A 112213-nucleotide genomic window follows, 5' to 3' on the forward strand; every position below is an offset into this window, starting at 1 on the left:
CTTATCATCAGGTGGTAAGTTCAGCACCCGAACACGCCGGTGTAGCTCAGTCGGTAGAGCAGCGCACTCGTAACGCGAAGGTCGCAGGTTCGATTCCTGTCTCCGGCACCATCTCCTGTAGCGGCCATGCCCGCTAGTCCAACACTGTCTGCATGCACCTCCTCTTGCACCTCCTGTAGGAGCGTGCGAAGCCCGCGAATAGCCATCCAAAGAATCCTGCTCGCAGGCTGGCTTCAGCTCACCAACGCCAGGGCCGTAGCAGCCGGGCTTGCCCGCGTCAGGCACAGCTGCTAAAGCCGCTGAAACGCATAAGCCTGCGTCTGATAAGGAAACGCTACCACTTCCCGCCCGCGCAGCGCGGGGTGGTCGCTGATCAGCTCCCGCAGACGCTCGGCCACGATGCACTTCTCGTCCGTGGGCAGGGCGGCGATAAAGCTGACTGAAAGGAACCGATCCACGATCACTGCTTGCGGGCTGCCCACATGGCTGTACGCGAAACAGCTCAGTTCAGGCTCGCTGAACAGCCCGTTATCGAAGGGCTGTTGCCATTGGCCGGTATGGAGGCGCGGCGCATCGCCTTCGTAGGGGGTGATGATCTGGGTGATTTCAGCCACCCATTCCACGGCTTCGTCCCGTACGTTCCATACTAGCCCGAGCCGGCCCTGCGGCTTGAGCACGCGGTGAATCTCCCGCAGGGCGGCATCGTTGGCGAACCAGTGGAAGGCCTGCCCGCACACCAAGGCGTCGGCGGCACTGCTATCAAAAGGGATAGCCTCGGCCTTGCCTTCGAGCACTCGAATGCCCGGCAGCTGTTTGGCGAATTCCGCGCGCATCGCTGCTACTGGCTCAACGGCGGTGACCTGCGCGGCGGGGTCGATCAGCCGGGTAAGCTTTCCCGTGCCGGCGCCGAGGTCAATGACCGTGGAGGCGCGCCCTATGTCGAGCACGGTGGCCAACCAGGCTTTCAAGGCTTCTGGATAATCCGGGCGGCCGGTGGTGTAGGTAGCGGCTTCGATGGAGAAGCCCAATTCAGCGGCTTGGTGCATGGTGGCGTGCTCTCGCAGAGGTGTCAGCGCGGCAGCGCCCGCACCTACAATGGAAACTCGGCAAAGGGAATGATCCGCTTGGGCGGAGTAGCGGCGTTCAGCGCCCTACGCCAGTAGCTCACGTCGCGCCATTGGCCAAGCTTGAAGCCCACTTCTGGTGAAGTGCCGACAAGGATAAAACCCATCGCCTGATGCAGCCCGAGGCTGCCTGGGTTGGGCAGGGCGATGGTGGCGTAGGCGGCATGAAAGCCTTGGGCTTCCAGGATGTGCAACAGCTCGGTGTACAACTGCCGGCCTATGCCGCTGCGCTGCGCGCTGGGGGCGATATACAGGCTGACGTCCACCGACCAGCGATAAGCCGCCCGCGGCCGGTGCGGGCCGGCGAAGGCAAAGCCCTGCACATGGCTGTCGCGCTCGGCGACGAGGTAGGGGTACATCGCCAGGGTGTTGTTTATCCGCTGTGCCATTTCTCCCACGGTAGGCGGTACCTCTTCGAAGGATGTGGCCGTGTGCTCGACCATCGGGGCGTAAATCCCCTGGATGGCCTGGGCATCTGCCTCCGCGGCAACGCGGATATCGCCGCTGCTCATCCACACGCTCCTGAACTGTGCCCTAGCCTAGGCATTACACGCGAAACCGCTGGATCGACGCCTGCATCGCGGCCGCCGCGGCATTGAGCTGCTGCGCGGTAGCCTGAAGCAAGTGCATCGAAGCACTGTAGCTGCGCGAGCGCTCGGCGATCGCCTGTACCCGTTGCGCCATTTCATCGCTGGCGGTGGTTTGTTCGCCAATGGTGTTGGAGATGTCCTCCACGCGCTCGGCGGCGTCACGCGCGCCATCGCGGATTTCATTGATCGATACACCCGCTTGCTGCGCCAGCGCCACGCCTTCATCCACCCGGGTGACGCATGCCTGCATGTTGCTGGCTGCATCGCGCGCGCTGCCCCGCAGGCGTTCGATCATCGCCGTGATCTCTTGGGTGGACTTGGACGTGCGCGCCGCCAGCCCACGGACCTCATCGGCGACCACCGCGAATCCGCGGCCCGCTTCCCCGGCGCGTGCGGCCTCGATGGCCGCATTGAGCGCCAGCAGGTTGGTTTGTTCGGCAATGCTTTTGATCACCTGGATGATCGAATGGATTTCGTCGGACGAAGCGTCCAACGACACGATGCTGCTGGACGACTGGCTGACCACCTGGGCGATCCGCGTCATGCTCTCGACCACCCCCAGAATCACCTGGCCACCACTGCTGGCTAAGCCTTCGGACTGCGCCGAGAGGTTACGGGCAGTGCTGGCGTGGTCCGACACCTGAGTGATATTGGCCATCATCTGTTCCATGCTGGCCGCCACGTTGGTGGCGTTGTCAGCCTGCTCTTCGGCGCTGGACACTACCTGCTCGGCGGTTTGCCCCAATTGCAACGAAGCCGTATGCAGGGCTTCGCTTTCATGGCGCACGGTGCTGATCATTTCGCGCAGGCTGCCTTGCATCTCGGTGATCGCACGCAACAGGTCGCCCATTTCGTCCTGGGTCGGTTTCACCGTGGGATCGCGGCTCAAGTCGCCGGCGGCAATTGCCCGGGCCGAACCGATGATCCCCTCCAGCGGGCGTAGCACGCCGCTCAGCACCTGGCGGCAGAGGAAGCCCAGCGCCAGCAGAATGATCCCCAGGCACAGCGCCAGCCAGAGAGCCGCCGAGGCCAGCGTGGCGTCCTGGCGATCGCGGCTGGTGCTGGCATTGGCTTCGATCATGTCGCTGAGTTTCTCGTTATGCGCTTCCATCGCCTCGAACGCTTCATTGAACGCTGGGCGCAAAGCCTTGGCGCGTTCCGGCGTGGCGGTGGCGTCGATCAGCGCGGAGGCACTCTGGATGTATTTCTCAGCCTGCGCTGGCAGTTCTTGCAGGGCACTGGATAAGGCCGGTGGCAGAGGTGCCTGGGTATTGGCCTTGATGGAGTCGCGCATGCTTTGCGCATGCTCGGTAAAGCCTTGGCGAACCGCTGCCGCGCCCTGGGCGTCGCCGGCAGGGTTGAGGAGGGCGGCCAGCACGTCGCCGCGGATTGCGTCGTGCATCATGTCCGCCTGCAAATGCTGGCGGATGGCCAAGAGGCTGGTTTCGTTCTCGCTCAGCGCGCCGAGGATCTGGCGATAACAGATGGTTCCGATGATCGACAGCAACACCACCGACAGCAGGCTGATCAATCCTGAAGCGATGATTTTGGTACGGATCTTCACGCGTGTTTGCCCCCAGGAGGTACTGCCTGGGAGCAAGTCTAGCCGCCGCGTTGAAGGCCGCCACCACGTTGTGCGCGAAGGTTAGCCGCCGAGGCGGGCGGTCAGCGCGTTCATCTGCCCAGACAAGTCGTGCAAGCGGCCGCTAGCCTCTTGCGTACCTTGCACGCTTTGCTGGTTAGCCGTCGCGATAGTGGTGATTTCCGTCAGGTTGCGAGAGATATCCTCTGCCACGGCAGTCTGTTCTTCGGCAGCGGTAGCGATCTGCTGGTTCATCCCGCGGATGGCTTCGATGGCGCCGGTGATACGCTGCAGCATGGCCCCGGTGTTGTTGATCTGCTCCACGCTTTGCTGGCTGCGGTGCTTGCCGTTTTCGATGGCGCGCGCGGCGTCGTTGGTGCCCAGCTGTACCGCATCGATGATCTGGTTGATCTCGCTGATCGACGACGAGGTTCGTTGTGCCAGGCTGCGCACTTCATCGGCCACCACCGCAAATCCACGCCCTGCCTCGCCGGCCCGGGCCGCTTCGATGGCGGCGTTGAGCGCCAGCAGGTTGGTCTGTTCGGCGATGCCGCGAATCACTTCAAGCACCTTGCCTACCTGGCCGCTGTCACTTTCGAGCTTACGGATTACCGTCGCGGTGGTTTCGATCTCGGTGCGCATATGGTTGATCGCCTCGATGGTGGCCTGCATCACCTGGTCGCCCTGGTGGGCAGAGCGGTCGGCTTCCTCGGCGGCGCGGGCGGCGTCCTGGGCGTGGCGGGCAACCTCTTGGGCGGTGGCGGACATCTCATGCATGGCCGTGGCGACTTGATCCGTACGGCTGAATTGTTCTTCGGTGCCCCTGGCCATCTGCCGGGCGATCTGATGCAACGCCGAGCTGGCGCCATCGAGTTCGGTGGCATTGCGCTTGAGGCGGGTAAAGGTTTCGTCGAGGAAGTCGCGCAGCGTGTTGGCGGCGGTGGCCAGTTGCCCGAGCTCGTCATTACGATCGTTGTGCACGCGGTCCTTGAACTTGCCCTGGCTGAGGTCGGCTACGTAGGCGATCAAGCGGGTCACTGGCTCGACCAGGCGGCGGCTCACCAGCCACAGGCTCAGCACAGCCACGATAATCGCCGAACCCACCATCACGAGCAGCCCGATATACATGGTGCGGTCGGCGTTCCCGCTGATGGCGGCAGCTTGTGCCCGGGCGTCGCCACTGATGTCTTGAGCGAGCTGGCTGAGCTGGTCCGTAGTGGCGCGGTCGATACCCTGCACGGCATGGTCGCCAGCGACGGGATCGCCGCCCGCGGCAACGAAGGCATCACGGCCGCGCGTATAAGACGCCAGCAACCCTTGGTGAACGTCGCGCACTTGCGCCGCCCGCTGTTTGAAATCCGCGCTCAGGGTCGGCTCGTCGGAAAGGTCAGCCAACAGATTTTGCACAGCCCGATGGCGCTCCTCGAACTGGCCCCAGTATTTGTCGCGGTCAGCTGGCTGTTTGCCGCGCAGCAGTACGTTTTTCCACTCCTGCACCTGGATCTTGAATTGAACGTTGGTTTCCTCCACCAACTGCGAGGCGTGCACAGGGCCGTCCACCAAGGCGCGGTAGTCACGGACGCTTTCGGAGAGGAAGCGGAAACAGCCCAGCGCAATCAGCAAGATCGCCAACAAGCTGCCGCCGATCAACAGCAACATTTGGGCCTTCAAGGAGGTCTTCACAGACATGATGTTTTCTCGAGCACAGGGTAAGAGGGCTTTCGCGGCATCGGACATTCCCTGTCCTCGCTTATGCATCGGCCAGCAGGCCAGTCGCTTTAAAGGGGTTAAGCACCTTTCATCCGACCGTGCTCAGAAAAACGACCCGCGGCCGAAACGTTAATGCACGTGCCGCGTAATAGGCGTGGCAGCCAAGGCTCGCCAAGATGATGCCTAACTGACACTATTGCCCCATCGTATCTGGAGGTGCCTATGCCCAGGCCAACATTTGATCAGCCCTTTGTGCCGGTGGGGTGCGCGCAATGCCGTGCATTAGAGAAGCTCGACTTCGAGTTCACCATGGCGTTTCAGCCGATCATCGACGTGCCACGGGGCAAACCCTTCGCCTATGAGGCCCTGGTGCGAGGCTTGAACGGAGAAGGGGCCGGGCAGGTCCTGGCGAAGGTAAACGAGAGCAACCTCTATCGCTTCGATCAGGCTTGCCGGGTAAAGGCCATCGAGTTGGCCGCCGGCCTGGGCCTGGCGCGGTTGCCCGACTGCAAGCTGAGTATCAATTTCTTCCCCAACGCCGTTTATCGGCCGGAAACCTGCATTCGCGCGACCGTGGAGGCCTCTCGTCAGTTCGACTTCCCGCTGGACCGATTGATGTTCGAAGTGATGGAAGGTGAGCGCGTAGAAGAGCCCGAGCACCTCAAAGGGATTTTCGCCGAGTACGAACGCCACGGCTTTACCACGGCCATCGACGACTTCGGCTCTGGTTATTCGGGGCTGAACCTACTGGCAACCTTCCAGCCGCATGTGATCAAGCTGGACATGGTGCTCACTCGTAATATCGACGCCGACCCGGTGCGCGAGGCGATCGTGTCCGGAATCATCCACGCGGCAAGCCGGCTGGGTATTCGAATCATCGCGGAAGGGGTAGAAACCGAGGCCGAGCGCGATGCCTTGCTTGGGCTGGGGATCGAGTTGATGCAGGGGTATCTGTTTGCCCGCCCGGAGATCGGCCGCTTGGCGCTAGCCGACCTGTGACTCAAGCGCCGCACGGAAAATGCTGCGCTAGGCCATGCTTGGGTAAAAAAACAGGCTCGCAATGCGCACCTGCAACCAGCAATCCAGAGTGCGAGCCCCGCCCGTTTCCTCGCCTGTTTCGCCTTGCGTTCGCTCGCCGGGTTTTCGTACAGCGCCTAAGAATCAGAAGTTCGCCGGCGTGTTCGCGCTGATGATTTCCGCCTCGTCCTGGCCGATGTTCTTGAAGCTGTGCGGCAGGGTGGTGGAAAAGTAATAGCCATCGCCGGGCTGCAGGATGCTGACTTCGCCGTTGATGGTCAGCTCGATGGTGCCCCGCGTAACCAGCCCGCATTCTTCCCCTTCAGGGTGCACGATAGGTTCGCCGCTGTCCGCGCCAGGCGCATACAGTTCGCGAAGCATGCGCATTTCCCGATTCTTGACCGTGGCGCCCACCAGCAGCAGGCGCACACCATGGCGGCCGAGGTCTGGCTGGGTGGCGGCGCGGAAGATGTGCGGGTTTTCGACCGGCGCTTCGTCGGGGGTGAAGAAATCCGCCAAGGACATGGGAATGCCTTCGAGCAGTTTTTTCAGTGAACTGACCGAAGGGCTGACGCGGTTCTGCTCGATCAACGAAATCGTGGCGTTGGTTACGCCACTGCGCCTGGCCAACTCTCGTTGGGAGAGTTGGTGGCGTTCACGCACCATTTTCAGTCGTGGCCCGATGTCCATAGCACCCTTATCGATGGGAAAGAAAACGCGGCCGGGGCCGCTTACAGGCTCAGGCGCATCGACAGGTCGACCGCCTTCACATCCTTGGTGAGGGTACCGATGGAGATGTAGTCCACACCGGTTTCGGCAACCTCGCGCAACGTGCTGTCATTGATGCCGCCGCTGGCTTCGAGCCGCGCACGGCCTGCGGTAAGGCGTACAGCCTCGCGCATGTCGGCCAGGCTCAGCTCGTCGAGCATGATGATGTCCGCGCCGCCGTCGAGCGCCTGGTTGAGTTCATCGAGGTTCTCGACCTCGACTTCCACCGGCTTGCCAGGGGCGATACCGTGCGCTGCTTTGATGGCAGCGCCGATCCCGCCACAGGCGGCGATATGGTTTTCCTTGATCAGGAACGCATCGTACAGGCCGATCCGGTGGTTGTCGCAGCCGCCACAGGTGATGGCATATTTTTGTGCAAGGCGCAGCCCTGGTAGGGTTTTGCGGGTGTCCAGCAGGCGCACCGCGGTATGCCCTACCTGATCGGCATAATGCCGAGCGCGGGTGGCCACGCCCGACAGCAGCTGAAGGAAATTCAACGCCGAGCGCTCGCCCGTCAGCAGCGAACGCGCTGGGCCCTCCAGCGAAAACAATACCTGGCCAGGCGCCGCACGGTCGCCGTCCACAACCTGCCAATGCACCGCTACCCGCGGGTCGAGCTGGCGGAACACTCCATCGACCCAAGCACTTCCGGCGATCACGCAGGCATCGCGGGTGATTACACTGGCCCGCGCCAGCCGTTCGGCGGGGATCAGCTGGGCCGTGATATCGCCAGCGCCCACGTCTTCGAGCAATGCGCGGCGCACGTTGGCGTCGATTTCGGCGGCCAGTTCAGCGATCCGTACGTTGGGCATGGAGTACTCCGGGGGCAAATTCGGGGGCGATTATAGGGCAGTGCCCCGCTGCTGCGTACCCCGCACGACGTAGGTCCGGCAATTTGGGTTTTTTATCGCCAAGGTGGGAGCTTTTCGTATTCGGCGCGGTCTATGCGTCATTGAGCGATTGCAAAAACGGTACGGCCAAGGCATTCGAGATGTGGTTCACAACCTCGAACGCCCAGGAATTGACGTCACAAGTTTGGCGAATCATGCTCTTAACTTCCAAACCGGCGCATGTTTGTGTTTTACAAGCCCAACCTTCAACACCAGGAGCCAGTCATGGCCACAGATGGCAAAGTGGTACCGCTCAAGGTACCTAACGACGAGGCAGCTTCGGCTCCCTTGGCCCGTTTGCCCGTGGTGCTTTTGCAGGTGCGTGATAAAGCCGCGCAGCAATTGAAGGAAGGGTTGCAAGCCCTCTTCGACAACGCCGATGACACCCTGTTCGAAATGGCTGACAAGGCCTTGAACAACGTTGACCAGAATACTTTTTTCGAAGCCATGCGCGACCTGCGGCTCAAGCGCAAGAATATCGAGCGCGGTTTCCTGGAAAAATTCTACGAATCCTTCGTGCGCATTGGCCAATACGAGGTAGGCGATATCCCCTCGGCGGCGATGACCTACGACAAGCTGGCGCTGGTGCCTAACGACGAGCTAGAGCGCACGGTGGCGCTGGATGCGATGGTCGGCAAGGTCCTGGCCCGCGATGGCCTGGCGCTCACCCAGTTGACCACCCGCTTGAACACCCTGGTGCCGCGCAAGCTCACCGATGACAGCAACCCCCTTGGCCCAGCCATGCTCTGCGAGTACTTCCTCCAGGCCGGGCGCAGCCTGGGCGTGGAGATCAAGGTCAAGTTGATCATCCTCAAGCTGTTCGACAAATATGTGCTCAGCGACACCGACCACCTGTATTCGGACGCCAACCATCTGCTCATCGCCACGGGCATTCTCCCGGAGCTAAAGGCAGCGCCTAGCCGGCGCGCGGAAGACCGCTCTGCCAGCGCCCGCAAGCGCAGCGCCGAAGCGCCCGTTGAGAGCCCCGCGCTGCGCCAGCCGGCCCCGCTGGACGAGAGTGTGCGTGAGGTGTTCTCCGCGTTGCAGGAACTGCTGCACGCCGTACGTGGCAGCGTGGCCCCCAAGCTCGACAGCCATGCCGATGCACAACCGATTTCCACCAATGACTTGCTGCGCCTGCTTTCCCATTTGCAGCAGTACGTTCCGGCCAATGCAACCAGCCACGAGGACTATGACCTGCGTTACCAGCTCGAGCAGCTGTTGACCCGGGTGAGCGTGAAGAGTGGCAAGTTCCGCGTGGTGGGGGGCGTGGACGAGGACGTGATCAACCTGGTGGCGATGCTCTTCGAGTTTATCCTCGATGATCGCAACCTGCCGGATTCGCTCAAGGCACTGATCGGCCGCCTGCAGATCCCCATGCTCAAGGTTGCCGTGCTGGATAAGAGCTTCTTCAGCCGCGGGGCACATCCGGCCCGACGCCTGCTGAATGAGATCGCCACCGCCGCCATGGGCTGGAGCAGCCGGGACGAATCCCAGCGCGATGCCTTGCACGCACGGATCGAGCAGATCGTGCAGCGCCTGCTCAATGACTTCGTCGATGACCCTTCGCTATTCTCGGAGTTGCTGGTGGACTTCCTGGCCTTTACCGGTGAAGAGCGCCGCCGTAGCGAGCTGCTGGAACAGCGCACCCGTGACGCCGAGGAAGGCCGGGCGCGCGCCGAGATGGCGCGCATGCAGGTTCAGTCCGAGCTTAACCGTCGGCTGGTCGGCAAAACCCTTCCGCACGTGGTGGTCCGCCTGCTGGAAGAAGCGTGGAGCAAGTTCTTGCTTCTGACCTGGCTCAAGCATGGCGGGCACTCCGAGGAGTGGAAAGCAGGGTTGGCCACCATGGATCAACTGATCTGGAGCGTGGCGCCCCATGACGACCCGCATAGCCGGCTCCGCCTGCTGGAACTGGTGCCTGGCTTGCTCAAGTCGTTGCGCGAAGGTTTGACCAGTTCGGCGTTTGATCCTTTCGCTACCAGCCAGTTCTTCAGCCAGCTGGAGAGCCTGCACGTCCAGGCCTTCCAGCGCGAAACCCTCGGCGCCAGCCTGCCAGACCCCGCCAACGACCCATCCATGGTGCAGGTGGTAGACGAAATCGTTTTGGAGGGCAGCGAGCCTGCGGCTCCAACCGAAGCGAACGCTCGGTTGCCCGAGGATGATCCCGCCCTGCGTCAGGTCGACGGCCTGCGCCCGGGTGTATGGGTCGAGCTGCAAGAGGATGAAGAAACCCGTTTGCGCTGCAAGCTTACGGCGATCATCGAAAGCACTGGCAAGTATGTTTTCGTCAATCGCACCGGTATGAAAGTGCTTGAGCGGTCGCGCATGGGCCTGGCTCAGGAATTCCAGCGCGGCAGCATTCGCGTGCTGGATGACAACCTGCTGTTCGACCGCGCCCTTGACGCCGTCGTCGGAAAACTGCGCAAGCTCAACACGTGACGCGCCGCGCTGCCGCGGCGCTGCGCATGGCGGCGGAACAGGGCATACTGCGCCCTGATTCAACGCTTGGAAGGAACCGTTATGTGCCTCGATGAGGTCCGTCTGGATCCCGTCACCGGATGGTGCGAGGGTGTACGCCATTGCCCGTCCCCCAACTTCAATTCGCGCCCTGGCGGCGAAGTCTCGCTTCTGGTCATCCACAACATCAGCCTGCCGCCGGGTGAGTTCGGAACCGGGAAGGTGGTGGAGTTCTTCCAGAACCGCCTGAACCCTGCCGAGCACCCCTATTTCGAAAGCATCGCTGAGCTGACCGTATCGGCGCATTTTCTGATCGAGCGCGAGGGCGGCATCGTCCAGTTCGTTTCCTGCCGCGATCGAGCCTGGCATGCGGGGGTTTCCACGTTCGATGGCCGCCAGGGCTGCAATGATTTTTCCCTGGGCATAGAACTAGAAGGTACCGATGAACTGCCCTACACCGACGCGCAGTACCGCAGCCTCAGCCACTTGAGCGAGCAGATCCGCCAGGTGTATCCCGCCATCGTTCCTGCGCGCATCCAGGGGCACTGCCATGTGGCTCCCGAACGCAAGACCGACCCTGGCCCGGCATTCGATTGGGGCCGTTATTTTTCCAGCCTGGCACCCGCTGGGCCTGCTCGGCCCGCCGGGGCCAACGGGGAGGAAACCGCGTGAGTTTTCTGGTGCTGTTGATCGTGGTCTGGGTCGAGAAGTTTTCCGCGTTAAGGTTGCGGATTCAGCAGGATGGCTGGTTTATCCGGGAACTGCGGGCGCGTGAAGCGCACCTCGGCAGCAGCGGCCGGGCCTGGCTGTTGCTCGGTGTGCTGGTAGGGCTGCCCGTGGCCCTGGTGGCGGTGCTGCTGTGGGCGCTGGCGGGTATCGCCTACGGTTGGCTGGCGCTGCCGGTGCATTTGCTGGTGTTGATCTATAGCCTGGGGCGCGGCGAACCCAAGGCGGCCACAGGCCCCTTGCGGGATGCCTGGCGCCGGGGCGATGCCCAGGCGGCCTTGCACGTGGCCGAGCGTGACCTCGGTGTAAGTGCCGAAACCCCCACCGGGCTGGCCGAGCAGGCCCAGGCGTGGCTGCTGTGGCAGGCGTTCCAGAGCTTTTTCGCCGTGGTGTTCTGGTACAGCCTGCTCGGCCCCGCCTTGGCGCTGGCCTATCGGCTGCTGGCGTTGATCGCCGAGCACAGCGAAAACCCTGCCTTGCGCGAGCGCGCAGGGCTCTTGAGCCACACCCTCGACTGGCTGCCCGCGCGGGTGCTGGGGGCAAGCTTTGCCCTCGTGGGCAACTTCGTGGCGGTCTGCCGCTGGACCCTCCACGAATTGCTGGACTGGCAAGGCAGCGCCGCGCGCTTCGTCGCTCACACCGGGCGCCTGGCGGCGGACCTGGTGGGCCCTGGCGAACCGGCCGAGCCGGTAGCCGGCCTCGATGCGCTCTGGGCCCTGCTGCAACGCGCAGCGGTGCTCTGGTATGCCTTGTTCGCGTTGTGGACGCTGCTGTATCGAGGGTGAGGTGGTCGATTGAGCGCCGGAGTTACAAAGCCGCCGGCCTCTTACAGTGTCACGCTGGATCGCTGTAGGGGTAGGCGAGGCCTGCAATCCGTATCACGGAGCTATTTACATAGATCCCGGATACCGGCCTCGCGGGCTTTGTGAGTTCGTTTCTGCAGTGTTCACGCCCAACCAAACACTTCATACGCATTGCGCGTGCTGGCGTCGGCCAGCGTTTGCGGGCTGACGGCCAGAAGCTCGGCCAGCGCCTGGCAGATAGCCGGCAGATGTGCGGGGCTGTTACGCATGCCCGGGTACATGCTCGGGGCCATGTCCGGGGCGTCGGTTTCCAACACGATGCTCTCCAGCGGCAGCCGCGGCACCACGCTCCGCAGGCGCAGGGCCTGGGGCCAGGTGGGGGCCCCGCCCAGGCCCAGCTTGAAGCCGAGCTTGAGGTATTCCCGGGCCTCCTCCCAGCTGCCGGCGAAGGCGTGGATCACGCCTCGCTTGGGCAACGTGTAGCGCTTGAGGGTGGCGATCACCGCGGCATGGCAGTGGCGCACATGCAGCAGCACCGGCAGCTGGAAGTCCACCGCCAGCCGCAACTGGGCTTCGAACAGCCATTGCTGGCGCTCGCGGTCCAGGTGCTTGAGGTAGTAATCCAGGCCGAACTCGCCCAACGCACAGAGCCGCGGGTCGCCAGCCAGCCGTTCTAGCCATTGGCGCAGCTCGTCCAGATGCGCCGGAGTGTGCTCTTCAAGAAATACCGGATGCAGGCCCAGCGCCGCATACAGGCGGTCATCTTCCTGGGCCAGCCCCCACACCCGCTCCCAATTGGCCCGGTGCACGCCAAGCAAGACCACCCGCCGCACCCCGGCCGCTTGGGCTGCGTCCAGCAGAGCACCACGGTCGGCGTCGAAGTCAGGGAAGTCCAGGTGTGTGTGGGTATCGACCAGGTTCACGCCTAGCCCTCTTCGATCCGCTGCTTGAAGGTGCGAGCGATGGCCTGCACCCCGGGGCGATACTGTTTTTCCTCGAGAGCGGTCAATGCCACCTCCAATGCCCGGGTGGCGATCAACTCGTGCTGTTGAGCCATGGCGTTGATCGGCAGCGGCAGGAAGTCCAACAGTTGAGTGTCGCCAAAGGTGCCCAGGCGTAGCGCGCGATCGGTCACGGCTCGCCCTTGCAGCACATCGAACACGCCTTGCAGCAGCACGTAGGAGGTTGTCACCAAAGCATCTGGCAGGCCGCCCAATTCGGTGACCAGCTCTTGCATCAGGCGCGCGCCGGTTTCGCGGCTAAAGGCGTCGCCTTCGCGCACCAATATCGTTCCAGAAAACCCCGCCAGGGCATCGGCGAAGCCGCCGGCGCGTTCCTCGCTGATGCTCAGCTCTGGCCGAGCGCCGATCAGCGCGATATGCCGGGGTGCTGGGTTGAGCAGGCTGGCGGTGAGCAGGCGAGAGGCTTCGCGGTCGTCGCTGATCACCGAGCAGAATTGGTTCGGGTCCATCTGCCGGTCGATGGCGATGACCGGGGTGCCCCGGCTTTGTATTTCCCGGTAGCAGCCATCATTGGTGGGCAGGCAACTGGCCACGAACAGGGCATCGCAACGGCGCGCGCGGAACAGCTTCTGCAGCTGACGCTCGCTGTCTGGATCGTCATCGGAGCTGGCGATCAGCAACTGGTAACCGCGTGCGCGGGCCTGCTGCTCGAGGATCTTGGCAATGCGCGCGTAGCTGGGGTTTTCCAGGTCCGGCAGGATGAAGCCAAGGGTGCGCGTACGCTGGCTGCGCAGCCCCGCCGCTTGCGGGTTGGGCGTGAAGCCGTGCTCGTCGACCACCGCGCGAACCCGCGCCACCGTCGTTTGGCTGATGCGTTGCTGCGCGGCCTTGCCGTTGATCACGTAGCTTGCGGTGGTCACCGAGACCCCGGCCAGCCGAGCAATATCGCTGAGTTTCAAGCAATGGTTCCTTGTTTGGCGACCCCGGGCTCCGTTAGGCCCGCGGGCAAAGCAAAGCGGCATTGTCACTGATCTTGCGTCGCGGCGGCAGGGCCAGTGTGCACGCGACTGGCCGGACGCCAGGCTTCCCACTCACCAGGGAATTCGAGTAACGTTCGCTGCTTGCTAGATTAAACGTTTCAGCGTGCTATTTTGTGCGACAAAACTCGGCTTAAACAGTCAGATGTTTGCCGCTGTATTGCAGCCCACTGCCAAGGCTCGTGGCGCAGCGCTGATGCGGCTGTTCCTGCCTTGTAATGAGGATAGCCGCGGCCCGCTGAAACACTCACAACAATACCTGAGCGCCCGTCCAGCGGCGTGATAAGGAGTCAGGCATGCTCGAGCTCACCGCAGAGCAGATTTCCATGGGCCAGGCCGCTGCCGACAAGCCCGCCGCGTTGTGCTTGCTTGCCGAGCAACTGGTGGCCGACGGGTTGGTCGCGCAAGGTTATCTGCAGGGCCTGGAGGATCGCGAAACCCAGGGCTCTACTTACCTTGGCCAAGGTATCGCCATTCCCCATGGCACTCCGGCAACCCGTGATCAGGTGTTTACCACCGGCGTGCGCCTGCTGCAGTTCCCCGAGGGGGTGGACTGGGGCGACGGCCAGCGGGTGTACCTGGCCATTGGTATCGCGGCGAAAACCGACGAGCACCTGCGCCTATTGCAACTGCTGACGCGAGCGCTGGGCGAGACCGACCTCGGAGAAGCACTGCGCCGGGCGAGCACGCCCGAGGCGTTGCTCAAGCTGTTGCAAGGCGCGCCCCAGGCCTTGGCGCTGGATGCCCAAATGGTCGGCCTGGGCCTGCCCGTGGAGGACTTCGAAGAGCTGGTATGGCGGGGGGCGCGCTTGTTGCGCCAGGCCGAGTGCGTGGGCAGCGGCTTCGCCGGCGTGTTGCAGCAAATGGCGCCGTTGCCTCTAGGGGAAGGGCTGTGGTGGCTGCACAGTGAGCAAGGCGTCAACCGGCCAGGCCTGGCGTTCGTGACCCCCGAGCGGCCGGTGCAGCAAGCCGGGCAGGCGGTCAATGGATTGTTCTGCCTGGCGAGCCTGGGCGAGGCCCATGAAGCCCTGCTCGAACGCCTGTGCGCTTTACTGATCGCCGGGCGCGGCGAAGAGCTTTTCCATGCAGCGAACAGCCGGGCCGTGCTTGAGGTGCTAGGGGGCGATATCCCGCCAGACTGGCCTAGTGCGCAAGTGACCCTCGCCAACGCCCACGGCCTGCATGCGCGCCCGGCCAAAGAGCTGGCGCAGCTGGCAAAGGGTTTCGAGGGCGAGATCCAGATCCGCCTGTTGGGCAGCGGCGAGGCGCCGGTGTCGGTGAAAAGCCTCAGCCGCTTGCTCAGCCTCGGTGCCCGTCGGGGCCAGGTGCTGGAGCTGGCCGCCGAACCAAGCATCGCCGCCGATGCCTTGCCGGCGTTGGTGGCAGCCATCGAGCAGGGCCTTGGCGAGGATGTACAGCCGCTGCCGCTGGCCACCCCGGCACAATTGATAGCAAGCCCTGGCGCATCGGCCGAGCTGCCGGCGCCCGCCGCGGGCACCGTGCTACAGGCGGTGCCCGCAGCTCCGGGCATCGCCATCGGCCCGGCCTACGTGGAAGGCCCTGGGCAGTTCAGTTACCCCGCGACGGGCCAGGCACCGGCGCTCGAGCGCCAGCGTCTAGACGGTGCCATCGATGAAGTGCGGCGAGACCTTCAAAGCTTGGTGGAGCGCGGTAGCGCGCAGGCCATTCGCGATATTTTCGTCACCCACCTGGAAATGCTCGACGACCCTGCCCTGATCGAGGAGGTCGGCCAGCGCCTGCGCCAGGGCGCGAGCGCTGCCGCGGCCTGGGTGGCGGTGATCGAAGCGGCGGCGCAGCGCCAGGAAGGCCTGCGTGACGCTTTGCTCGCCGAGCGCGCGGCGGACCTGCGTGACATTGGCCGCCGGGTGTTGGCGCAGCTTTGTGGCGTGGAACTCAGCCGCGCCCCGAGCGAGCCTTACGTATTGGTCATGGACGAAGTGGGCCCCTCCGACGTTGCCCGGCTGGACCCAGCCCAGGTAGCTGGCATTCTCACCGCGCGCGGCGGCGCCACTGCCCATAGCGCCATCGTCGCCAGGGCATTGGGCATTCCCGCGGTGGTCGGGGCGGGCGAGGCGGTGCTGCGCATTGCAGCCGGTACGCCTTTGCTGCTCGACGGCCAGCGTGGCCTGGCCACGATTGCGCCCGAACACACCGTGCTAGAGCGCGCCCGCGTGGAGCGGGACCAGCGGGCGACCCGGCTGGCCGCTGCGGCCGAGCGGCGCCATGAGCCGGCAATGACCGGTGACGGCCACAGGGTCGAGGTTTTCGCCAATGTGGGCGAGGCCGTGGCGGTTGAGGGCGCGGTAGAGCAGGGCGCCGAAGGCATCGGCCTGCTGCGCACCGAGCTGATATTCATGGCTCACCCGCAAGCGCCGGACGAAGCCACCCAGCGCGCCGAGTACCAGCGTGTGCTGGAGGCATTGGGCGGTCGCCCATTGGTGGTGCGCACCCTCGATGTAGGCGGCGACAAACCTTTGCCGTACTGGCCGATACCGGCCGAGGCAAACCCTTTCCTCGGCGTGCGCGGCATTCGCCTGACCCTGCAGCGCCCCGACGTCATGGAAACCCAGTTGCGCGCGCTGTTACAGGCAGGGCGCGGCCGGCCCCTGCGGATCATGTTCCCCATGGTGGCCACGGTTGAGGAGTGGCGCCAGGGGCGAGACATGCTCGAGCAATTGCGGCGCGAACACCCGGTGGAAGACTTGCAGGTCGGCATCATGATCGAAGTGCCTTCCGCCGCGCTGCTAGCGCCGGTGCTGGCGGCCGAGGTGGACTTCTTTAGCGTTGGCACCAATGACTTGACCCAGTACACCCTGGCCATCGACCGAGGCCATCCCACGCTGTCGGCTCAGGCCGATGGGCTGCACCCAGCAGTGTTGCAGCTGATCGATATCACCGTTCGCGCCGCCCATGCCCACGGCAAGTGGGTGGGCGTGTGCGGCGAGTTGGCCGCCGACCCGCTGGCGGTGCCGGTGCTGGTAGGGCTAGGGGTGGATGAATTGAGCGTGTCGGCGCGCAGTATCGCTGAAGTGAAGGCCGTGGTGCGCGGCTTGACCCTGGCTACATCTCAGGGCTTGGCGCGTCGGGCATTGGCCGCGGCGAGCGCCGGTGAAGTGCGCGCGTTGATGGAGAAAGCATGATGGCAAGGATTCTTACAATCACCCTGAACCCGGCGCTGGACCTGACCATTGAGCTGCCGACCCTGCGCCTGGGCGAAGTCAACCGGGGCGAAGCCTTGCACGTTCACGCTGCCGGCAAGGGCCTGAATGTCGCCCAGGTACTGGCTGATCTAGGTCATCAGCTAACGGTGGCGGGCTTTCTGGGCAGCGATAACAGCGAACGCTTCGAGGCGCTGTTCCGCCAGCGCGGTTTCATCGATGCGTTCATCCGTGTGCCGGGGGAAACCCGCCGCAACCTCAAGCTCGCCGAGCACGATGGGCGGGTCACCGATGTCAACGGCGCCGGCCTACAGGTGCCTGCTCACGCCCAGGCGGCATTGTTGCAGCGCCTGGCCGAGATTGCCCCAGGCCATGACCTGGCGATCGTCGCCGGCAGTTTGCCCCAAGGCGTAAGCCCGCAGTGGCTGCAACAGTTGCTCGAAGCACTGCGCGCGCTGGGCTTGCCCGTGGCCTTGGACACCAGCGGCGCTGCGTTGCGCGCAGGCCTCGCCTGCCAGCCGTGGCTGATCAAGCCCAACACCGAGGAGTTGGCGCAAGTGCTCGACGCCCCGGCGGAAGAGCTTCAGCACCAGGCCACCGCGGCCAAAGCCTTGCACGCACGCGGCATCGAACATGTGGTGATTTCCCAGGGCGCCCAAGGCGTGAGCTGGTTCACTCCCGGCGGTGCCTGGCATGCGTTGCCGCCAACAGTGGCGGTCGCCAGCACCGTGGGCGCCGGAGATTCACTCCTGGCCGGCATGGTGCATGGCTTGCTCAGCCACGCTTCGGCGGAAAGCACCTTGCGCACGGCCACAGCGATCGCCGCCATGGCGGTCACGCAAATCGGCTTCGGCATTCCCGATCACGCAGCCCTGGCCAGGTTGGAAAGCGGCGTGCACGTAAGTCCAATGGCGGCATTCGCGGAGGTGGCCCAATGAAACTCGCTATTATCACGGCCTGCCCCGGCGGGCGTATTTCCAGTGTGCTCAGTGCCCGCCTGCTCGATGGCGCGGCGCAGCGTCGCGGCTGGAGCACCTGCGTGGAAATCCACGATCCGCAGCACCCGGAACGGCACTTGTCGCCGCTCAATATCGAAGAGGCGGACTGGGTGCTGGTGGTGAACAGCGGCCCACTGGACCTGGCCCGGCTGCGCGGCAAGCGGGTCTACCAGAGCACCCCGGCCGAAGCGCTGGGCAATGTGGATGCCTTCCTTGATCGTGCCTTGGCCGAGGCGCGCGCCTATGAGCCGGCTGCCGCGCCCGAGCCACAGCCCACTGCGCACCAACCGCGGCTGGTGGCGATCACCGCATGCCCCACCGGCGTTGCCCATACCTTTATGGCCGCCGAGGCATTGCAGCAGGCCGCTCTGCAACTGGGCTATTCCTTGAAAGTGGAAACCCAGGGTTCGGTGGGTGCACGCAACCCATTGAGTGCTGAGGACATCGCGGCGGCCGACGTGGTGTTGCTGGCCTGCGATATCGAAGTAGCGGCCGAACGCTTCGCCGGCAAGCGGATTTTCCGCTGCGGCACTGGGGTGGCGCTCAAGCAGGCCAAGGGCATCCTCCATAAGGCGCTGGCCGAGGCACAGGTTGAGAGTGCCGGTAGCGCCACTGGTGCCGCCCCGGCACGCCAGGAAAAGCGTGGGGTGTACAAGCACCTGCTTACCGGCGTCTCGTTCATGTTGCCGATGGTAGTTGCCGGTGGCTTGCTGATCGCGCTGTCCTTCGTGTTCGGCATCGAGGCGTTCAAGGAGCCCGGTACCTTCCCCGCCGCGCTCAAGCAGATAGGCGACGCGGCCTTCACCCTGATGGTGCCGCTGCTGGCCGGGTACATCGCCTGGTCCATCGCCGACCGCCCTGGCCTGGCGCCCGGAATGATCGGTGGGTTGCTGGCCAGCACCTTGGGCGCGGGCTTTATCGGCGGGATACTCGCGGGGTTCATCGCAGGCTACAGCGCCAAGGGTATCAACCGTGCGGCCAAGCTGCCGGCCAGCCTGGAGTCGCTCAAGCCCATTTTGATCATTCCGCTGCTCGCCAGCCTGCTCACCGGGCTGGTGATGGTGTATGTGGTGGGCGGGCCTGTGGCCCGCATGCTCCACTCGCTGACCGAGTTCCTCAACAGCATGGGCACTACCAACGCTGTGCTGCTGGGCATCGTACTGGGTGGCATGATGTGCGTGGACCTCGGCGGGCCGATCAACAAAGCGGCCTATGCGTTCTCTGTGGGCTTGCTGGCCAGCCAGACCACCGCGCCGATGGCCGCGACCATGGCGGCGGGGATGGTCCCGCCGATCGGCCTGGGTATTGCCAGCCTGCTGGCCCGCCACAAGTTCGCGCAAAGCGAGCGCGAAGCCGGCAAGGCCGCGATCATCCTGGGCCTGTGTTTCATTTCCGAAGGGGCCATTCCGTTCGCTGCCAAAGACCCACTGCGGGTGATCCCCGCGTGCATGCTCGGCGGCGCGCTCACCGGCGCGCTGTCGATGTACTTTGGCTGCAAGCTGGTAGCGCCGCATGGCGGGCTGTTCGTGCTGTTGATCCCTAACGCCATGAACCACGCGCTGTTGTACCTGATAGCCATCCTTGCAGGCAGCCTGCTAACAGCCCTGGCTTATGCGGTGCTGAAGAAAACCGAGGGGGCCGGGCTGGCGGTGGCCGAAGCCGCCTGAGGCAGCGCAGCAGCGGAGGGGTACACGCTGCTGTCATCTTTTTACCGTTAATTAGGCTCCTTCATAGCCCGAAGGAGCCTGCCATGAGCCCATTTCCCATTGCCCGCCGCCGCTTGTTGCAGGGGGTAGGCGCAGGCCTGTTGCTGCCCGGCCTGGCACCGGCGGTGCTGGCCTCGGTCAAGGACCGCCCGCAACTCACCGATGGCGTGCAATCCGGCGACCCGCTCGGCGACCGGGCGATGATCTGGAGCCGCTGCGATCGCCCGGCCAAGATGATGGTGGAGTGGGACACCCGTAGCGTGTTCAGCCAGCCGCGGCGGGTGATGTCAGGCCTGGTGGACGCCAGCAGTGACTTTACCGGGCGGGTAGAGCTCACCGGCTTGCCTGCCGGCCAGGCCATTTTCTACCGCGTGTGGTTCGAGGATGCCAACACGGGCGTGGCCAGCGAACCGTGGTTCGGCCACTTGCGCAGCGTGCCGGCCCAGGCCCGCGATATTCGCTTCGTCTGGAGTGGCGATACCGTGGGGCAGGGCTTCGGTATAAACCCTGATATCGGCGGGATGCGCATTTATGAGGCGATGCGCCTGCGCCTGCCAGATTTTTTTATCCACAGCGGCGACACTATCTATGCGGACTCCCCGGTTCCGGCGCAGCTCACCACCGAGGATGGGCGGCTATGGCGCAACGTCACCAGCGAGTCGAAGAGTAAGGTGGCCGAGACGCTGGCTGACTATCGCGGCAACTATCGCTACAACCTGATGGATGAGAACGTTCGGCGGTTCAACGCCGAGGTGCCGCAGATCTGGCAATGGGACGACCACGAAGTAGTGAACAACTGGTCACCCAGCAAGCAACTGGACAACCGCTATCACACCCAGGACATCCAGCAACTGGTGGCTCCGGCGCGCCAGGCCTGGTTGGAGTACGCACCCATGCGTCCGCAGCAGGCCGACAGCGGCAGGCGTGTATACCGGCGCATCGGTTATGGCCCGGCCCTGGATGTGTTCGTGCTGGACATGCGCAGCTATCGCGGCGGCAACGATGCCAACCTGGGCGAGGTGATGAACGCTGATAGCGCCTTCTTGGGCCGCGCGCAGCTGGACTGGCTCAAGGCCGAGCTGGCGGCTTCCAAGGCGCAGTGGAAGGTGATTGCCGCAGACATGCCGATTGGCCTGGGCGTGCCGGACGGCGAAGTAAGCCCTGGCGTCGGCCGCTGGGAGGCCATCGCCAACGGCGACAATGGCCCGGCCAAGGGGCGCGAGCTGGAGATTGCCGAGCTGCTGGGCCACTTGCGCCGCCAGCAGGTACGCAACACGGTGTGGCTCACTGCCGATGTGCATTATTGCGCGGCCCACCATTACCACCCCGACCGTGCGGCATTCCAGGATTTCGAGCCCTTCTGGGAATTCGTGGCCGGGCCGCTGAATGCTGGCAGCTTCGGCCCAAACCCGCTGGACCTTACCTTTGGGCCGGAGGTGGTATTCCAGAAAGCGCCGCCTGCGCAGAACACCTCACCGTTCGCCGGCTATCAGTTCTTCGGTGAGGTGAACATCGCAGCGCAGAGCGGCGAGTTGACCGTCACCCTGCGCGACCTTGATGGCGTCGCGGTGTTCGAGCGCACTTTGCCGCCAGTGTGACGCCAGCCGACCTCTGTGAGAGCAGGCGCCAACCCGCAAACTGGGCGCTAATAAACATCCCGGCGGTAGCGGCCACTTTCCATCAAGCCTTCCACCGCCGCATCCCCGAGCAGTTCGCGCAGGGTGTGATCAACCTCTTGTGCCATGCCTTCCAGGCTGCCGCACAGATAGATCGCGGCGCCGTCGGCCAGCCAGTGCCGCAGGCCAGTTGCCGCCTCGCGCAGCACATGTTGCACGTAGCGTTTTTGCGCCTGATCGCGGGAAAACACCGGGTCCAGCCGCGCTAGATCGCCCTGTGCGGCCCAGGCGGACAGCTCGGTTTCGAAGTAGAAGTCCGTCGCTTGGTTACGCTCGCCGAAAATCAACCAGTTGCGCCGCTGCCCGGCGTCAATGCGCGCCTTGAGCAGGCTGAGCAAGCCGGCCAGGCCACTGCCATTGCCGATTAGAATCAGCGGCCGGTCATCGTCAGGTAGGTGGAAGTTACTGTTGCGCCGCAACCGGACGTCGATGCCGCTGCCTGGGGTGACCTGCGTGGTCAGCCAGCCGGAGCACAGCCCCAGCGCGCCGTTTGCCAGGCGATGCTGGCGCACCAGCAGGCGTAAGGTGCCCTCGCTTGGCAGCGAAGCGATGGAGTAGGCCCGCGGTTGTGTCGCCAACGGTTGACCAGGGGGGATCACTTCCAGCAAGTCCCCAGCCTCCCAGTGCGCACCCGCGGGAGGCGCGAGCTCCAGCAGGAACAACGGCGCGCCTGCGCTACCCGGGTTGAGCAGGCTGCGCTCGACCAACGGCCATGGCTCGATCATAGGCGGCCCAGCATGCTTATCACCCACTGCGCAATGGCGGCTCAAGGCATGCTGCCAGCGTTGCAGGCTGGCCGTATCGGCGTTGTCTACTTCCACCGGCGGGAACAGCGCCTGGGCCCCCTGGCTATCGAGCCAACTGCCCAGCCGTCGGCCGAAGCCGCAGAAATCGTCGTAGCTGCGGTCGCCCAGCGCAAGCAGGCCGTACTGCAACTGGGGCAGGGGCCATTGCCGCGCCGCCAGTTGCTTCTCGAACAGGCGGGCGGCGTCGGGCGCCTGGCCGTCGCCGAAGGTACTAACCACGAACAGTGCCTGCCGCGCGGCCTTGAGATCGCTCTCGCTCACCGCGCCTAGGCTGATCACGCGGGCACCCTGGCCGCTCGCCTGAAGTTGGGCAGCGGCCTGCCAAGCCAGTTGTTCGGCCAGGCCGCTCTGGCTGGCGAAGGCTACCAGCCAGCCTTCGCGCTGACCGTCCAGGCCTTGGCTGCTGAGGCGTACATGGCGCGCCTTGCGCCGGCGGTCCAGGTACAACAACCAGCCGGTCACGAAAAACAGCGGCATGCACAGGCTGGCGGCAGTCATCAGCAAGCGGCCGGGCAGCCCAAAAAAGCTACCGGTGTGCACTGCATAATTGCTCGTGAACAGCTGCTCGCCGAGCCCCTGAGCGGCATACCGTTCATGCTTGAGCACAGCGCCGGTAAGCGGGTCGAGCTCCATCGGATTGAAAGCACGATCGTGCGGCGAGCTGGTTAACAGGTAAAAGGCATTCGCGGGTTGGCCGGGCGCCGCCGGCAGGCGCAGGTTGAAGCTGCTCAGGTCCGGCCCCGCGGCCTGGCGGATGGACTGCCAGATAGCGTCTACGTTTGCCTGCGGCGCAGCCCCGGAGGCAACGCGGCCGCGCCGCTCTGCGCCCTGGTGTTGCATCGACGTGCCCGTGAGCAGGCGCGAGGCGCCGTCGCGGAACCAGTCATAAGACCAAATCAGCCCCGTGCAGGCGGCCACCAGGTAAAACAGCAGGCACCAGGTACCCGCCACGGCGTGCAAGTCCCAGTGGAAGGCCCGCCCACGCTTGGCCCAGTTGAGGGTCAACCAGGCCCGCCAGGCCAGCGCCTTTCTTGGCCAGCGCAGGTACAAGCCAGACGCACAGAAAAACAGCAGCACCAGGGTACAGGCGGCGGTGATCTGCTTGCCGATTTCGCCCACAGCCAGGAAGCGGTGAAGCTGCAACACGAAACCGAAGAACGCCTGCCCCGATACCCGCCCCTGCAGGTTGCCGGTAAAGGGGTCGAAGTAGCGTTGCGGGCCGCGCCGCTCGCCGGGCGCCGGCGCGTAAAATACCTGCGAGGCCTGGCCGCTGGTGGTATCGATCCACAGCCCGTTGACCTTGCCCGGGTATTGCGCCTCCAGCCGCTCGATCAGTTGGGAGGGCGGCAGTACGCCGGCCTCGCGCACTTGCACTTTTAGTGTGGAAGGGTTGAGCGCCAGGAGGATCTCTTCCTGAAACGAATACAGCGCCCCCGTGATGCCCATCAGCGATAGCACCAGGCCCGCGGAAATCCCGAACAACCAATGAAGCTGGAAAATCGTTTTCTTGAACACGTGGCCTGCCTGCTGGCGATTCTCAAGAAGCTGAACAGCAAAAACCCCGCTGACCGAAGTGAGCGGGGTACGCCGGGCTTGGGGGTTAGAAGTGGAAGTTGGTGCTCAACAGCACTGTGCGCCCCGCAGCCTGGCTCGCGAAGTGCGAAGCATAGGCCTTGTCGTAATAGGTTTTGTCGGTGAGGTTCTGCACGTTGAGCTGGAAGTCCAGATGCTTGTTCAGCTTGTAGGCCGCCATTGCGTCATAACGAGTGTACGACGGCACGTAGACGGTGTTGCCTGCGTCCCCGAACACTTGATCCACATAGAACGCGCCGCCGCCGATGGTTACCTTCGGCATCAACTGATAGGTCGTCCAGAGGCTGGCGCTGTTTTTCGGGGTGTTAGGCATCTCGTTACCCGAATATTGCGCAGCGCCCGCGGTGACCGCGCCGTTACGGCCCGTGAGGCCAGCGTTGACCAGTTCGCTGTCCAGGTAGCTATAGCCCGCGAAGACCTGCCACTTGTCGGTGATCTTGCCGCTGGCCGACAACTCGACGCCGTCTACGCGGGACTTACCAGCGTTCTGGTAGGTATTGGCATCCACCAGGATGCGCGTGTTGTCTTTTTCAGTGCGGAAGATTGCAGCAGTAAGGGATACGCGTTCGTTGAACAGGTCCCACTTGGTGCCGATCTCGTAGTTCTTCGTGGTTTCCGGCTCAAGGTCGCTGGACACCACGCCTGTGACCAGCGGGTTGCCTTCGGAACCGTCGCCGATCAGCCCGCCTGGCGGGGTGGCCGAGGTGGCGAAGGAGGCGTAGATGCTGCCGTTTTCTGCCGGCTTGTAGGTGATGCCCGCCTGCCAGTTCCAGAAGTTGCTCTCATTGGTGGCTTGGGTGGTCGCCGAATGGGAGGTGGTATCGAAGCTGTCGTAGCGAGCGCCCAGGTTGAGCAGCCATTGCGGGTCCAGCTCGATGGTGTCGAAGGCGTAGAGCGAGCGGGTGTCGGCTGCGGTTTCGGTGGTTGCCCGGTTACGGGTGATGGTGCCGCCGTAGTTGTCGTCCGGGTTCGGGTTGCTCAGCGAGGTGCAGTTGCCCGATACGCTATTGCCGTTGCCGGTGGGCGAGCAGTTGGTTAGCGCACTGGTGCTGTAGGTGTAGCCACTCACCCGAGTTTTCTCACGGGTCAGTTCCAGGCCGGTGGAGTAGCTGTTCTTGAAGCCCAAGGCATGGAACTCGCCAAACAGGTCGGTCTGGTTGGTGGTGGTTTCGGTCACCGACACCCGCGAGTTGGCGCGGCGCCATACGGTGCCGTATTGGCTCACGTTGCGCTTGCTGTCGTCCGGCTGGGTGAGGATGTAGTCCTGCCCGGTGTTGCCGTGGCGCAGGGTGTTCTTCAACGTCATACCGTCGTTGAAGTCATGTTCGAAGGCGATGGTGCTGATATCCGCGCGTGTCTTGCGGAAATCTCGGTCTTTGAGGCCGTAGAAGTTATCGCTGTCACCGCCGTCGTTCGGCTTGTCGTGCACGTGCGCGGTGGCGGTTCTGGACGAATACCCATAGGGGATGCCGGAATCTGGCAGGTCGTCGCTTTCCAGGTGGTAATAGCTCAGGTTCAGCCGGGTATCGGTACCCAGGCCGAACGTTACCGAAGGTGCGACGCCCCAACGGTCATAGTCGATCGCGTCACGGCCGGCGACGTTTTGCTCGTGGCTCATCAAGTTGAGGCGGAAGGCTGCGGTATCGAGGAATTTGCGGTTCACGTCGAGGGTGTAGCGGCGGGTCTGGTCGGAGCCATAGACGAAACCGCCATCGAGGAAGTCGTAGTCCTTGGGCAACTTGCTTACCAGGTTAAGGCTACCACCGGCGCTGCCGCGGCCGCCGAACGCCGAGTTCGGGCCCTTGCTGATCTCAATCGATTCGATGTCGAAGATTTCACGGCTCTGGGCGCCAGCGTCGCGCACACCGTCTATATACGTATCGCCCTGGGCATCGAAGCCGCGAATGATCGGCCGGTCGCCCTGTGGGTTGCCGCCTTCGCCAGCGCCGAAGGTGATGCCTGGCACGGTACGCAAGGCGTCCTGCAGGTTAAGGGCAGCGGTGTCTTTGATGACTTGTTGTGGCACCACCGTTACAGCACGGGGCGTGTCGCGCAGAGGGGCGGTGTACTTCTGCGAGGCGGATTGTTCGGTCTGGTAGGAATCGGCCGGGGCCTGTTCGGTGACCGAGGTCGCGCCTAGTGTGATGGCCTTGTTGTCCGCCTCGGCGGCCTGGGCCATCTGAGCGGCGGACACGGTGCTGATGGCTACCCCTACAGCGGACGCGAGCAGCCGCGGCGAGCCGTGGAATTGTTTGTATTGGCGTGACATCGGAAACCTCCCCAGGTGTGAGGCGGCGCAGAATAGGGCAAACGCTTATTGGTATCAATTGAGAAATAATGCTATTTGCGCCTGCTTTACATTCTTTACATTTGGGCCCCGAGGCGGTCGTTTTGCCAAAACGAAGCACCGCTTGCCGAAGTTAAGTGGGAATCAATATCATTGCGCCCTGTTCGCTCGAGGCCCCCCGCATGATCATCCAGATTCCCGCGCTGTTCACTGCGCAAGAAGTGGCTCGCATCCGTGAGGCGCTGGCGGCGGCCGACTGGGCCGACGGCAAGCTCACCGCCGGTTATCAATCGGCCAAGGCCAAGCACAACCTGCAGTTGCCCGAGAGCCACCCGCTGGCGAGGGAAATCGGCAGTGCTCTGCTCGAACGCCTCTGGGCGAGCCCGCTGTTCCTGTCCGCAGCGCTGCCGCACAAGATCTTCCCGCCGTTGATCAATTGCTATCGGGATGGCGGCAGTTTCGATTTCCACATCGACAACGCCGTGCGTCAACCGCGTGGTGGCGGCGAGCGGCTGCGCACGGACCTATCCTCCACGCTATTTCTCAGTGACCCGGCGGACTACGACGGTGGTGAGCTGGAGATCCAAGACACCTTCGGCACCCAGGCGATCAAGCTCGCCGCCGGTGACCTGCTGCTGTACCCCGGCACCAGCCTGCACAAAGTGCGGCCAGTGATACGCGGCGCGCGTTACGCGGCGTTCTTCTGGACCCAAAGCCTGGTGCGTGAAGACGCCCAGCGAGCATTGCTGTTCGAGATGGACGGCGCGATCCAGGCGTTGACCGCAGACGTGCCCGAGCATCCGTCGTTGCTGCGGCTGACCGGGACCTACCACAACTTGCTGCGCCGCTGGGTGGACGTATGAGCGGCTGGACGCTTCGTCGCGAAGACGCCCTGGACAGCGCCTCGTTGCAGGACCGCTTGGCCGAGTCGCCGGCGCGCGCCGCGCAAGCCATCCTTGCCGCGGCGGCCGCCGGGGCGATAGACGCTCAGGCGCTGCTGGGGCAAATCCTGCTCGACGGCCGCGGCATCGAGCGCGACCCGCCGCTGGCCTTGCGCTGGTTTGCCATCGCAGCGCAGGCGGGGCACCTGATGGCGATGAACATGCTTGGCCGTTGCCACGAGCACGGTTGGGGCTGCGAAGCCAATCCTGCTCTGGCCGCCCAGCATTATCGTGCGTGTGGCGAGCGCGGGCTGGACTGGGGCTTGTATAACCTGGCAAACCTGCTGGCCACCGGCCGGGGCGTGGCACGCGATGACGTGGCTGCCGTGGGCTGCTACCAGCGCGCGGCGCACATGGGCCATGCCAAATCCATGAACCTCTACGGGCGCTACCTGGAAGAGGGGCAGGTAGTGCCCAAGGATGAACCGGCTGCCCATCGTTGGTATCGACGGTCGGCCGAAGCCGGGGACTTTCGCGGCCAGTTCAGCCATGCCGGTGTGTTGATCAGCGCCGGCCAGCTTGAGGAAGGCCTGGTTTGGCTGGAGAAAGCGCGCAAGGGTGGGCATGGCCGTTTCCGTGCAGTCGCGGCCGCGGCCCTGGCCCAGGCGCGGCAGCCTGAGGTACGTGCGCTGGCGGCTGTCTGGCGCAGCGAGGAAACCTTTGCCGGTTCCGGTCAAACCGCCTAGCAGCAAGCATCCCGGCTCCAACCAAAAGGAGCCACACCATGACGCAACCCTACACACAGGCACTGTCCTTCGTCGCCACCCTTGAGGTGCTCAATACCGATGCGCCTGGGCCCGTGGGCACTTGGGAGATCCAAGGCACCAGCAGCCATGGAACCACCCTTTGGCATGGTGGCAGTTGGCTGACCAGCAACGGCCGCACCGATCGCCCAGCCCAGCGTTTCTGGTTCGGCGCGGTGGAGTTTGCCGACACCGGCACGCTGTTCGAGATCCGCCTGTGGCGCAGCCGCGGCCCGGAAAATAACGTGCGGGTAGAAATAAGCCGCAATGGCTACCTTGGGTTGTATCCACTGACCCCGGCGATCGGCCCATTTTTCCGGTTGGAGCAGCGGGGTGAACAGGTGCATATCGAGACGGTCGATGGTCGGCCACTGCGGGTCGGCTACGACCATTCGGCTTGGACGACCGGCCGCAAGGGGCATTACCTGAACCTGGAGCATGGCCCCGTCGCAGAGTTCGCGATGCAGATCATCGAAGGCGCGGTCGCTGAGCCGGAGGCGTGATAGTAGGCAATGGCGCCTACCACATTCGCGGCCGGGGCTACCCGACCGTGAATGTGCCGGGATTTACAGGTAGTAAGACTTCAACGGTGGGAACCCATTGAATTCCACAGCGCTGTAACTGGTGGTGTATGCGCCGGTCGACAGCCAATACAAACGATCGCCGCTAGCCAGGTTCAGCGGCAAGCCGTATTTGTAGTGTTCGTACATGATGTCGGCGCTGTCACAGGTTGGGCCGGCAATCACCACTTCCTCGACTTCGCCGTGCTTCTCGACCCAGATCGGAAACTTGATCGATTCGTCGGTGGTTTCGATCAGCCCGGAGAACTTGCCCACGTCCGTATAGACCCAGCGCTCGACCGCGGTGCGGGACTTGCGCGCCACCAGCACCACTTCGCTGACGAGGATGCCTGCGTTGGCAATCAGCGAACGGCCGGGTTCGAGGATGATTTCCGGCAGGTCGTCGCCGAAGTCTTCCTTGAGGAAACGGATGATTTCCTCGGCATAGGTTTCTAGGCTGTTGGTGCGGGTGATGTAGTTGGCCGGGAAGCCGCCGCCCATGTTGATCAGCTTCAGCTCGATGCCGTCTTCGGTTTTCAGGCGCTCGAAGATCACCTTCACTTTGGCGATGGCGGCGTCCCACACACTGATATCGCGCTGCTGCGAGCCTACGTGGAAGGACACGCCATAAGGCACCAGGCCCAGATCGCGGGCGAGGATCAGCAGGTCCATGGCCATGTCGGTCTGGCAGCCGAACTTGCGCGACAGCGGCCAGTCTGCCGTGGTGGAGCCTTCGGTGAGAATGCGCACATACACCTTGGAGCCCGGCGCCGCCTTGGCAATGTTGCGCAGGTCGGCCTCCGAATCGGTGGCGTACAGGCGCACGCCTTTTTCATAGAAGTAGCGGATGTCCTTGGATTTCTTGATGGTGTTGCCGTAGCTGATGCGCTCCGGGCCCACGCCGCGCCCCATCACTTTATCCAGCTCATAGATCGACGCGATGTCGAAGCTCGAGCCTTTGTCGCGCAACAGGTCGATGATCTCGACAGCCGGGTTGGCCTTCACCGCGTAGTACACCTTGGCAAATTCGAAACCCGCGCGCAGGTCGTCGTACGCCTGGCTGATGATCTGGGTATCGATCACCACGAACGGGGTTTCCTGGGTGTCGGCGAAAGCCTTCATTTTCTGGAAGGTTTCGCGAGGGTAGTAATCTTCGACCTTGATCGTCATACAAAGCACTCCTCGGGCAAGCGTGAATGAAAGTGGCTGAACTGAACGCCCTCCGTATCCCCACTTTGGTTCGCCTACTTCCCAAGGCACGTCGCCGAAAGCAAAAAGGCCACGCCGTGGGGGAGTGACCTTGCTGTCTCGTCGTCAGTACTTGAGCCGGATGGATCGTTTCCAGCATGGACGTTCGGCGCGCACTGTAGGACGTGGCAAAGCCAAGATCAACAAAAAATGTCGCGTTTAAATAAATTAAACGTCGCATTTAAATAAATTAAACACAGGGGGGAACGGTCTCCTTGAATAACGACTGACCGTTCAGCCCGATGTTCCGGGTGTTCCGCGATGGGCGCGGGCGGAGCCTGCGAACTCAAGCATGCTCCGCCGGCGACACGATGCTGGTTTTCATCCCCCGCGAGCGTCCAGAGCTAAGGTAGGCGGCGATGGATTCCTGAGTCACCTCCCCAAGGAATACGTTTTCCGCGCTCAGTACCGGCAGCCATGACCGGTTCAGTTCATACATGCGCGACAGCAGGATGCGTAGGTGTTCATCGTAGGCAGCCGTGCCGTTGAACGGCCGTAGATAGGCCGCGCAATGGCCCTGTTGACGGTGCAGGTCGCGCCGACGCACATAGCCAAGGCCGCGGTTATCGGCATCGGTGACTACCACGTAGCGCCGGTCGTGCTCGTCCATCAGCTCTAGCGCTTCGCTCACCAGCGTGGCCGGGCTTACCGAGGGCGCGTTGTCGGCGGCGTCTTCGGCTTTCACCAACAACAGGCGTTTGAGGGTGCTGTCCTGGCCGACGAAGTTGCTGACGAAATCATCCACCGGATGCGCCAGCAGGGTATCTGGGTGGTCGAGTTGCAACAGCTTGCCGGCTCGGAAAATCGCAATCTTGTCGCCCAGCTTGAGCGCCTCGTCGATGTCATGGCTGACCATGATCACCGTCTTGTTGAGCGCCCGCTGCATCTCGAAGAACTCGTTCTGGATCATCTCGCGGTTGATCGGGTCCACGGCGCCGAAGGGTTCGTCCATCAACAGCAAGGGCGCGTCCGCGGCCAGCGCCCGTATCACGCCGATCCGCTGTTGTTGGCCGCCGGAAAGTTCTCGGGGGTAACGGCTCAGGTACTGCTTGGGCTCGAGCTTGATCATGTTCATCAGCTCGCGGGCCCGTTCCCGGCAGCGGTTTTTGTCCCAGCCCAGCAGGCGCGGCACCACGGTGATGTTTTCTTCGATGGTCATGTTGGGAAACAAGCCGATCTGCTGGATGACATAGCCGATCGTGCGGCGCAGGGTCACCTCATCCAGCGCGGTAGTGTCTTCGCCGTTGATCAATACCTTGCCTGAGGTGGGCTCGATCAACCGGTTGATCATCTTCAAGGTGGTGCTCTTGCCGCAGCCCGAAGGCCCCAAGAACACGCAGATCTCGCCTTCATTGACGGTAAGGCTTACCGCGTCCACGGCACGTACTTGCTTGCCTTTGCTGTTGAAGGTCTTGGTCAGGTTCTGAAGTTCGATCATTTGAGCAGCCCCTTGGGAGTCAGCGAGCGTTGCAGCCATTGCAGCAGGAGGTCGGCGATGATGGCGAGCAGGCTCACCAGTACCGCGCCGACGATCAACATGGGCATGTCGCTGCGGCTGATGGACGTCAGGATAAGTACACCGAGGCCGCCGGCCCCGATAGTGGCGGCGATGGTCATGACGCCGATGTTCATCACCACGGCAGTGCGAACCCCAGCCAGGATGACCGGCACCGCGATGGGCAGTTCGACCATGCGCAGACGCTGGCCGAAAGTCATGCCAATGCCCTTGGCGGCTTCCCGGATGCCTGGCTCGACGCTGGTCAGCGCCAGGTAGGTGTTGCGCAAGATCGGCAGCAGGGAATAAAGAAAGACGGCGGTAATAGCCGGCAAGGGCCCTAGGCCTTGGCCGAACTTGGAATAGAAGGGCAACAGCAAGCCGAACAGGGCGATGGAGGGGATCGTTAGCAATACCGTGGCGGTCGCCTGGAGCGGGCCGGCCAGCGCCGGGAAACGCGTCATCAGGATCCCTGCCGGCACACCGACGAGGATCGCCAGGCTTACCGCAATGCCTACCAACATCACGTGCTGGCCGGTCAGCTCGAGCACTTGCTGCCAATCGATAAGGTAAAAGGTCGCCAGCAGGTTCATTGCGCCTCCTTCAGCTCAGGGTGCTCGGCCAGAAAGGCCTCGGCCACTGCGCCGGGGTTCTGGTGTTCGACGTCCACTTGGGCGTTGAGCCGGCGCATGGTGGAGTTGTCGAGCAACTCGGCCAGTGGCTTGAGCAGGCTGGCCAATTGCGGGGAGTGATCCAGCACGGCCTGGCGCACCACCGGCGCGGCGGTGTAATCGGGGAAATAATGACGGTCGTCTTCCAGCACCTTGAGCTTGAACGCATCCAGGCGACCGTCCGTGGTGTACACCAGGCCGGCGAACACCTGGCCATTGCGCAGGGCGGTGTACACCAGGCCTGCGTCCATCTGGCGGATGTCGCGGCGGCCGAAGGTCAGGCCGTACGCCTGCGTCAGCCCAACGAGGCCATCCGGGCGGTTGGCGAACTCGGTGTCCAGCGCAAGCACATGGCTTTCATCCGCGTTGCGCTGCACCTGGGCATTTAACTGGCTGATGCTGTTGATCTGCGGGTAACGCTGGGCAATCTTGTCGGGGAGGGCGAGGGCATAGGTGTTGTTGAACTTGGAAGGGGCCAGCCACACCAGCCCCTTGCGCGCGTCCAGGGCCTTGACCCGGGCATAGGTAGCCGCGCTGTCGAGCTTTTCGTCGATGTGGTTGTAAGACACCAGCGATACACCGGTGTACTCCCACAGCAGGTCAAGCTGCCCGCTCTCCTGCGCGCTGCGGGCAATGTTGCTGCCTAAACCGCCAGTGATCTGCGTGCGCAACCCTTTGCTTTCAAGGTACTTGGAGGTAAGCGTGGCCAGAAGGGTTTGCTCGGTGAAAACCCGCGCGCCGATGCGCAGCACGGGGGTGGCGTCCGTTGCTTGGGCAACGCCCGAGAACAGTAGGGCTGCCGCCAGCAGCCAGCCTGATTTGGTCATGTGCGGGTCCTTGTGTCAGCGGGCAGGGGCCAGGCCGCGTTCCAGCCAGGTGCGGCTGACCAGCAGCACCAAGCCGTCGAGCAGCAATGCCAGCAATGCGGTGCAGGCAGCTCCCAGCAGCAGTTGCGAAGGGTTGTTCAGGGCGATGCCGGGGAAGATCAGGCTGCCCAGGCTATTGGCGCCGATCAAGAACGACAGCGGCGCGGTGCCCACATTCAAGGCCAACGCTACACGTATGCCACCGACGATGATCGGCACGGCGTTGGGCAGTTCCACCTGCCACAGTACCTGGCGTGGGGTCATGCCGATGCCGGTGGCGGCCTCCTTGAGCGAGGCGGGCACGTTTTTCAAGCCTTCGTAAGTGTTGCGCACAATCGGCAACAAGGAGGCAAGGAACAGCGCCAGGATGGCCGGGCCATTGCCGATGCCGAGGATACCCAGGGCGATGGCGAGTACGGCCAGGGGCGGGACGGTGTTGCCGATATTGAACACTTGCATCAGCCGCTCCGCCTGCCGCGCCATGGCGGGGCGGCTAAGGAGCACGCCGGCAGGAAGGCCGATCACCAGGGCGGCCAGCATGGACGCCAGCACCAACAGCAAGTGGGCTTGCAGGTAGAACAGCAGGTCATCTTGGTAGTGCCGGACGGTGTCGATACCGATCCAGTGAAGCAGCAGGGCCAGGACGGCGAGCACAGCGGCGCACCCCACCAGGCCCGTTCCGTAGCGTGTGGCCACAGACGTCTCCTGTTTTTTCCAGTCTGCGCCATGGCAGCCTTGGCCCGGGACGTGGCGGGCGGCCGACAATGGCGCGAAAAGCGGCCCCGTCGCGGCCCTGCAATGGGGCCGGAAGAACCATGAGCACGACCCCGTCAGGTCGAAAAAGCCAAATGTTTCAACTACGTAAGCGAAGCGGCTACGTGTTAATGGACGGCTCCATCGTTTTAAAGGTTCCCATAACGAACGGCTCAGGGCCACCCGGAATATGCCCGACGGTTCAGTCCAAGGGCCGTTCTGAGCTATAATCCGTGCCCTTTTTTTGTTCAGCTCCCGGGCGATTTTCCATGACCCAGCAGGCCGCCGAAGTCGCGAAGCGCCGTACCTTCGCAATCATTTCTCACCCCGACGCCGGTAAAACCACCATCACCGAAAAGCTGCTGCTGATGGGCAAGGCGATCGCGGTGGCCGGTACGGTGAAATCGCGTAAATCCGACCGCCACGCGACCTCGGACTGGATGGAAATGGAAAAGCAACGGGGCATCTCCATCACCACCTCGGTGATGCAGTTCCCCTATCGCGATCACATGATCAACCTGCTCGACACCCCGGGCCACGAAGACTTCTCCGAAGACACCTACCGCACCCTGACCGCGGTGGACTCGGCGCTGATGGTGCTCGACGGCGGCAAGGGCGTGGAGCCGCGCACCATCGCCTTGATGGACGTGTGCCGCCTGCGCGACACGCCCATCGTCAGCTTCATCAACAAGCTGGACCGGGACATCCGCGACCCTATCGAGCTGCTAGACGAAATCGAGGCCGTGCTCAAGATCAAGGCCGCGCCTATCACCTGGCCAATCGGTTGCTACCGGGACTTCAAGGGCGTTTACCACCTCGAGGGCGACTACATCATCGTCTACACCCCTGGCCACGGCCACGAGCGCACCGAGGTGAAGATCATCGAAAAGCTCGACTCCGATGAAGCCCGTGCTCACCTGGGTGATGAGTATGAACGTTTCATCGAGCAACTGGAGCTGGTGCAGGGCGCTTGCCACCCCTTCGATGCCGACGAATTCATCAACGGCCAGTTGACCCCCGTGTTCTTCGGCACCGCCTTGGGCAACTTCGGCGTGGACCACGTGCTCGACGCCGTGGTGAACTGGGCTCCGCGCCCGCTGCCGCGGGTGGCTAACGAACGCACCGTAGAGCCGACCGAAGAGAAGTTCACCGGTTTCGTGTTCAAGATCCAGGCGAACATGGACCCCAAGCATCGCGACCGTATCGCCTTCATGCGCATTTGCTCCGGCAAGTACGACCAAGGCATGAAGCTGCGCCACGTGCGCCTCGGCAAGGACATGCGGGTGGGCGATGCGCTGACCTTCTTCTCCTCGGAGCGTGAGCAACTGGTGGAAGCCTATGCGGGCGACATCATCGGCTTGCACAACCACGGCACCATCCAGATTGGCGACACTTTCAGCGAAGGCGAAAACCTGGGCTTCACGGGCATTCCGCACTTTGCGCCGGAGCTGTTCCGTCGGGTCCGCCTGAAGGACCCGCTCAAATCCAAGCAACTCCGCCAGGGCTTGCAACAGTTGGCGGAGGAGGGCGCCACCCAGGTGTTCTTCCCCGAGCGCAGCAACGACATCATTCTCGGCGCTGTGGGTGTGCTGCAGTTCGACGTGGTCGCCAGCCGCCTGAAGGAGGAATACAAGGTGGAATGCGCCTACGAGCCGATCACAGTGTGGTCCGCCCGCTGGATTGCCTGCGACGATAAGAAGAAGCTCGAGGAATTCAAGAACAAGGCGGTGGAGAACCTGGCCATCGACGGCGGTGGTCACCTGACCTATCTGGCGCCCACCCGGGTGAACCTGGCGGTGATGGAAGAGCGCTGGCCAGATGTGAAATTCCACGCCACTCGCGAGCACCATTAAGCCGCGGGCCAGGCAAGCTGCCGGCGAAGTAGGTGAAGCCTGCGAGCCGGCTGCTGTGGTATTCGCGCTTCATGGCCTATGCTGGAGCCCTTATCTGTTCATAAGGGCTCCACATGATCAAAGTCTGCGTGCTGTACCCCAACGCTGAAGGCGTGACCTTCGACTACCCCTACTACCTCGATAAGCACATGGCGCTGGTGCGCTTGCGCCTGGGCGCCAGCCTGATAGCCGACAGCGTGGAAAAAGGCCTGGGGGGCGGGGCCCCACAAAGTGCGGCGCCTTTCGTTACGATCTGCAGCCTCTACTTCGAAACCCTGGAAAGCTTCAAGCAGGCCATGGGGGCCCATGGCGCGGAGCTCAATGCCGACGTTCCTCATTTCACCAATGCTACCCCGCTGACCCAGATCAGCGAAGTGCTGGTGGAGCGCCCGGCGCGTTAAGCCCTACCCCCTCCGAAACCGCCCGCCCTAAGCGGGCCGAGGTTCCGCCGTTGGCAGCAAGCTGACCGCACGCATTCTCCATCGGCCGTTGAAGCTCAGGGTCACGGCGGCCAATGGCTCGATGTCGATGACATGCAGGGCAGCCGGCGGGCACCCCAGCACATGCATGAGTGCGCAGCGCATTACGTAAGGGTGAGTGACCGCAACGACCTGGCCAGTGCCGCTGAGCGCGCCCAGCCATGCGCAGGTGCGTTGGTACACCGCCTGCAGTGACTCACCACCGTGGGGTGCGGCTTGCCAGTCTTGCATCCATAGCGCCAGGGCTTCAGGTTCGCCCGCAGCCACCTCATCGATGCTGACGCCTGCCCAGCGGCCGAAGTCGCAATCGCGCAACGCCGGTTCAACCTCGCATTGGCTTGAAAACAGTGCGGCCGTGTCGCGTACTCGTTGTTCCGGCCCTTGCAGAAACCGCGTTCGCCTGGGAAAGCGCCCGAGGCGATAGGCGCTAGCCGGTGCATCGAGCTCCGCCGGCTCGTCAGCCGGGAAGCGGGCCTGGCGTTGGGCCGCCGTGCCGCCGTGAGCTATCAGGGTTAAACGCAAGGCCATATCCAAGTTCCATGATGCAATTGGGCAAAGCGTACACTGCGCACGCTGTACCTTTTTAGCGTGGTTATCCAGCCGCGCTCGGCGCCGCCAGCTTCGCCCCTACCCGATACAACATCCCGCCCACCACGATGAACGCGCAGAGCATCACGAATATCCACGGCGCGGGTGCCACCGCCAGCAGCCATCCACATAGGATCGGCCCCAGGGCAGCACCTAGGCTCGAGAGGTTTTGCGCGCCGTAGTACATGCCACGTAGATGGTCGGGTGCGATGCGGTCGATAAACATGTATTCGGCGGGGAATACGATAATCTCGCCAAGGGTGAACACGGCCATCGACAGTGCCCAATGCAAGGGTGTACTGGAAAAGGCAAAGCCGAGAACGCCCGCCAGGAACAACCCCAACCCCGCCATCAACCAGGCTTCGAGTTTATCCGCCGCCACTCGCCGGCCGATCACGTATTGCAGCGCTACCACGACCACGGCATTCACCGCCACCAGCGTGCTGATGATCGGGTAAGCGGCCTCGGCGCTACTGGTAACCACCAGGTATTGGGACAGATAAGCCGTGAACTGCCCGAAGACCACCGCGCTCAACAGCCCGCCCAACGTGAAGAACACCAGGCGGCGGTCGTTGAGCAGCACACGCCCAACGGCAAGGAACCCTATCGGGGGCTGAAACCTGGCGCTGTCCTCACGGCGGCGTTCACCATACAGGGCATAGGCAACTAATAACGCGAGCCCGAGCGATGCCGACACCATGAACGGCAATTTCAGGTACGCCTTTGAAAGCCAAGCCCCGAGAAACGGGCCGAGGGCATACGCGATATTGATCAAGGTGTAGCGAATGGAAAATGCCCGGCCTTGCTCACCTGAGGTTAACAGCCGTCCGAGTGCCGCCTTGACCACTACATCCATGGCCGAATAAGCGAAGTTGAATGTCACCAGGAACCCAAAAAAGACTCCCAGGTGTTCGGTGACGCACATGCCGGCAAACCCTGAAATGAACAACCCGGTATAGGCCAGGACAAGCCGGTAACTGCTCAGGTGATCGCTGAGATAACCCCCGTATACGCTCAGCACCGAGCCGCAAATGAGCGCACCCCCGATCAGGCTGCCGATCGCGCCGATATTCAAGCCGAAGGTAGCCGCGAGGTAGATCACTAAAAAGGGCAGTGTGATTGCTCGCCCCAGGGTAAGCGTGAACGACGCGGTCAAAAGAAGTTTGACCGGCAAGGGGTAATGCTTGAATACCGTGATCATCCATATCACTCGGCAATGGGAAGATAAAGCGTAACGCTGCAGGGTGCTTAAAGCGCACATATGCCGGCCGCGATGATAAGAGAAAACACCAGAGTGCCCACTGATTTTTGCCAGTAATACTAAAACAGTGGCGTCTTATTGTTGCAGAACACCCTGCGTTATGTAGCGGGATCTGGCATTTTGCACGGTCTTTTGTTGCGCGCGAATCATTAAGTCATTGTTTTTAAGTAAAACGAACGAAACGTCGCCCTGGCACGTCCACTGCAATGCTACGAATGGATGGACTTATTGCTAACTAAAAAAGGCCTCGCTAAATGACTATCACTGCCGATTACTCATCCGCCGTCGCGGACGGCCAAAATCGCTCAGGTGTGTCCTGGGCGGCTATCTTTGCCGGCGCCGCCGCTGCGGCTGCGCTGTCATTGATCCTTGTGGTTCTGGGAGCGGGGCTTGGCTTCGCGGCTACCTCACCGTGGGCAAACGAGGGCGCAAGCGCTACAACGCTTGGTGTTTCCAGCATCATCTGGTTGCTGCTGACCGCCATCCTTGCTTCCGGCCTGGGGGGTTATATCGCCGGCCGCCTGCGGGTGAAGTGGGCGAACCTTCATGGTGATGAAGTGTATTTCCGCGATACCGCGCATGGCTTCCTCGCTTGGGCGGTCGCTACGCTGGTAACCACCGCGATGATCGTGGGTACTGCTGGCAATGTCGCGAGCACCGGTGCTCAGGCAGGTGCAAGTGTTGCCTCGGGTGCTGCCACCATGGTCGGTAGCGCTGCGGGCGGCGCCGCCGCCAATGCCAAGGGTGGTGACCCCATGGGTTACTTCACCGATACCTTGTTCCGCAGCAATGGCCCAGCTCCGGTCAGCGACGACGCTGCTAACGGCGTAGCAGGTCGTATCTTCAGCAAGGCGCTGTCTGGCGACGGCACTCTGAACGCTGACGACCGTACTTACCTGGCCCAGCTGGTTGCCCAACGTACCCGCCTGACCCAGGCTGAAGCCGAAGCGCGGGTGGACCAGGTCTACGCTCAGGTTCGTAAAACCACCGAAGACGCGAAAGTGGCCGCCAAGCAAGCTGCTGATGCGGCTGCCAAGGCTGCTGCCTGGGCATCGCTGTGGACCTTTATCGCACTGCTGGCCGGGGCATTCTTCGCAAGCTTCGCTGCGCTGTTCGGCGGCCGTCAACGCGATCACGTTCGCTATGTCGATGGCACCGGCTATGGCGACCGTCATGCGACCCATACCACCACCGTACCGGTTCGATAAGACCTGATCGCCCTTTACCCAACGGCCTAGGCCGAACAAGGAGAAACACTATGCGTTCCTTACTGCTGTGGTTCCTCGGTGTGCCAATTCCGCTGATCATCCTGATCGCGATCTTCATGCACTAAGCCGTCGCTTGAAATGAAAACGCCGTAACCCAAGGGTTACGGCGTTTTTGTTCGTAGAGCTTGCAAACCGCTGATTCGCTTCCCTTGTGAGAGCCGCACCCGCCTGCGAACCTCCAGCCCCGGGCTCTAGGGCGTTACCGGTTCGCGGGCTGGCGCACGCTCCTACAAGAATTGTTCGGCGTAGTGGCAGGCCACTTGGCGGGTGCCCACCGGGCGGAACGCAGGTACGTCTACTGCGCACTTCTCGGTCGCATACGGGCAACGCTTGTGGAACGCACAACCTGATGGCGGATTGAGCGGGTTAGGCAGCTCGCCGGCGATCTTGATGCGAGGCTTGTCCGGGTTGGGCTTGATGGTCGGGGTGGCGGACAGCAGGGCCTGGGTGTAGGGGTGCAGCGGGTTGCGGTACAGGTCCTCTTTAGGGCCCATCTCCGCTGGCCGGCCCAGGTACATTACCAGTACGTCATCGGCCACGTGGCGAACGACCGCCAGGTTGTGGGAGATGAACACGTAGGCTGTCTGGTACTGCTGCTGCAGGTCCATGAACAGGTTCAGTACCTGCGCCTGGATAGACACGTCGAGCGCGGAGGTGGGTTCATCCGCCACCAGCACCTTGGGTTGCAGCATCATCGCCCGCGCCAGGGCGATACGCTGGCGCTGACCACCCGAGAACATGTGCGGGTAGCGCTGGTAGTGCTCCGGGCGCAAGCCCACCTGCTGCATCATCGCCTGGACTTTTTCGCGGCGCTCGATCCGGCTCAACCGCGTGTTGATCAGCAGCGGCTCGGCGAGCTGGTCGCCGATTTTCTGCCTTGGGTTAAGCGAGGCGTAGGGGCTCTGGAACACCATCTGCACGTCGCGGCGCAGTTGCTTGCGCTGATCCTTGCTGGCGCCGGCCACTTCTTGCCCGGCGATTTTCAGCGAGCCGGAACTTGGCTCTTCGATCAGCGTGAGCTGGCGCGCCAAGGTGGACTTGCCGCAGCCAGACTCCCCTACTACAGCGAGGGTTTTGCCGGCTTCGAGTTCAAAGGACACCCCATTGAGTGCTTGCACGGTGGCATGGGGCTTGAACACACCCTGGGAGACTTCATAGTGGCGAGTGAGCTCGCGGGCGGTAAGTACGACGCTCATTACGCCACCTCCTGGTTACGCGGATAGAAGCAACGGGCCAGGCTCTGGGCCTTGGGGTCCAGCGCTGGGCGTTGCTGACGGCAGTTCTCCTGCACATAAGGGCAGCGTGGTGACAGCAGGCAGCCGTGCGGGCGGTCATAGCGGCCGGGGACGATGCCCGGGAGGGTGGACAGCCGTTCGGCGCCTTCGCTGTGCTCCGGAATCGCCGCCAACAGGGCTTCGCTGTACGGGTGGGCAGGGACGTCGAACAGTTGCGGCACATGGCCCACTTCCACCGCCTGACCGGCGTACATCACGCAAACCCGCTGGGCGGTTTCCGCGACCACGGCCAGGTCGTGGGTGATCAGGATCAGGCCCATGTCCTGGTCCTTTTGCAGGGCCAGCAGCAGTTCCATGATCTGCGCCTGGATGGTCACGTCCAGGGCAGTGGTGGGTTCGTCGGCGATCAACAGCTTGGGCTCGGCGGCGATGGCCATGGCGATCGCCACGCGCTGGCTCATGCCCCCGGACAGCTGGTGCGGGTAGGCGTCGAGGCGGCTGGCGGCAGCGGGAATCTCCACCTTTTGCAGCAGTTCCAGGGCACGGGCGCGGGCGGCGCGCCCGCTAAGGCCCAGGTGCGCGCGCAGCACTTCCTCGATCTGGAAGCCCACGGTGTAGCTAGGGTTGAGCGCGGTCATCGGGTCCTGGAAGATCATCGCCAGGTCTTTGCCAACCACGTGCCGGCGCTGGCGCTTGCTCATCTTGAGCATGTCGTGGCCGTCGAAGCGCAACGTGTCGGCACTGATGATGCCGGGCGCATCCACCAGGCCCATCAGGGCCATCATGGTTACCGATTTGCCGGAGCCGGATTCGCCCACGATCGCCAGCACTTCGCCGCGATCCACGGTCAGGTCCAGGCCGTCCACCACAGGCACCGCGTGGGCGTCGCCAAAGCGTACGCTCAGGTTTTTGATTTCAAGCAATGACATGGGGGCTTCCTCAAATCGCGTTCTTGAGTTTCGGGTCCAGCGCATCGCGCAGGCCGTCGCCCATCAGGTTGATCGCCAACACACTGATCAGAATGGTCAAGCCGGGCAGGCTCACCACCCACCAGGCGCGCTCGATGTAGTCCCGCGCGGACGCCAGCATGGTGCCCCACTCCGGGGTGGGCGGTTGTACACCCAAACCGAGGAAGCCCAGCGCGGCGGCGTCGAGGATGGCAGAGGAGAAGCTCAGGGTGGCCTGCACGATCAGCGGTGCGAGGCAGTTGGGCAGCACGGTGATGAACATCAGCCGGGGCAGGGTGGCGCCGGCCAGCTTGGCAGCGGTCACGTAGTCACGGTTCAGCTCGCCCATGACCGCGGCGCGAGTCAGGCGCACATAAGAGGGCAGGGACACCACGGCAATGGCGATCACGGTGTTGATCAGGCCGGCGCCGAGAATGGCCACGATGGCCACGGCCAGCAGCAGCGACGGCAGCGCCAGCATGATGTCCATCAGGCGCATGATCGTAGGGCCGAGGATGCGCGGGAAAAAGCCGGCCAGCAGACCCATGAGGATGCCAGGAATCAGCGACATCACCACGGACGACAGACCGATCAGCAGCGACAGGCGCGCGCCGTGGATCAGTCGCGAGAGCAGGTCGCGGCCCAGCTCGTCGGTGCCCAACAGGTATTGCAGCTGACCACCCTCTACCCAGGATGGCGGCGTGAGCAGGGCGTCGCGGAACTGCTCACTGGGGTCGAACGGGGCAACCCACGGCGCGAACAATGCGCAGAACACCACCAGGGTCATGAACATCAGGCCGGCCACGGCGCCTTTGTTGCGGGCGAAGGCCTTCCAGAATTCCTTGTATGGGGACGGGTAAAGCAGGCTGTGATCGACTGCCACAGGTTGAACTTGAGTATTCATCGCAAGTGATCTCAGCGCTGGTGACGGATGCGTGGGTTGGCCAGGCCGTAGAGGATATCCACTACGAAGTTGACCAGGATGATCAGGCAGGCAATCAACAGAATGCCGTTCTGCACCACGGGGTAGTCACGGGCGCCGATGGCTTCGATCAGCCATTTACCAACGCCCGGCCAGGAAAAGATGGTTTCGGTCAGTACCGCGCCGGCGAGCAGGGTGCCTACCTGCAGGCCGAACACGGTCAGCACCGGGATCAACGCGTTGCGCAGGCCATGCACGAACACTACGCGGTTCGGCGACAGGCCCTTGGCCCGGGCCGTGCGGATATAGTCTTCGCGCAGCACTTCGAGCATGGAGGAGCGGGTCATCCGGGCGATAACCGCCAACGGGATGGTGCCGAGCACGATGGCCGGGAGAATCAGATGCTTGAGGGCATCGACCCAGGCGCCTTCGTCCTCGCTGAAGAGGGTGTCGATCAGCATGAAGCCGGTCTTGGGGGTAATGTCATAGAGCAGGTCGATGCGCCCGGAGACTGGGGTCCAGCCAAGCTTGACCGAGAAGAACATGATGAGGATCAGCCCCCACCAGAAAATCGGCATGGAGTAGCCGGCCAGGGAGATGCCCATTACGCCGTGGTCGAACAGTGAGCCCCGTCGGAGCGCGGCGATCACGCCGGCGAGAAGGCCCAGGATGCCAGCGAAGATCAACGCGGCGATAGACAACTCCAGGGTTGCCGGGAACAGCGAGGTGAACTCGCTCCACACGCTTTCGCGGGTGCGCAATGACTGCCCAAGGTCACCGTGGGCCAATTGCGCGATGTAATTGCCGTATTGCACATACAGTGGCTTGTTCAGGCCCAGGCGCTCCATGGCCTCGGCGTGCATTTGGGGGTCGACCCGCCGTTCTCCCATCATCACTTCCACCGGGTCCCCGGGGATGAGGCGTATCAACGCGAACGTCAGTAAAGTGATGCCGAAGAAGGTTGGGATCAGCAATCCCACTCGGCGGGCAATAAAGCTCAGCATTTTAGGGTCATACCTCATCGGCCAGTACGGCCGAGGCGGGAAAAGGGTGACCCTTTCCCGCCTCGGAGCCCGCCGCTGGCCCGGATAGGGCCGCGGCAGGTCGGTTATTTACTTCACCTCGGTAGTGGCGAAGTTGTTGTTGGTCATCGGGCTGATATGGAAGCCTTCGACGTTCTTGCGTGTTGCGACGAACAGCTTGGGATAGGCCAGGCTGATCCAGGGTTGCTCCTTTTGGAAGATGGCCTGGGCCTGCTTGTACAGCTCAGCCCGTTTGGCCGAATCCGATTCGGTCCGTGCCTGCAGAAGCAGCGCGTCGTAATCCTTGTTGCACCAGCGCGCAGCGTTTTCCCCGCTCTTGGCTGCATCGCAGCTAAGGTTTGGCGAAAGGAAATTGTCCGGGTCGCCGTTATCGCCGGCCCAGCCGTAGAACACCAGGTCGTGTTCGCCCAACTTGGCGCGCTTGACCATTTCGCCCCATTCCATGATGCGGATGTCCGCCTTCAAGCCTACCTTGGCCAGGTCGGCCTGCAGCAACTGCGCGGCCAGGGGCGGGTTGGGGTTGGTTACGCCACCGCCGTTGCGAGTGAACACGGTAAAGCTATACCCCTCAGGTACACCGGCCGCCTTGAGCAACTCACGGGCTTTTTCCGGATCGTGAGGAAGATCGGCGATTTTAGAGTCGAAACCGAGTAACGTCGATGGGTAAGGGCCGGTACCGACGGTTGCGTTGCCTTCACCGAACAGGGTTTTTACCAGGTTGTTCTTATCCAGCGCCATTGCGATGGCCTGGCGAACACGCACATCGCTCAGGTATTTATGCGAGGTGTTCATCGCCACATAGCTGACCACCAAAGCTTCGAGCTCGTTGACCTGAAGGTTCGCGTCGGCCTTGAGTGCCTTGATGTCGTCTGGTTTTGGATACAGCGCTACCTGGCACTCATTGGCCTTCAGCTTCTGCATACGGACATTACTGTCCGTGGCAATGGCGAACACCAGTGGGTCGGCCGCGGGCTTGCCCTTGTAGTAGTCGGGGTTTGCCTTATACCGGATTTGCGCGTCTTTGCTGTACCGCGAGAGGATGAACGGCCCTGTACCGATGGGCTTGGTGTTCATGTCGCCGGTTGTGCCTGCCTTGAGTAGCTGATCTGCATACTCGGCCGAGTAGATCGACGTGAAGCCCATGGCCATGTCGCGCAGGAACGGTGCTTCGGCGTGGTTGAGCTCGAACACTACGGTGTAATCGTCGGTTTTGCTCACGCTCTTGAGCAGGTCCTTGAAACCCATGGCTTCAAAGTAGGGGAAGCCCATCTGCGCTTTGTCGTGCCACGGGTGCTTGGGGTCCAGCTGGCGCTGGAAGGTCCACACCACGTCGTCGGCATTGAAGTCGCGGCTAGGCTTGAAATAGTCGGTGGTGTGGAATTTCACACCCTTGCGCAGGTGGAAAGTGTAGGTGGTGCCGTCTGGGGAGATGTCCCAGCTTTCTGCCAGCCCTGGCTGGATGTTCGTAGTGCCGGGGGTGAAATCCACCAGGCGGTTGAACACGGTCTCCGACGATGCATCGGCAGTGGTGGCCGCGGTGTACTGAACGATATCGAAGCCTTCGGGGCTGGCCTCGGTACAGACTACCAGCGGCTTGGCCGTGGCCAGGGCGCTCAGGCCGAACAGGGCCGCGCCTATGGCGACGCGCAAGGAATGGCTTTTCATGGAAACCTCTCGCTATCAGTGCAGCGTAGCCGCGCTGGCGGATTCGGATAAATCCGCCAGCGCGGTGGCCGTATTTACAGGATGTTGAATGGGATGGTGGTTACCACACGCAGCTCGTTGAGGCTGCCGTCTGGTTGGGAAGTGCCGTTGGTGTCGTCCTTGCTACCGCGGTGAATGGTGTAGGTGGCACGCACGGTGGTGGCCTTGAGCGGGCCACTTTGCACGGCGTAAGAAGCACCCACGCCGTATTCGCGGTGGTGCTCGCCGTCCATGTTGCTCAACTGGCGGCCCGCGCCAAGACGGGCGTCACCGTAGCCAGTGCTGTGATAGTGGGTGCCGTCGATATCCCAGCCGCGAGCGGTGTAGATGCTGAACTTCAAGCCAGGCACACCGTATTTGTTCATGTCCAAGCCATAAGCGAACTGCAAGGACTTCTCGTTCGGGGCGTTGAAGTCCGACAGCAGGGAGTTGGCCAGGAAGATGCCGTTGGTTTCATGCAGGTAGTCGAAGTATTCGTTACCGTCCACTTGCTGCCAGGCAACGGTCAGGCTGTGAGCGCCGTGTGTGCCGGTGAAGCTCAAGCTGTAGGTGTTGTTGTCGATGCTACCCAGTTTGCTGGAGCCTTCGTCCTTGGTCCGGTAGTAGTTCAGGCCAGAGGTCAGGGCGAAGACATCGGCATCACCTAGCTCGTGGGTCAAGCCGAAGTAGTACTGGTTCCAGAAATCCTCGGCTTGAGTAGCATAAAGGCTTGCTTCAACGCTCTTGAAAGGCTTGTACACCGCCCCGGCTGTGTGTACGTGATCGGTTGTGGCCGCAACGCCAGCATATTCACTGGAGAATCGAGTGAGGCTTTGCTCGGTACGCGGGGATACGCGGTCGAAGGTGCCGACGTCAAAGGTCAGGTTATCGAACTCGGCGCTGTGCAGGCTGATCCCTTCGAAGCTCGATGGCAGCGCACGGTTGCCGATGCTAGCCACCATCGGCGTGTTCATGCTTTGCCGGCCGGCAGTGAGCACTGTATTGGAATAGCGGACTTTTAGGTTGCCCAGGCCCATTTTGCTCCACTGGCCTACTGCGTCCCCATCGCTGTCAGTCAGCGTGCGGTTACCACCACCCACAGTGCGCCCTCTGCCTTGTTCAAGCGCAATTTCATTGTAAACCGCGCCTTCAACAGCGAAACCGACGGTGCCCTGGGTAAAGCCCGAGGTGTAGTTGAGAATGGTGCCTTGGGTCCAGGTCGTGCGGTCGTTGGTCTTTTCGACCACGCCATTATGCTTGGGGACGGTGAACCTACTGCCGTTGGTGTTCTTGAACTTCTCCTTGGCAAAGAAGTTACGGGTAGTGCCCGACAGCGACTGGCCTTCGATAAAACCAGTGGCTTCGTCCTGGGCGCTGGTGCTCTTCACGGTGAGCGGTACGAATTCCTGGCTGGCCGGCTCGGCGACGGCAAGTGTGCTGAGGCTGCCGATGGCAATGGCCAGCAAGGTACGTTGGGTATTTCTCATGGTGGTAGCTCCTGACTTTCTTCTTTTGCTCCGGTGGCCGAGGCTCCGGTAACTTCGTTGGCAACAGGCTTAACAACGGTGCCCGGTAACGCCGGGCGCGTTTGTTGCGGTGCAGCGGGCGGAGGGCCGTTCTCCAGGCTTGCCGGGTGCTGTGCGGGCGTTACGGCGAGCGCTGGCGGACCACTTCACCTTTTTGGGTAAAAAGGAGTGCCGGCCCGTTTGAAGAGGGCAGGCAGGCAACCGCCCGAGGCAGGCTCGGTCGCCAGGGCGGTAAATTCGCAAAATCCAAGGTGGTGGTGGGGGATTTCAGCGGGCTGCGCTAATACCAAAGCAGCCGTCGCCCGCCCCGGGCCATCCTTGGCCACGGAGCTGGAGCGAGGTTCGCTTGGGTTACGGTCAGTCCTTGATGCCTACGCCATAGAAGGAGTTGAGGCCAAACGGGCTGATCTTGAAGTCAGTAACCTTGGCGCTCATCGGCTGATAGACCGTGGAGTGGGCGATAGGGGTGAACGGTACCTGCTCTTTGAGCATGTGCTGCGCCTGCTTGTACAGCTCGGTCCGCTTGGCCTGGTCCGGCGTGCTCTTGGCGGCCTTGATCAGGTTGTCGTAGTCGGCATTGCAGAACTTGCCGAAGTTGTTGCCCTGCAGCGCGGCGCAGCTGAACAGGGTACCCAGCCAGTTGTCCGGGTCCCCGTTGTCACCGCTCCAGCCGATGAGCATCGCCTCGGTTTCGCCAGCCTTGGAGCGCTTGATGTACTCGCCCCATTCGTAGGTAACGATAGTGGCCTTGATACCCACCTTGGCCCAGTCGCCCTGGATCATCTCCGCCATCTGCTTGGCGTTGGGGTTGTAAGGGCGCTGAACCGGCATGGCCCACAACTTGATTTCGGTGCCTTCTTTTACACCGGCTTGCTTGAGCAGCTCTTTGGCTTTTTCCGGGTTGTAGCCAGCGTCCTTGATGGTGGTGTCATAGGACCACTGGGTCGGCGGCATCGCGTTGACGGCCAATTGCCCAGCGCCCTGATACACCGCATCGATGATTTGCTGCTTGTTGATCGCCATGTCCAGTGCCTGGCGAACTTTCAGGTCCTTCAGGTAAGGCTTGGTGACGTTGTACGACAGATAGCCCAGGTTGAAGCCTGCCTGGCTGGGCATATGCAGGTTTTTGTCTTCCCCGAGCGGCTTAAGGTCAGCCGGGCGCGGGTAGGCGGTTATCTGGCACTCGTTCTTCTTGAGCTTCTGGATGCGCACGGAAGCATCGGTAGTGATGGCGAAGATCAGGTTGTCCACCTTCACGTCTTCAGGCTTCCAGTAGTCCTTGTTGCCCTTGAAGCGGATCTGCGCGTCTTTCTGGTAGCGGCTGAACACGAACGGGCCAGTGCCGATGGGCTTCTGGTTGATGTCCTCCGGCTTGCCTTCCTTGAGTAGTTGGTCAGCGTATTCGGCGGACTGGATCGAAGCAAAGCTCATTGCCATGTTCTGAATGAACGCAGCATCCACTTCCTTGAGGGTGAACTTGACGGTTTTGTCGTCGAGCTTCTCCACCTTGGTGATGTTCTTGTCCATCTCCATGTCAGTGAAGTATGGGAACTCGGTGGGGTACGCCTTACGGAACGGCATGTCCTTGTCGAGCATGCGGTTGAAGGTGAACAGCACGTCGTCCGCGTTGAACTCACGGGTTGGCTTGAAGTATTCGGTGGTGTGGAACTTCACCCCATCACGCAGATGGAAGGTGTAGATCAGGTTGTCCGGCGAAATGTCCCAGCTTTTAGCAAGCGCTGGCTCTACCTGAGTGCCGCCGCGCTGGAATTGCACGAGACGGTTGAACATGGTTTCAGCGGAAGCGTCGAAGTCCGTACCGGTAGTGTATTGGCCGGGGTCGAAGCCAGCCGGGCTCCCTTCCGAGCAGAACACCAGGTTCGAAGCAGCTTGGCTCAGCGGAGTGACAGCGAGCAAGCCTGCACCAACCAGGAACGGAATGACTGCGTGTTTGAGCATGGTGGCCTCATTGTTGTCTTTTTTTCGAAAAGAGGACGGCCTTGTGGGCCTTCCTGCCGATACTTATGCAGGGGCCATACCGAATGCAATGCCAACAGGTCGGACTGTTCTGAAAATGCAGTACCAACGTACTGGAATGTCGCATGGATATAAATTTCGTGCGAATTAACCATTTAGTTGGTCACTTTTGGAGCTGATTTGCCATTACGAAGTGTCGGTTTGGCGCAGTGCGCACCGTAACAGTGCGCTACCGGCCGGGTGCGCTCACTATTGTGGTGCCAGTTCGATGGTGCCGTCGGCGCTTACCGTTACCTCAGTCGTTCCAGCCTCCACTTCGGGAGTGGCCATTTCCATACGCGCGGCTTTCATCATGGGCGCGCGCATATAGGGCTGCGGCACGCCGCTGCTGCTGATTGCCAAGTTGACGATCTTGTAGTCCTGCTTGCCCATCGCCTGGGCAGCGATAGCCGCGCGCGCCTTGAATGCCGCTATGGCGTCCTTGATCAGGGCGTCTTCACTTTGTTGGCGGGTAGCCGTGGCGATGCTGAACTCCATGCCACCGAGCTTGAGCGTCTGTTGCAGCTCACCAGTGAGGCTTGCCAGCGCGGCGAAGTCCTGGCTCTCCAGGCGCAGTTCGCCACGCTCACGCCAGGCCGTGATGTTCTGGCCTTTTTCGTCATAAACCGGGCCGCTATTACGGCTCCCTTGGCGAATGCTTACGCTGGACGCCTGGCGTGCCTTGGCCAGTGCATCGTTGAGGCTTTTGGTAACAGTATCGGCAAGGCGTGCCGGGTCGGTGTCCTGGGCTTCGCTATACAGAGTTACGCTCATCAGGTCGCGTTGAACGTCGCGGCTGGCTTCGGCATGCAAGGTGATCTGGTTGTAGCGGAGCTCGTCGGCGAGCGCCGGCAGCGAAAGTAATGTCATGCAGGCGGCAAGGGCCGGTACGCGCAGGGTAGGGATCATGTGATCTGCCTTGTTCGAAGGTTCGTGGCTAGGACTGGCTCCCGCCGGGCCCGGTTCCCCGGCAGTGCCCCGAGCTGTGGTGCTTTGCCGCAGCGCTGCCAAGCCAGGCGGGAAGGTCGTTATACTCCGGCGTTCCGTTTCAGTGCACCTTGCCGGGAGAGGACATGCTCGCCGCCGCCCCGCCGCTATCCGCGACTCGCCAGAACCTCTGGCGCCTGACCTTCGTGCGCATCCTGGTGCTGGCCGCCCAGGCGGGCTCCGTCGGTTTCGCCTACCTTACCCACCTGCTGCCGTTGCCCTGGCTGCAGTTGAGCGTGACCCTATGCTGCTCTGCGGTGCTTTGTGCGCTTACGGCATTACGCCTGCGCACCAGCTTGCCGGTGACCGAGCTCGAGTACGCGGTGCAGCTGGCCGGCGATCTGCTTATCCACAGTGCCTTGTTGTATTACTCCGGCGGCAGCACCAACCCCTTCGTGTCCTATTACCTGGTGCCGCTGACCATCGCCGCGGTGACCTTGCCCTGGCTGTATTCGCTGATGCTGTCTGGCCTTGCGCTGGTGAGCTACACCTTGCTACTGGTGTTGTTCTTTCCTCTCGAAACGTTTCCCGTGGCGCGTGAGAACATGCAGATCTATGGCATGTGGCTTAGCTTCGCGCTCGCTGCGGCGGTCATCACTTTTTTTGCCGCGCGCATGGCCGAGGAGTTGCGTCGGCAGCAGGAGTGGCGGGCCCAGCGGCGCGAGGAGGGGCTGCGTGACCAACAATTGCTGGCCGTGGCGACCCAGGCCGCCGGCGCCGCGCACGAGCTAGGCACCCCTTTGGCAACCATGAGCGTGTTGATCAAGGAAATGCGCCAGGACCACGCCGACCCTGCCCTTCAAGAAGATTTGCAGGTACTGCAAGACCAGGTGCAGCTGTGCAAGCAGACCCTCCAGCAGCTAGTGCGCGCCGCCGAGGCCAACCGCCGCCAGGATGTGGTGGAACTGGCCGTGACCGCCTGGCTGGACGAAGCGCTCGACCGCTGGCACCTGATGCGCCCGGAGGCCAGTTATCGCCTGCAGCGGCTGGAGCAGGACCCGCCCCCACGGCTGGCGCCCCCGGCGGACCTGACCCAGGCCCTGCTCAACCTGCTAAACAACGCAGCCGACGCCTGCCCGGAAGATCTGGAAGTGCATCTGACCTGGGACGATGAAAACATCTTCATCCGTATTCGTGACCATGGGCCTGGCGTGCCTCTGGCCATTGCCGAGCAAATCGGTAAACCTTTCTTCACTACCAAGGGCAAGGGCTTCGGCCTTGGCCTGTTTCTGAGCAAGGCCAGCGTGACTCGCGCCGGTGGCTCGGTAAGACTCTATAGTCACGAGGATGGCGGCACGCTCACCGAGCTGCGCCTGCCCCGCGACGCCCGAGGAGACACAGATGACTGACGAAACCCAGGTAGCGGACGGCGAAGAGCTGCCGCATCTGCTACTGGTCGATGACGACGCTACCTTCACCCGGGTCATGGCCCGCGCCATGAGCCGGCGTGGCTTTAGGGTCAGCACCGCGGGCTCGGCCGAGGATGGCCTGGAGTTGGCGCGGCAGGACTTGCCCGATTACGCCGTGCTCGATCTGAAGATGGAGGGCGATTCCGGGCTGGTGCTGTTGCCCAAGTTGCTGGAGCTGGATGCGGAAATGCGCGTGGTGATCCTTACCGGCTACTCGAGCATCGCCACGGCAGTCGAGGCGATCAAGCGCGGCGCCTGCAACTACCTGTGCAAGCCGGCTGATGCCGACGATGTGCTTGCGGCGCTGTTGTCCGAGCACGCCGACCTGGACACGCTGGTGCCGGATAATCCCATGTCGGTGGATCGCCTGCAGTGGGAACATATCCAGCGCGTACTGGCCGAACACGAAGGCAATATCTCCGCGACGGCGCGTGCCCTGGGCATGCATCGGCGGACTTTGCAACGCAAGCTACAGAAGCGACCGGTACGGCGCTGATCCGCCGGCCTTTATGTTCTCTGCTCGCCCTTGGCCCGGTCGCTGGCCTGGCGGGCGCCTGGATGCCTTGAGCTGACTATGACTGAAAACGCTGAATATTCCTCGGTGAACGACGCTGTACGCGGGCATTTCTTCCGCCGCGTGTGGGAAATGATCACGCCCTATTGGCGCAGTGAAGAAAAGGGCAGGGCGTGGCTATTGCTGGCCGCGGTGATCGGGTTGTCGTTGTTCAGCGTGGCGATTTCGGTATTGGTGAACAACTGGTATCGGGATTTCTACAACGCCTTGCAGGAAAAGAACACCGCTGCGTTTACCCATCTGATCCTGTACTTCGGAGGCATCGCCGCCATTGCTATCTTGGGTGCGGTCTACCGGCTCTACCTGACCCAGATGCTGACCATCCGCTGGCGCCGCTGGCTGACCGAGCAGCAGTTCGCCCGCTGGCTAGGCCACAAGAACTACTACCATCTGGAAACCGGCGCCTACACCGACAACCCGGACCAGCGTATCAGCGAGGACATCAACAACTTCACCAGCTCCACGCTTTCGCTGGGGTTAGGTTTGATCCGCACCATCGTCAGCCTGGTCTCGTTCTCGATCATCCTGTGGGGTGTATCTGGCAGCATCGAAGTGTTCGGTATAACCGTCCCTGGTTACATGTTCTGGGCCGCGCTGCTGTACGCCATCGTTGGTAGCTGGATTACCCACCTGATCGGCCGGCGCTTGATCCCGCTGAACAACCGCCAACAGCGCTACGAAGCAGATCTGCGTTTTTCCCTGGTAAGGGTGAGGGAAAATGCCGAGAGCATTGCGTTGTACAACGGTGAGCCAAACGAGCAGGCCCGTCTGGTGGACCGCTTTGGCCGGGTATGGAGCAACTTCTGGTCAGTTATGCAGGTGCAAAAGCGCCTAACGTTCTTCACCGCCGGTTATAGCCAGATCGCCATCATTTTCCCCTTCGTGGTGGCCGCGCCGCGTTACTTCGCCGGCAAGATCCAGCTCGGCGAACTCATGCAGATCAACTCAGCCTTTGGCAACGTGCAGGAAAACCTCAGTTGGTTCGTCGATGCCTATGCCTCGCTGGCGGAATGGCGCGCCACCTGTGACCGTTTGCTCAGTTTCGGCCAGGCCATGGACGAGAACGAGGCGCGCCCCGCGGCGATCGATGTGCAGACCGAGGGCAACCGGCTTCAGGTGGCGGCGTTAAGCCTGAGCCTGGCCGACGGCCGCACGCTGCTCGATGGTGCCAGCCTGGATGTCGCGCCCAGCGAGCGGCTGATGCTCAGCGGCCGTTCCGGCAGTGGCAAAAGCACGCTGCTGCGCGCCATGGGTGGCCTCTGGCCGCGCGGCGGTGGGGACATTCATATGCCCGCCGGGCGCTCGCTGTTCCTCCCACAAAAGCCCTACCTGCCGATCGGCACGCTGCGCGAGGCGCTGAGCTACCCGCTAGCCGGCGAGGCTTATACAGATGAACGCTACCTCGAAGCGCTGCACACCTGCCGCCTGGACCATCTGGCCATGCGCCTGGATGAGAGCAACCACTGGCAGCGGTTGCTTTCGCCGGGTGAGCAACAACGCCTGTCGTTCGCTCGCGCGCTCTTGTTCCGGCCGCAGTGGCTGTTCCTGGATGAAGCCACCGCAGCGATGGACGAGGAAGACGAGGGGCTGCTCTACCAGGCGCTGATCGACCAACTGCCGGGCCTGAGTATCGTCAGCGTGGGGCATCGCAGCAGCTTGCGCCGCTTCCATCCTCGCTTGCTGCGGATCGAGGGCGGCCAGCTGCGGCCCCAGGGCTCGGAGGTCCCCAGCGCAGTCTAGGCTGATCGGGCAAGGCGTTTGCGCTATGATGGGGCCGTGATCAACCCTGAGACCGGCTTTATCTATGGACAATCAAAGCGTGGACAACCTAAGCGCCGCACCACGCGCCCGCAAAAAACCGCGCAGCCTCGCTCAGGAGCTGGTAGCCGTTCTGAGCGAGCGCATCCGTAACGGTGAACTCAAGCGCGGCGACAAGCTGCCCACCGAGTCCGCGATCATGGAAGAGCAGGGGGTCAGCCGTACGGTCGTTCGCGAGGCTATCTCCCGCTTGCAGGCTGCCGGCCAGGTCGAGACCCGTCACGGCATCGGCACCTTCGTGCTCGACACCCCGAGCCCCAGCGGCTTCCGTATCGATCCCGCCACTATCGTCACCCTGCGCGACGTGCTGGCGGTCCTCGAGCTGCGCATCAGCCTTGAGGTGGAGTCGGCGGGCCTCGCCGCGGCCCGGCGGACCGAAGCGCAGTTGCTGTCCATGCGCGAAGCGCTCGATGCCCTGAACGAAAGCGCCGCACACGCTACCGACGCAGTCGTCTCGGACTTCCAATTCCATTTGCGTATTGCCTTGGCCACGGGCAACCGCTACTTCACCGACATCATGAGCCACCTGGGCACCAGCATCATTCCCCGTACCCGGCTGAATTCCGCCCGGTTGGCCCATGACGATCAGCAGCACTACATGACCCGCCTCAGCCGCGAGCATGAAGAAATCTACGACGCCATCGCCCGCCAGGACGCGGACGCGGCTCGCGCTGCCATGCGCCTGCACCTGACCAACAGCCGCGAACGCCTGCGCCAGGCCCATGAAGAAGCCGCCGCCAGCCCCGTATAAACGCGGTTCGCTACACGCCACAGGTTGATGAGAGCGGGCGTAGCCCGCGAACGAGCGGCATCGCTTCGTAAGCTTCGCCTACTTCTGCAGGTTCTCTAATTATCTGGAGGGCCTTGTGTGGTCTTTTAACTGGTTGTACGATGACCTACAACACCGGCAGCGGCCGGTTTCGTTCTTCAGCGCACCAGGGTGTTCCATACAATGACTCCACAAGAACTCAAGTCCATCCTCTCCTCCGGCCTGCTGTCATTCCCGGTTACCGACTTCAACGCCCAAGGTGATTTTAACCGCGACGGCTACATCAAACGCCTTGAATGGCTGGCGCCCTATGGCGCAAGCGCGCTGTTCGCCGCAGGCGGTACCGGTGAATTCTTCTCCTTGGCCACAAGTGAATATTCGCAGGTCATCAAGACTGCCGTGGACACCTGTGCCCGCAGCGTGCCGATTCTGGCTGGGGTAGGCGGCGCCACTCGCCAGGCCATCGAATACGCCCAGGAAGCCGAGCGCCTTGGCGCCAAGGGCTTGCTGCTGCTGCCGCATTACCTGACCGAAGCCTCCCAGGATGGCGTGGCCGCTCACGTGGAGGCGGTGTGCAAGTCCGTCAACATCGGGGTGATCGTCTACAACCGCAACGTATGTCGCCTGAATGCGCCTTTGCTGCAGCAGCTGGCAGACCGTTGCCCTAACCTGATCGGCTACAAAGATGGCCTGGGCGATATCGAGCTGATGGTCAACATTCGCCACCGTCTCGGCGACCGTTTCACCTACTTGGGCGGCTTGCCCACCGCTGAGGTCTATGCCGCCGCCTACAAGGCGCTCGGGGTGCCGGTATATTCCTCTGCGGTGTTCAACTTTGTGCCAAAAACCGCGATGGATTTCTATAAGGCCATCGCCGCTGATGACCACACCACCGTTGGCAAGTTGATCGATGATTTCTTCCTGCCGTACTTGGATATCCGCAACCGCAAGGCTGGCTATGCGGTAAGCATCGTCAAGGCCGGGGCGAAGATTGCAGGCTACGATGCAGGGCCGGTGCGTACGCCGCTGACCGATCTCACTGGCGAAGAGTTCGAAATGCTCGCGGCGCTGATGGATAAGCTTGGGCCGCAGTAAAACTCGCTTAGGCTGTACGAAAGCGCGCCCGCCCCGGCGCGCTTTTTCGTTGCGGTGACTTATCATGCACTACCGATGATCGATAACGGACCGGCGCCGCATGCTAGGCATTTTCCTGGAAACACTGAACATCACCGCACCGGTCTTCGCGATGCTGTTCATGGGCCTGTTGCTCAAGCGCATCGGCTGGATCGACGACGGTTTTATCAAGGTCGCCTCGGAGCTGGTGTTCAACGTCACGATGCCCTGCCTGCTGTTTCTCGGAATCATCCACGCCAACCTCAACGAAGCCCTGCAACTGGGCGTGATGGCGTATTTTGCCGTCGCTACCGTGGCAAGTTTTGCGCTTATCTGGCTATGGGCGTGCTGGCATTGCCCTGAAGCCGATCGCGGCATCTATGTGCAGGGGGCCTTCCGCGGCAACAACGGGATCATCGGGCTGGCACTCGCAGCCAGCATGTATGGTGACTACGGCATCGCCGTGGGGTCGATCCTCGCCGGGGTGTTGATCGTGCTGTACAACAGTTTGTCTTCAGTGGTGCTGGCCTATTACAGCCCAAGCATGAAGTCCGACCCGGTGAGCCTGGCGCTGGGCGTGGTGCGTAATCCGCTGATCCTTGGGGTGCTGGCGGCGGTGCCGTTCGCCGTATGGCACATCCCATTGGCGGGCTGGCTGGACCAGTCCGCCCAGTACTTGGCCCATATGACGCTGCCCCTGGCGTTGATCTGCATCGGCGGCAGCCTGTCGCTGTCGGCCTTGCGTGCCGGCAGCCAGCTGGCGATCAGTGCGAGCCTGGTGAAGATGGTGGCGCTGCCCCTGGTTGCCACACTGGGCGCTTGGCTGTGCGGGTTTCGCGGCGCGGACCTGGGCATTCTCTTCCTTTACTTCGGCGCGCCCACCGCCTCGGTCAGCTATGTGATGGCGCGGGCGGCTGATGGCAATTACCGGCTAGCGGCGACCATCGTGGTCGTCACCACGGTGGCGGCCGTCGTTACCACCAACCTGGGTATCTTTGTGCTGCATGGGCTCGGCTGGATCTAGCCCGCCCCTGCCGTCAGCCCTGGCGCCCTCTGCGCTGATGCCTCCAGGCTGCGAGCGCGACCATCGCCAACAGCAGCGGCACCACATACAGCAACAGCAGCCGCTCCAGCCGCACGGCGAGGTGCATGTCGGTGCTGAAGGCAACCAAGTGCATCCCATAAAGCCCATACAGGGCGAGCAGCAACAGCCCCTCCAGGCGGCTGACGCGGTAGCCCAGGCGGAACAGCGGCCAGGCGAGCACGGCGGCGCCCAGCAATGCCGGCAGGTCGAAAGTCAGGCTATTGGGCGATACCGAAAGCCCGCTGGGGCTCGCAAGCGTGGTCACTGCCAGTACGCCAGTGAGGTTGCACACGCTGCTGCCGATCACATTGCCTACCGCCAACTCGCGTTCACCGCGCCACGCCGCCAGCAGCGACATGGCAAGCTCAGGCAGCGATGCGCACACCGCTACTACCGTCAGCCCGATCACGCGCTCGGATAACCCCAGTTCGTTCGCGAATGCCACGGTTGCATCGAGCAGCCATTGCCCACCCAGGGTGAGCAAAGCTGCGCCGACGATCAGCCGCGCCAGCGCCGTTACTACCGAGCGCTGGCGGCTGGGCGCAATGGGGCCGGGCCGCGCGGCGTGGCGGAACTGCCAAGCCAGCATGGCCAGGTAGCCAGCCCAGCCGGCCAGCAGCAACAGCGCTTCGGCTGTGCCCAGGTGTTGGTCCAGCGCCAGTACATAGAGCAAGGCCGCGGCACCCGCCACCATGGGCAGGTCCAGCCGCACCACCGGCAGCGATACCCGTAACGGCACGATCAGGGCGCATAACCCCAGGGTCACCAGCAAGCTGAACAGCGTGCCACCCACCACACTGCCCAGGGCCACGTCAGGTGCGCCCGCGCTCACGGCGCCCAGGCTGATGGCCAGCTGTGGTGCGCTGCTGCCCAGCGCCATCAACGACAGGCCGGCCACCAGCGGGCGCACCCGAGCCCGTTGGGCCAGGCGCAACACGTTGCGGACCATCAGTTCGGCGCCCAGCAAGAGCATCAAGGCCCCGCAAACGAATTGCAGCAGGCTCAGCGGCGGGAGTGAGGAGAGTTCGGCGATGGGCGTTTCCCCCTAATCCAAGCGTTGGATGCGCACCCGCGCGGTGCCGTCGTCGGTCATGCCCAGCCGCTCGGCCGCGCCTCGGGACAGATCGATCACGCGCTTACGGGCACGGGGGCCGCGGTCGTTGATGCGCACCACTACGCTGCGCGCGTTGTCCAGGTTGGTCACCTGGACCTGAGTGCCGAACGGCAGTGTGCGGTGGGCCGCAGTCAGGCTGTTCTGGTCGAAAGGCTCACCGCTGGCAGTGCGCAGGCCGTGATGGCGGGCACCGTAATACGATGCCAAGCCTTCTTCGGCCTGCCCAGGCGCCAGCGGTGGGGAAAGAAAAGTGCGTTGGCCGGCGCAACCGGCCAATAACAACAGGCTGAAAACCAGGCAAAACGAGCGCCGCATGGTGGTTCCTTGTACAGAGGCTGCGCTCGACCGCCACCCAGGGGATGGCGGCCGGCAGGTCATAACTTCAGCCTTCGAGCTTGCGCTTGAGCAGTTCGTTCACCTGTTGCGGGTTGGCCTTGCCCTTGGAGGCTTTCATCGCCTGGCCCACGAAGAAGCCGAACATCTTGCCGCGCTTGGCTTCGTCCGCCGCGCGGTATTGCTCCACTTGCTCGGCGTTGGCGGCCAACATGTCGTCGAGCACTTTTTCGATGGCGCCGCTGTCCGTCACCTGCTTCAGGCCTCGAGCCTCGATGATCTGGTCGGCAGTGCCTTCGCCATTGGCCATGGCCTCGAACACCACCTTGGCGATCTTGCCGGAGATGGTGTTGTCGCGGATGCGCACCAGCATGCCGCCCAGTTGCTCGGCGCTCACCGGGGACTGCTCGATGTCCACGCCCAGCTTGTTGAGCAGGCTGCCGAGTTCAACCATCACCCAGTTAGCCGCCAGCTTGGCGTCGCCGCCGATCGCCGCGACCTGCTCGAAGTAGTCCGCTTGCTCACGGCTGGAGGCCAGTACCGTGGCGTCGTAGGCCGAGAGGCCGTACTGGCTCTGGAAGCGCTCGCGCTTTTGCGGTGGCAGCTCAGGCAGGGAAGCGCGCACGCTGTCCAGGAAGGCGTCTTCGATCACCACTGGCAGCAGGTCTGGGTCTGGGAAGTAGCGGTAGTCGTTCGCCTCTTCCTTGCTGCGCATGGAGCGGGTTTCGTCTTTGTTCGGGTCGTACAGGCGGGTTTCCTGGATGACCTTGCCGCCGTCCTCGATCAGTTCGATCTGCCGCTGGATCTCGCTGTTGATAGCGCGCTCGATGAAGCGGAACGAGTTGACGTTCTTGATTTCGCAGCGGGTACCAAACTCGGCCTGGCCCTTGGGGCGGATCGACACGTTGCAGTCGCAGCGCAGCGACCCTTCGGCCATGTTGCCGTCGCATATCCCCAGGTAGCGCACCAGCGCGTGGATCGCCTTCACGTACGCCACGGCTTCCTTGGCGCTGCGCATGTCTGGTTCGGACACGATTTCCAGCAGCGGGGTGCCAGCGCGGTTGAGGTCTATCCCGGAAAAGCCCTGGAAGTCTTCGTGCAGGCTTTTGCCGGCATCTTCTTCCAGGTGCGCCCGGGTAACACCGATGCGCTTGCTGGTGCCGTCCTCGAGGGTAATGTCCAGGTGGCCCTTGCCGACGATGGGATGGTCCATCTGGCTGATCTGGTAGCCCTTGGGCAGGTCGGGGTAGAAGTAATTCTTGCGGGCGAACACGTTCTGCTGGCCGATCTCGGCGTCGATGGCCAGGCCGAACATGACCGCCATGCGCACCGCTTCCTGGTTCAGCACCGGCAGCACGCCGGGCATGCCAAGGTCCACCAGGCTTGCCTGGGTGTTGGGTTCGGAGCCGAAGGTGGTAGCACTTCCGGAGAAAATCTTCGATTGGGTGGCGAGCTGGGTATGAATCTCCAGCCCGATCACGACTTCCCATTGCATGTGTATTGCTCCTCAGAACCCTTCGGGCGACTGGCGGTGCCAGTCGGTGACCTGCTGGTAGCGATGCGCGACGTTCAGCAGCCGCCCTTCCTGGAAATACGGCGCCAGCAGCTGCGCACCCACCGGCAAGCCGTCGGCGAAGCCCATAGGCATCGATAGCCCCGGTAGCCCGGCCAGGTTGGCGGTGATGGTGTACACGTCCTCGAGGTACGCCGCGACCGGGTCGTTGTTCTTGGCGCCCAGCTTCCACGCAGGGTTGGGCGTGGTCGGGCCCAGGATCACGTCCACCTCTTGGAAGGCCGCCATGAAGTCGTTCTTGATCAGCCGGCGAATCCGCTGGGCCTTGAGGTAGTAAGCGTCGTAGTAGCCGGCGGAAAGGGCATAGGTGCCCACCATGATGCGCCGCTGCACTTCCGGGCCGAAGCCTTCGCCACGGGAGCGCTTGTACAGATCGGTGAGGTCCAGCGGGTTTTCACAGCGATAGCCAAAGCGCACGCCATCGAAGCGGGACAGGTTGGAAGAGGCTTCGGCAGGAGCGATCACGTAATACGCGGGGATCGCATGCTGCATGTTCGGCAGGCTGATGGGTTTGATCACCGCGCCGAGTTTTTCCAGCTCCGCGATGCAGGCTTCTACCCGTTCGGCGATGCGTGGGTCCAGCCCGGCGCCGAAGTATTCGCGCGGCACGCCGATGCGCAGGCCCTGGAGCGAGTCGTTCAGGGTGGCGCTGTAGTCTGGCACTGCCTCATCGATGCTGGTGGAATCTTTAGGATCGAAGCCGGCCATGGCTTGCAGCATCAAGGCGCAGTCTTCGGCCGTACGCGCCAGCGGGCCTGCCTGGTCCAGGCTCGAGGCATAGGCGACCATGCCCCAGCGCGACACCCGGCCGTAAGTCGGCTTGAGCCCCGTGAGGTTGGTGAACGCCGCCGGCTGGCGGATCGAACCACCGGTGTCGGTGCCGGTGGTCGCCGGCAGCAGGCGCGCGGCCACGGCCGCCGCAGAGCCGCCCGAGGAACCGCCGGGCACGTGATCCAGCTGCCATGGGTTGCGCACTGGGCCGTAGTGGCTGTTTTCGTTCGCCGAGCCCATCGCGAACTCGTCCATGTTGGTCTTGCCCAAGGTCACGGTGCCGGCGGCGGCGAGTTTCTCCACCACGGTCGCATCATAGGGGGCCTGGAAGTTATCGAGCATGCGCGACGCGCAGCTGGTGCGGATGCCGCGGGTGCAGAAGAGGTCCTTGTGGGCCAACGGCGCGCCCAGCAGCGGGCCATTCTCGCCAGCGGCGCGACGGGCATCGGCGGCACGCGCCTGCTCGATGGCATGGTCCTCGGTCACGGTGATGAAGGCATTGAGGCGTGGGCCTAGCGCCTCAATGCGAGCGAGCAGGGCGCGGGTCAGCTCTTCGGAGGAGAATTGCTTGGCGGATAGGCCGCGGGCGATCTCGGCCAGGGTCAGTTGATGCATGGCAGGCAGTTTTCCCTTACTCGATGACTTTCGGTACCAGGTACAGGCCGCTGTCGACGGCCGGTGCGATGGCCTGGTAAGCGTCGCGCTGGTTATGTTCGGTGACCTGATCGGCGCGCAGGCGTTGGCTGGCTTCCAGCGGGTGGGCCAGGGGCGCGATGTTCTCGGTGTTCACCGCTTGCATCTGGTCGGCGAGGCTCAGAATGCTGTTCAGAGCGTCAAGGGTGGGGGGAAGATCGGCCTCGCTCAGCCCGAGGCGGGCCAGGTGGGCGATCTTTTCCACGTCGGAGCGTTCGAGCGCCATGGGGGAGATCTCCAGGGGAAAACCAGGCGGAATCGTTCGGCCCGGCGGGGAACACAGTCGCGAAAGCGCGGTCACAGCGCCGCGATCGTGGGGCTGTGTGCCCGGAAAAACAGCCAATTTAACATATTGGCGCCTTGCCCAAAATCCCCGCCGTTGTTAGAGTTTGCCGCACTTTTTTACCCACGCGTTGCCAGGGTCACTTCTCCATGTTCAAGAAACTGCGTGGCATGTTTTCCAGCGATCTGTCCATCGACCTGGGAACGGCCAACACCCTTATCTACGTGCGTGAGCGCGGTATCGTCCTGAATGAGCCCTCGGTGGTTGCCATCCGTACGCACGGCAACCAGAAGAGCGTTGTGGCCGTCGGAACCGAAGCCAAGCGCATGCTCGGCCGCACCCCGGGTAATATTGCAGCCATTCGTCCGATGAAGGACGGCGTGATCGCCGACTTCAGCGTGTGCGAAAAAATGCTTCAGTACTTCATCAACAAGGTTCATGAGAACAGCTTCCTGCAGCCCAGCCCTCGGGTGCTGATCTGCGTGCCGTGCAAATCGACCCAGGTCGAGCGCCGGGCCATTCGTGAATCCGCCCTGGGCGCCGGTGCCCGTGAGGTCTTCCTCATCGAGGAGCCGATGGCCGCCGCGATCGGCGCCGGCCTGCCGGTCGAGGAAGCCCGCGGCTCGATGGTCGTCGATATCGGCGGTGGTACCACGGAAATCGCGCTGATCTCCTTGAACGGCGTGGTATATGCCGAATCCGTACGGGTAGGTGGCGACCGTTTCGACGAAGCCATCGTGACCTATGTACGGCGCAATTACGGCAGCCTGATCGGTGAATCCACCGCCGAGCGCATCAAGCAGGAAATCGGCACCGCCTACCCGGGTGGCGAAGTCCGCGAGGTCGACGTGCGTGGCCGCAACCTGGCCGAAGGGGTGCCGCGTGCCTTCACGCTCAACTCCAGCGAAGTGCTCGAAGCCTTGCAAGAGTCGCTCGCTACCATCGTTCAGGCGGTCAAGAGCGCGCTGGAGCAGTCTCCACCGGAACTCGCCTCGGACATCGCCGAGCGCGGGCTGGTGTTGACCGGTGGTGGCGCGCTGTTGCGTGACCTGGACAAGCTCCTCGCCCAGGAGACCGGCCTGCCGGTGATCGTCGCCGAAGACCCGCTCACCTGCGTTGCCCGGGGCGGTGGCCGTGCGCTCGAAATGATGGACAAGCACACCATGGATCTGCTCTCCAGCGAATGATCCATAGGGCTGTACGAGAGGCGTCACGTTTCGTACAAAGCCCAGGGTGGCGCCCGGTGGTTTACAGTGACACCTTCCGGTGTTGCTGTCGCAGCCGGGCGTTTTGCGTGTTCTCCGTATTTTCGCGGCGTCGATCCATGACTGACCTTTCGTCCCCATGCCTAGGAGGAACAGCCCATTAAACCGCTGTTCGCCAAGGGCCCTTCTCTGGGTGTGCGCCTGTTGGTGCTGGCCGTGCTGTCGGTCGCGCTGATGGTGGTCGACGCTCGTTTCACGCTGCTCAAGCCCGTGCGCAGCCAGATGTCGCTGGTGCTGATGCAGTCCTACTGGATCACCGACCTGCCGCAGCGGTTGTGGCAGGGCGTGGCCAGCCAGTTCGGTAGCCGCACTGAGCTGATCGCCGAGAACGAGAAGCTCAAGACCGAAGCGCTGCTGCTGCAAGGTCGCCTGCAAAAGCTGGCGGCTTTGACCGAGCAGAACGTGCGCCTGCGTGAGCTGCTCAACTCATCCACGTTGGTGAACGAGAAGGTGGAGGTGGCCGAGCTGATCGGCATGGACCCGAACCCTTTCACCCATCGCATCCTGATCAACAAAGGGGAGCGCGACGGTGTGTCCCTGGGCCAACCGGTGCTCGATGCCCGGGGGTTGATGGGCCAGGTGGTCGAGCTGATGCCCTATACCTCACGGGTGCTCCTGCTCACCGATAGCACTCATAGCATTCCGGTGCAGGTCAATCGCAACGGCCTACGGGCCATCGCCAGCGGCACAGGCAATCCGGAACGGCTGGAACTGCGGCATGTGGCCGATACCGCCGATATCAAGGAAGGCGATTTGCTGGTCAGTTCGGGCCTGGGCCAGCGTTTCCCCGCCGGCTACCCGGTAGCGACCGTTAAGGAAGTCATCCACGACTCCGGCCAGCCGTTCGCGATCGTCCGGGCGGTTCCCACGGCCGCGTTGAACCGCAGCCGGTATGTGCTGCTGGTGTTCTCCGATGGCCGGACCCCGGAGCAGCGGGCGTCCGATGCCGCCCAGGCAGAGGAGGGCGCCGGCGCAACATCGGCCCCTGCGCCAGCAACACCAGCCCCGGCCGCCGCCAGCGCCGTTCACGAGCCGCACTCGCCAGCCCCGGCGGCAGCCCACCCGGCCACGAGCACGCCTGCCACTCCAACGCATGCGTCCGCCCCCGCTGGCCATCCGGCCCCGGCAACGCCCGCCGCGTCGCCGCGCCCCGCCGCTGCAGCTCCCGCGGCTCCGGCACGGGCACCTAGCCCGGCCAGCCACCCGGCGCGCACTGCCCCCGCCACCCCGGAAGGAGCGCACTGATGGTCAATACCCGGCGCAATCACGGTTGGATCATCTGGCTGAGCTTCGCCATCGGTCTGCTGCTGAGCGTTTCCCCGCTACCGCAATTCATGGAGGTGCTGCGGCCACTGTGGCTGGCACTGCTGCTGGCGTTCTGGTGCCTCAACGTTCCGGCGAAAGTCGGCATGACCACCGCCTGGGTGCTGGGCTTGGCCGAGGACGTGCTCTACGGCACCCTGCTGGGGCAGAACGCGCTAATCCTCACCCTCACGACCTTCCTTATGCTTTCGCTGCAGCAGCGCATGCGTATGTTCCCCATGTGGCAGCAGAGCCTGGTGATCTTCGTGGTGTTGGGCGTTACCCAGCTGGTACAGCTATGGCTGAGCGCGCTCACCGGCAATCGTCAGCCAACGTTGGCGCTGGTCCTGCCCGCCGTGGTCAGCGCGCTGCTCTGGCCCTGGATCAGCTATGGCCTGCGCGGCCTACGCCGGCGCTTCAACATCAACTGAAGCCGCCCGTCGACAAAAGGAGTTGTCCACATGACTGCGTTGTTCCTGGCCTCTGGCTCCCCTCGCCGGCGCGAGCTCCTGACGCAGATCGGGGTGCCGTTCACCTGCGTGCCCGCGGGCATCGACGAAACGCCCCTGCCGGGTGAGGCCGCCGAGGCCTATGTGCTGCGGCTGGCCGCGGCGAAAGCAGCCGCCGGCCTCGCAGCGGCACCTGCCAGCGCCGTGGTGCTCGGCGCGGACACCGCGGTTATCCTCGACGGGCAGATTCTCGGCAAGCCGCATGACGGCGGCGACGCAGCCCGCATGCTTGCCGCGCTCAGCGGCCGCGAGCACTTGGTGCTCACCGCCGTGGCGCTGTGCACCGAGGCACGCAGCGAGGTCCTTTGCGTGGGCACTCAGGTACGCTTTCGACACATCGCCGCCGACGAGATCCACGCATACTGGGCCAGCGGCGAGCCCGTGGACAAGGCCGGTAGCTACGCCATCCAAGGCCTGGGCGCGGTGTTCGTCGAAGCCATGAAGGGGAGCTATTCGGCTGTGGTCGGGCTGCCCCTGTGTGAAACGGCGGCCCTCTTGTCCCGCTTCGGCATCGCCTGCTGGCAAGCGAATGTAAGCCCGTGAACCTACACTGGCGTCGCGCCGCGTCGCCAGTCCGGGCATCATGGGGCAACCATCCTGACGAGAGCCAGTCATGAGCGAAGAAATCCTCATCAACATCACGCCGATGGAGTCCCGGGTGGCCGTGGTGGAGAACGGTGTACTGCAGGAGGTGCACGTAGAGCGCACCCAACGCCGCGGCATCGTCGGGAACATCTACAAAGGCAAGGTAGTGAGAGTGCTGCCCGGTATGCAGGCAGCGTTCATCGACATCGGCCTTGAACGGGCGGCCTTCATTCACGCCTCTGAGATCTCCCTGCGAGAAGGCTCGGCGGTAGAAACCATCAGCGCGCTGGTGCACGAAGGTCAAAGCCTGGTGGTGCAGGTCACCAAGGACCCGATCGGCTCCAAGGGCGCGCGGTTGACCACTCAGTTGTCCATCCCTTCGCGCTACCTGGTCTACATGCCACGCACCAGCCACGTGGGTATCTCGCTGAAGATCGAGGAAGAAGCCGAGCGCGAGCGCCTCAAGCAGGTCGTCAGCGACTGCATCGAAAAGGAAGGTATCCAGGAAACCGGTGGGTTTATCCTGCGCACTGCCGCCGAGGGCGCGCGGGCCGAAGAGATCCTCATGGACATCCGCTACCTGCGAAGGCTCTGGGACCAGATCGCCACGCAGATCAAGACCGCCGGTTCGCCCACGGTGATCTACGAAGACCTGGGCCTTGCCCTGCGCACGCTGCGGGACTTGGTCAACCCGAAGATCGAAAAGATCCGCATCGACTCGCGTGAAACCTTCCAGAAGACCACCCAGTTCGTCGGTGAGCTGATGCCCGAGATCGCCAACAGGCTCGAGCATTACCCCGGCGAGCGGCCGATTTTCGACCTGTATGCGGTAGAAGACGAAATCCAGCGCGCGCTGGAGCGCAAAGTGCCGCTCAAGTCCGGTGGCTACCTGGTGGTGGACCCGGCCGAAGCCATGACGACCATCGACGTCAACACCGGGGCCTTCGTGGGCCATCGCAACCTTGAGGAAACCATCTTCAAGACCAACCTGGAGGCGGCCACCGCGATTGCCCGGCAGCTGCGGCTGCGCAACATCGGCGGCATCATCATCATCGACTTCATCGACATGGAAGACGAGGAGCACCAGCGCCAGGTATTGCGCACGCTCGAGAAACAACTCGAGCGCGATCACGCGAAAACCAACATCATCGGCATCACCGAGCTGGGGCTGGTGCAGATGACCCGCAAGCGCACCCGCGAGAGCCTCGAGCAGGTGCTATGCGAGCCCTGCGCGTGCTGCCAGGGGCGGGGCAAGCTGAAAACCCCGGAAACCGTCTGCTACGAGATTTTCCGCGAGATCCTGCGCGAAGCCCGCGCCTATCAAGCAGAGGGCTACAGGGTGCTGGCCAACCAGAAGGTCGTCGATCGCCTGCTCGACGAAGAGTCGGGCAATGTGGCGGAGCTGGAGGCGTTCATTGGCCGCACGATTCGTTTCCAGGTCGAGAGCATGTATTCGCAGGAACAATACGACGTGGTGCTGCTCTGATTCATTCGCTTAACGGTACAAGGGCTGATGCATGGCGCGTTTGACACAGGTTGTAGGCGCGCTCGTTCGCTGGGGCCTCGGCGCGTGCGCCTTGTGCCTGATCTTGCTTGCACTTTATGTAAGCCTGGGCCGGCAGCTGTTGCCGATGCTCAATGACTACCGCCCGGTGCTCGCCAGCAGGGCCAGCCAGGCCCTCGGCATGCCGGTGGAGATTGGCAGGTTGGAGGGCGCCTGGGGCGGTCTGGCTCCCGTGCTGGTGGCGCGAGATGTGACCCTGGGCAGCGGCCCCGGTGCGCTGCACCTGGACCGGGTAAGGGCGGTCCCCGGCATATGGCGCAGCCTCGTTAGCCTGGAGCCGCACATCGCCACGCTGCAGGTCGAGGGGCTGCAGTTGACGCTGGAGCAAGGCAGCGATGGCCAGTGGGCGCTGCAGGGGCTGCCCCGGCGACAGGACGACGCCCCCCTTGACCCGGGCCAGGCCTTTGCCCGGTTGCGCCAGTTGGGCGAGTTGACCCTGTTGGATAGCCAACTGATCCTCAAGCCCTGGCAGCAAGATCCCCTTGCCTTCACCTATCTGGGCCTGAGCCTGCGTGCAACGCTGGGCGAGGAGCGCCTGGACCTACGCTTCAACCTGCCCGATGGCAAGCCGGTCGCTGCTCAACTCAAGGCTCGCGTACCCGAGGCAGACTGGCGCGCGGCTACCGTGCAGGCGTACCTGAGCCTGCCGCAAAGCGACTGGGCCCGCTGGCTGCCGGCCGGGATGACCGGGCAGTGGCACTTTAACGCTCTGCAGGCGGGCGGTGAGCTGTGGCTCGACTGGGCGCAACGGCGCCTCGAGACCGCGACGCTGCGGCTGAATGCGCCGCACATCCAGGGCGGCATCACTGGCCGCGCCGCGGCGCCGCTGGACGACCTCGCGCTTAACGCTTGGGTCCAGCGCGACGGCGAGGGCTACAAGGCGGTGGCGCAACCGCTGGCCATGAGCCTGGGCGGCCAACGCTGGGAAACCACCCTCAAGGCATCGCAGGCCGGCGACCAGTGGCAACTGCAGGCCAGCCGGATCGAGCTGGCGCCCCTGCTGCCGCTGCTCGACGCCTATGCCCCCTGGCCGGAGAAAGCCGCGTTGGCGGTAGATAGCCTCAAGCCCACCGGTGCATTGCGTAACGTGCAGGTAACGGTGAGCCCCCACGAGCAAGGCGATCGCCGCCTGGCATTCGCCGCCAACCTGGAACAGGTCGCCTTCGAGCCCTATCACAACGCCCCGGGCGCGGCCAACGTCAGCGGCAGCATCAGTGGCGATCTCGGCCAGGGCGAGCTGCGCCTGGCGAGCGACAACTTCATGTTGTTCCTGTGGCCGATCTTCAAACAGCCTTGGCATTACCAGCAGGCCCATGCCCGCTTGACCTGGCAGCTCAACAGCGAGGGGTTCAGCCTGGTGGCGCCAGTGATCCAGGTGCTGGGGGAGGAGGGCAAGATAGCCGCCGACTTCATGATTCGCTTGCCCTTTGGCGAAGGCCTGGAGCCTTACATGGACCTGCGGGTCGGCTTGCATGATGGCGATGGCCGCTATACCCCCAAATACCTTCCCGAGGCGCTCAGCCCGCAAGTGGCGGACTGGCTGCGCGCGGCGGTCCAGCAGGGCAAGGTCAACGAAGGCTACTTCCAGTACCAGGGTTCCCTGGCCCACGCGGCGCCGGACCATGCGCGCAGCCTCACGTTGTTTTTCGACGTAAGCGATGCCACGCTCGCCTTCGAACCAGGCTGGCCGGCGGTGACCGGTGTGGATGGCAAGGTGTATATCCAGGACGGCGACGTACGCATCGACGCCAGCCGCGGCCGGCTGCTGGATACCGCTGTCAATGACGTGCAGGTGAGGGTGCCACATGCCCCGGAGGGGCAGGTGCCGAGGTTATTCGTCAAAGGTGGCTTCGAGGGCCCGCTCAGCGACGGTGTGAAGATTCTCCAGACGGCGCCCATCGGCACTGGCGAATTGTTTGCGGGTTGGGAAGGTGACGGCCCCTTGCGGGGCGCCGTGGACCTCGATATTCCCCTTGCCCATGGTTTGCCACCGAAGGTGGTAGTGGACTTCAACACCAGCGGCGCGCGGTTGAAAATCGCCGAGCCTGCGCTTGAAATCAGCCAGCTCAAAGGCGCGTTCCGCTTTGATCTGGACAAGGGCCTTGCCGGCCAGGAGGTCAGCGGCCAGGCGTTGGGCAAGCCTTTTACCGCCAGCCTGGACGCCGCCGGCAAAACCGCGGCGCCATTGACTCAGGTCAACGTGAATGGCCGTATGGATGTAGCGACCCTCAGCACCTGGCTAGGTAACCAGCAGTCGCTGCCCGCCAGTGGGGAATTCCCTTATCAGCTCAAGCTGAGCCTGGGCCAGGACAGCCAGTTGAGTATCGACTCGGACCTCAAGGGCGCGTCTGTGGATTTGCCCTTGCCCTATGGCAAGGCGGCTGGCGACAGCCGCCCGACTCATCTGGAACTGGGCTTGCAGGGCAACGCGCGGCAGCTAAGGGTTGGCTATGCCGGCCTGGCAAGCCTGATCTACCAGCCCGCGAGCGGCCAGTTCGCCAGCCCTCTGGCTGCGGGACGAGGCGAACTGCTGTTGGGCGACGGCACACCCAGGTTGCCAGACGCCACCGGCCTGCGCGTGCGCGGCGCCATGGACTGGGTCGACCTTAAAGCCTGGCAAGCCGTGCGGGATCGCTATATGCCAGCCGCCGCGACGGCTACCCCAGGCACGTCTGGCGGTGCGGGTGCCGCCCTGCCGCTGAGCGCGGCAGACGTGACCGTGGCCCATTTGAGCGCCTTCGGCCAATCGCTGGAACAGGCTCGGCTGCGCCTGGAACGGGCCTCGAACGCTTGGTCGTTGCGCGTCGACAGCCCGCAAGTTACCGGGACCGCGACGCTCGCGGACAGCGCCACGGCGCCGTTGGACATCGACCTGCAGGAAGTCCACCTGCCCGCGCCACCGCCCGAGGTCGCCAATGCCCCGGAGCCGCCCGAAACCCCGGATCCCTTGGCCGACGTAGACCCTCATGCGATTCCCGCGGTCAACGTACGCATCGTTCGCCTGTGGCAAGGTGACGACCTGGTCGGGGCTTGGTCGTTGAAGCTACGGCCAACCGATCGCGGGCTGGCCCTCAATGATCTGGACCTTGGCCTCAAGGGCATGCAGCTGCAAGGCAATGGCGGTTGGGAAGGCAGCCCTGGCGCCAGCACCAGTTGGTTCAAGGGGGCGGTGCATGGCAGCAATCTGGCCGACGTGCTCAAGGCCTGGCGTTTCGCGCCTTCGGTGACCAGCCATGATTTCGCCCTGGATGTGGATGGCCGCTGGCCCGGCTCACCCGCATGGGCCTCGCCCAAGCGCTACTCGGGTAGCCTGGATGCAACGCTCAACCAGGGGCAGTTCGTCGAGGTCGAGGGCGGCGCCCAGGCATTGCGAGTCTTCGGCCTGCTTAACTTCAATGCCATCGGGCGCCGCTTGCGGCTGGATTTTTCCGACCTGCTGGGGCGCGGCCTGAGCTACGACAAGGTCACTGGCAAGCTGGCCGCCAGCGAAGGCGTGTATGTAACCCGTACGCCCATCAGCCTCACCGGCCCTTCAAGCAACCTCGAGCTCGACGGCACCCTAGACATGGCCGCCGACCGAGTGGACGCCCGGCTGCTGGTTACGCTTCCCGTAAGCAACAACCTGCCGATAGCGGCACTGATCGTCGGCGCGCCAGCCATCGGGGGTGCGCTGTTTCTGGTGGATAAACTCCTGGGTGATCGGGTTTCCCGCCTGATGAGCGTGAAATATCGGGTAGAAGGCCCCTTGAAGGAGCCCAAGCTCAGCTTCGACCGCCCGTTCGACAAATCCCATTGATGGCCCTGATAGTTAGCCGGCTGTGAGCCAGTGGGTTAGCATGCCAGGTAATCCCTTCCATCCGCGACGGAGGCATTCATGGAGTTGGCGGTAACCCAGATGGTCAGCGGTACCGACCTGGCGCTGAATCTGGAGAGGGCCAGGCAACTGCTCGAGCGGGCCGCCGAGGGTGGCGCGCGCCTGGCCGTGTTGCCAGAAAATTTCGCCGCGATGGGCCGCCGCGATGTCGCTTCCATTGCCCGGGCCGAGGCTCGCGGCGAGGGCCCAGTGATCGCGGCCCTGCGCCGTTGCGCGAAGGACCTGGGCTTGTGGATCGTCGCCGGCACGCTACCGTTGCCACCTGAGGGCCAGCCAGAGGGCAAGCCTTGTGCCTGTTCGCTGTTGCTGGACGATCAGGGGCACGTCGCTGCTCGCTACGACAAGCTGCACCTGTTCGACGTGGATGTGCAAGACAACCGCGCGCGGTACCGGGAGTCCGATGACTATGCCTACGGTCAACATGTGGTAGTGGCCGATACGCCGGTAGGGCGCTTGGGGCTGAGTGTGTGTTACGACCTACGCTTCCCAGAGTTGTATACCCAGCTGCGCGAGGCCGGCGCTGAGTTGATCAGCGCGCCCTCGGCCTTCACCGCGGTCACCGGCCTGGCGCATTGGGAGGTGCTGATCCGCGCCCGCGCTATCGAGACCCAGTGTTATGTATTAGCGGCCGCCCAAGGCGGCGAGCACCCAGGGCCGCGCCACACACATGGGCAGGCGGCGATCGTCGATCCCTGGGGGCGCCTGCTGGCGCAACAGGCCACGGGCGAAGCGGTATTGCTAGGCTCACGAGATGTCGCCGAGCAGGCGTCCATCCGTGAGCGTATGCCGGTGCAGGCGCATCGGCGGTTTTCCTCGCAGGGCGCGTTGCGGCCTGCCTCTTTCGCGGAGTGAACATGAGCGAGATGTTATCTACGGTCAGCGCACAGCTGTTGACGCCCGGCGAGTTGACCCTCGACAGCCTCGGCGGCGTATTGGGCGACTTGGCCGGCCCTGGCATCGATGCCGCAGACCTGTACTTTCAGGCGCAGATTTCCGAGTCCTGGGCGCTGGAAGATGGGATCGTCAAAGAAGGTAGCTTCAACTTCGACCAGGGCGTGGGCGTGCGCGCGCAGGCTGGCGAAAAAACCGGCTTTGCCTACAGCAATACCATCACCCGGGAAGCGCTGGGCCTTGCCGCCCAAGCCGCGCGCTCCATCTCCCGGGCCGGCCAGCAGGGGCAGGTCCAAGCGTTCCACGCGCCGGCGTTCGCCCCCCTGTATGCGGCGGACAACCCGCTGGATGTGTTGTCCCGCGCGGAAAAAGTCGAGCTGCTCAAGCGCATCGACGCTTATACCCGCACGCTGGACCCCCGCATCCAGCAGGTCACCGTAAGCATGGCTGGGGTTTGGGAGCGTATTCTCGTGGCCGCGATGGACGGCAGCCTGGCGGCGGACGTGCGCCCGCTGGTGCGCTTCAACGTGAGCGTGATCGTGGAGCAGAACGGCCGCCGCGAGCGTGGCGGCCATGGCGGCGGAGCACGTACCGACTACCGCTACTTCGTGGATGAAGAGCGTGCCATGGGCTATGCCCGCGAGGCCCTGCGCCAGGCCCTGGTAAACCTTGAGGCCAAGCCCGCGCCGGCGGGTACCTTGCCCGTGGTGCTAGGCTCGGGGTGGTCTGGCGTGCTGTTGCACGAAGCGGTCGGCCATGGCCTGGAAGGGGACTTCAACCGCAAAGGCAGCTCGGCCTACAGCGGCCGGGTTGGCGAGCAGGTCGCGTCCAGCCTGTGCACCATCGTCGACGACGGCACCCTGCAGGGCCGCCGTGGCTCGTTGAGCGTGGATGACGAGGGGACCCGCACGCAGTGCACCACCCTGATCGAAAACGGCATTCTCAAAGGCTACATGCAAGACAAGCTCAACGCCCGTTTGATGGGCGCGGCCGCCACCGGCAATGGCCGGCGCGAGTCTTATGCGCACCTGCCCATGCCACGCATGACCAACACCTACATGCTCGCCGGTGAGCACGACCCGGCGGAAATCATCGCTTCGGTGAAGAAGGGCCTTTACTGCGCCAACCTCGGCGGCGGTCAGGTCGACATCACCAGTGGCAAGTTCGTGTTCTCCACTAGCGAGGCCTACCTGATCGAAGATGGCCGCATCACCGCGCCCGTGAAGGGCGCTACGCTGATCGGCAATGGTCCGGAATGCATGAGCAGGGTATCGATGGTGGGCACCGACCTGGCGCTGGACAGCGGTGTGGGCACCTGTGGCAAGGATGGCCAGTCAGTACCCGTTGGCGTGGGGCAGCCCACGCTGAAAATCGACGCCATTACTGTGGGCGGCACTGGCGCGTGAGGCTCAGCCACCCACCCACGCTCGCCGTGCCTAGCGCAGGCCGCGCTGCTGTTCATCCAGCTCGCGGATGTACTTGAAGATCTTCCGGCTGGCTGTGGGCGGGCGGTTATGCGTGGCCTCGTGCTGCGCATGGCGCACCAGCGAGCGCAGGTGCTGGCGGTCGGTGTCCGGGTATTGGGTCACGAAGCTGTCGAGCACGGCGTCGTCGCCGCCGATCAGCTTGTCGCGCCAGCGTTCCAAGTTATGGAAGCGCTCGTTGTACTGGCGGGTGGAGGCGTCCACCTGGTCGAGCAGCTCGAAGATGGCGGCGGTGTCCTGGTCGCGCATCAGCTTGCCGATGAATTGCCTGTGCCGCTTGAGAGCGGCGTTGGCCGTATGTTTGGGGGCTTCCTCGAGGGCCCGGCGCAGCGGCTCCGTCAAGGGCAACTTGGCGAGCAGGTCCGGCTTGAGCGTGGTCAAGCGCTCGCCAAGTTCGGTCAAGGCATGGAGCTCGCGCTTGACCTGGGTCTTGCTTTTTCCCTCACCGAGGGAGTCGTCGTATGAATCAACCATGGGGGCCGTCCGCTGATAAACGCCGCCATGATAACCAGTCGGGGGCCGATTGTCCGGCCCGGCCAGCGCAGGCCCTTGCCGCGATCCGTCTTGAAGTGTGGAGAATCCCATGAAAGCAGTCCAAAGCGTTGGTCCCGAGGCCTTGCCGCTGCTGCAGCAGCAGGTCGAAGAGATCATTGCCGAAGCCCGGCGTCAGGGCGCCAGCGCCTGTGAGGTCGCGGTGTCCCTGGAGCAGGGGCTGTCCACCTCTATTCGCCAACGCGAGGTCGAAACGGTTGAGTTCAACCGTGACCAGGGTTTTGGAATCACCTTGTACCTGGGCCAGCGCAAGGGCTCGGCGAGCACCTCGGCCAGCGGGCCTGAGGCCATCCGGGAAACCGTGGCGGCAGCGCTGGCGATCGCCAAGCATACCTCTGAGGACGGAGCCTCCGGCCTTGCCGACGCCGCGCTAATGGCCAAGGCCTTACCCGCCCTTGACCTCTATCACCCTTGGGAGATCAGCCCGGAGGCGAGCATCGAGCTGGCCTTGGCCTGCGAGGCCGCAGCCTTCGATGCCAACCCCCTGATCCGCAATGCTGACGGTAGCCAGGTGTCAACGCACCGCGGCTGCCGGGTGTACGGCAATAGCCATGGGTTTCTCGGCGGCTACGCTTCGACCCGGCACAGCCTCAGTTGCGTGATGATCGCCGAGGAAGGCGGGCAGATGCAGCGAGACTACTGGTACGACGTCAACCGTGAGGGGCATTTGCTGGCCTCGCCGGAGTCCATCGGCCGTAAGGCCGCCGAGCGTGCCGCCAGCCGCTTGGGCGCACGGCCGGTGCCTACCTGTGAAGTGCCGGTGCTGTTCGCTGCGGAGCTCGCAGGAGGGCTGTTTGGCAATTTCCTCTCCGCGGTGTCTGGTGGCAACCTGTATCGCAAGTCTTCGTTCCTTGAAGGCACCATGGGGCAGCAGCTGTTTCCCGAATGGCTGACCCTGGACGAGCGCCCACATTTGCCGCGTGCCTTGGGCAGTGCGGGCTTCGATGGTGACGGCCTGGCGACCTACGCCAAGCCATTCGTAGAAGGCGGCCGGTTGGTGTCCTACGTGCTGAGCACTTATTCGGGCCGCAAGCTAGGGATGCCCAGCACAGCCAACGCTGGCGGTGTGCATAACCTTTTCGTGACCCATGGTGATGAAGACCAGGCAGCACTCATTCGCCGCATGGGCCGTGGTTTGCTGGTTACCGAGTTGATGGGCAGTGGGCTGAACATGGTGACCGGCGATTATTCTCGCGGGGCTGCCGGCTATTGGGTAGAAAACGGCGAGATCCAATTCCCGGTCCAAGAGGTGACGATCGCTGGAAACATGAAGGACATGTTCCGGCAGATTGTCGCCGTGGGGAACGACCTGGAGCAGCGCAGCAATGTGCGAACCGGCTCGGTGTTGATCGAGCGGATGACGGTCGCGGGTAGCTAAGCCACATAGAGCGCTTTCGGCTTTTTACATGGCCATGCGTCTGCTTGGTTTGCGTTGAGATTGATTATCAACTAATAGTCAATCTCAAGAGGTGCGCAGTTCATCTTCGCACGCCTACCTGCGGAGCCGGCCATGGACCATTGGAAACAGATCATCGAGCGCGCCAACGCACTCTTCGCCCAAGGGCAATGGGTGGAGGCGCGCGAGCATTACCTGCGGGCGCTTGCCCTGGCGCAGATACTCTTCGCTCGGTGGGGGAACCCGGACGAGGCTGTCGCAGCGTTCGTGGTCGCCCACCACAACCTTGCAGACCTGCATCTACACCTGCACCAGCCTGAGGAGAGCGCCGAATATCTGTGTGCTGCCCACGAGCAGTTGCTTGACGCCGCCCATCGGCACGACCTGCCAGGGCCGTTGCGCGAAGCAGCGCTTCGTCACAGCAATCGCACCTATACGGAACTGCTGGAGTTCATCGCCGTCCATGGCGAATACCCCCGCGCCGCGAGCCTGCTCGCCGGTGCCATGGGCCAACAGTCGCGCCACCCCGGCGCTCATCCGCGATACGGAGTCCACTGACATGCCCCATACCTTGCCTGCGTTGCCCTATGCTTACGACGCGTTGGAGCCCCATATCGATGCCAAGACCATGGAGATCCACCACACCAAGCACCACCAGACCTACATCAACAACCTGAACGCCGCGCTTGAATCCACCGAATACGCTGAGTGGCCGGTCGAAAAACTGCTGGGCGCTTACAACCAGCTGGATGAAAAACTGAAAGGGCCGGTCGCCAATAACGGCGGTGGCCACGCGAACCACTCGCTGTTCTGGACCGTCATGTCGCCTCAAGGCGGCGGCGCACCGAGCGCAGGCGTGCAAGAGGCGATCGACAAAGACGTCGGCGGCTTCGATGCCTTCAAGGACGCTTTCACCAAGGCCGCGATTAGCCGCTTCGGTAGCGGTTGGGCTTGGCTCAGTGTTACTCCAGAGAAAAAGCTGGTGGTGGAAAGCACCGCGAACCAGGACAGCCCGCTGATGAAGGGGAATACACCCATCCTGGGCTTGGACGTGTGGGAGCATGCCTACTATCTGAAGTATCAGAACCGCCGCCCAGAATACATCGGCGCCTTCTTCAACGTGATCAACTGGCCAGAGGTGGAAAAGCGCTATCAGGCTGCCGTTCGGGGCGTGTGAGCATAGAGGCCGCTTCCCCGGGCCCCTCAGCCCTTGCTTCTGTAGGAGGCCCCAGGGCTGCCTGCTCTGGAGTCTGAGTTCTGGGGGAGCTGCGAAGCCTGCGAACTTAGGCCCGATAAGTTCGAAAACGTAGGGTTCGCAGGGCACAGGGGGTTAGCGGGCTTCGCCCACTCCGAACACCCCCTGGGGGACCGGGTTATTCGCCTTCGTCGAATTTATCGTTGATCAGCGCGACGAGGGCGTCCAGTGCTTCCTGGGCGTTTTCACCCTCGGTGCTCAGATGGATCTGGGTACCTTTGCCCGCCGCCAGCATCATCACGGCCATGATGCTTTTCCCGTCGACCAGGCTCGCTTCGGTTCGCCCTACCCGGACCTGGCAGGGGAAGCGGCCGGCAACGCCGACGAACTTGGCAGCGGCGCGCGCATGCAAGCCCAGCTTGTTGATGATGGTAATGTCGAGTGCGGGCATTGCGTGGTGAGTCCTTGGGTTCAGGTGAGGTCTCGATGGCGGACCTGCACGTTCCGAATGGTGCTTTGCAGCAGCTCGCCGAGCCGCTCGGTGAGGTAGACCGAGCGATGGTGCCCTCCCGTACAGCCAATGGCAACCGTCACATAGGCACGGTTGCTGGCAGCGAACCGAGGTAGCCATTTAAGCAGGTAGCTGGATATATCCTGGAACATTTCCTCGACTTCCGGCTGGGCTGCGAGATAGTCGATTACTGGCTGTTCCAGGCCTGAGTGTTCGCGCAGCTCCGGCTTCCAATAAGGGTTGGGAAGGCAGCGCACGTCGAACATCACGTCGGCGTCCATCGGCATGCCGCGCTTGAACCCGAAAGATTCCAGCAGAAATGCCGTGCCGGCGTCCGGCTTGTTCAGCAGGCGCAGCTTGAGCATGTCGCGCAACTGATACAGGTTAAGGCTCGTGGTGTTGATCTTCAGGTCGGCAAGGTCGGCAATCGGCCCCAGCAGGTCGCTTTCCACCCGAATGGCTTCGGCCAGTGAACGGTTGGCGCTGGTCAGCGGATGCCGTCTACGGGTTTCTGAAAATCGCTTGAGTAGGGTGTCCTCATCCGCATCTAGGAACAGCACGTCGCAGTGGATGTGTTTATTGCGCACCTGCTCGAGCAATTCGGGGAAGCGCGAGAGATGGCTGGGCAGGTTTCGTGCATCGATGGAAACTGCTACCAGAGGCTGCGCCAGCTCCGTGTGAATGATCGCTCGCTCGGCGAGCTCGGGGAGGAGCCCGGCTGGGAGGTTATCGATGCAATAAAAGCCATTGTCTTCAAGCACATCGAGAGCGGTGCTTTTGCCGGAGCCGGAGCGACCACTAACGATGACCAGGCGCATGGTCAGGCACCAGCCTGGGCGTTCACGACCACTTGGTACAGCGCCTGGCTGTCTTGGGCAGAACGCAGTCGATCACGTACATCTTTCCGATCCAGCATGCTGGCGATCTGGCGAAGTAGTTCAAGGTGAGCATCGGTCGCGGCTTCCGGGACCAACAACACGAAGATGAGGTCTACCGGGGCGCCGTCAATGGCATCGAAATCTACGGGGGCGGCGAGATGAAGCAGGGCGCTCATGGGGCTTTGGCAATTGGCCAGGCGACAATGCGGAATCGCGATACCGTTGCCGAACCCGGTAGAGCCCAGCCGTTCGCGAGCGATCAGCGCGGCCAGGACGTCTTGTTGTTTAACGTCGGGGAGGTCTTGGCAGATCAGGGTGGCGATCTGTTCGAGTACGCGTTTTTTACTGCCTCCCGGCACGTTCACTTGGGAACGGCCGGGGGTCAGGATCTGTTCTAGTCGGATCATTGGGGGCTCAGCGAGCGGCCGCACCTTGCAGGTGGCTCTGCTGTTTTTCCTTATACTTGAGCAATTGCCGGTCGAGTTTACTAATGAGTAGGTCGATGGCCGCATACATGTCGTCGTGTTCAGCCTGGGCGACGACATCGGACCCGGGGACCCTGAGGGTCGCTTCGACTTTCTGTTTCTGTTTTTCGACTTCCATGATCACCTGCACGCTGGTGATCTTGTCGCAGTGCCGTTCGAGTTTGGCAAGTTTTTCGATCATGTAGTTACGCATGGCGTCGGTCACATCCAGCTGGTGCCCACTGATGTTGACTTGCATACCGCTTCTCCTTATTGCCAGTGCATAAAGAGGCAGGCGAGAAACCTGCCACTGAAACGCTGGTGGCATTCCGGGTGCGGCGCTGGCGCCAGCGGAGGCCTGCAAGCCCGGACCAGGCTACATCAACCGCTTGCGTTCGCTGGAAGGCGCGATCCCGAGGGACTCACGGTACTTGGCGACAGTGCGGCGTGCTACCTGAATGCCTTGTGCCTCCAGTAAACCAGCGATCTTGCTGTCACTCAACGGCTTTTTCTGATTTTCCGCCGCCACCAGTTTCTTGATGATCGCCCGAATGGCCGTGGACGAGCATTCGCCGCCCTCGGACGTGCTTACATGACTGGAGAAAAAGTATTTCAGTTCATATATGCCGCGGGGAGTGTGCATGTACTTTTGCGTGGTGACCCGGGAAATGGTCGATTCATGCATCCCGACGGCCTCGGCGATGTCATGCAGGACCAACGGCTTCATGGCCTCATCACCGTAATCGAGGAAGCCGCGCTGATGCTCTACGATCTGGGTCGCTACCTTCATCAGCGTTTCGTTACGGCTTTGCAGGCTCTTGATGAACCACCGCGCTTCCTGCAGTTGGTTACGCATGAAAGTGTTGTCCGCGCTGCTGTCGGCGCGTCGAACGAAGCCTGCATATTGCGGGTTCACGCGTAGGCGCGGCATGGACTCTTGGTTGAGTTCGACCAACCAGCGGTCGCTGTCCTTGCGCACGATCACGTCGGGCACCACGTATTCAGGCTCGCTGGATTCGATCTGCGAGCCGGGCCGCGGATTGAGGCTCTGCACCAGCTCGATGACTTGGCGGAGCTCGTCTTCCTTGAGTTTCATCCGGCGCATCAGTTGGCTGTAATCGCGGCTGCCAAGCAACTCGATGAAATCGGTGACCAGCCGTTGCGCTTCGGCGAGCCAAGGTGTTTTTGCTGGCAATTGACGCAACTGTAGCGCCAGGCATTCACCCAGGTTCCGGGCGCCGATACCTGCGGGCTCGAATTGCTGAATGCGGTGGAGCACGGCCTCTACTTCATCCAGTTCGATGTCGAGTTCCGGATCGAAGGACTGGCAGACCTCCTCGAGGCTTTCCTCCAGGTAGCCCTGGCTGTTGATGCAGTCGATCAGGGTGACTGCGATCAAACGATCGTTATCCGACATGGGGGCGAGGTTGAGCTGCCACAGCAGATGGCTTTGCAGGCTCTCGCCCACGGACGTGCGCGTGGTGAAGTCCCAATCATCGTCATCGCCACTTGGCAGGCTGCTGGCGCTGGTCTGGTAGATGTCCTCCCAAGCGGTATCCACCGGAAGCTCATCGGGGATTCGTTCGCTCCAGTCACCTTCTTCACCGCCTTCCGATGGTGTTGCGCTTTCCTGAAAATTGGCTTCCTGGAATGGCGCTTCCTGGGGCTCGGACGGGCTGGTGTGCTCTACTTTGTCCGCGAGGGGGTCGGTATTGTCGAAGTCGTCGCCATCTTCCTGGCGTTCGAGCATCGGGTTGGATTCGAGCGCCTCCTGGATTTCCTGTTGTAGGTCCAGGGTAGAAAGCTGGAGAAGGCGGATGGCCTGTTGCAACTGCGGCGTCATCGTCAGTTGCTGGCCCATCTTGAGGACAAGCGATGGTTTCATGGCGTGAGCTTGACACCTTGTTTGCCGGCGCGGTGCGCCATCCACAACAGGTGCTCCATTGAGCACCTGAATTTAAGCAAATTATATGCCTGAAACCGAGGCGTTTGCCTAGGGGTCTTTGCGTTTACAGGCGGAACTCATGCCCCAGGTAAACTTCTTTGACCAGCTCGTTAGCGAGAATAGTCGCCGAATCCCCTTCTGCAATCAATTGGCCATCGTTCACGATGTAGGCGATTTCACAGATATCCAGGGTTTCGCGCACGTTGTGGTCGGTGATCAACACGCCGATGCCCTTGGCTTTGAGCTGATGGATGATCTGCTTGATGTCACCCACGGAAATGGGGTCTACGCCGGCGAATGGTTCATCGAGCAAGATGAATTTCGGTGCGGTAGCCAAGGCTCTTGCGATCTCTACACGACGGCGCTCGCCGCCCGAGAGGCTCATGCCGAGATTGTCCCGGATATGGGTAATGTGGAATTCCTGCAGCAGGTTTTCGAGCGTCTTGCGGCGGCCGGCGCTGTCCAGGTCCTTGCGGGTTTCGAGGATGGCCATGATGTTATTGGCCACCGTCAGCTTGCGGAAGATCGACGCTTCCTGTGGCAAATAACCGATGCCGGCCTTGGCTCGGCCATGCATGGGCTGGTGGCTGACGTCCAGATCATCGATCAATACCCGGCCCTGGTCGGCCTGCACCAGCCCTACGATCATGTAGAAGCAGGTCGTCTTGCCTGCACCGTTTGGCCCGAGCAGGCCTACGATCTGCCCGCTGTCGATGGACAAGCTGACGTCCCGGACCACTTGCCGGCTTTTGTAGCTTTTGGCCAGATGCTGGGCCTTCAACGTTGCCATTACTGCGCCTTCTGCGGCTGGTCGGTTTTCTTCTTCGGCTGGATCACCATGTCGATCCGAGGACGTGGCGCGGTGATCTTAGTCCCGGTGGCGCGACCGGCGTTGACCACCTGGCGCACGGTGTCATAAACGATCTTCTCGCCTTCGGAAGTGTTGCCGTCGTTGATGACTTTCGCCTTGTCGATCAGCACGATGCGGTCTTGCGAAGCAAAGTACTGGATGGTCACGCCGTAGGCTTGCACGATGGGTTTGTCCACGGCGGGCTTCTGCTCGTAGTACGCCAGGTTACCCACGGCCGTGAACACGTCCACGTCGCCATTGGCGGCGCGCGTGACCGTGACCTTGTTGCCGGTAATTTTCATCGAGCCCTGAGTAATGACCACGCCGCCGGTATAAACGGCCACGCCCTGCTTGTCATCAAGCTGGGCATCATCGGACTGGATATGAATGGGCTGATCCCGATCGGTGGGCAGCGCCAAGACGTTCACGCTTCCCAGTGCCGCGCCCAGGCCAAGCAGGAAGGGGAGGGTTTTAACGAGCCTCATACTGTCCTCTTACAGTGGACAGCAAGTGGATCTTGCTGTCGTTCAAATACGCTTTCATTCCCTTGGCAGTCGTAACGCCACCGGCGCCGTCGATTCTAACGTCTTGGTCGGTTTCCGCATATTGCTTCTGCGGGAAGACTGTCGCGCGGGAGGTGGTGATCACGGTAGTGCGCTGTTGCTGGTCGGTGCGGTTGAGCCGCACCGCTTCGATCAGCTCGACCTGAGTGCCGTCGGGATTTACCTCGGCGCGTTCGCTACGCACATGCCAAGGGAACGGCGTACCACGGTAGATATCCATCACCGGCTTGCTGACATGGCTGACTTCACTGGCCTTGAAGTGTTCGACCTTATCGGCAGTCATTTCGTATTGCATCTTGCCGTCGGGCAGGTACTGCACGGTGTGGGCGTTGATCGCATAGTAGTCGATGGTCGCGGCGTCGACACTGGCCTTGGGGTTGTCAAGGAATCGCGCAGGGCTGACGTTCCAATAGCCTACTGCGATCAACAGGGCCACCAATGGCAGCGCAATGGCAAGCCTGAGCAACTTTCGGTTTGGCATGAGAACCTACAGGTAATGATTCAGCGCGGCATCAAGGTTGCCTTGGCCGCGCAGGATAAGTTCGCAATATTCCCGGGCCGCACCTTCCCCGCCCTTGGCCTGGGTCACCCCGTGGGCGTGCTGGCGAACGAAGTCGGCGGCATTGGCCACTGCCATGCCCAGGCCGACCCGGCGAATTACCGGCAGGTCGGGAAGGTCGTCGCCCAGGTGTGCTACCTGCTCATAGGACAGGCCTAGCACGCCCAGGAGTTCATCAAGCACGGCAAGTTTGTCTTCGCGCCCCTGATACACGTAAGGAATGCCCAGGTTCCGCGCGCGCCGCTCGGTGGCCGGGCTGTTGCGCCCGCTGATGATGGCGGTCTTGACCCCACTGGCCATCAACATCTTGATGCCCTGACCATCAAGCGTATTGAACGCCTTCATTTCAGAGCCGTCTTCAAGAAAGTACAAGCGGCCATCGGTGAGTACGCCATCGACATCGAAAATGGCCAGTTTGATCCGGCTCGCTCGTGCTAGCAGCGACTGATCCATTACACGACCCCCGCACGGAGGAAATCATGCATGTTGACGGCGCCAACGGGATGGTTTCGTTCGTTTATCACTACCAGGGCGCCGATCTTGTGATCTTCCATGATCTTCAGCGCCTGCGCTGCGAGCATGTCCGGCGTTACCGATTTGCCATGCACGGTCATGACCTCGTCGATGATCGTGGCATGGACATCCAGGTTACGGTCCAGAGCGCGACGCAGGTCGCCGTCGGTGAACACACCTGCGAGGCTGCCGTCTCCTTCAAGCACGGCGGTCATTCCCAAACCTTTGCGAGACATTTCCAAGAGGGCTTCCTTCAGCGGTGTGCCGCGCCGGACCGAGGGCAGGCTGGCGCCGCTGTGCATCAATTGTTCTACCTTCAGCAGCAGGCGCCGGCCAAGGGCTCCGCCAGGGTGCGAGAAGGCGAAGTCTTCAGCGGTGAAGCCGCGTGCCTCGAGCAGCGCCACGGCCAAGGCATCACCCAGTACCAAGGCAGCCGTCGTCGAGGACGTTGGCGCCAGGTTGAGCGGGCAGGCCTCATTTTGCACGCGTGCGTCCAGGTTGGCCTCCGCGGCCTGCGCGAGTGTGGACCCTGGGTTGCCGGTGAGGCTGATCAAGCCGATACCCAGGCGCTTGATCAGCGGCAGCAGCGTGAGAATCTCCGCGGTCGTGCCCGAATTGGACAGTGCCAGCACGATGTCAGCGGGCGTGATCATGCCCATGTCGCCATGGCTGGCCTCGGCAGGATGCACGAAAAACGCCGGGGTGCCGGTACTGGCCAGGGTCGCGGCGATCTTGCGGCCGATATGGCCGGATTTGCCCATGCCCATCACCACGACCCGGCCAGAGCTCGCCAGGATCATTTCGCAGGCGCGAACGAAGTCTGCGTTTATATGTTCGAGCAACCCTTCCACCGCCTTCATTTCAAGGCCGATGGTGCGTTGCGCCGACTGGATAAGGTCCCGGGTTTGGTTCATGCGGGGAAGGTCGATCTGAAGAAAAGGCCGGGATTATATCCGGATTGCCGATGCCGCGCACGGATCGCCGCTGGGGCTGACGGGGGCAGGCCCGCGGCCGGTGATGCGGGGCGGCGGCTGGCGAGGTTGAGCGTCTGCGACGGGGCCCGCCGTCCAGGCGCGGCACTCCCACATTTGGCGGGCGGTGGTATAGTGCGCCGCTCGTCGACCCTCCCCGGCGTGTGCCCTGGCCGCAGGCCTGCACGTCTGACTGGGGTGTCGCATCGCAAGGAGTTTGAATGAGTGCCGAACACGCCTACGCCGTCGAGCTAAAGGGAGTTACCTTCAAGCGCGGCGCGCGCAGCATTTTCGAAAATGTGGACATCCGCATCCCGCGCGGCAAGGTCACCGGTATCATGGGGCCGTCCGGCTCCGGCAAGACCACTCTGCTGCGCCTGATGGGCGCCCAGTTACGGCCCGCCGTTGGCGAGGTCTGGGTCAACGGGCAAAACCTGCCGCGGCTATCGCGCAGTGATCTGTTCGACGCACGCAAGCACATGGGCGTGTTGTTTCAGAGCGGCGCGCTGTTCACTGACCTGGACGTTTTCGAAAACGTCGCTTTCCCGCTGCGGGTGCATACCGACCTGCCCGAGGAAATGATTCGCGACATTGTATTGATGAAGCTGCAGGCGGTCGGCCTGCGGGGCGCCCTGGAGCTGATGCCCGATGAGCTTTCAGGTGGCATGAAGCGGCGGGTGGCGCTGGCCCGGGCTATCGCCATGGACCCGCAGATCCTTATGTACGACGAGCCCTTCGTAGGGCAAGACCCAATCGCCATGGGCATGCTGGTGCGCCTGATCCGCCTGCTCAACGATGCCTTGGGAATCACCAGCATCGTGGTGTCTCACGACCTGGCGGAGACTGCCAGCATCGCCGACTACCTGTATGTGGTAGGGGATACTCAGGTGCTGGGGCAGGGCACGCCCGCGGAACTGATGGCGTCGGAGAACCCGCGCATTCGTCAGTTCATGAAGGGCCAGGCCGATGGGCCGGTTCCTTTTCATTTTTCCGCGCCAGCCTTGGCCGACGACTTTCTGGGGAGGCGCTGATGCGCCGCAAGTCATTATTGCAACGGGTTCGCCTGCTGGGGCGGGGCGCTATCGACATGATTGCCGGGCTTGGCCGCGCTACGCTGTTCCTCGGCCATGCCGTGTTCAGCCGTGGGGGCGTTTCGGGCGGTTTCTCGCTGCTGGTGCGTCAGCTTTATTCGGTTGGCGTGTTGTCGCTGGCGATCATCATCGTGTCGGGGATTTTCATCGGCGGCGTGCTCTCGCTCCAGGGCTTCAGCATTCTGACCAAGTACGGTTCCGAGCAGGCCGTTGGGCAGATGATTGCCTTGACCCTGCTGCGGGAGCTTGGCCCGGTGGTCACCGCACTGCTCTTCGCAGGGCGCGCGGGGTCGGCCCTTGCGGCTGAAATAGGCAACATGAAGGCCACCGAGCAGCTGTCCAGCCTCGAAATGATTGGCGTTGACCCCCTCAAGTACATCATCGCGCCGCGCCTGTGGGCGGGGTTTATTTCCCTCCCGGTGCTGGCCGTGCTCTTCAGCGTGGTGGGTATCTGGGGTGGCTCCTGGGTCGCGGTGGATTGGCTAGGCGTTTATGAAGGCTCGTTCTGGGCCAACATGCAGAACAGCGTGAGCTTCACCGAGGACGTGCTCAACGGGGTGATCAAGAGCGTGGCGTTCGCCTTCGTGGTGACCTGGATTGCTGTCTATCAGGGCTACGACTGCGAACCCACCTCCGAAGGGATCAGCCGCGCTACTACTCGTACCGTTGTCTACGCCTCGCTGGCCGTATTGGGGCTCGATTTCATTCTGACCGCTTTGATGTTTGGAGATTTCTGATGCAAAACCGCACCCTGGAAGTCGGTGTCGGCCTGTTTCTCCTGGCCGGGATCCTTGCCCTGCTGTTGCTGGCCCTACGGGTCAGCGGGCTGTCGCCGAGCTCCGCCCACGACACGTACAAACTTTATGCATATTTTGACAATATCGCCGGCCTCACGGTCAGAGCAAAGGTGACTATGGCCGGTGTCACCATCGGCAAGGTCACTGCGATCGATTTGGACCGTGACACCTTCACCGGGCGCGTTACCCTCCAGTTGGACAAGCACGTGGATAACCTGCCGGTGGATTCCACCGCCTCGATCCTCACCGCTGGCCTGCTAGGCGAGAAGTACATCGGCGTAAGCGTGGGCGGGGAAAGCGCTGTGCTGAAGGAAGGTCAAACCATCCACGACACACAATCTTCCCTGGTGCTCGAGGATCTGATCGGCAAATTCCTGCTCAATAACGTGAGCAAAGAGGCGAAATAAGGAGTTCCAATGATAGCCATTCTGCGTCGAACCCTGGTCGCCATGCTGCTGGCGCTGCCACTGCTGGGCCATGCCGCCTCAGGGCCTTCCGCCCATGACCTGGTACAGGACACCACCACCCGGTTGCTCGCCGACCTCGCCGCCAACCGCGAGAATTATCGGAAAAACCCCGAGGCGTTCTATATTGCGCTGGATCGGATCATTGGCCCGGTCGTCGACGCGGAAGGCATTTCGCGTAGCGTGATGACGGTGAAGTACTCCAAGGCAGCGAAGCCTGCACAAATCAAGTCATTCGAGGAGAATTTCAAGAGGGGCCTGTTCCAGTTCTACGGAAATGCCCTGCTTGAGTACAGCAATCAAGGGATCACCGTGGACCCCGCCAAGGACGAAAGCGGTGACCGCACCTCCGTCGATATGAAGGTCAAGGGCAGCAACGGCGCGATCTACCCGGTGTCTTACACGCTTGAGAGGGTCGCTGGCGAGTGGAAAGTGCGCAATGTGATCGTCAACGGTATCAACCTCGGCAAGTTGTTCCGTGATCAGTTCGCCGACGCCATGCAGCGCAACGGCAATGACCTGGACAAGACCATCAATGGCTGGGCTGGCGAAGTCGCCAAGGCGCAGGATGCTTCAGGCAAACAGCCCTTGCAGCAGGGCCAGCAATGAGCCTCGCCTCGGTAAGCCTCGCCAATGGCGAGCTGTGCCTTGCTGGTGTGCTGGATTACCGTACCGGCGCCCATCTGCGCGAACAGGGCAAGGCCTTGGTTGCCCAGGTGGCAGGTAATGAAGTGGTGGTAGACTGCTCGGCAGTCGAAAAAGCCAGCAGCGTCGGCGTTTCCCTGTTGCTGGCCTTCAGCCGCGATGCACGCGCTGCGGGCAAGGCGCTGAAGGTTCGCGCCATGCCTCAGGAGCTATGCCAAATCGCCGACGTGTGCGGTATTTCGGCGCTGCTCGAGCGCGCTTGATGCGCGACCACCGCTTGGTCTGGGGCGCTCGCAGCGCATCGGCTTTTTTTGTATCATGGCCGACCCGCGCGCACAGGGCGCCGATCGAGGTTAAGCATGCAGGCCCTAGAAGTTAAAAGCTTCCTTGAAGCGAAGCTGCCCCAGGTCCAGGTGGAAGTCGAAGGCGAAGGCTGCAACTTCCAGTTGAACGTTATCAGCGACGAACTGGCCGTGTTGAGCCCGGTCAAGCGTCAGCAGCAGATTTACACGCACCTGAACCCGTGGATCGCCGACGGCAGCATCCATGCCGTGACGATGAAATTTTTCACCCGCGCAGCCTGGGCTGAGCGCACCTGAGCCACAGGCTTCGAGAGTGTTATGGACAAACTGATCATTACTGGCGGGGCTCGCCTGAACGGCGAGATCCGCATCTCCGGCGCGAAAAACGCAGCCCTTCCCATCCTGGCCGCGACCTTGCTGGCCGATGGCCCGGTGACAGTGGCGAACCTGCCGCACCTGCACGACATCACCACCATGATCGAGCTGTTCGGGCGCATGGGCATCGAGCCTGTGATCAACGAAAAGCTGGCGGTGGAAATCGACCCCCGTACCATCAAGACCCTCATTGCGCCCTATGAGCTGGTCAAGACCATGCGTGCCTCGATTCTAGTATTGGGCCCAATGGTCGCCCGCTTCGGCGAGGCCGAGGTCGCGCTGCCTGGCGGCTGCGCCATCGGCTCCCGGCCGGTGGACCTGCACATCCGTGGCCTTGAGGCCATGGGCGCGACCATCGACGTCGAAGGCGGCTATATCAAGGCCAAGGCGCCAGAAGGCGGCCTGCGGGGCGCGAACTTCTTCTTCGATACGGTCAGCGTGACTGGCACCGAGAACATCATGATGGCTGCGGCCCTGGCCAAAGGGCGCACCGTGCTGCAGAACGCCGCGCGCGAACCTGAAGTGGTCGACCTGGCGCACTTCATCAACGCCATGGGCGGTAACGTTCAAGGCGCAGGCACCGACACCATCATCATCGAAGGCGTCGAGCGCCTACACTCGGCCACTTACAAGGTGATGCCCGACCGTATCGAAACCGGCACCTATCTGGTTGCGGCGGCGGTCACTGGAGGCCGGGTCAAGCTCAAGGACACCGATCCGACCATCCTCGAAGCGGTGCTGGACAAGCTCCGTGAAGCCGGCGCTGAAGTCACCACTGGCGCAGACTGGATCGAGCTGAACATGCATGGCAAGCGCGCCCGGGCCGTCAACCTGCGCACCGCGCCATACCCGGCGTTCCCTACCGATATGCAGGCCCAGTTCATCTCGCTCAACGCCGTAGCCGAAGGCACCGGCGCGGTCATCGAAACGGTATTCGAAAACCGCTTCATGCACGTGTATGAGCTGCTGCGCATGGGCGCTCATATCCTGGTCGAAGGCAATACCGCCGTCGTCACCGGCGTGGCCGGGCTCAAGGGCGCTCCGGTCATGGCTACCGACCTGCGTGCCTCGGCAAGCCTGGTATTGGCCGCATTGGTCGCCGAAGGCGATACGCTGATCGACCGCATCTACCACATCGACCGTGGATACGAGTGCATCGAGGAAAAACTGCAGATGCTGGGCGCGAAGATTCGCCGCGTGCCGGGCTAACGTTCATGGCCGGGTTTTCCCGGCCTCTTGTTGAATAGGGATTCGCTTCTCCCATGCTGACCATCGCGCTGTCCAAGGGCCGCATTCTCGACGATACCCTCCCGCTGCTGGCGGATGCGGGTATCGTCCCGACCGAGGATCCGGACAAGAGCCGCAAACTCATCATCCCCACCACCCAGGATGACGTTCGCCTGTTGATCGTGCGCGCTACCGACGTGCCCACCTATGTCGAGCATGGCGCCGCCGATCTTGGCGTGGCCGGCAAGGACGTGCTCATGGAGTATGGCGGCCAGGGCCTTTACGAGCCGCTGGACCTGAAAATCGCACAGTGCAAGCTGATGACCGCCGGTGCTATCGGCGCCCCTGCTCCCAAGGGGCGGCTGCGGATAGCCACCAAGTTCGTCAACGTTGCCAAGCGCTACTATGCCGAGCAGGGCCGTCAGGTCGACATCATCAAGTTGTACGGCTCGATGGAGCTGGCACCGCTGGTGGGCCTGGCCGACAAGATCATCGACGTGGTCGACACCGGTAATACGTTGCGCGCCAACGGCCTGGAACCTCAGGACCTGATCGCGAACATCAGCTCCCGCCTTGTGGTGAACAAGGCATCCATGAAGATGCAACACGGGCGCATCCAGGCGTTGATCGACAGCCTGCGCCGGGCCGTGGAATCGCGACACCGCGGCTAATCTCTTCCAAGCGCGACCTTCGGCCGCGCTTCGCTATCCGCGCCATGAGCCTATGAAGGCGAAGAAGCCTGATCCTGGCGCGGGAGCCCTGCTAAATTACCCGTCCCGTTTCAGTTTCAACGCCCATCATCGAGGCCAGCCATGACCGCACCTACCGCAATCCGCCGACTTGACGCCACAGCTCCGGACTTCGCGCGGCATCTGGACCATCTGCTGAGCTGGGAAAGCGTCTCCGACGATGCGGTCAACGGCCGGGTGCTGGACATCATCCAGGCTGTGCGCGAGCGCGGCGATGCTGCCGTTGTGGAGTTCACCCAGCGCTTCGATGGCTTGCAGGTGGCGAGCATGGCGGAGCTGATCCTGCCGCGCGCGCGGCTGGAACAGGCATTGGAGCGCATCACTGCGCAGCAGCGCGAAGCGCTGGAAACGGCTGCCGCCCGGGTGCGTGATTACCACGAAAAACAGAAGCAAGGCTCTTGGAGCTACACCGAGGCAGACGGTACTGTGCTCGGCCAGCAGGTTACCCCTCTGGACCGCGCCGGCCTGTACGTGCCCGGCGGCAAGGCCAGTTACCCTTCGTCCGTACTGATGAACGCCATTCCCGCGAAGGTCGCGGGCGTACCTGAAGTCGTGATGGTGGTGCCTACCCCAAGGGGCGAAGTGAACGAGCTGGTGCTCGCCGCTGCTTGTATCGCCGGGGTCGACCGCGTGTTCACTATCGGAGGCGCCCAGGCCGTTGCCGCGCTGGCGTATGGCACCGAAAGCGTGCCCCGTGTAGACAAGATCGTAGGCCCCGGCAACATCTACGTGGCGACGGCCAAGCGCCATGTGTTCGGCCAGGTCGGCATCGACATGATCGCCGGCCCTTCGGAGATCCTCGTGGTGTGCGATGGCGGTACCGACCCGGACTGGATCGCCATGGACCTGTTCTCCCAGGCTGAGCACGATGAAGATGCCCAGGCGATCCTGGTCAGCCCCGACCAAGCCTTCCTCGACCGCGTGGCACAGAGCATCGACAAGCTGCTGCCCACCATGGAGCGCGCTGAAATCATCCGCACTTCACTGATCAACCGCGGCGCGTTGGTCAAGGTGGCAGACATGGCCCAGGCCATCGAGGTCGCCAATCGGATCGCGCCAGAGCACCTGGAGTTGTCGGTCGAAGACCCGCAGCAATGGCTGCCACAGATCCGCCACGCCGGTGCGATCTTCATGGGGCGGCACACCAGCGAAGCGCTGGGCGACTACTGCGCCGGGCCTAACCACGTGTTGCCCACCTCTGGCACCGCACGCTTCTCCTCGCCGCTGGGCGTTTACGATTTCCAGAAGCGTTCGTCGATCATTTTCTGCTCGGAGCATGGCGCTTCGACCCTCGGGCGCACCGCCTCGGTGCTGGCCCGGGGCGAGTCGCTCACTGCCCACGCCCGCAGCGCTGAATACCGGATCAAGGAAGCCTGACCATGAGCAAATTCTGGAGCCCCTTCGTCAAGCAATTGGTGCCTTACGTGCCTGGCGAACAGCCGAAGCTGACCAACCTGGTCAAGCTCAACACCAACGAAAACCCATACGGCCCCTCGCCGCTGGCACTTGAAGCCATGCGTGCGGAAATAAACGACACCCTGCGCCTTTATCCAGACCCGAACGGCGACCGGCTCAAGCAGGCGGTCGCGGCCTTCTATGGCGTGCAGCCCGCGCAGGTGTTCGTGGGCAATGGATCGGACGAGGTGTTGGCGCATATCTTCCACGGGCTGTTCCAGCAGGAACGCCCGCTGTTGTTCCCCGATATCAGCTACAGCTTCTATCCGGTGTATTGCGGTTTGTACGGTATCGCGTTCGAGCAGGTGCCGCTCGACGAGGCTTACCAGATCGACCCACACGCCTACGCGAAGCCCAACGGTGGGATCATTTTCCCCAACCCCAATGCGCCGACTGGCTGCCTGGTGGCACTGGAAACCATCGAGGCGATAGTCCAAGCCAGCCCGGATTCGGTCGTGGTGGTCGATGAGGCCTACATCGATTTCGGTGGTGAGACCGCCATCGGCCTGGTCGATCGTTACCCCAACCTGCTGGTGACCCAAACGCTGTCCAAGTCTCGGTCGCTGGCCGGCCTGCGGGTCGGCCTGGCGGTGGGGCATCCGGACCTGATCGAAGCCCTGGAGCGGGTCAAGAACAGCTTCAACTCTTACCCGCTCGACCGCATCGCGCTGGCTGGCGCGACGGCAGCCTTCGAGGATCGCGCCTGGTTCGAGCAAACCCGTAATGCGGTGATCGATAGCCGAGAGCAGCTGACGATGGCGCTACAGCAGCGGGGGTTCGAGGTGCTGCCCTCCGGCGCGAACTTCATCTTCGCTCGCCATCCTGAACGGGACGCCGCGGAGATCGCCGCCCAATTGCGTGAGCGCAGCGTGATCGTACGGCACTTCAAGCAGCCACGTATCGCACAGTTCCTGCGCATTACCATCGGTACCCCGGAGCAGAATCAGGCCCTGCTGGACGCGCTGTAACCTTTGTTGTAATTCGTGGGATCTGCCCGCATCCCACAGAGCTCTGCTTACGCTCTGTGGGCGATGGGGCCACCTGCGAACTGATGGCCCGCCGCTCAGCCCTCCTTCGCGGGAGCAGCCGGTGCGGGTGGCGGGCGCAGGCCCACTTCAGCACTTAGCTTGAGTGTCTTGCCATTGCGCATCACCTCAATGCCAATCTTGTCGCCCGGTTTGGTTCGTGCCACCTGGTTCATCGACCTGCGGCCATCGGCAGCCGGTTCGTTATCGATGCTCAGGATCACGTCGCCCAGTTGCAGCCCGGCCTTTTGTGCCGGCCCATCGCGGAAGATACCCGCCACCACGATGCCGGGGCGGTCCTTGAGGCCGAAAGATTCGGCCAGGTCGTCTGTAAGGGGTTGCACTTCGATGCCCAGCCAGCCGCGAATCACTTGGCCATGTTCGATAATCGACTTCATCACCTCTAGCGCCAGCTTGGTGGGGATGGCGAAGCCGATCCCCTGTGAACCGCCGGATTTAGAGAAAATCGCCGTGTTGATGCCGGTCAGGTTGCCGTTAGCGTCCACCAGCGCGCCACCGGAGTTGCCAGGGTTGATCGCCGCGTCGGTCTGGATGAAATCCTCGTAGGTATTGAGGCCCAGTTGGTTGCGCCCGGTGGCGCTGATAATCCCCATGGTGACGGTCTGGCCGACGCCAAAGGGGTTGCCGATGGCCAAGGCGACGTCGCCAATGCGCAGGTTGTCAGAGCTGCCGATGGTGATCGCGGGAAGGTTTTTCAAATCGATCTTCAACACCGCAAGGTCCGTTTCCGGATCGCTGCCGATCACCCGTGCGATGGTCTCCCGGCCATCCTTGAGTGCCACCACGATCTGATCCGCGCCAGAGGTCACATGGTTGTTGGTCAGCAAGTAACCCTCCGGGCTCATGATCACCCCAGAGCCCAAGCTCGATTCCCAGCGCCGCTGGCGCGGCAGGTTATCGCCGAAGAACCGGCGAAATTGCGGGTCTTCGAACATGGCCTGGGAAGATTTGTTGACCACCTTGGTGGTGTACAGGTTGGCCACCGCCGGCGCCGCGAGGGTGACGGCATCGGCGTAGGACACCGGCCCCTGAAGCACCGTGGCCGATTGTGGGGCCTGTTGCAGATTGACGTCCTGGCTGGGCAGGCCGACCCATTGCGGGAAGCGAAGGATGATCAACAGTGCGACCAGAATGCCGGTCAGCAACGGCCAGCTGAAATAACGCAAGGCAATCGACATTGAAGGTTCTGCTTCCTTAAGGGCCTGGGGGATACAGCGTTTCCACACGGCGGGGGCCGGCTCATAATGGGCGCCATTATACGAGCGCTTCGGCGCCCGCAAACTGCCTTATGGAGACTTTTATGGCTGTGTCATTGACCACCCTGGTAGACGAAGCAGACCGCTACCTGGGCAGCGCGAAAATTGCCGACTACTGCCCCAATGGATTGCAGGTCGAAGGCCGCCCTCAGGTGCGTAAAATCGTCAGTGGGGTCACCGCCAGCCAGGCTTTGCTGGATGCCGCGGTAGCTGCGGGCGCAGACCTGGTGCTGGTGCATCATGGTTATTTCTGGAAGGGCGAGAGCCCATGTGTGACGGGGATCAAGCAGCGGCGCCTGAAAACCCTGCTCAAGCATGACATCAGTTTATTGGCCTACCATTTGCCGCTGGATGTTCATCCCGAGGTCGGCAACAACGTGCAGCTGGCGGCGCGCCTGGGGCTGACCGTCGAAGGGCCGTTGGACCCTGGCAACCCTAAGGTAGTGGGGCTCGTGGGCTCGTTGAACCCACCGCAAACGGCGATGGAGTTTTCCCGGAAGGTGAGCCAGGTACTGCAGCGTGATCCATTGGTGGTATGCAGCGGCCAGGTAGTGCGGCGGGTTGGCTGGTGCACCGGCGGCGGCCAGGGGTACATAGACACGGCCATTGCCGCCGGGGTGGACCTTTACCTCACAGGCGAGGCATCCGAGCAGACATTTCACAGCGCCTGCGAAAATGGAGTGTCATTCATTGCCGCCGGCCATCACGCCACCGAGCGTTATGGCGTGCAGGCGCTGGGCGAATACCTTGCGCAGAGGTTCGCCTTGGAACACCTGTTCATCGACTGCCCTAATCCGGTCTAGCTAAAACCGACTGGCATATGCTCATAGTTTTTGGATCTAAGCGGCTGCCTTAATAGAGGAGGGCGCTGTGATAGAGTGCCCGGCTCGAACACGGCCCGCAGGCCGTCCTATCTGCAACGCAATCCGTGAGTAGCCATGGTCGATAAACTGACGCATTTGAAACAGCTCGAGGCGGAGAGCATCCATATCATCCGTGAGGTCGCAGCCGAGTTCGACAACCCGGTAATGCTCTACTCCATCGGTAAAGACTCCGCTGTCATGCTGCATCTGGCGCGCAAGGCTTTCTTCCCCGGGAAGCTGCCGTTTCCAGTGATGCACGTCGATACCCAGTGGAAGTTCCAGGAGATGTATCGCTTCCGCGACCGTATGGTCAAGGAGATGGGCCTGGACCTGCTGGTGCACGTCAACCCGGAAGGCGTGGCTCAGGGCATCAACCCCTTTACCCATGGTAGCTCCAAGCACACGGACATCATGAAAACCCAGGGCTTGAAGCAGGCGCTGGACAAGTATGGTTTCGACGCGGCCTTCGGCGGCGCGCGGCGTGACGAAGAAAAGTCCCGCGCCAAGGAGCGGGTCTACTCGTTCCGCGACAGCAAGCACCGCTGGGACCCGAAGAATCAGCGGCCGGAGCTGTGGAACCTCTATAACGGCAAAGTGAACAAGGGCGAGTCCATCCGGGTGTTCCCCTTGTCCAACTGGACCGAGCTGGATATCTGGCAGTACATCTACCTTGAGCAGATCCCTATCGTGCCGCTGTACTTCGCTGCCGAGCGCGAGGTCATCGAGAAGAACGGCACGTTGATCATGATCGACGACGATCGCATCCTCGAACACCTGAGCGACGAGGAGAAAGCACGTATCGTCAAGAAGAAGGTCCGCTTCCGCACTCTGGGCTGCTATCCGCTCACCGGCGCGGTGGAATCCGATGCGCAGAGCCTGACGGACATCATCCAGGAAATGCTCCTGACCCGTACTTCGGAACGCCAGGGCAGGGTCATCGACCACGATGGCGCCGGTTCCATGGAAGACAAGAAGCGTCAGGGTTACTTTTAAGCCTCAAGTTACAGGCGGCAAGTCACAAGGCGGGCGCGGCAAGCGCAGCTTTTCGGTCTTTGGCTTGCCGCCTGTGTCGAGGGGTGGCTAAAGGGCGCTCGGTCCTGTGCGCAACTAAGGACCCAGCTAATGACTGGCTCTGAAATTGGCTACCTGACGGCTGGGCTGGCAAACCACTGGATTAATGAAACCCGCGAGCTTTCCAACTTGCTCAGCCGGGCTGATAAACAGAATTTCTAACTAGCGGTACGCAGCAAGCTTGGCGCTTGAAGCTTACGGCTTGGAGCTCGACCAAATGAGTCATCAATCCGAATTGATCAGCGAGGACATCCTTGCTTACCTGGCGCAGCACGAGCGTAAAGAGCTGCTGCGCTTCCTGACTTGCGGGAACGTGGACGACGGCAAGAGCACGCTGATTGGCCGCTTGCTCCATGACTCGAAGATGATCTATGAGGACCATCTGGAGGCCATTACCCGCGATTCGAAAAAAGTCGGCACCACGGGCGAAGAGGTGGACTTGGCGCTGCTGGTCGATGGCCTGCAGGCGGAGCGCGAGCAGGGCATCACCATCGATGTGGCGTACCGCTACTTCTCGACCGCCAAGCGCAAGTTCATCATCGCTGACACCCCAGGCCATGAGCAGTACACCCGCAACATGGCGACGGGCGCATCCACCTGCGACCTGGCCATCATCCTGGTGGACGCTCGCTACGGTGTGCAGACCCAGACCCGCCGGCACAGCTATATCGCCTCCCTGCTGGGCATCAAGCACATCGTTGTGGCGATCAACAAGATGGACCTCAAGGGCTTCGATCAGGGCGTATTCGAAGCGATCAAAGCCGATTACCTGCAGTTCGCCGAAGCGATCGACCTGGCGCCTTCCAGCCTGCACTTTGTGCCTATGTCTGCGCTCAAGGGCGACAACGTGGTCAATCGTAGCGAGCGCTCGTCTTGGTATACAGGCCCCGCGCTGATGGAAATCCTCGAAACCGTGGAGGTCGCCGCCGATCGCAACCTCACCGACCTGCGCTTCCCGGTGCAGTACGTGAACCGCCCGAACCTGAACTTCCGCGGCTTTGCCGGCACACTGGCCAGTGGTGTGGTGCACAAGGGCGATGAAGTGGTGGTGCTGCCGTCGGGCAAGAGCAGCCGGGTCAAGTCCATCGTTACCTTCGAGGGTGAGCTGGAGCAAGCCGGCCCGGGCCAGGCCATCACCCTGACCATGGAAGATGAAATCGACATCTCCCGTGGCGACCTGCTGGTGCATGCCGACAACGTCCCGTCAGTGACCGACCAGTTCGAGGCAATGATGGTATGGATGGCCGAGGAGCCCATGCTCCCGGGCAAGAAATACGACATCAAGCGCGCGACCAGCTATGTGCCGGGCTCTATCGCCAGCATCGTTCACCGGGTAGACGTGAATACGCTGGAAGAAGGGCCGGCCAGTGCCCTGGCGCTGAACGAAATCGGCAAGGTGAAGGTTGCCCTGGATGCCGCCATCGCCCTCGACGGTTACGGCAGCAACCGCACCACTGGTGCCTTTATCGTCATCGACCGCCTCACCAACGGTACCGTGGGCGCGGGCATGATCATTGCGCCACCGGTGGTGCCGCACGGCAGCGGAGGCGCTCATGGCGCGTTGGCGCATGTGAGCGTGGAAGAGCGTGCCCTGCGCTTCGGGCAGAAGCCTGCGACGGTGCTGTTCACCGGGCTTTCGGGGGCCGGCAAGAGCACCCTGGCGTACGCGGTGGAGCGGCGGCTGTTCGATATGGGCCGGGCGGTCTTTGTGCTGGATGGGCAAAACCTGCGCCACGACCTCAACAAAGGCTTGGCGCAGGATCGCGCCGGGCGCACTGAAAACTGGCGTCGCGCTGCGCACGTGGCTCGTCAGTTCAACGAGGCCGGCTTGTTGACACTGGCGGCCTTCGTGGCGCCAGACGGCGAAGGTCGCGCGCAGGCGAGGGACTTGATCGGCGGCGACCGCCTGCTGACAGTGTACGTCCAGGCATCGCCGCAAGCCTGTCGCGAGCGCGATCCGCAAGGGTTGTATGCCGCCGAGAAAGACAACATCCCGGGTGAGTCCTTCCCGTACGACGTTCCGCTTAATGCGGACCTGGTGATAGACACCCAGTCGGTGAACCTGGAAGACGGCGTCAGGCAGGTACTGGAACTGTTGCGCAGGCACGGCGCGATCTGACCTCTTCGCTGTATGAAAACCCCGCTTCGGCGGGGTTTTTCATGCGAGGCCTGTAAGGCGCCAGGTGCTCGGCGGCGCCGGTCCCTCCAGTCGTCAATACTTATTTCCCATTTGCTTAGGATCTCTCCTAAAATCGTTTAAAATCAATAACTTACAATATTGCGCCCTTATACTCTGATGTCATGCATGTCGAGGACTTGCATCAACAACATAATCAGAAAAATGGAGTAGGGAAATGCGCAAGATTTACAAGGCAATGGCTTTCGCGGGTGTATTCATTGCTGCCGGTCAGGTCAATGCTGATGTCGGCCAGAAATGCTGCCCGTTCAGCGACGAGAGCCTGAAGACCCAGATCCAGCCGCTGACCGGTTCCACCGAGCAGGTGCTCAAGCTGCAAGGCAGCAAGTTCGCCTGGAAGGCGGATGGTCGCGAGGATATTGGCCTGATCGCGCAGAATGTGAAAGAAGTCTATCCGCAACTGGTACACGAAAAGGAAGGCCTGCTGACCGTCGATTACGACAAGCTGGTAGCGCCCCTGATCGAGTCGGTTCGTGAGCTGAACGCGCGCATCGAAGTACTGGAAAAGGCGCAGAAATAACAAAAGCCCCGGTCTTACGGCCAGGGCTTTGGGCGCCTGTCGGCGCCATCGCGGGCAAGCCACGCTCCTACAGGACGTTCGGGGTTTGTCAGCGACCTGAAGGGCCTCTCTCGAGGCCCTTTTTCGTTACTTGCGTTTGAGCCCATATTCTTCAACCAGCATGCCCGGGGTGCCCGCTGCTGGGGATCAAACACATCGCTCTAGGGCGCAGGGCGGTTCAGCAGGCAGGGAAGCCTTGCCTTTTGAACCGGTTTTCCTTTGCGCCACATGCTGGGCACTTCCTTTAGTACTTACACAGGAAGCATGCCATGCCTTTGCAAAACGACCCCTCGACAGACCAGCAAACCCGCCCCGACCCTTGGGCCGATGCTGCCCAGCGCTACCCGATAAACGCCGTGGCCACTGCACACGTGACCGTGGTACGGGAGTTTGGCGTTTTCGCCGAGCTGGAGAAGGGTATCGAGGGGCTTATTCACATCAGTGAAATACCACTGAGTGAGGAGGAGACCGACCTGCGCAAGCTTTATGCGGTGGGTGACGCCTTACAGGTTCGCATCCTGCACCTTGACGCCAGCGCACACCGTTTGGCCCTTAGCTTGAAATAATTGCCGTAGCGGCAACAGAGGGCTGGGCATTGGTAGCCAGCCCTTTGCCTCACTTACGTTTCAACCCATATTGCTCATCCAGCATGCCTGGACCATCGGGGCTCTTCGGCGCGTAGTCCTTGGGAACCTCTTGGTCCCGCGGAGGAGTCAGGCGATCGCGCGGGGGCTGGCTGGCATCTGGGTGCAGCGCGGCAAGCAGGCGTTGGCGCGTCAACTCGTCCAGGGCCAGATGGTTGGCGCCCTCGGCCAAGTGCTCCTGCACTTCCTGGTAACTCTGGGTCAGCTTTTTCACCAGGATGGCGGTGCTGTTGAAGTGGGTTACGACCTCGTGCTGGTAGTTATCGAATTTCTTCTGCAGATCGTCCAACTGACGTTGAGTACCGCCCGGTACGGCGTTGGGCATAAGGCGAGCAATGAGGAAGCCGGCGACGACACCCACCACGAGGGCCAGGGTGGGCAGCAACCAAACCAAGAGCGAGTGTTCCACGAGTCCTTCCTCTATAAACGGCTTTGCATTACGTTAACGGCTCGCACCCGCGCTGTATACCGCGACGCGCCTGAAAAGCGCAGCTGCGCGGAGCGCCCTGCACCGGGCCCCGCGGGTACAACCCGATAGACGAGTCGACCCTAGCCAGGGTCACGGAGTTCATACCCTTGCTGATCCGCGAAAACCCTTTGATGCTCGACGGCCCGGTGGGCCAGCTCGAAGCCCTCTACCTCGAAGTGCCCGAGCCACGGGGCTTGGCGCTGCTGTGCCATCCAAACCCCGTGCAAGGCGGGACCATGCTCAACAAGGTGATGTCGACCTTGCAGCGCACTGCCCGGGACGCCGGTTATATCACCTTGCGCTTCAATTACCGGGGCACCGGCAGCAGCGCCGGCAGCCATGACATGGGGCTCGGCGAAGTCGACGATGCCAATGCCGCGGCTAACTGGCTGCGTCTCCGTCATCAGGGCTTGCCATTGACCCTGCTGGGTTTTTCGTTCGGCGGTTTCGTTGCCGCCACCCTCGCAGGCCGGCTAGAGCGCCAGGGCGCGGTGTTGCGTCATTTGTTCATGTGCGCGCCAGCGGTCATGCGCCTGCGGAACGAAGAGCCCTTGCCCGAGCGCTGCCCGATCACCGTGATTCAGCCTGAAACCGACGAAGTCGTAGACCCTGAAGCGGTGTTCGAATGGTCCAGTGGGCTCGCGCAGCCCCATGAGCTACTGAAAGTGGCAGAATGCGGGCACTTCTTTCATGGCAAACTCACGGACCTCAAAGACCTGGTTTCGCCGCGCCTTGCCCCTTGACTGCAGCCTGATAAGCGATCGCCCATGACCACCCGGATTCTCACAGGTATCACCACTACCGGCACGCCCCACCTGGGCAACTACGCCGGTGCCATCCGTCCCGCCATTGAAGCCAGCCGCCAGAGCGGCATGGACTCGTATTATTTTCTGGCCGACTACCACGCCCTGATCAAGTGCGACGACCCGCTGCGCATCCAGCGCTCGCGGTTGGAGATCGCCGCCACCTGGCTCGCGGGCGGCCTGGACGTATCCAGGGCTACCTTCTATCGGCAGTCCGATATTCCTGAAATCCCCGAACTGACCTGGCTGTTGACTTGCGTGGCCGCCAAGGGCCTGCTCAACCGTGCCCATGCCTACAAGGCATCGGTGGACAAGAACGTTGAAGCCGGCGAAGACCCGGACGCCGGCGTGACCATGGGGCTGTACAGCTACCCCGTGCTCATGGCCGCGGACATCCTCATGTTCAACGCCCATAAGGTGCCGGTGGGTCGCGATCAGATCCAGCACGTGGAAATGGCCCGGGACATCGGCCAGCGTTTCAACCATCTGTTTGGTCATGGCAAAGATTTGTTCGTGCTGCCCGAGGCGGTCATCGAAGAGAGCGTGGCGACCCTGCCTGGCCTGGATGGCCGCAAGATGTCCAAGAGTTATGACAACACCATTCCATTGTTCAGCAGCCCCAAGCAGCTTAAGGACGCCATCGCCCGGATCGTCACCGACTCCCGCGCGCCAGGCGAGCCGAAGGACCCGGACAACAGCCACCTGTTCACCTTGTACAGCGCCTTCGCAACTCCGGCGCAAAACGAGGAGTTCCGCGGCCAACTGCTTGCGGGCCTCGGCTGGGGCGAGGCTAAGCAGCGCTTGTTCGCCTTGCTCGACAGCGAGTTGGGCGAGGCGCGGGAGCGCTATCACCAATTGATCGAGCGCCCGGCGGACCTGGAAGACATCCTCTTGGCTGGCGCTGCCAAGGCGCGCAAGGTCGCCACCCCGTTCCTGGAGCAGCTGCGCGAGGCGGTAGGGCTGCGCTCGTTCCGGGCGCAGGTCAGCGGTGCAGGAGAAGCCCGCAAAAAGGCGAGCAAGGCGGCGCGCTTCGTCAGCTTCCGTGAAGGCGACGGCTTCCGCTTCCGCCTGCTCAGCGCGGACGGCGAACAGCTGTTGCTGTCGCGGACCTTCACTGACGGCAAAAGCGCCGGGGCGGCGAGCAAGCGCTTGCAAGACGGTGAGGCAGAGCTGCAAGCCGAGGCCGACCGCTTCGGCCTTTGGCTCGATGGTGCTTGCGTGGCAGACAGCCCGGCTTTTGCCGATACCGCCAGCCGCGACGCAGCGATCGACGCCGTGCGCCAGGCCCTGCGCCCGCAGTCGAGCTGAAAGACCGTCCACCGCGCCCTTGATTGCCAACCCGAAGGGCCGCCGTTAAAGTGGCGGCCCGGTTTTACAGCCCCGTAGACGACTTATGACGCCTCTTGAACGATACCAAGCTGACCTTAAACGTCCTGATTTTTTCCACGATGCGGCGCAGGAAACAGCGGTTCGCCATCTGCAGCGTCTTTACGACGACCTGATCGCGGCGTCCAATGCCAAGCCGGGGCTGCTGGGCAAGCTGTTCGGCAAGAAAGAAGCCCCTCCTGTCAAAGGGTTGTATTTCTGGGGTGGGGTAGGGCGCGGCAAGACCTACCTGGTGGATACGTTCTTCGAAGCCTTGCCTTTCAAGGAAAAGACCCGCACGCACTTCCACCGCTTCATGAAGCGTGTGCATGAGGAAATGAAAAACCTCAAGGGCGAGAAGAACCCGCTGACATTGATCGCCAAACGCTTTGCCGATGAAACCCGGGTGATCTGTTTCGATGAGTTCTTCGTGTCCGACATCACTGACGCGATGATCCTTGGCACCCTGATGGAGGAGCTGTTCAAGCATGGCGTGACCCTGGTCGCGACGTCCAACATCGTCCCAGATGGCCTGTACAAGGATGGCTTGCAGCGCGCGCGCTTCCTCCCGGCGATCGCGCTGATCAAGCAGAACACCGAGGTGGTGAACGTGGACAGCGGCGTCGACTACCGCCTGCGTCACCTGGAGCAAGCGGAGCTGTTCCACTTCCCGTTGAACGACGCGGCGGAAAAGAGCCTGCGCGACAGCTTCCGTGCGCTCACCCCGGACTGCACTCAGGCCGTGGAAAACGATGTGTTGATCATCGAGAACCGCGAGATTCGGGCCCTGCGTACCTGCGACGACGTCGCCTGGTTCGACTTCCGCGCCCTGTGCGATGGTCCGCGCAGCCAGAACGACTATATCGAGCTAGGTAAGATCTTCCATGCCGTGCTGCTCAGCGGGGTAGAGCAGATGGGCGTGGCCACCGATGATATCGCCCGGCGTTTCATCAACATGGTGGATGAGTTCTACGACCGTAACGTAAAGCTGATCATCTCGGCCGAAGTCGAACTCAAGGACCTCTATTCGGGAGGTCGGCTGAACTTCGAGTTCCAGCGTACGCTCAGCCGCCTGTTGGAAATGCAATCCCACGAATTCCTCTCCCGCCCTCACAAACCCTGACAGGTCGCGGGTTCAGGCGGGCACCGAGGTCGCCGATGGTGTGCCCGCCTGGTAGCGTAGCCGGTACTGGTTGGGCGAGGCCCCGGTGTGCTGGCGGAACAGCCTGGCGAAGAAGCTGGCGTCGTCATAGCCTACTTCGTAGCTGATGGTCTTGACGCTTTTGCCGCTGCCCGACAGCAACCCCTTGGCCGTCTCTATCCGTAGCCGCTGCAGATAATGCAGGGGCTTGTCGCCCGTGGCAGCCTGGAACCTGCGCATAAAGTTGCGGATGCTCATGCCGTGCTCGCGGGCGAGGTCTTCGAAGCGAAATTTTTCCGCGAAATGCGCTTCGAGCCAATGCTGCACTTGCAATACAAGCGGGTCCTGATGCAACTTCTGCCCGCCAAAGCCCATGCGTCCTGGGGCATAGCTGCGACGTACTTCATAGAGAATGTCCCGTGCCACGCCCTGCGCTACCCGCAGCCCGCAGAAACGCTCGATCATATAGATGTACAAGTCACAGGCAGAAGTAAGCCCCGCCGCGCAATACAGATTGTCGGCATCGGTCAGGTGCTTGTCGCGATTGAGCCGAACGTTGCCGAAACGCGCGCTGAAGTCGTCGAAGAAGCGCCAGTACGTGGTCGCCTCTTTGCCGTCGAGCAGCCCCGCCTGGGCCATCCAGAACACACCGCTCGCCTCGCCGCAGAGCACGGCGCCGCGCTGATGCTGGGCCCGCAGCCAAGGCACCACCTGCGGTGCGTTAGCAAAAGCCTGATCGAAATCGTCCCAGAACGCCGGCAATACAATCACATCGGCATCTTCCAGCGCGCTGTCCACGGCCATCTCGGTGCCGCTGAACGTCGTCACTGGCTCACCACCTGGGCTGACCAAGCGGGTTTCATAAGCGGCAACCAAGCCGAGGCCAAGCTCGCGGCCGTAACGCAAGCTTGCCAAGTGGAAGAAATCCTTGGCCTGCATCAGGGTGGAAGCGAATACCTGGTTGGTCGCCAGAATGGCTACACGGCGGAGTGGGCTGGGGCGGAGCTGGGTCATGAGTCTTTATTCTTGTAGGGGATAGCGGTCAACCGTTGGCACTATCGTCTTGTTTTTAGCCAGCGCTGTCCAGCTGCCCCTCCCGTACCTTCACAGCTGGGCAAAAAGCTACTTGAATTTTCCCCAGTAATCCGGATAATTCGCCTGCTCTGCACGCGGAGGAAGTGATGCCCCTCCCCGAACGGACCCTTTGCCGAACCCCGACGCGATGACCCGAGCCCCCAAAAGCGTCTGGATGCGGCTGCCTTTGACCTTGTCAAAGCAAGCACTATTCAGTAAGCTCCGCCGTCTATTTTTGCTGGGCGGCCCCTGAGGCTATAAAGAATGAAAACTTTTACTGCTAAACCGGAAACAGTAAAGCGCGACTGGTTTGTCGTCGACGCCGCTGGCCAGACCCTGGGTCGTCTGGCTACTGAAATCGCGAGCCGTCTGCGTGGCAAGCACAAGCCTGAATACACTCCGCACGTTGACACCGGTGACTACATCGTCGTCATCAACGCTGAGCAGGTTCGTGTAACCGGCGCCAAGTCCACGGACAAGGTGTACTACTCCCACTCCGGTTTCCCGGGCGGTATCAAATCGATCACTTTCGACAAGCTGATCGACAAGGCACCTGAGCGCGTGATCGAGACCGCGGTCAAAGGCATGCTGCCGAAGAACCCGCTGGGTCGCGACATGTACCGTAAGCTGAAAGTCTATGCGGGCGCTGTACACCCTCATACTGCTCAGCAGCCCCAAGAACTGAAGATTTAACGGAATAGTTCACTATGTCGGCGACTCAAAATTACGGCACTGGCCGTCGCAAGACCGCAACCGCTCGCGTTTTCCTGCGTCCGGGTACCGGTAACATCTCCATCAACAACCGCGCGCTGGACACGTTCTTCGGTCGTGAAACCGCACGCATGGTTGTTCGTCAGCCTCTGGAACTGACCGGCACCGTCGAGAAATTCGACGTGTTCGTGACCGTTTCCGGCGGTGGCGTAAGCGGCCAAGCTGGCGCTATCCGTCACGGCATTACTCGTGCCCTGATGGTCTACGACGAAACCCTGCGCGGCGACCTGCGTCGTGCCGGCTTCGTAACTCGCGACGCCCGTGAAGTTGAACGTAAGAAAGTGGGTCTGCGTAAAGCGCGTAAGCGTCCGCAGTACTCCAAGCGTTAATTCGCTGCACTTGCGTTACGAAAAGCCCGGTTCGAAAGAATCGGGCTTTTTTATTTTGCCCACTGAGGCGCGTCGGTTCGCGAGCTCCTACAACTCCCCGGCCGCCCCCGCGCGTTGCAATTTTGTTGTAAGATTCGCAGTTATTGCGCGCTTACGGGCGTCTCCATTCGCCAGCATGGGCTTGTCATGCCTTGTGCGAAACGGGACGCACCGGGGCGCGTTCGTTTATCCGCTTCCAGCGAGGAGATCGCCATGGGCGTAACCAACAGGTTGGCCTGCTACTCCGATCCTGCCGACCACTATTCCCATCGCGTGCGCATCGTGCTTGCTGAGAAAGCCGTTACCGTGCAGATCATAGACATCGCCCCCGGCCGCCAGCCCGCCGCGCTGATGGAAGTTAACCCTTACGGCTCCCTACCTACCCTGGTCGATCGCGATCTGGCGCTGTACGAGTCCACGGTGGTGATGGAGTACCTCGACGAGCGCTACCCCCATCCACCGCTGCTGCCGGCTTATCCGGTGGCTCGCGCGAATGCCCGCTTGCTTATCCATCGTATTGAGCGTGATTGGTGTGGTCATGTAGATTTGCTGTTGGATCCGCGCAGCAAGGAAGCGAACCGGGCCGAGGCGCGCAAGCACCTTCGCGAAAGCCTCACCGGCGTTTCGCCGCTGTTCGCCGAAATGTCTTGTTTCATGAGCGATGAGCAAAGCCTTGTTGATTGCTGTCTATTGCCCATACTGTGGCGCCTGCCGGTGATGGGAGTTGAACTGCCGCGTGCGGCCAAGCCCCTGCTGGACTATATGGAGCGGCAATTTGCCCGTGAAGCTTTCCAGGCCAGCCTGTCGGCCGCTGAACGCGAGATGCGTTAGTTTTTAGAGGAGCCGTAGATGAATTCCAGTCGTCCCTATCTGGTCCGCGCGCTGTATGAGTGGATTGTGGATAACGATTGCACGCCGCATATTTTGGTCAATGCCGAGTACCGCGCAGTGCAGGTCCCACAAGGGTTCGCTACCGATGGGCAGATCGTTCTCAACGTTTCGCCCAGTGCGGTTCGGCACCTGCACATGGACAACGAAGCGGTGAGCTTCGAGGGGCGCTTCTCTGGCGTGGCGCATACCTTGTACGTCCCTGTGGGAGCCATCATGGGTATCTATGCCCGGGAAAACGGCCAGGGGATGGTGTTTGACCCTGAAGTGCCGGCATTGGAGGACGATATCGACGTGCCTTATATGCACGCGCTCGATGACGACCAGCCACCACCGAGTGACCAGCCGCCGCGACCCAGCGGCCGGCCAAGCCTGAAAGTGGTGAAATGAAAAAGGCGACCTTCGGGTCGCCTTTTTTTCGCGCGGGTGAAAGCTGAAATCAGTCGATGTACTCGAACAGTTTCACGATCTTCTGCACCCCAGACACGCTCTGCACCAGGTTGGTGGCGCGAGTGGCTTCCTGCTGTGTCACCAGGCCAAGCAAATAGACGATGCCGTTCTCGGTCACGACCTTGATCCGCGAGCCGGGAATGGTGTTGTCAGCGAACATCTGGGTCTTGATCTTGGTAGTCAGCACCGCGTCGTTGCTTCGCGCCAGCAGAGAAGACGGCTGGATCACCTGCAGCTCGTTCTCGACTTTCTTCACCCGCTGTACCGAGCTTGCGGCTTGTTCGGCCATGGCCTTGAGGTCGGCGCGTGGGGTCTGCCCGGCTAGCAGCACCACGCCGTTATAGCTGGTGACTACGATATGCGAACCCTGGTCCAAATCTGGGCTGGCCTTGGCAACGTTGACCGCCACCTTGGTCTCGATGAGCGAGTCATCGATCTTGCTGCCCAGGGTGCGGGTGCCGCGATCGTCGTCGATGGGCTTGTCGCGGGTCGCCGTCAGCACGGAGCTGCAACCGGAGAGGGCAAGGCAGAACGTCAGGGCCGCAAGGCCGATACGGGTGGGGCTCATTCTTCACTCCCGAACAATTGGCTGTCGATCAAATCGCAGAGGCAGTGGATCGCCAATAGGTGGACTTCCTGGATGCGTGCCGTCACTTGCGACGGTACGCGTATTTCAACGTCTTCGGGCAGCAACAGCGAGGCCATGCCGCCACCGTCGCGGCCGGTCAGCGCGACCACGGTCATGTCCCGGTCATGCGCCGCCTGGATAGCCTGGATCACGTTGGCCGAATTCCCACTGGTAGAGATCGCCAGCAACACGTCTCCGGCCTGGCCGAGGGCGCGGATCTGCTTGGAGAAGATTTCGTTGTAGCTGTAATCGTTGGCGATCGAGGTCAGCGTGGAGCTATCGGTGGTCAGGGCGATGGCTGGCAGGCCTGGGCGCTCACGCTCGAAGCGGTTGAGCATCTCCGAAGAAAAGTGCTGGGCGTCGCCGGCGGAACCGCCATTGCCGCAAGCCAGCACCTTACCCTCGCTGAGCATGGCATGGACCATCACCTGGCTAGCCTGTTCAATGTGCGGGGCAAGAACCTCCATCGCTTCTTGCTTGGTGTCGATGCTGGCCTGGAAAAGCCGGCGAATCCGGGATTGCATGTCCATCCTGTACCTTAAGAAACCTGGGCCCGTGTAGCGGGGGCGGCGCTGAACGTCTGAATGAATCGGCCGGCGGCACGCCGTTCAGCTCGTGAACGCATCCTTGAGCCATGTAAGGCCGGGCGAGTGTGGATCGCTGCCTTCTATGGCGATGATGTCGAAGCGGCACGGGTAGCTGGCCCACATGGGCTCGTCGAGCAGATACCTTTCGGCGGCGCCGATAACGCGTGCCTGCTTGCGGCTATCGATGCTGCCTAGTGCGCCGCCCCACTGGCGGTGCAGCCGATAGCGAACTTCGGCGAATACTACTGTATCGCCATCTAGCATGACCAGATCCAGTTCGCCTTCGCGGCAGCGCCAATTGCGGGCAAGCAGTTGCAGGCCATGGTCACGCAGGTGTCGCTCGGCCCAAGCCTCGGCTTGCCGGCCGCGTTGGCCCGGCACTGCTTCGTCATTCACTGAGCGCCGGCCGGTAAGCGCTCGACCTTGCCGTTATTGAACTGTGCCCAGGGCAATTGGCGCTCGATGCGCTGCGCGCTGTTGAGGCTCAGGCTGCCGGACAGCCCTTCAACGCGATTGTCAGGCAGCGCCTTGAGTTGCCCCAACTGCGGGGCAAGGGTGTAGGCATCGGCGCCCATGGCGTAGAGGCGGCCCAGGCTTCCATTGGCCTGCGGCCATTGCTTGGCTACCTGCTGGCGCAGCGCATTGTCGGCGTCCAGCAGCCATGGGGTTTCGCAGAAGCGCACGCCATTGAGGTCGGCATACTGCGCCTGATCGCCGCTGGCGCTGTACACGTGGGAGGTGGCGTAGACCGGCACTTCGCCGGCGTATTGGTAGTTGAGGGTCGGCTTGACCTGCTGGGCCTGCTGCGGGGTCGCAGTGAGGTAGATGAAATCCACATCTTGGCGGCGTGTGGCCTGGCCACCAGTACCGGTCTGACGAACTTGCATCAGGTCGGCGATCTGTTGGGCCAGCGCCACGGGTTGGTCGATCTGCACCGCCGCCACCACGGTGCCGCCGCCGGCTTGCCAGTCCTGCCGGAAGGCCGCCAGAACACGATCCCCGAACTCGCCCTTGGGCACGATGGCCGCGGCGCGATGCAAGCCGTCGGCGCGAGCGCGGCGGGCGACTTCATGCGCTTCGTCCTCGGCGGCCAGGCCAAACTGGAACAGCTGCGCGGGGCCCGGTTGAGTACTGTCGCTGTAGTTGAGGGCGAGCGTGGTGATCGGCAGTTGCGGGCGGCTGCTCAGCTGCTTGACCAGGTTCTTTTCCAGCGGGCCAACCACCAGTTGGATGCCGGCGGCTTGGGCCTGGCGGTAGAAGTCATCCATGGAGGTTACCCGTGAGCTGTCGTACACCTCGATGCTGGGTGTCGCCTGGCCGGTTTGGGAGGCTTGATAGTAAGCCGCCATGAACCCATCGCGCAGTGCTCGCGCTACACCGGCCAGTGGACCCTGCTGGGGCAGCAGCAGCGCGATATGCTCCACCGGCTGGTTGGTAATGGCCATCAGCTGTTGCAGCGGTGCGGGCAATTCGCGCGCCGCCGGGTGGGTAGCGTGCTGGCCGCGCCAGGCCTCGATTGCCGCTTTCTGCTGTTCAAGGGTGCTGGGGGTCTTGACCACTTGCGCCAGGCTCAGCCAGCCGGCGAGGTCATCATTGCCCGCGGGCTGTACTTGATTGGCTGGGAGGCTGGAGATAAGGGCCCAGATCTGTTCATGGTTGGCCTTGCTTGCTTCGCCCTGCAGCATGGGGGCCAGGAGAATCCGCTCGCGGGCTGCGGCGAGGGTCTGGCCATCGGCTTCGAGTGCCCGGGCGCGCACGGTCTGGGTGCGGATCTGCTGATCCATCGGCAGCTCGCCTAGATGCTCCAGGCTAGGGTGGCCAAGGGCAGTCAATGCCGCCTTGGGGTCGTTGCGGTTCAACGCGAGTTCGGCCAGCAGTGTGCTTGCGAACACTTGCTGGGCGGGCCTGAGTCGAGAGAGGTCAATGTCGCCGAAGATCTGCGTGGCGCGTGCGTCCTGGTGCTCTTGCAGGGCCTTGTCGGCGGCGCCGAGGCGCAGTAGGGCAGCCTCTTCGGGGGATTGGCTGGCAGCCGCCTGCTGCAGCAGTTGGTCGACGCTGGCGTTGGCCGTGCGCGGCAGTTCGCCCAGGGTCGAGGCAGACTGGCTGGCGCAGGCCGCCAGTAGGGCGGCCATGATTAAGGCGATTAGCGGACGCAGGCAACCGGTCATGTACATCTTCCTGATACGAATCGTTGAATGGGCAATTGTACCCAAGCGTTCTCACCGGTGCGACGCCTGGCCAAGCGCCCGCAAGCGATTCGGCAAAGGCGCCCGAGGCCGCTACAATGGCTGCTTTCCGGCGTTTCCAAGGTGTGTGCTGTGACCCTCTCAGGCGCGACTGATTCAACTTTCGGCACACTTTATGTGGTGGCCACTCCCATTGGTAATCTCGATGACATGACCCCGCGCGCTCTGCAAGTGCTTAAACAGGTCGCGCTCATCGCCGCGGAGGACACCCGGCATTCACTGCGGCTGTTGCAACATTTTGGTATTCAAACGCCTTTGGCTGCTTGCCACGAGCACAACGAGCGCGAGGACGGAGGCCGCTTTCTAGGCCGCTTGCGAGCTGGCGAGGACGTTGCGCTGATCTCCGACGCTGGAACGCCATTGATCTCCGATCCCGGCTACCATTTGGTTCGTCAGGCGCGCGCGGCCGACATCCGCGTGGTACCGGTACCAGGGGCCTGCGCTGTCATCGCAGCGTTGTCGGCGGCGGGGCTGCCATCGGATCGCTTTATCTTCGAAGGGTTTCTCCCGGCCAAGGCTGCGGCACGGGCCAGCCGCCTCGCTGCACTGAGTGAAGAGCCGCGCACGTTGATCTTCTACGAGGCCCCGCATCGTATCCTCGAGTCTGTGCAGGCCATGGAGGTGGCCTTCGGTGCCGAGCGCCCAGCGGTGCTGGCAAGGGAATTGACCAAGACGTTCGAAACGCTGAAGGGCATGCCGCTGGCAGAGCTTCGGGCATTTATCGAAGCCGATCCGAACCAGCAGCGTGGCGAGTGCGTGGTGCTGGTGGGCGGTTGGGTCGCGCCTGTGGGCGAGGACGCCGTTAGCGCAGAAGCGCTGCGGGTGCTGGACCTGCTGCTAGCGGAAATGCCCTTGAAGAAGGCCGCGGCATTGGCGGCCCAGATCACCGGGGTGCGCAAGAACCTCCTTTATCAGGTAGCGCTCGAGCGCCAAGGGTAAGCCCGGCTGCTATGGATTGCTTGTGTCGGGCAGCGCCGACCGGTAACCTTGCCGCCGGAGAGTCGGTTGGACAGTCGCTGCCGTTGCATGCCTGCATGCGCGGGGGAGGAAAGTCCGGGCTCCATAGGGCAGAGTGCCAGGTAACGCCTGGGAGGCGCGAGCCTACGGAAAGTGCCACAGAAAATAACCGCCTAAGCGCTTCGGCGCCGGTAAGGGTGAAAAGGTGCGGTAAGAGCGCACCGCGCGGCTGGCAACAGTCCGTGGTCAAGGTAAACCCCACTCGGAGCAAGACCAAATAGGGTTCCATAGGCGTGGCCCGCGCTGGAACCGGGTAGGTTGCTAAAGGTGTTCAGTGATGACCACCGTAGAGGAATGACTGTCCTCGACAGAACCCGGCTTACAGACCGACTCTCCACCTTTCTCTTTCTCCCCGTTTCGTTTGCAAACTCCCTCCTGGTAATACCGAAAAATTCTTAATCCTCACAATTTACTTTAACTATTTGACGCAATCCCCTGCCCTGGAAGGGTATTCCCAGGCATTTCGACCCGCTTTTTCCGTAATTCCCTCCCATCTGTGTTGTAAATCACCGATATGTAAAGGAATTCCCTGACGGCGCGCCTTGACGGTGCGTGGGGGGGATTCCTATAGTGTGCGCGAGTGGAGCAAAGTGGCACGAAGTGGGAAATTCAGGCGCAGAAGGAACAATAGCGCGACAGGATCTATTTTCGGGGAAGCTCAACAGTGTTTCGCGGAGCCAATGCCATCAGTCTCGACGCCAAGGGCCGTCTCGCTATGCCGAGCCGGTACCGTGACGAGCTGAATTCGCGTAGCTCCGGCCAGTTGATCATCACCATCGACACTGTCGACCGTTGCCTCAACGTCTATCCACTCGACGAGTGGGAAATCATCGAAACCAAACTCAAGGCGCTGCCTTCGTTGCGAGAAGAGGTCAAGCGCCTGCAGCGGCTGTTGATCGGCAATGCGGTGGACCTGGAGCTCGACTCCAGCGGCCGTTTTCTGGTGCCGCCGCGTTTACGGGAATACGCAAGGCTGGACAAGCGAGCGATGCTGGTCGGCCAACTGAACAAGTTTCAACTGTGGGACGAGGACACCTGGAATGCGGTTTCAGCGGCGGACCTCGAAGCTATTCAACAACCGGGCGCCATGCCCGACGAACTGCGTGACCTGATCCTGTGACGACTGACAGCAGCTTTAACCACATCACCGTGTTGTTGGACGAGGCGATCGAGGCCTTGGCCGTGCGCGCGGACGGCTGCTATATAGACGGCACTTTTGGCCGGGGTGGCCACAGCCGCCTGCTGCTTGGGCAACTGGGCAGCGAGGGCCGCTTGCTCGGCTTCGACAAAGACCCACAAGCGATTGCCACGGGACAAGCGCTGGCGGCCGAAGACGGCCGCTTTGTCATTGTGCAGCGCAGCTTCGCCGAAATGGCCGCCGAGGCCGAGCGAATGGGCCTTTCTGGCAAGGTCAGTGGCGTCCTGCTTGACCTGGGCGTTTCCTCCCCGCAATTGGATGATCCGGCGCGTGGCTTCAGTTTTCTGAACGACGGCCCGCTGGACATGCGCATGGACCCCTCTTGTGGCGTCAGTGCGGCGCAATTCATCGCCGAGGCGCCCGAAGAAGAGATCGCCCGGGTATTCAAGGAGTACGGAGAGGAGCGTTTCGCCCGCCGCATGGCGCGGGCGGTCGTCGAGCGCCGGCAGGTGCAGCCGTTCGAGCGTACCGGCGACCTGGCCCAAGTGCTCAAGGATGCCAACCCCGCCTGGGAAAAGAACAAACACCCCGCAACCCGAGCATTCCAGGGCTTGCGGATTCACGTGAACAACGAACTGGCTGACCTAGAAGCCGGGCTGCAGGCTGCCTTCGATATTCTCGAAGTGGGTGGCCGGCTGGCGGTGATCAGTTTCCACTCCCTGGAAGATCGCATCGTCAAACTGTTCATGCGCCGCCTGGAAAAAGGCGAGGCAGACAAACTGCCACGCAATTTGCCAGTGCAGGTGCAGCGCTTCGAGCCGGTGCTGCGCACATTGGGCAAAGCGCGTTTCGCTTCCGAGGCGGAGTTGAAGACCAACCCGCGTTCACGCAGCGCGGTAATGCGCGTGGCGGAGAAGTTGCGGTGAGCAAGCTGTTCTCCAAGCCCCTGCCGACCGGCAGCTTCCTGATGCTGCTGATGTTCGTGGCCGTGCTGGTTTCGGCCATTGCCGTCGCCTATAGCGCTCACCTCAACCGCACGTTGCTCAACGCGTTGTTCACCGAACTGAACGAGCGTGACAAGGCGCAGGCCGAGTGGGGCCGGTTGATCCTTGAGCAAAGTACTTGGACCGCTCATAGCCGCATCGAAACCCTGGCTACCGACCAGCTGAAAATGCATGTGCCCGACGCCGCCGACGTTCGCATGGTGGCGCCATGATGAAGCTCGAGGGTGCACTTTACCCCTGGCGTTTCCGCCTGGTGCTGGGCCTGCTCGGCGCGATGGTGGCCGCCATCAGTTGGCGGATCATTGATCTGCAAGTGGTTGATCGGGACTTCCTCAAGGGGCAGGGCGATGCGCGCAGCATGCGGCATATTCCTATCCCCGCCCATCGGGGGCTTATTACAGATCGTAACGGCGAGCCGTTGGCGGTCAGTACCCCCGTCAGCACGCTGTGGGCCAACCCCAAGGAATTGCAGCTGGCCAAGGACCGCTGGGCCGATCTGGCACGCGCCTTGAGCCAGGATCCTGCCCAGTTGAGCGAGCGCCTCGAGGCCAACGCCACCAAGGAATTCCTGTACCTGGTGCGCGGCCTGACGCCTGAACAGGGCCAGGCTGTGCTGGACCTTAAAATTCCAGGTGTATACGGCCTGGAAGAGTTCCGCCGCTTTTATCCCGCGGGTGACGTGACCGCCCACATGGTCGGCTTTACCGACCTGGACGATCACGGCCGTGAGGGCGTAGAGCTTGCTTATGACGAGTGGCTCGCCGGCGTGGCTGGGCGCCGCCAGGTGATCAAGGACCGGCGCGGGCGGTTGATCCGTGACGTGCAAGTGACCAAGAACGCCAAGGCCGGGAAGACCCTGACGCTGTCCATCGACCTGCGCCTGCAATACCTGGCCACCCGGGAGCTGCGCAAGGCGATCACCGACAACCAGGCCAAGGCGGGCAGCCTGGTGATCATGGACGTGAAAACCGGCGAAGTACTCGCCATGGTCAACATGCCGACCTACAACCCCAACAATCGCCGCACGATGGTTCCGGCAACCATGCGCAACCGGGCGATCATCGACGTGTTCGAGCCGGG

General features: G+C 62.4%; 106 protein-coding genes, 1 tRNA gene and 1 other RNA gene (1 of these 108 only partly in view). 60 read left to right on the plus strand and 48 right to left on the minus strand.

Features of this window, described 5'->3' with window-relative positions; genetic code table 11:
- The first annotated feature begins 35 nt into the window (after positions 1–35).
- Positions 36–111, plus strand: a tRNA-Thr gene (locus OGL93_RS00515).
- Positions 112–290: 179 nt separating this feature from the next.
- On the opposite strand, the gene OGL93_RS00520 is transcribed toward OGL93_RS00515, so the two are convergent.
- From OGL93_RS00520 to OGL93_RS00535, 4 genes are all read right to left on the minus strand, one after another.
- Positions 291–1046 carry a class I SAM-dependent methyltransferase gene (locus OGL93_RS00520; protein ID WP_263260320.1) on the minus strand — a complete coding sequence of 252 codons (756 nt, stop codon included), beginning with the start codon at positions 1044–1046 and terminating at the stop codon, positions 291–293.
- Positions 1047–1090: 44 nt separating this feature from the next.
- Positions 1091–1636 carry an arsinothricin resistance N-acetyltransferase ArsN1 family B gene (locus OGL93_RS00525; protein WP_263260321.1) on the minus strand — a complete coding sequence of 182 codons (546 nt, stop codon included), beginning with the start codon at positions 1634–1636 and terminating at the stop codon, positions 1091–1093.
- A gap of 34 nt (positions 1637–1670) precedes the next feature.
- Positions 1671–3278, minus strand: coding sequence for a methyl-accepting chemotaxis protein (locus OGL93_RS00530; protein WP_263260322.1), 1608 nt, complete (start codon positions 3276–3278; stop codon positions 1671–1673).
- Between the two features lie 81 nt (positions 3279–3359).
- Positions 3360–4985, minus strand: a complete 1626-nt coding sequence (locus OGL93_RS00535; RefSeq protein ID WP_263260323.1) for a methyl-accepting chemotaxis protein — start codon at positions 4983–4985, stop codon at positions 3360–3362.
- A 243-nt stretch (positions 4986–5228) separates the two neighbouring features.
- Between OGL93_RS00535 and OGL93_RS00540 the strand changes: the two genes are divergently transcribed.
- The gene (locus OGL93_RS00540) at positions 5229–6005 is read left to right on the plus strand and encodes an EAL domain-containing protein (RefSeq protein ID WP_263260324.1); all 777 of its coding nucleotides are present in this window, start codon (positions 5229–5231) and stop codon (positions 6003–6005) included.
- A gap of 162 nt (positions 6006–6167) precedes the next feature.
- Here the strand turns inward: OGL93_RS00540 and OGL93_RS00545 are convergent, their stop codons facing one another.
- Both OGL93_RS00545 and nadC read right to left on the minus strand, forming a co-directional pair.
- A complete protein-coding gene (locus tag OGL93_RS00545) occupies positions 6168–6713 on the minus strand; it encodes a cupin domain-containing protein (RefSeq protein WP_263260325.1) in 546 nt (181 codons plus the stop codon).
- Between the two features lie 41 nt (positions 6714–6754).
- Positions 6755–7603 (minus strand): carboxylating nicotinate-nucleotide diphosphorylase, encoded by an 849-nt coding sequence (gene nadC, locus OGL93_RS00550; RefSeq protein ID WP_263260327.1) that lies wholly within the window; start codon positions 7601–7603, stop codon positions 6755–6757.
- Between the two features lie 303 nt (positions 7604–7906).
- Between nadC and OGL93_RS00555 the strand changes: the two genes are divergently transcribed.
- The 3 genes from OGL93_RS00555 to ampE all read left to right on the plus strand — a co-directional run bounded on the left by OGL93_RS00555 (position 7907) and on the right by ampE (position 11652).
- Positions 7907–10123: a DUF1631 domain-containing protein gene (locus tag OGL93_RS00555; protein ID WP_263260329.1), complete on the plus strand. Its 2217-nt coding sequence runs from the start codon at positions 7907–7909 to the stop codon at positions 10121–10123.
- A gap of 81 nt (positions 10124–10204) precedes the next feature.
- The gene (gene ampD / locus OGL93_RS00560; RefSeq protein ID WP_263260331.1) at positions 10205–10813 is read left to right on the plus strand and encodes a 1,6-anhydro-N-acetylmuramyl-L-alanine amidase AmpD; all 609 of its coding nucleotides are present in this window, start codon (positions 10205–10207) and stop codon (positions 10811–10813) included.
- On the plus strand, positions 10810–11652 hold the full coding sequence (gene ampE, locus OGL93_RS00565; protein WP_263260332.1) for a regulatory signaling modulator protein AmpE: 843 nt from the start codon (positions 10810–10812) through the stop codon (positions 11650–11652). The genes ampD and ampE overlap by 4 nt, the downstream gene beginning before the upstream one ends.
- 161 nt (positions 11653–11813) lie before the next feature.
- Here ampE and OGL93_RS00570 read toward each other — a convergent pair whose 3' ends face one another.
- Entirely contained in the window at positions 11814–12593 is a 780-nt protein-coding gene (locus OGL93_RS00570) for a TatD family hydrolase (protein WP_263260334.1), read from the minus strand.
- Between the two features lie 2 nt (positions 12594–12595).
- Positions 12596–13591 carry a catabolite repressor/activator gene (gene cra, locus OGL93_RS00575; protein WP_263260336.1) on the minus strand — a complete coding sequence of 332 codons (996 nt, stop codon included), beginning with the start codon at positions 13589–13591 and terminating at the stop codon, positions 12596–12598.
- 374 nt (positions 13592–13965) lie between these two features.
- Between cra and ptsP the strand changes: the two genes are divergently transcribed.
- The 4 genes from ptsP to OGL93_RS00595 all read left to right on the plus strand — a co-directional run bounded on the left by ptsP (position 13966) and on the right by OGL93_RS00595 (position 21150).
- Positions 13966–16830 (plus strand): phosphoenolpyruvate--protein phosphotransferase, encoded by a 2865-nt coding sequence (gene ptsP, locus OGL93_RS00580; RefSeq protein WP_263260337.1) that lies wholly within the window; start codon positions 13966–13968, stop codon positions 16828–16830.
- Positions 16830–17786, plus strand: coding sequence for a 1-phosphofructokinase (gene pfkB, locus OGL93_RS00585; protein WP_263261082.1), 957 nt, complete (start codon positions 16830–16832; stop codon positions 17784–17786). Before ptsP ends, pfkB begins: the two co-directional genes overlap by 1 nt.
- Positions 17783–19513: a PTS fructose-like transporter subunit IIB gene (locus OGL93_RS00590; protein ID WP_263260338.1), complete on the plus strand. Its 1731-nt coding sequence runs from the start codon at positions 17783–17785 to the stop codon at positions 19511–19513. The genes pfkB and OGL93_RS00590 overlap by 4 nt, the downstream gene beginning before the upstream one ends.
- 83 nt (positions 19514–19596) lie before the next feature.
- The gene (locus tag OGL93_RS00595; RefSeq protein ID WP_263260340.1) at positions 19597–21150 is read left to right on the plus strand and encodes an alkaline phosphatase D family protein; all 1554 of its coding nucleotides are present in this window, start codon (positions 19597–19599) and stop codon (positions 21148–21150) included.
- A 47-nt stretch (positions 21151–21197) separates the two neighbouring features.
- On the opposite strand, the gene OGL93_RS00600 is transcribed toward OGL93_RS00595, so the two are convergent.
- Together OGL93_RS00600 and OGL93_RS00605 are read right to left on the minus strand one after the other, a co-directional pair.
- Positions 21198–23549 carry a PepSY domain-containing protein gene (locus OGL93_RS00600; RefSeq protein ID WP_263260341.1) on the minus strand — a complete coding sequence of 784 codons (2352 nt, stop codon included), beginning with the start codon at positions 23547–23549 and terminating at the stop codon, positions 21198–21200.
- Positions 23550–23634: 85 nt separating this feature from the next.
- Complete coding sequence (locus OGL93_RS00605; protein ID WP_263260343.1) at positions 23635–25896, minus strand: TonB-dependent siderophore receptor; 2262 nt, start codon at positions 25894–25896, stop codon at positions 23635–23637.
- Between the two features lie 200 nt (positions 25897–26096).
- Between OGL93_RS00605 and OGL93_RS00610 the strand changes: the two genes are divergently transcribed.
- The 3 genes from OGL93_RS00610 to OGL93_RS00620 are packed head-to-tail and all read left to right on the plus strand — an operon-like array spanning position 26097 to position 28101.
- On the plus strand, positions 26097–26777 hold the full coding sequence (locus OGL93_RS00610; protein ID WP_263260344.1) for a Fe2+-dependent dioxygenase: 681 nt from the start codon (positions 26097–26099) through the stop codon (positions 26775–26777).
- The gene (locus OGL93_RS00615) at positions 26774–27541 is read left to right on the plus strand and encodes a tetratricopeptide repeat protein (RefSeq protein ID WP_263260346.1); all 768 of its coding nucleotides are present in this window, start codon (positions 26774–26776) and stop codon (positions 27539–27541) included. The genes OGL93_RS00610 and OGL93_RS00615 overlap by 4 nt, the downstream gene beginning before the upstream one ends.
- 38 nt (positions 27542–27579) lie before the next feature.
- Positions 27580–28101, plus strand: a complete 522-nt coding sequence (locus OGL93_RS00620; protein WP_263260347.1) for a hypothetical protein — start codon at positions 27580–27582, stop codon at positions 28099–28101.
- A 63-nt stretch (positions 28102–28164) separates the two neighbouring features.
- Here the strand turns inward: OGL93_RS00620 and OGL93_RS00625 are convergent, their stop codons facing one another.
- From OGL93_RS00625 to OGL93_RS00645, 5 genes are all read right to left on the minus strand, one after another.
- Positions 28165–29328 (minus strand): type III PLP-dependent enzyme, encoded by a 1164-nt coding sequence (locus tag OGL93_RS00625; protein ID WP_263260348.1) that lies wholly within the window; start codon positions 29326–29328, stop codon positions 28165–28167.
- Positions 29329–29692: 364 nt separating this feature from the next.
- Entirely contained in the window at positions 29693–30844 is a 1152-nt protein-coding gene (locus OGL93_RS00630) for a betaine/proline/choline family ABC transporter ATP-binding protein (RefSeq protein WP_263260349.1), read from the minus strand.
- The gene (locus tag OGL93_RS00635; protein ID WP_263260350.1) at positions 30841–31494 is read right to left on the minus strand and encodes an ABC transporter permease; all 654 of its coding nucleotides are present in this window, start codon (positions 31492–31494) and stop codon (positions 30841–30843) included. Before OGL93_RS00635 ends, OGL93_RS00630 begins: the two co-directional genes overlap by 4 nt.
- Complete coding sequence (locus tag OGL93_RS00640) at positions 31491–32399, minus strand: glycine betaine ABC transporter substrate-binding protein (protein ID WP_263260352.1); 909 nt, start codon at positions 32397–32399, stop codon at positions 31491–31493. The genes OGL93_RS00635 and OGL93_RS00640 overlap by 4 nt, the downstream gene beginning before the upstream one ends.
- A 15-nt stretch (positions 32400–32414) precedes the next feature.
- The gene (locus tag OGL93_RS00645; protein WP_263260353.1) at positions 32415–33134 is read right to left on the minus strand and encodes an ABC transporter permease; all 720 of its coding nucleotides are present in this window, start codon (positions 33132–33134) and stop codon (positions 32415–32417) included.
- Between the two features lie 326 nt (positions 33135–33460).
- Here OGL93_RS00645 and OGL93_RS00650 point away from each other — a divergent pair, with 326 nt between their 5' ends.
- Entirely contained in the window at positions 33461–35044 is a 1584-nt protein-coding gene (locus OGL93_RS00650) for a peptide chain release factor 3 (RefSeq protein WP_263260354.1), read from the plus strand.
- Between the two features lie 113 nt (positions 35045–35157).
- Positions 35158–35484, plus strand: a complete 327-nt coding sequence (locus OGL93_RS00655; RefSeq protein WP_263260356.1) for an EthD family reductase — start codon at positions 35158–35160, stop codon at positions 35482–35484.
- 27 nt (positions 35485–35511) lie between these two features.
- Here OGL93_RS00655 and OGL93_RS00660 read toward each other — a convergent pair whose 3' ends face one another.
- Positions 35512–36090, minus strand: coding sequence for a histidine phosphatase family protein (locus tag OGL93_RS00660; protein WP_263260357.1), 579 nt, complete (start codon positions 36088–36090; stop codon positions 35512–35514).
- Between the two features lie 64 nt (positions 36091–36154).
- Complete coding sequence (locus tag OGL93_RS00665) at positions 36155–37351, minus strand: MFS transporter (protein ID WP_263260358.1); 1197 nt, start codon at positions 37349–37351, stop codon at positions 36155–36157.
- A 314-nt stretch (positions 37352–37665) separates the two neighbouring features.
- Here OGL93_RS00665 and OGL93_RS00670 point away from each other — a divergent pair, with 314 nt between their 5' ends.
- A complete protein-coding gene (locus OGL93_RS00670; RefSeq protein WP_263260360.1) occupies positions 37666–38619 on the plus strand; it encodes a hypothetical protein in 954 nt (317 codons plus the stop codon).
- Between the two features lie 287 nt (positions 38620–38906).
- Here the strand turns inward: OGL93_RS00670 and OGL93_RS00675 are convergent, their stop codons facing one another.
- The 8 genes from OGL93_RS00675 to OGL93_RS00710 form a co-directional block, all read right to left on the minus strand.
- A complete protein-coding gene (locus OGL93_RS00675) occupies positions 38907–39875 on the minus strand; it encodes a peptide ABC transporter ATP-binding protein (protein ID WP_263260361.1) in 969 nt (322 codons plus the stop codon).
- On the minus strand, positions 39875–40843 hold the full coding sequence (locus tag OGL93_RS00680) for an ABC transporter ATP-binding protein (protein WP_263260362.1): 969 nt from the start codon (positions 40841–40843) through the stop codon (positions 39875–39877). Before OGL93_RS00680 ends, OGL93_RS00675 begins: the two co-directional genes overlap by 1 nt.
- 10 nt (positions 40844–40853) lie before the next feature.
- Positions 40854–41765, minus strand: a complete 912-nt coding sequence (locus OGL93_RS00685; protein WP_263260364.1) for an ABC transporter permease subunit — start codon at positions 41763–41765, stop codon at positions 40854–40856.
- An 11-nt stretch (positions 41766–41776) separates the two neighbouring features.
- Positions 41777–42787, minus strand: a complete 1011-nt coding sequence (locus tag OGL93_RS00690) for an ABC transporter permease subunit (RefSeq protein WP_263260366.1) — start codon at positions 42785–42787, stop codon at positions 41777–41779.
- Positions 42788–42895: 108 nt separating this feature from the next.
- A complete protein-coding gene (locus OGL93_RS00695) occupies positions 42896–44491 on the minus strand; it encodes an ABC transporter substrate-binding protein (protein ID WP_263260367.1) in 1596 nt (531 codons plus the stop codon).
- Between the two features lie 74 nt (positions 44492–44565).
- Positions 44566–45996: an OprD family porin gene (locus OGL93_RS00700; RefSeq protein ID WP_263260368.1), complete on the minus strand. Its 1431-nt coding sequence runs from the start codon at positions 45994–45996 to the stop codon at positions 44566–44568.
- Between the two features lie 396 nt (positions 45997–46392).
- Positions 46393–47994 carry an ABC transporter substrate-binding protein gene (locus OGL93_RS00705; protein ID WP_263260370.1) on the minus strand — a complete coding sequence of 534 codons (1602 nt, stop codon included), beginning with the start codon at positions 47992–47994 and terminating at the stop codon, positions 46393–46395.
- 267 nt (positions 47995–48261) lie between these two features.
- Positions 48262–48960: an SIMPL domain-containing protein gene (locus OGL93_RS00710; RefSeq protein ID WP_263260372.1), complete on the minus strand. Its 699-nt coding sequence runs from the start codon at positions 48958–48960 to the stop codon at positions 48262–48264.
- A 164-nt stretch (positions 48961–49124) separates the two neighbouring features.
- Here OGL93_RS00710 and OGL93_RS00715 point away from each other — a divergent pair, with 164 nt between their 5' ends.
- From OGL93_RS00715 to OGL93_RS00740, 6 genes are all read left to right on the plus strand, one after another.
- The gene (locus OGL93_RS00715) at positions 49125–50387 is read left to right on the plus strand and encodes an ATP-binding protein (protein WP_263260373.1); all 1263 of its coding nucleotides are present in this window, start codon (positions 49125–49127) and stop codon (positions 50385–50387) included.
- Entirely contained in the window at positions 50380–50943 is a 564-nt protein-coding gene (locus OGL93_RS00720) for a response regulator transcription factor (RefSeq protein WP_263260374.1), read from the plus strand. The genes OGL93_RS00715 and OGL93_RS00720 overlap by 8 nt, the downstream gene beginning before the upstream one ends.
- 78 nt (positions 50944–51021) lie before the next feature.
- On the plus strand, positions 51022–52761 hold the full coding sequence (locus OGL93_RS00725) for an ABC transporter ATP-binding protein/permease (RefSeq protein WP_263260375.1): 1740 nt from the start codon (positions 51022–51024) through the stop codon (positions 52759–52761).
- A gap of 79 nt (positions 52762–52840) precedes the next feature.
- Positions 52841–53590, plus strand: a complete 750-nt coding sequence (locus OGL93_RS00730; RefSeq protein ID WP_263261083.1) for a FadR/GntR family transcriptional regulator — start codon at positions 52841–52843, stop codon at positions 53588–53590.
- Positions 53591–53791: 201 nt separating this feature from the next.
- Positions 53792–54703 carry a 5-dehydro-4-deoxyglucarate dehydratase gene (gene kdgD / locus OGL93_RS00735; RefSeq protein ID WP_263260376.1) on the plus strand — a complete coding sequence of 304 codons (912 nt, stop codon included), beginning with the start codon at positions 53792–53794 and terminating at the stop codon, positions 54701–54703.
- A gap of 100 nt (positions 54704–54803) precedes the next feature.
- On the plus strand, positions 54804–55745 hold the full coding sequence (locus OGL93_RS00740; protein ID WP_263260378.1) for an AEC family transporter: 942 nt from the start codon (positions 54804–54806) through the stop codon (positions 55743–55745).
- 13 nt (positions 55746–55758) lie between these two features.
- Here OGL93_RS00740 and OGL93_RS00745 read toward each other — a convergent pair whose 3' ends face one another.
- The 5 genes from OGL93_RS00745 to gatC all read right to left on the minus strand — a co-directional run bounded on the left by OGL93_RS00745 (position 55759) and on the right by gatC (position 60515).
- On the minus strand, positions 55759–56805 hold the full coding sequence (locus OGL93_RS00745) for a sodium:calcium antiporter (RefSeq protein ID WP_263261084.1): 1047 nt from the start codon (positions 56803–56805) through the stop codon (positions 55759–55761).
- Between the two features lie 45 nt (positions 56806–56850).
- Positions 56851–57234 carry a septal ring lytic transglycosylase RlpA family protein gene (locus OGL93_RS00750; protein WP_263260380.1) on the minus strand — a complete coding sequence of 128 codons (384 nt, stop codon included), beginning with the start codon at positions 57232–57234 and terminating at the stop codon, positions 56851–56853.
- 67 nt (positions 57235–57301) lie between these two features.
- Positions 57302–58747 (minus strand): Asp-tRNA(Asn)/Glu-tRNA(Gln) amidotransferase subunit GatB, encoded by a 1446-nt coding sequence (gene gatB, locus OGL93_RS00755; RefSeq protein ID WP_263260381.1) that lies wholly within the window; start codon positions 58745–58747, stop codon positions 57302–57304.
- A gap of 12 nt (positions 58748–58759) precedes the next feature.
- The gene (gene gatA / locus OGL93_RS00760) at positions 58760–60211 is read right to left on the minus strand and encodes an Asp-tRNA(Asn)/Glu-tRNA(Gln) amidotransferase subunit GatA (protein ID WP_263260382.1); all 1452 of its coding nucleotides are present in this window, start codon (positions 60209–60211) and stop codon (positions 58760–58762) included.
- 16 nt (positions 60212–60227) lie between these two features.
- Complete coding sequence (gatC, locus tag OGL93_RS00765) at positions 60228–60515, minus strand: Asp-tRNA(Asn)/Glu-tRNA(Gln) amidotransferase subunit GatC (RefSeq protein WP_263260383.1); 288 nt, start codon at positions 60513–60515, stop codon at positions 60228–60230.
- A 206-nt stretch (positions 60516–60721) separates the two neighbouring features.
- Here gatC and mreB point away from each other — a divergent pair, with 206 nt between their 5' ends.
- The 8 genes from mreB (at position 60722) to tldD (ending at position 71968) form a co-directional block, all read left to right on the plus strand.
- Complete coding sequence (gene mreB / locus OGL93_RS00770; protein WP_168083969.1) at positions 60722–61759, plus strand: rod shape-determining protein MreB; 1038 nt, start codon at positions 60722–60724, stop codon at positions 61757–61759.
- Between the two features lie 186 nt (positions 61760–61945).
- Positions 61946–63082: a rod shape-determining protein MreC gene (mreC, locus tag OGL93_RS00775; protein ID WP_263261085.1), complete on the plus strand. Its 1137-nt coding sequence runs from the start codon at positions 61946–61948 to the stop codon at positions 63080–63082.
- Positions 63082–63570: a rod shape-determining protein MreD gene (gene mreD / locus OGL93_RS00780; RefSeq protein WP_263260386.1), complete on the plus strand. Its 489-nt coding sequence runs from the start codon at positions 63082–63084 to the stop codon at positions 63568–63570. The genes mreC and mreD overlap by 1 nt, the downstream gene beginning before the upstream one ends.
- 30 nt (positions 63571–63600) lie before the next feature.
- The gene (locus OGL93_RS00785) at positions 63601–64191 is read left to right on the plus strand and encodes a Maf family protein (protein WP_263260388.1); all 591 of its coding nucleotides are present in this window, start codon (positions 63601–63603) and stop codon (positions 64189–64191) included.
- Between the two features lie 70 nt (positions 64192–64261).
- Complete coding sequence (gene rng / locus OGL93_RS00790; protein WP_263260390.1) at positions 64262–65719, plus strand: ribonuclease G; 1458 nt, start codon at positions 64262–64264, stop codon at positions 65717–65719.
- A 31-nt stretch (positions 65720–65750) separates the two neighbouring features.
- On the plus strand, positions 65751–69593 hold the full coding sequence (locus OGL93_RS00795) for a YhdP family protein (protein WP_263260391.1): 3843 nt from the start codon (positions 65751–65753) through the stop codon (positions 69591–69593).
- A gap of 78 nt (positions 69594–69671) precedes the next feature.
- On the plus strand, positions 69672–70523 hold the full coding sequence (locus OGL93_RS00800; protein ID WP_263260393.1) for a carbon-nitrogen hydrolase family protein: 852 nt from the start codon (positions 69672–69674) through the stop codon (positions 70521–70523).
- Positions 70524–70525: 2 nt separating this feature from the next.
- Entirely contained in the window at positions 70526–71968 is a 1443-nt protein-coding gene (tldD, locus tag OGL93_RS00805) for a metalloprotease TldD (RefSeq protein ID WP_263260394.1), read from the plus strand.
- 30 nt (positions 71969–71998) lie between these two features.
- On the opposite strand, the gene yjgA is transcribed toward tldD, so the two are convergent.
- Positions 71999–72520, minus strand: a complete 522-nt coding sequence (gene yjgA, locus OGL93_RS00810; RefSeq protein WP_263260395.1) for a ribosome biogenesis factor YjgA — start codon at positions 72518–72520, stop codon at positions 71999–72001.
- Positions 72521–72629: 109 nt separating this feature from the next.
- Between yjgA and pmbA the strand changes: the two genes are divergently transcribed.
- From pmbA to OGL93_RS00825, 3 genes are all read left to right on the plus strand, one after another.
- Positions 72630–73976: a metalloprotease PmbA gene (gene pmbA, locus OGL93_RS00815; protein ID WP_263260397.1), complete on the plus strand. Its 1347-nt coding sequence runs from the start codon at positions 72630–72632 to the stop codon at positions 73974–73976.
- Positions 73977–74108: 132 nt separating this feature from the next.
- Entirely contained in the window at positions 74109–74552 is a 444-nt protein-coding gene (locus OGL93_RS00820; protein WP_263260398.1) for a tetratricopeptide repeat protein, read from the plus strand.
- A gap of 1 nt (position 74553) precedes the next feature.
- Positions 74554–75171 carry a superoxide dismutase gene (locus OGL93_RS00825; RefSeq protein ID WP_263260400.1) on the plus strand — a complete coding sequence of 206 codons (618 nt, stop codon included), beginning with the start codon at positions 74554–74556 and terminating at the stop codon, positions 75169–75171.
- A gap of 196 nt (positions 75172–75367) precedes the next feature.
- On the opposite strand, the gene OGL93_RS00830 is transcribed toward OGL93_RS00825, so the two are convergent.
- The 10 genes from OGL93_RS00830 to OGL93_RS00875 form a co-directional block, all read right to left on the minus strand.
- Positions 75368–75640, minus strand: coding sequence for an HPr family phosphocarrier protein (locus OGL93_RS00830; protein WP_263260401.1), 273 nt, complete (start codon positions 75638–75640; stop codon positions 75368–75370).
- A 20-nt stretch (positions 75641–75660) separates the two neighbouring features.
- Positions 75661–76518, minus strand: coding sequence for an RNase adapter RapZ (gene rapZ, locus OGL93_RS00835; protein ID WP_263260402.1), 858 nt, complete (start codon positions 76516–76518; stop codon positions 75661–75663).
- Positions 76519–76520: 2 nt separating this feature from the next.
- Complete coding sequence (gene ptsN / locus OGL93_RS00840) at positions 76521–76985, minus strand: PTS IIA-like nitrogen regulatory protein PtsN (RefSeq protein WP_263260403.1); 465 nt, start codon at positions 76983–76985, stop codon at positions 76521–76523.
- A 7-nt stretch (positions 76986–76992) separates the two neighbouring features.
- Positions 76993–77301, minus strand: coding sequence for a ribosome-associated translation inhibitor RaiA (gene raiA, locus OGL93_RS00845; RefSeq protein WP_263260404.1), 309 nt, complete (start codon positions 77299–77301; stop codon positions 76993–76995).
- A gap of 117 nt (positions 77302–77418) precedes the next feature.
- Complete coding sequence (locus tag OGL93_RS00850; protein ID WP_263260405.1) at positions 77419–78927, minus strand: RNA polymerase factor sigma-54; 1509 nt, start codon at positions 78925–78927, stop codon at positions 77419–77421.
- Between the two features lie 124 nt (positions 78928–79051).
- A complete protein-coding gene (lptB, locus tag OGL93_RS00855) occupies positions 79052–79777 on the minus strand; it encodes an LPS export ABC transporter ATP-binding protein (protein WP_263260406.1) in 726 nt (241 codons plus the stop codon).
- Positions 79777–80322 carry a lipopolysaccharide transport periplasmic protein LptA gene (gene lptA, locus OGL93_RS00860; protein WP_263260408.1) on the minus strand — a complete coding sequence of 182 codons (546 nt, stop codon included), beginning with the start codon at positions 80320–80322 and terminating at the stop codon, positions 79777–79779. Before lptA ends, lptB begins: the two co-directional genes overlap by 1 nt.
- The gene (gene lptC, locus OGL93_RS00865) at positions 80309–80881 is read right to left on the minus strand and encodes an LPS export ABC transporter periplasmic protein LptC (protein WP_263260409.1); all 573 of its coding nucleotides are present in this window, start codon (positions 80879–80881) and stop codon (positions 80309–80311) included. The genes lptA and lptC overlap by 14 nt, the downstream gene beginning before the upstream one ends.
- A gap of 6 nt (positions 80882–80887) precedes the next feature.
- Positions 80888–81412 carry an HAD family hydrolase gene (locus OGL93_RS00870; RefSeq protein ID WP_263260411.1) on the minus strand — a complete coding sequence of 175 codons (525 nt, stop codon included), beginning with the start codon at positions 81410–81412 and terminating at the stop codon, positions 80888–80890.
- Entirely contained in the window at positions 81412–82386 is a 975-nt protein-coding gene (locus OGL93_RS00875) for a KpsF/GutQ family sugar-phosphate isomerase (protein ID WP_263260413.1), read from the minus strand. Before OGL93_RS00875 ends, OGL93_RS00870 begins: the two co-directional genes overlap by 1 nt.
- 278 nt (positions 82387–82664) lie before the next feature.
- Between OGL93_RS00875 and OGL93_RS00880 the strand changes: the two genes are divergently transcribed.
- The 10 genes from OGL93_RS00880 to hisC all read left to right on the plus strand — a co-directional run bounded on the left by OGL93_RS00880 (position 82665) and on the right by hisC (position 90516).
- A complete protein-coding gene (locus OGL93_RS00880) occupies positions 82665–83474 on the plus strand; it encodes an ATP-binding cassette domain-containing protein (protein ID WP_263260414.1) in 810 nt (269 codons plus the stop codon).
- The gene (gene mlaE, locus OGL93_RS00885) at positions 83474–84271 is read left to right on the plus strand and encodes a lipid asymmetry maintenance ABC transporter permease subunit MlaE (RefSeq protein ID WP_263260415.1); all 798 of its coding nucleotides are present in this window, start codon (positions 83474–83476) and stop codon (positions 84269–84271) included. Before OGL93_RS00880 ends, mlaE begins: the two co-directional genes overlap by 1 nt.
- Positions 84271–84738 carry an outer membrane lipid asymmetry maintenance protein MlaD gene (gene mlaD, locus OGL93_RS00890; protein ID WP_263260416.1) on the plus strand — a complete coding sequence of 156 codons (468 nt, stop codon included), beginning with the start codon at positions 84271–84273 and terminating at the stop codon, positions 84736–84738. Before mlaE ends, mlaD begins: the two co-directional genes overlap by 1 nt.
- Positions 84739–84747: 9 nt before the next feature.
- Positions 84748–85404, plus strand: coding sequence for an ABC transporter substrate-binding protein (locus OGL93_RS00895; protein ID WP_263260417.1), 657 nt, complete (start codon positions 84748–84750; stop codon positions 85402–85404).
- Positions 85401–85703 carry an STAS domain-containing protein gene (locus OGL93_RS00900; RefSeq protein ID WP_263260419.1) on the plus strand — a complete coding sequence of 101 codons (303 nt, stop codon included), beginning with the start codon at positions 85401–85403 and terminating at the stop codon, positions 85701–85703. The genes OGL93_RS00895 and OGL93_RS00900 overlap by 4 nt, the downstream gene beginning before the upstream one ends.
- A gap of 96 nt (positions 85704–85799) precedes the next feature.
- On the plus strand, positions 85800–86039 hold the full coding sequence (locus tag OGL93_RS00905; protein ID WP_263260420.1) for a BolA family protein: 240 nt from the start codon (positions 85800–85802) through the stop codon (positions 86037–86039).
- 21 nt (positions 86040–86060) lie between these two features.
- On the plus strand, positions 86061–87326 hold the full coding sequence (gene murA / locus OGL93_RS00910) for a UDP-N-acetylglucosamine 1-carboxyvinyltransferase (protein WP_263260421.1): 1266 nt from the start codon (positions 86061–86063) through the stop codon (positions 87324–87326).
- 53 nt (positions 87327–87379) lie between these two features.
- Positions 87380–88015, plus strand: a complete 636-nt coding sequence (gene hisG / locus OGL93_RS00915; RefSeq protein ID WP_263260422.1) for an ATP phosphoribosyltransferase — start codon at positions 87380–87382, stop codon at positions 88013–88015.
- A gap of 141 nt (positions 88016–88156) precedes the next feature.
- Positions 88157–89470, plus strand: a complete 1314-nt coding sequence (gene hisD, locus OGL93_RS00920) for a histidinol dehydrogenase (protein ID WP_263260424.1) — start codon at positions 88157–88159, stop codon at positions 89468–89470.
- Between the two features lie 2 nt (positions 89471–89472).
- On the plus strand, positions 89473–90516 hold the full coding sequence (hisC, locus tag OGL93_RS00925) for a histidinol-phosphate transaminase (protein ID WP_263260426.1): 1044 nt from the start codon (positions 89473–89475) through the stop codon (positions 90514–90516).
- Between the two features lie 95 nt (positions 90517–90611).
- Here the strand turns inward: hisC and algW are convergent, their stop codons facing one another.
- Complete coding sequence (algW, locus tag OGL93_RS00930) at positions 90612–91772, minus strand: Do family serine endopeptidase AlgW (protein ID WP_263260427.1); 1161 nt, start codon at positions 91770–91772, stop codon at positions 90612–90614.
- Positions 91773–91894: 122 nt separating this feature from the next.
- On the opposite strand from algW, the gene OGL93_RS00935 reads away from it, so the two are divergent.
- The 5 genes from OGL93_RS00935 to OGL93_RS00955 all read left to right on the plus strand — a co-directional run bounded on the left by OGL93_RS00935 (position 91895) and on the right by OGL93_RS00955 (position 97106).
- A complete protein-coding gene (locus OGL93_RS00935) occupies positions 91895–92653 on the plus strand; it encodes a Nif3-like dinuclear metal center hexameric protein (RefSeq protein ID WP_263260429.1) in 759 nt (252 codons plus the stop codon).
- Between the two features lie 135 nt (positions 92654–92788).
- Positions 92789–93706 (plus strand): sulfate adenylyltransferase subunit CysD, encoded by a 918-nt coding sequence (gene cysD, locus OGL93_RS00940; protein WP_263260430.1) that lies wholly within the window; start codon positions 92789–92791, stop codon positions 93704–93706.
- Between the two features lie 295 nt (positions 93707–94001).
- Positions 94002–95903: a sulfate adenylyltransferase subunit CysN gene (gene cysN, locus OGL93_RS00945; RefSeq protein ID WP_263260432.1), complete on the plus strand. Its 1902-nt coding sequence runs from the start codon at positions 94002–94004 to the stop codon at positions 95901–95903.
- Between the two features lie 235 nt (positions 95904–96138).
- Positions 96139–96501 carry a tail fiber domain-containing protein gene (locus OGL93_RS00950; protein WP_263260434.1) on the plus strand — a complete coding sequence of 121 codons (363 nt, stop codon included), beginning with the start codon at positions 96139–96141 and terminating at the stop codon, positions 96499–96501.
- Between the two features lie 308 nt (positions 96502–96809).
- Positions 96810–97106, plus strand: a complete 297-nt coding sequence (locus OGL93_RS00955) for a S1 RNA-binding domain-containing protein (protein ID WP_263260435.1) — start codon at positions 96810–96812, stop codon at positions 97104–97106.
- Between the two features lie 49 nt (positions 97107–97155).
- Here OGL93_RS00955 and OGL93_RS00960 read toward each other — a convergent pair whose 3' ends face one another.
- Complete coding sequence (locus OGL93_RS00960) at positions 97156–97593, minus strand: DUF1043 family protein (RefSeq protein ID WP_263260436.1); 438 nt, start codon at positions 97591–97593, stop codon at positions 97156–97158.
- A gap of 167 nt (positions 97594–97760) precedes the next feature.
- On the opposite strand from OGL93_RS00960, the gene OGL93_RS00965 reads away from it, so the two are divergent.
- The 3 genes from OGL93_RS00965 (at position 97761) to zapE (ending at position 100944) form a co-directional block, all read left to right on the plus strand.
- The gene (locus tag OGL93_RS00965) at positions 97761–98396 is read left to right on the plus strand and encodes an alpha/beta fold hydrolase (protein ID WP_263260438.1); all 636 of its coding nucleotides are present in this window, start codon (positions 97761–97763) and stop codon (positions 98394–98396) included.
- Positions 98397–98420: 24 nt separating this feature from the next.
- Entirely contained in the window at positions 98421–99764 is a 1344-nt protein-coding gene (locus OGL93_RS00970) for a tryptophan--tRNA ligase (protein WP_263260439.1), read from the plus strand.
- Between the two features lie 85 nt (positions 99765–99849).
- Positions 99850–100944: a cell division protein ZapE gene (zapE, locus tag OGL93_RS00975; RefSeq protein ID WP_263260441.1), complete on the plus strand. Its 1095-nt coding sequence runs from the start codon at positions 99850–99852 to the stop codon at positions 100942–100944.
- 12 nt (positions 100945–100956) lie between these two features.
- Here zapE and OGL93_RS00980 read toward each other — a convergent pair whose 3' ends face one another.
- Positions 100957–101976, minus strand: coding sequence for a GlxA family transcriptional regulator (locus OGL93_RS00980; protein ID WP_263260443.1), 1020 nt, complete (start codon positions 101974–101976; stop codon positions 100957–100959).
- A 324-nt stretch (positions 101977–102300) separates the two neighbouring features.
- On the opposite strand from OGL93_RS00980, the gene rplM reads away from it, so the two are divergent.
- From rplM to OGL93_RS01000, 4 genes are all read left to right on the plus strand, one after another.
- Positions 102301–102729, plus strand: coding sequence for a 50S ribosomal protein L13 (gene rplM, locus OGL93_RS00985; RefSeq protein ID WP_263260444.1), 429 nt, complete (start codon positions 102301–102303; stop codon positions 102727–102729).
- Positions 102730–102743: 14 nt separating this feature from the next.
- A complete protein-coding gene (rpsI, locus tag OGL93_RS00990; RefSeq protein ID WP_263260446.1) occupies positions 102744–103136 on the plus strand; it encodes a 30S ribosomal protein S9 in 393 nt (130 codons plus the stop codon).
- A 252-nt stretch (positions 103137–103388) separates the two neighbouring features.
- Positions 103389–104006 (plus strand): glutathione S-transferase N-terminal domain-containing protein, encoded by a 618-nt coding sequence (locus OGL93_RS00995; RefSeq protein ID WP_263260447.1) that lies wholly within the window; start codon positions 103389–103391, stop codon positions 104004–104006.
- Between the two features lie 18 nt (positions 104007–104024).
- On the plus strand, positions 104025–104453 hold the full coding sequence (locus OGL93_RS01000; protein WP_263260448.1) for a ClpXP protease specificity-enhancing factor: 429 nt from the start codon (positions 104025–104027) through the stop codon (positions 104451–104453).
- Between the two features lie 49 nt (positions 104454–104502).
- On the opposite strand, the gene OGL93_RS01005 is transcribed toward OGL93_RS01000, so the two are convergent.
- The 4 genes from OGL93_RS01005 to OGL93_RS01020 all read right to left on the minus strand — a co-directional run bounded on the left by OGL93_RS01005 (position 104503) and on the right by OGL93_RS01020 (position 107896).
- Entirely contained in the window at positions 104503–105081 is a 579-nt protein-coding gene (locus tag OGL93_RS01005; RefSeq protein WP_263260450.1) for a BON domain-containing protein, read from the minus strand.
- Positions 105078–105671, minus strand: coding sequence for a phosphoheptose isomerase (locus OGL93_RS01010; protein WP_263260451.1), 594 nt, complete (start codon positions 105669–105671; stop codon positions 105078–105080). Before OGL93_RS01010 ends, OGL93_RS01005 begins: the two co-directional genes overlap by 4 nt.
- A 78-nt stretch (positions 105672–105749) precedes the next feature.
- Entirely contained in the window at positions 105750–106124 is a 375-nt protein-coding gene (locus OGL93_RS01015) for a YraN family protein (protein WP_263260453.1), read from the minus strand.
- A complete protein-coding gene (locus OGL93_RS01020) occupies positions 106121–107896 on the minus strand; it encodes a penicillin-binding protein activator (RefSeq protein ID WP_263260455.1) in 1776 nt (591 codons plus the stop codon). Before OGL93_RS01020 ends, OGL93_RS01015 begins: the two co-directional genes overlap by 4 nt.
- A gap of 150 nt (positions 107897–108046) precedes the next feature.
- Between OGL93_RS01020 and rsmI the strand changes: the two genes are divergently transcribed.
- From rsmI to OGL93_RS01050, 6 genes are all read left to right on the plus strand, one after another.
- Positions 108047–108913 carry a 16S rRNA (cytidine(1402)-2'-O)-methyltransferase gene (rsmI, locus tag OGL93_RS01025; protein ID WP_263260456.1) on the plus strand — a complete coding sequence of 289 codons (867 nt, stop codon included), beginning with the start codon at positions 108047–108049 and terminating at the stop codon, positions 108911–108913.
- Positions 108914–108971: 58 nt separating this feature from the next.
- An RNA gene (gene rnpB, locus OGL93_RS01030) (RNase P RNA component class A) lies at positions 108972–109329 on the plus strand.
- 326 nt (positions 109330–109655) lie between these two features.
- Positions 109656–110111, plus strand: a complete 456-nt coding sequence (mraZ, locus tag OGL93_RS01035; protein ID WP_263260457.1) for a division/cell wall cluster transcriptional repressor MraZ — start codon at positions 109656–109658, stop codon at positions 110109–110111.
- Positions 110108–111055 carry a 16S rRNA (cytosine(1402)-N(4))-methyltransferase RsmH gene (gene rsmH, locus OGL93_RS01040; RefSeq protein WP_263260458.1) on the plus strand — a complete coding sequence of 316 codons (948 nt, stop codon included), beginning with the start codon at positions 110108–110110 and terminating at the stop codon, positions 111053–111055. The genes mraZ and rsmH overlap by 4 nt, the downstream gene beginning before the upstream one ends.
- A complete protein-coding gene (ftsL, locus tag OGL93_RS01045) occupies positions 111052–111345 on the plus strand; it encodes a cell division protein FtsL (RefSeq protein WP_263260459.1) in 294 nt (97 codons plus the stop codon). Before rsmH ends, ftsL begins: the two co-directional genes overlap by 4 nt.
- Positions 111345–112213: the 5' end (the start) of a penicillin-binding protein 2 gene (locus OGL93_RS01050; RefSeq protein ID WP_263261086.1), read on the plus strand. Its footprint extends 880 nt past the window's final position; 869 of the gene's 1749 nt are visible here — the first part of the coding sequence; its start codon is at positions 111345–111347; its stop codon lies beyond the right edge, outside the window. The genes ftsL and OGL93_RS01050 overlap by 1 nt, the downstream gene beginning before the upstream one ends.

Source organism: Pseudomonas sp. RIT-PI-S (assembly GCF_025642975.1).
Lineage (GTDB): Bacteria > Pseudomonadota > Gammaproteobacteria > Pseudomonadales > Pseudomonadaceae > Aquipseudomonas.

Excerpts from the sequence above, each read along its gene's own strand:
- OGL93_RS00520 (WP_263260320.1), bottom strand. The coding sequence starts at position 1,046 with ATGCACCAAGCCGCTGAATTGGGCTTCTCCATCGAAGCCGCTACCTAC.
- OGL93_RS00525 (WP_263260321.1), bottom strand. The coding sequence starts at position 1,636 with ATGAGCAGCGGCGATATCCGCGTTGCCGCGGAGGCAGATGCCCAGGCC.
- OGL93_RS00535 (WP_263260323.1), bottom strand. The coding sequence starts at position 4,985 with ATGTCTGTGAAGACCTCCTTGAAGGCCCAAATGTTGCTGTTGATCGGC.
- OGL93_RS00540 (WP_263260324.1), top strand. The coding sequence starts at position 5,229 with ATGCCCAGGCCAACATTTGATCAGCCCTTTGTGCCGGTGGGGTGCGCG.
- OGL93_RS00545 (WP_263260325.1), bottom strand. The coding sequence starts at position 6,713 with ATGGACATCGGGCCACGACTGAAAATGGTGCGTGAACGCCACCAACTC.
- nadC (WP_263260327.1), bottom strand. The coding sequence starts at position 7,603 with ATGCCCAACGTACGGATCGCTGAACTGGCCGCCGAAATCGACGCCAAC.
- OGL93_RS00555 (WP_263260329.1), top strand. The coding sequence starts at position 7,907 with ATGGCCACAGATGGCAAAGTGGTACCGCTCAAGGTACCTAACGACGAG.
- ampD (WP_263260331.1), top strand. The coding sequence starts at position 10,205 with ATGTGCCTCGATGAGGTCCGTCTGGATCCCGTCACCGGATGGTGCGAG.
- ptsP (WP_263260337.1), top strand. The coding sequence starts at position 13,966 with ATGCTCGAGCTCACCGCAGAGCAGATTTCCATGGGCCAGGCCGCTGCC.
- pfkB (WP_263261082.1), top strand. The coding sequence starts at position 16,830 with ATGGCAAGGATTCTTACAATCACCCTGAACCCGGCGCTGGACCTGACC.
- OGL93_RS00590 (WP_263260338.1), top strand. The coding sequence starts at position 17,783 with ATGAAACTCGCTATTATCACGGCCTGCCCCGGCGGGCGTATTTCCAGT.
- OGL93_RS00595 (WP_263260340.1), top strand. The coding sequence starts at position 19,597 with ATGAGCCCATTTCCCATTGCCCGCCGCCGCTTGTTGCAGGGGGTAGGC.
- OGL93_RS00605 (WP_263260343.1), bottom strand. The coding sequence starts at position 25,896 with ATGTCACGCCAATACAAACAATTCCACGGCTCGCCGCGGCTGCTCGCG.
- OGL93_RS00610 (WP_263260344.1), top strand. The coding sequence starts at position 26,097 with ATGATCATCCAGATTCCCGCGCTGTTCACTGCGCAAGAAGTGGCTCGC.
- OGL93_RS00615 (WP_263260346.1), top strand. The coding sequence starts at position 26,774 with ATGAGCGGCTGGACGCTTCGTCGCGAAGACGCCCTGGACAGCGCCTCG.
- OGL93_RS00620 (WP_263260347.1), top strand. The coding sequence starts at position 27,580 with ATGACGCAACCCTACACACAGGCACTGTCCTTCGTCGCCACCCTTGAG.
- OGL93_RS00625 (WP_263260348.1), bottom strand. The coding sequence starts at position 29,328 with ATGACGATCAAGGTCGAAGATTACTACCCTCGCGAAACCTTCCAGAAA.
- OGL93_RS00630 (WP_263260349.1), bottom strand. The coding sequence starts at position 30,844 with ATGATCGAACTTCAGAACCTGACCAAGACCTTCAACAGCAAAGGCAAG.
- OGL93_RS00635 (WP_263260350.1), bottom strand. The coding sequence starts at position 31,494 with ATGAACCTGCTGGCGACCTTTTACCTTATCGATTGGCAGCAAGTGCTC.
- OGL93_RS00640 (WP_263260352.1), bottom strand. The coding sequence starts at position 32,399 with ATGACCAAATCAGGCTGGCTGCTGGCGGCAGCCCTACTGTTCTCGGGC.
- OGL93_RS00650 (WP_263260354.1), top strand. The coding sequence starts at position 33,461 with ATGACCCAGCAGGCCGCCGAAGTCGCGAAGCGCCGTACCTTCGCAATC.
- OGL93_RS00655 (WP_263260356.1), top strand. The coding sequence starts at position 35,158 with ATGATCAAAGTCTGCGTGCTGTACCCCAACGCTGAAGGCGTGACCTTC.
- OGL93_RS00660 (WP_263260357.1), bottom strand. The coding sequence starts at position 36,090 with ATGGCCTTGCGTTTAACCCTGATAGCTCACGGCGGCACGGCGGCCCAA.
- OGL93_RS00665 (WP_263260358.1), bottom strand. The coding sequence starts at position 37,351 with ATGATCACGGTATTCAAGCATTACCCCTTGCCGGTCAAACTTCTTTTG.
- OGL93_RS00670 (WP_263260360.1), top strand. The coding sequence starts at position 37,666 with ATGACTATCACTGCCGATTACTCATCCGCCGTCGCGGACGGCCAAAAT.
- OGL93_RS00675 (WP_263260361.1), bottom strand. The coding sequence starts at position 39,875 with ATGAGCGTCGTACTTACCGCCCGCGAGCTCACTCGCCACTATGAAGTC.
- OGL93_RS00680 (WP_263260362.1), bottom strand. The coding sequence starts at position 40,843 with ATGTCATTGCTTGAAATCAAAAACCTGAGCGTACGCTTTGGCGACGCC.
- OGL93_RS00685 (WP_263260364.1), bottom strand. The coding sequence starts at position 41,765 with ATGAATACTCAAGTTCAACCTGTGGCAGTCGATCACAGCCTGCTTTAC.
- OGL93_RS00690 (WP_263260366.1), bottom strand. The coding sequence starts at position 42,787 with ATGCTGAGCTTTATTGCCCGCCGAGTGGGATTGCTGATCCCAACCTTC.
- OGL93_RS00695 (WP_263260367.1), bottom strand. The coding sequence starts at position 44,491 with ATGAAAAGCCATTCCTTGCGCGTCGCCATAGGCGCGGCCCTGTTCGGC.
- OGL93_RS00700 (WP_263260368.1), bottom strand. The coding sequence starts at position 45,996 with ATGAGAAATACCCAACGTACCTTGCTGGCCATTGCCATCGGCAGCCTC.
- OGL93_RS00705 (WP_263260370.1), bottom strand. The coding sequence starts at position 47,994 with ATGCTCAAACACGCAGTCATTCCGTTCCTGGTTGGTGCAGGCTTGCTC.
- OGL93_RS00710 (WP_263260372.1), bottom strand. The coding sequence starts at position 48,960 with ATGATCCCTACCCTGCGCGTACCGGCCCTTGCCGCCTGCATGACATTA.
- OGL93_RS00715 (WP_263260373.1), top strand. The coding sequence starts at position 49,125 with ATGCTCGCCGCCGCCCCGCCGCTATCCGCGACTCGCCAGAACCTCTGG.
- OGL93_RS00720 (WP_263260374.1), top strand. The coding sequence starts at position 50,380 with ATGACTGACGAAACCCAGGTAGCGGACGGCGAAGAGCTGCCGCATCTG.
- OGL93_RS00725 (WP_263260375.1), top strand. The coding sequence starts at position 51,022 with ATGACTGAAAACGCTGAATATTCCTCGGTGAACGACGCTGTACGCGGG.
- kdgD (WP_263260376.1), top strand. The coding sequence starts at position 53,792 with ATGACTCCACAAGAACTCAAGTCCATCCTCTCCTCCGGCCTGCTGTCA.
- OGL93_RS00740 (WP_263260378.1), top strand. The coding sequence starts at position 54,804 with ATGCTAGGCATTTTCCTGGAAACACTGAACATCACCGCACCGGTCTTC.
- OGL93_RS00750 (WP_263260380.1), bottom strand. The coding sequence starts at position 57,234 with ATGCGGCGCTCGTTTTGCCTGGTTTTCAGCCTGTTGTTATTGGCCGGT.
- gatB (WP_263260381.1), bottom strand. The coding sequence starts at position 58,747 with ATGCAATGGGAAGTCGTGATCGGGCTGGAGATTCATACCCAGCTCGCC.
- gatA (WP_263260382.1), bottom strand. The coding sequence starts at position 60,211 with ATGCATCAACTGACCCTGGCCGAGATCGCCCGCGGCCTATCCGCCAAG.
- gatC (WP_263260383.1), bottom strand. The coding sequence starts at position 60,515 with ATGGCGCTCGAACGCTCCGACGTGGAAAAGATCGCCCACCTGGCCCGC.
- mreB (WP_168083969.1), top strand. The coding sequence starts at position 60,722 with ATGTTCAAGAAACTGCGTGGCATGTTTTCCAGCGATCTGTCCATCGAC.
- mreD (WP_263260386.1), top strand. The coding sequence starts at position 63,082 with ATGGTCAATACCCGGCGCAATCACGGTTGGATCATCTGGCTGAGCTTC.
- OGL93_RS00785 (WP_263260388.1), top strand. The coding sequence starts at position 63,601 with ATGACTGCGTTGTTCCTGGCCTCTGGCTCCCCTCGCCGGCGCGAGCTC.
- rng (WP_263260390.1), top strand. The coding sequence starts at position 64,262 with ATGAGCGAAGAAATCCTCATCAACATCACGCCGATGGAGTCCCGGGTG.
- OGL93_RS00795 (WP_263260391.1), top strand. The coding sequence starts at position 65,751 with ATGGCGCGTTTGACACAGGTTGTAGGCGCGCTCGTTCGCTGGGGCCTC.
- OGL93_RS00800 (WP_263260393.1), top strand. The coding sequence starts at position 69,672 with ATGGAGTTGGCGGTAACCCAGATGGTCAGCGGTACCGACCTGGCGCTG.
- tldD (WP_263260394.1), top strand. The coding sequence starts at position 70,526 with ATGAGCGAGATGTTATCTACGGTCAGCGCACAGCTGTTGACGCCCGGC.
- yjgA (WP_263260395.1), bottom strand. The coding sequence starts at position 72,520 with ATGGTTGATTCATACGACGACTCCCTCGGTGAGGGAAAAAGCAAGACC.
- pmbA (WP_263260397.1), top strand. The coding sequence starts at position 72,630 with ATGAAAGCAGTCCAAAGCGTTGGTCCCGAGGCCTTGCCGCTGCTGCAG.
- OGL93_RS00820 (WP_263260398.1), top strand. The coding sequence starts at position 74,109 with ATGGACCATTGGAAACAGATCATCGAGCGCGCCAACGCACTCTTCGCC.
- OGL93_RS00825 (WP_263260400.1), top strand. The coding sequence starts at position 74,554 with ATGCCCCATACCTTGCCTGCGTTGCCCTATGCTTACGACGCGTTGGAG.
- OGL93_RS00830 (WP_263260401.1), bottom strand. The coding sequence starts at position 75,640 with ATGCCCGCACTCGACATTACCATCATCAACAAGCTGGGCTTGCATGCG.
- rapZ (WP_263260402.1), bottom strand. The coding sequence starts at position 76,518 with ATGCGCCTGGTCATCGTTAGTGGTCGCTCCGGCTCCGGCAAAAGCACC.
- ptsN (WP_263260403.1), bottom strand. The coding sequence starts at position 76,985 with ATGATCCGACTAGAACAGATCCTGACCCCCGGCCGTTCCCAAGTGAAC.
- raiA (WP_263260404.1), bottom strand. The coding sequence starts at position 77,301 with ATGCAAGTCAACATCAGTGGGCACCAGCTGGATGTGACCGACGCCATG.
- OGL93_RS00850 (WP_263260405.1), bottom strand. The coding sequence starts at position 78,927 with ATGAAACCATCGCTTGTCCTCAAGATGGGCCAGCAACTGACGATGACG.
- lptB (WP_263260406.1), bottom strand. The coding sequence starts at position 79,777 with ATGGCAACGTTGAAGGCCCAGCATCTGGCCAAAAGCTACAAAAGCCGG.
- lptA (WP_263260408.1), bottom strand. The coding sequence starts at position 80,322 with ATGAGGCTCGTTAAAACCCTCCCCTTCCTGCTTGGCCTGGGCGCGGCA.
- lptC (WP_263260409.1), bottom strand. The coding sequence starts at position 80,881 with ATGCCAAACCGAAAGTTGCTCAGGCTTGCCATTGCGCTGCCATTGGTG.
- OGL93_RS00870 (WP_263260411.1), bottom strand. The coding sequence starts at position 81,412 with ATGGATCAGTCGCTGCTAGCACGAGCGAGCCGGATCAAACTGGCCATT.
- OGL93_RS00875 (WP_263260413.1), bottom strand. The coding sequence starts at position 82,386 with ATGAACCAAACCCGGGACCTTATCCAGTCGGCGCAACGCACCATCGGC.
- OGL93_RS00880 (WP_263260414.1), top strand. The coding sequence starts at position 82,665 with ATGAGTGCCGAACACGCCTACGCCGTCGAGCTAAAGGGAGTTACCTTC.
- mlaE (WP_263260415.1), top strand. The coding sequence starts at position 83,474 with ATGCGCCGCAAGTCATTATTGCAACGGGTTCGCCTGCTGGGGCGGGGC.
- mlaD (WP_263260416.1), top strand. The coding sequence starts at position 84,271 with ATGCAAAACCGCACCCTGGAAGTCGGTGTCGGCCTGTTTCTCCTGGCC.
- OGL93_RS00895 (WP_263260417.1), top strand. The coding sequence starts at position 84,748 with ATGATAGCCATTCTGCGTCGAACCCTGGTCGCCATGCTGCTGGCGCTG.
- OGL93_RS00900 (WP_263260419.1), top strand. The coding sequence starts at position 85,401 with ATGAGCCTCGCCTCGGTAAGCCTCGCCAATGGCGAGCTGTGCCTTGCT.
- OGL93_RS00905 (WP_263260420.1), top strand. The coding sequence starts at position 85,800 with ATGCAGGCCCTAGAAGTTAAAAGCTTCCTTGAAGCGAAGCTGCCCCAG.
- murA (WP_263260421.1), top strand. The coding sequence starts at position 86,061 with ATGGACAAACTGATCATTACTGGCGGGGCTCGCCTGAACGGCGAGATC.
- hisG (WP_263260422.1), top strand. The coding sequence starts at position 87,380 with ATGCTGACCATCGCGCTGTCCAAGGGCCGCATTCTCGACGATACCCTC.
- hisD (WP_263260424.1), top strand. The coding sequence starts at position 88,157 with ATGACCGCACCTACCGCAATCCGCCGACTTGACGCCACAGCTCCGGAC.
- hisC (WP_263260426.1), top strand. The coding sequence starts at position 89,473 with ATGAGCAAATTCTGGAGCCCCTTCGTCAAGCAATTGGTGCCTTACGTG.
- algW (WP_263260427.1), bottom strand. The coding sequence starts at position 91,772 with ATGTCGATTGCCTTGCGTTATTTCAGCTGGCCGTTGCTGACCGGCATT.
- OGL93_RS00935 (WP_263260429.1), top strand. The coding sequence starts at position 91,895 with ATGGCTGTGTCATTGACCACCCTGGTAGACGAAGCAGACCGCTACCTG.
- cysD (WP_263260430.1), top strand. The coding sequence starts at position 92,789 with ATGGTCGATAAACTGACGCATTTGAAACAGCTCGAGGCGGAGAGCATC.
- cysN (WP_263260432.1), top strand. The coding sequence starts at position 94,002 with ATGAGTCATCAATCCGAATTGATCAGCGAGGACATCCTTGCTTACCTG.
- OGL93_RS00950 (WP_263260434.1), top strand. The coding sequence starts at position 96,139 with ATGCGCAAGATTTACAAGGCAATGGCTTTCGCGGGTGTATTCATTGCT.
- OGL93_RS00955 (WP_263260435.1), top strand. The coding sequence starts at position 96,810 with ATGCCTTTGCAAAACGACCCCTCGACAGACCAGCAAACCCGCCCCGAC.
- OGL93_RS00970 (WP_263260439.1), top strand. The coding sequence starts at position 98,421 with ATGACCACCCGGATTCTCACAGGTATCACCACTACCGGCACGCCCCAC.
- zapE (WP_263260441.1), top strand. The coding sequence starts at position 99,850 with ATGACGCCTCTTGAACGATACCAAGCTGACCTTAAACGTCCTGATTTT.
- OGL93_RS00980 (WP_263260443.1), bottom strand. The coding sequence starts at position 101,976 with ATGACCCAGCTCCGCCCCAGCCCACTCCGCCGTGTAGCCATTCTGGCG.
- rplM (WP_263260444.1), top strand. The coding sequence starts at position 102,301 with ATGAAAACTTTTACTGCTAAACCGGAAACAGTAAAGCGCGACTGGTTT.
- rpsI (WP_263260446.1), top strand. The coding sequence starts at position 102,744 with ATGTCGGCGACTCAAAATTACGGCACTGGCCGTCGCAAGACCGCAACC.
- OGL93_RS00995 (WP_263260447.1), top strand. The coding sequence starts at position 103,389 with ATGGGCGTAACCAACAGGTTGGCCTGCTACTCCGATCCTGCCGACCAC.
- OGL93_RS01000 (WP_263260448.1), top strand. The coding sequence starts at position 104,025 with ATGAATTCCAGTCGTCCCTATCTGGTCCGCGCGCTGTATGAGTGGATT.
- OGL93_RS01005 (WP_263260450.1), bottom strand. The coding sequence starts at position 105,081 with ATGAGCCCCACCCGTATCGGCCTTGCGGCCCTGACGTTCTGCCTTGCC.
- OGL93_RS01010 (WP_263260451.1), bottom strand. The coding sequence starts at position 105,671 with ATGGACATGCAATCCCGGATTCGCCGGCTTTTCCAGGCCAGCATCGAC.
- OGL93_RS01020 (WP_263260455.1), bottom strand. The coding sequence starts at position 107,896 with ATGACCGGTTGCCTGCGTCCGCTAATCGCCTTAATCATGGCCGCCCTA.